The following is a 107,474-nucleotide window of genomic DNA, read 5'->3' on the forward strand; positions in this document are numbered from 1 at the left end:
GCCCGTGCCGTCCGGCTTCACCCGGATCTTCACGTTGTAGTCAACAACCCGCTTCACACAGACAAGGATCTTCATAGAGCACTCACCGATCATCTTGGGCGGGCGACGGCGCAGCCGCGGCTGGTCTCTGCCGCTTATCACCGCCTCCGGAAGGAGGCAAACGAACCGCATCGCCGGACAAGGGCCCCGCCTCCGCCCCTTCGGCCGCAGCGAGGCTAAGGTTCCGTCGCACCGCGTCCGATCCGTCCGCGACGGCAAGGAAGCATGGTGAAAGGTCCCCCGTCATCCTCTTTGCGACGGCGGCGAGGCTCGTCGCGCCGTCGAGGGCGGGGACACGCCCAAGGATGCCAAGTGCCGGCCGACCGGCCGCATCCCCGTGCCGCTGTCCGCTTTGCGCCATCGGCTGGCGCAGGCACGGTTGGCCTTCGGCGCGGGGATGCTTAAGCCTTGACGGCGCGGCCATATCGCGTCGCGCGCCCTTGAAGCGAAGCCCCATGCGCCGTCCGAACATCCTCGTCATCATGGTCGACCAGCTCAACGGGACGCTGTTCCCGGACGGGCCGGCCGATTTCCTGCACGCCCCGAACCTGAAGCGGCTCGCCGCGCGCTCGGCCCGGTTCCGCGACACCTATACGGCGAGCCCGCTCTGCGCCCCGGCGCGCGCCGCCTTCATGAGCGGCCAGCTGCCATCCCGCACCGGCGTCTACGACAATGCGGCGGAATTCGCCTCCGCCATTCCGACCTATGCGCATCACCTGCGCCGCGCCGGGTACCATACCGCTCTCTCCGGCAAGATGCATTTCGTCGGGCCGGACCAGCTGCACGGCTTCGAGGAGCGGCTGACGACCGATGTCTATCCCGCCGATTTCGGCTGGACGCCGGACTATGCCAAGCCCGGCGAGCGGATCGACTGGTGGTATCACAATCTCGGCTCGGTCACCGGGGCAGGCGTCGCCGAGATCACCAACCAGCTGGAATTCGACGACGAGGTGGCGCATTTCGCTGCTGCCAAGCTCTATGACCTGTCGCGGCGGCAGGACGACCGGCCCTTCTGCCTCACCGTCTCCTTCACCCATCCGCACGATCCTTACGTCGCGCGCCGCCGGTTCTGGGATCTCTACGCGGATTGTCCCGCCCTCCAGCCGGAGATCGGCCGCATTCCCGACGAGGAGCAGGACCGGCATTCGCGGCGCCTCATGCGCGCCTGCAACGACCAGGACTACGACATCACGCCCGACATGGTCGCCCGGTCGCGCCGCGCCTATTTCGCCAATATCTCCTATATCGACGAGAAGGTCGGCGAGCTTCTCGCCATTCTCGAAGCCACCCGCATGGCCGAGAACACGATCGTGCTCTTCACCTCCGACCACGGCGACATGCTCGGCGAGCGCGGCCTCTGGTTCAAGATGAACTTCTTCGAGGGCTCGGCCCGCGTGCCGCTGATGATCGCGGCGCCCGGCCTCGCGCCCGGGCTGGTGACGGCGCCGGTCTCGACGCTCGACATCCTGCCGACGCTGGCCTCGCTCGCCGGCATCGACCTTTCCGCCGTCGCGCCCTGGACGGACGGCCTGTCGCTTCTGCCGGTGGCGGAGGGCGCGGCGCGCGGTCCGGTGCCGATGGAATATGCGGCCGAGGGCTCGGAAGCGCCGATCGTGGCGCTGCGCGACGGACGCTTCAAGTACATCCGCTGCGACATCGACCCGCCGCTCCTCTTCGACCTCGAGGCCGATCCGCACGAATTGCGCAATCTCGCGGACGAGCCGGAACATGCCGCCACGGCGGCACGGCTCGACGCGGCCTCGCGCAGGCGCTGGGATCTCGACGCCTTCGACAGAGCGGTGCGCGCCAGCCAGGCGATGCGCCACGTCACCTACGAGGCGCTGCGCAACGGCGCCTACTACCCCTGGGACCACCAGCCGCTGCAAAAGGCCTCGGAGCGCTACATGCGCAACCACATGGACCTGAACATCCTGGAGGAGTCGCAGCGCTTCCCGCGCGGCGAATAGGCCTCAGTCGGCCCCGCCGGCGGCGGCGCACCGGGCGCAGACGCCCTTGATCTCCACCGTCGTCTTGGCGACGGCGAAGGCATTGTCGCGGGCCCAGCCGAAAAGGCGGGCACCGATCGCCTCGTCCGGGAATTCCGTCGCCGAGCCGCATTTCTCGCAGATGGCGAAGACGGTCGCCGTCGAGGCATGACAATGCGGATGGACGCAGGCGACGAAGGCGTTGAGGCTTTCGAGGCGATGCACCAGCCCCGCCTCGACCAGCTTGTCGAGCGCCCGATAGACCTGGAGCGGCGCCCGCAGCCCCTCGCCGCGCAGCTCGTCGAGGATCGAATAGGCGCCGAGCGGCGCATTCGCCTTGTCGAGGACGGACAGCACGAGCTGCTGGTTGCGCGTCAGCCCCGCTCCCGCGCCGGCATGGGAATGGTGGTGGTGGTCGGAATGGGACGGAGCCGATGCCATGGGCGATAGATGGCATTTCGGCCGGGCCCGCGCAAACCCTTCGCCGCGCATCAGACCGTCAGATGCCGGCGGACCTCCGGCCGGTCGAGATCCTCGGCGCCGCCGGCGAAGACCACCTCGCCCCGATCCAGGATATAGACGCGATCTGCGAGCTCGCGGCAAAAGTCGAGATATTGCTCGACGAGCAGGATCGCGAGCCCGGCCTCGTCCTTCAGATAGCGGATCGCCCGGCCGATATCCTTGATGATCGAGGGCTGGATGCCCTCCGTCGGCTCGTCCAGCACCAGAAGGCGGGGCCGGGTGACGAGCGCCCGCCCGATGGCGAGCTGCTGCTGCTGGCCGCCGGACAGATCGCCGCCGCGCCGGCCAAGCATCGACTTCAGCACCGGGAAGAGTTCGAAGACATGCGGCGGAATCGTCTTCTCGGCGCGCTTCAGCGGCGCGAAGCCGGTCTGGAGATTCTCTTTCACGGTGAGAAGCGGAAAGATCTCGCGCCCCTGCGGCACGAAGCCGATGCCACGCCGAGCCCGCGCATAGGGCGCCTCGCGCCCGAGCACCTCGCCGCTCAAGGCGATCGAGCCGCCGCGGATCGGCTGCTGGCCGACGACGGCGCGCATCAGGCTCGTCTTGCCGGTGCCGTTGCGGCCGAGGACGCAGGTGATCTCCCCGGCCTTCGCCTCCAGCGACACGCCGCGCAGGGCCTGGGCGGCGCCGTAGAAGAGATCGACATTGGAGACGGTCAGCATCGGCTCTCCTTCAACGGGGCTCTTGGCTCGTTCGGTCGGGCAGAAGCGCGCGCTCCATGCGGCGCAGCACCCTCGCCTGCGGCTCGGTTCGGACGAGCGACGCCGCCATGTCGACCAGTTGGGCGCGTTCGGACGGGTCGAGGCACTGCCGGAAAAGCGGCATCAGGCGGCGGAACACCGGGTCCACACCGCCCGCCTCGCGATTCGCCCAGTGGGCGAAGGCGAGAACTTCGTCCGGCCGTTCCTCGCCGGTGACGTCCCGAAGCCAGCGTTTGATCGTAGCCGCGTCGTCGGGGGTCATCGGCTGTCCGGCCTCGACGAACGCGACCAGCATCACACCCGCGCCAAGGCGTGGATCGTCGATGCCGGCCAGCGTCGCCGCCTCGACCTTCCGGCGGAATCGACCGCGCCGGAGACGGCCGCGCAGGCGCAACGCCGCCTCGCCGATGTCCGACGCGAGAAGGCCGACCGCCCGCATCCGCCAGTACCAGACGGCCACTCCGCCGAGGATGCCGATCAGAATGGCCAGGATATGCATCGGGATTCGTGCCTCGCGCCTCCGAAACCGGAGATTGCACGAGGATAGAGCCGATATTTCATTGGCTGGCAACGGATCTTGCATCGGCTCTGTCACCGCCCGAGATAGACTTCGACGACCTTCGGATCGGCGCTGACGGCGTCGAGCGGTCCTTCGGCGAGAACGGCGCCCTCATGGAGGCAGGTGACCTTCACGCCGAGCTCACGCACGAAATGCATGTCGTGCTCGACGACGACGACCGAGCGCGTCCGGGCGATGTCGCGCAGGAGCCGCGCGGTTTCTTCCGTCTCGGCATCCGTCATGCCGGCGACCGGCTCGTCGACGAGAAGGAGTTGCGGATCCTGCGCCAGCAGCATGCCGATTTCCAGCCATTGCTTCTGGCCATGGCTGAGATCGGCGGCGGCACTTGCGCGTTTGGGGCCGAGCCGGGTCAGTTCCAGGATCTCGCCGAGCCGCGCCCGGTCCGCCGCGCTTTCGCGATGAAGCAGCGTGGCGAAGACGCCGCGCCGCCCGGCCAGCGCCAGGCGCAGATTGTCCTCGACGCTGTGATTCTCGAAGACGGTCGGCTTCTGGAACTTGCGGCCGATGCCCATGGCGGCGATCTCGGCCTCGTCATGGCGGGTGAGATCCGTCTCGCCGTCGAAGAAGATCTCGCCGGCATCGGGCCGGGTCTTGCCGGTGATGATGTCCATCATCGTCGTCTTGCCGGCGCCGTTCGGGCCGATGATCGCCCGCATCTCGCCCTTGGCGAGCACGAGGCTGAGGCCGTTGATCGCCTTGAAGCCGTCGAAGCTCTTCGAGACGGCGTTGAGATACAGCAGCGTGTCGCGGCGGGGCGCGGTGGCGCCGGCCCGCGCCGCCTCGCGTTCGGCGAGCAGCGTCGCATAGGGATGCGGCGAGACGCGCGGCCGCGCCAGGCTCTCGTCGGCACCCGTCACGGGCACCGGGTTGAAGGGGTCCCGCATCGCCGTCACTCCGCCGGGCTGCCGAGCGTCGCCGGCCCGGCCGGGCCGATGCCCTTTTCCGCCGCGCGCGAGCGGCGCCGGTCGCGCAGCGCCTGCCAGCCACCGTCCAGCGTGCCGACGATGCCCTTCGGCAGGAACAGGGTCGTCAGGATGAACAGCGCGCCGAGGACGAAGAGCCAGTATTCCGGCGCGGCGGCGGTGAAGAAGCTCTTGCCGGAATTGACCACCAGCGCCCCGAGGATCGGGCCGAGCAGCGTGCCGCGCCCGCCGACTGCCGTCCAGACCACGATCTCGATCGAATTGACCGGCGCGAACTCCCCGGGATTGATGATGCCGACCTGCGGCACGTAGAGCGCCCCCGCGAGGCCCGCCATCATGGCCGAGAGGGTGAAGGCGAAGAGCTTCACATGTTCCGCGCGCCAGCCGAGGAAGCGCGTGCGGCTTTCGGCGTCGCGCACCGCGACCATCAGCTTGCCGAGCTTGGAGCGCGTCACCGCGCCCGCGACGAGCGTGCCGAGGGCGAGCGCGGCGCAGCTCGCGACGAAGAGGCCGAGACGGGTCGAGCCGGCGGCGATCGGCTGGCCGAGAATGTCCTTGAAGTCGGTGAGGCCGTTATTGCCGCCGAAGCCCATGTCGTTCTGGAAGAAGGCGAGCAGGAGCGCGTAGGTCATGGCCTGCGTGATGATCGAGAGATAGACGCCGGTGACGCGGCTGCGGAAGGCGAAATAGCCGAAGACGAAGGCCAGCAGCCCGGGCACGAGGAGCACCATCGACGCGGCGAACCAGAAATGGTCGAAGCCCTGCCAGAACCAGGGCAGTTCCTTCCAGTTCAGGAACACCATGAAGTCCGGCAGGACCGGATTGGCATAAACGCCGCGCGGGCCGATCTGACGCATCAGATACATGCCCATCGCATAGCCGCCGAGCGCGAAGAAGGCGCCATGGCCGAGGCTGAGGATGCCGACATAGCCCCAGACGAGATCGAGGCTGAGGGCAAGCAGCGCATAGGTGAGGTACTTGCCGAGCAGCGGCACGGCATAGTCGGGAATGTGCAGCGGATGGTCGGGATCGAGGCCCGCATTGGCGAGGGGCACGAGCACCGCCGCGACGACGAGCGCCGCGACGACCCACCAGACCCGCGCGCCGAGGAACTTGGCGAGGATCATGCGTCCACGAACCTTCCCTTCTGAGCGAAGAGGCCGCGCGGCCGCTTCTGGATGAACAGGATGATGAGGACGAGGACGACGATCTTGCCGAGAACGGCGCCGGCGAAGGGCTCCAGGACCTTGTTCAGGATGCCGAGGCTCATCGCGCCGACCAGCGTGCCCCAGAGATTGCCGACCCCGCCGAAGACGACGACCATGAAACTGTCGATGATGTAGCCCTGGCCGAGATCCGGCGAGACATTGTCGATCTGGCTGAGCGCCACGCCGGCGACGCCGGCGATCCCCGAGCCCAGGGCGAAGGTCATCGCGTCGATCCAGGGCGTGCGGATGCCCATGGCGGAGGCCATGCGCCGGTTCTGCGTCACGGCCCGCATCTTGAGGCCGAGCGAGGTGCGGTTCAGCGCGAAGAGCAGCGCGGTGAAGACGGCGAGCGCGAAGAGGATGATCCAGAGCCGGTTCCAGGTCACCGACATGAGGCCGAGATCGAAGGCGCCGGACATCCAGGACGGATTGCCGACCTCTCGGTTCGTCGGCCCGAACAGCGTGCGCACGCCCTGCTGGAGGATCAGGGAGACGCCATAGGTGGCGAGCAGCGTTTCGAGCGGGCGGCCGTAGAGGAAGCGGATCAGGCCGCGCTCGATGACGAGGCCCGCGAAACCCGCGACGAGAAAGGCGAGCGGCAGCGCGATGGCGAGCGACCAGTCGAACAGCCAGGGCGCATGGGCACGGATCGCCTCCTGCACCATGAAGGTCGTATAGGCGCCGAGCATCACCATCTCGCCATGCGCCATGTTGATGACGCCCATCACGCCGAAGGTGATGGCGAGGCCGATCGCGGCGAGGAGCAGCACGGAGCCGAGCGACAGTCCGTACCAGACGTTCTGCGCATAGGACCAGAAGCGCAGCACCTGTTCAATCGAGGCGGCCGCCGCCTTGGCCGCGCCGGCGAGCGCCGCGTCGGGCGCCGAGGCCGACGGGCCGAGCGCGGCGAGCGCCGCCCGGTCGCCGCGCGCCGCGACGAGCTTCACCGCCTCCAGCTTCTCGGCCACCGGCCGATCGGACTTCAGGATCGCGGCGGCGCGCGCCTCGCTAAGGCGCGACCGGATGGCGGGGTCCGTTTCCTTGGCGAGAGCGGCGTCGAGGAATTCGATCTGGTCCGGGGTCGCGCTGGAAAAGAGCCCGGTCGCGGCATCCAGCCGCTTCTTCGGATCGGGCGAGCCGAGCGTCAGGCCGCCGAGCGCGTCCGTCACGGTCTTGCGGATGGAATTCTTGATCTTGACCTTCTCCAGCGCGCCCTTCGCCTCCTGGCCGACCGGCTCGGCGGTGAGCGGATCGAAGGTCTGGAGCGTCGCCCCGCCGCCGCGCGCGATCAGCACGGCCTGATCGGACTTGCGATAATAGAGTTCGCCGTCGGCCAGGGCCCGCAAGGCATTCGCGACCGCCGGCTCGCCGGTCGCGGCGAGCGCCCTCACCGTCGCCTCCGTCTCCTCGAAGCTCTTCTTGCCGGCGAAACCGGCGACGAGGGCTTTGGGGTCGGGGGACTGGGCGAAAGCGGACGGGACGGCAAGCAGGGCGAGAAGGACAAGGAGGGCGGCCGCGAAGCGACGGAACCGGATTCTCGTCATCGGAAAGCTTTCGAAAAAGGCAGCAGCGCTCCCGAAAAGCGGGCGCCACCAGCGGAACTGCGTCCTTCTCCCGAGTCGGGAGAAGGTGCCGGCAGGCGGATGAGGGAGCCGTAGCGTGCCGACGGCGGCGCCCTACGCTTCCCTCACCCGACCCTTCGGGCCACCCTCTCCCGGCTCGGGAGAGGGAGGGGCGCCTCGTTCGGCGCCGTTGCGACAAGGTGTCAGTTCGACGTTGCCGCCTTCTCGCCGGCGCCGCCGCACTTGCCGGTCTCGGTGTTGAAGTTGCCGCAGTTCATGGGCTTGCGCCAATCGGCGATCAGCGGCTTCGATTCCGGCAGATAGTCCGACCACTCGTCGCCGAGGACGAGGCCGGGCGTCTCGTAGACGGTCTGGAACTGGCCGTCTTCCTGGATCTCGCCGATCAGCACCGGCTTGGTGATGTGATGGTTGGCGCCCATCGAGGAATAGCCGCCGGAGAGATTGGGCACCGCGACGCCGACCATCGCGTCGATGACCTTATCGGGATCGGTGGTGCCGGCCTTCTCGACCGCCTTCACCCACATGTTGAAGCCGATGTAATGGGCCTCCATCGGGTCGTTGGTCACGCGCTTGTCGTTCTTGATGAAGGCGTGCCACTTCTCGATGAAGTCCTTGTTCTCGGGCGTGTCGACCGACTCGAAATAGTTCCAGGCCGCGAGATGGCCGACGAGCGGCTTCGTGTCGATGCCGGCCAGTTCCTCCTCGCCGACCGAGAAGGCCATGACGGGAGTGTTCTCGGCCGAGATGCCCTGATTGGCGAGTTCCTTGTAGAAGGGCACGTTGGCATCGCCGTTAACGGTCGAGACCACGGCGGTCTTCTTGCCGGAGGCGCCGAATTCCTTGATCGCCGAAACCTCGGTCTGCCAGTCGGAGAAGCCGAAGGGCGTGTAGTTCACCTTGATGTCCTCGGCGGCGACGCCCTTGGACTTCAGATAGGCTTCGAGGATCTTGTTGGTGGTGCGCGGATAGACGTAGTCGGTGCCTTCCAGCACCCAGCGCTGCACGCCTTCGCCCATCAGATAGTCGACGGCGGGAATCGCCTGCTGGTTCGGCGCGGCGCCGGTATAGAAGACGTTGCGCTCCGACTCCTCGCCCTCGTACTGGACGGGATAGAAGAGGATCGAGTTCAGCTCCTTGAAGACCGGCAGCACGGACTTGCGCGACACGCTCGTCCAGCAGCCGAACACGGCCGCCACCTTGTCCTGCGCGATCAGGCCACGCGCCTTCTCGGCGAAGAGCGGCCAGTCGGAGGCCGGATCGACGACGACCGGCTCCAGCTTCTTGCCGAGCAGACCGCCCTTCTTGTTCTGCTCGTCGATGAGCATCAGCATGGCGTCCTTCAGGGTCGTCTCCGAGATCGCCATCGTGCCGGACAGCGAGTGGAGAATGCCGACCTTGATCGTCTCGCCATCCTGCGCGGCGGCGGCTCCCAGCGAGCCGGCCAGCATCGCCGCGCCGAGCGCGGCGCTCATCCAGGTCTTCATCGTCCTCATGCCCCACCTCCATATGCGAGAACCCGACCCCCGGGCGCTCGGCACAGGCTCTGCAATCCCCGTGCCAAGCGCCTCGCCCCAGGCCGCGATGGGGCTCGGATCGCGCGACGCCTCGCCGATCGGGCGGATCTGCCTAAATCCCGCTCGCGGTCTTCATGAGTTGTTCATAATTTCGGCACGCCAACGCCATAATGTGATCAGTGGAACCCAAAGCCGTCGCTTGGCGGGCCAAGCAATTGTGCAATCGGCGCTTTCGGGCGCATGCTAAGCGGCGTGACGAGCTTTCGGCGGCAGCGCCGGCAGGGCTCCCGCCCGTGACGCAAAGGATGGAATGCCCGACGGCATGCTCGAAAGCCCCCTTCTCGCGAAGCCCACCGATTCCGAGCTTGGGCCGGTGCTGGTGACGGGTGCCAGCGGCTTTCTCGGTTCGGCGCTGGTGCGGCGGTTTCGCGCCGCCGGCTATCCGGTGCGGGCGCTGGTGCGCGGCGGGAGCCCGCGCACCAATCTCGACCTGCCCGATCTCGAACTTGCGACCGGCGATCTCGGCGATCCGGCCTCGCTGCGCCGGGCGCTCGCCGGCATGCGCTATCTCGTGCACGCGGCGGCCGACTATCGGCTCTGGGCGCGCGATGCGGGCGAGCTCGACCGCACCAATGTCGACGGCACGCGGCGGCTGATGCAGGCGGCGCGCGAGGCGGGCACCGAACGCATCGTCTATACGAGCAGCGTCGCGGTGCTCGCGCCGCCGCGCGAGGCGGGGCGGCGCTCCAGCGAGAGCGACGGGCTCCTTCCCGACCAGGCGATCGGCGCCTATAAACGCAGCAAGGTCCTGGCCGAGGCGGTGGTGCGCGATTTCGCGGCGGAGGGCCTCCCCGTCGTCATCGTCAATCCCTCGACGCCGATCGGCCCGCGCGACGTGAAGCCGACGCCGACCGGCCGCGTCATCGTCGAGGCCGCCTCCGGGCGGATGCCGGCCTTCGTCGATACCGGCCTCAACCTCGCCCATGTCGACGATGTCGCGGACGGCCATCTCCTCGCCCTCCGGCACGGGCGGATCGGCGAGCGCTATATTCTCGGCGGCGAGGACGTGATGCTTTCGGCCATGCTGGCGGAGATCGCCCGCCAGCTGGGGCGCCGCCCGCCGAAGATCCGCCTGCCGGTCGGCGCCGTCATGCCGCTCGCCGCCGTCGCGGAGGGCATGGCGCGCGTCACCGGGCGGGCGCCCTTCGTCAGCTTCGACGCCCTGCGCATGGCGCGCTACCGCATGTTCTTCGACGATGCGAAGGCGCGGCGCGAGCTCGGCTATCGCAGCCGGCCCTATCAGGCGGCGATCGGCGACGCGCTCGCCTGGTTCCGGCAGGCAGGGATGATCGCATGACGATCCTCGCCGGTCTCGCCCTCCTCGCCTGGCTCGTGCTCCTCTTCGGCCGGGGCGCCTTCTGGCGCCTGGGGCCGGACATGCTGGGGCAGAGCATCGCGCCGGAGGGGCCGGCACCCTCGATCCTCGCCGTCGTTCCGGCGCGCGACGAGGCGGAGGTCATCGCCCGCACCCTGCCCTCGCTCCTCGCGCAGACCTATGCCGGGCGCTTCCACGTGCTTCTCGTCGACGACGGCAGCGAGGACGGCACCGCCGCGATCGCCCGGCGCGCCGCGGCGGCAAGCGGCCATGCCGAGCGCCTCACCGTTCTCGCCGCCCGGCCCCTGCCGGCGGGCTGGACCGGCAAGCTCGCCGCGATGGCGGAAGGGCTGGCCTGGGCGCGAATCCAGGCCGAGACGCCGGATCTCGTCCTCTTCACCGATGCCGACATCGCCTATGGGCCGGGCACGCTCGCGCGGCTCGCCGGCGAGGCGGCGGCGCGCGGCACCGTCCTCGCCTCGCTGATGGTGAAGCTGAAGGCGACGAGCCCGGCCGAACGCCTGCTCGTGCCGGCCTTCGTCTTCTTCTTCCGCATGCTCTACCCTTTCGCCTGGGTGCGCGATCCGAAGCGACGTTGCGCGGCCGCCGCCGGCGGCTCGATGCTGGTCGATCGCCGCGCCCTGGAGGCGGCCGGCGGCCTCGCCGCGATTCGCGGCGCCCTCATCGACGACTGCGCCCTCGGCGCGCTGATGAAGCGGCAGGGCCCGGTCTGGCTCGGCCTGACGGACGAGGTTCGGAGCCTGCGCGACTATCCGCGCGTCGCGGACATCCGGCGCATGGTGGCGCGCTCCGCCTATACGGAACTGCGCCATTCGCCGCTTCGCCTCGTCCTCGCGCTCGCCGGCCTCGGCCTCGTCTTCCTCGTGCCGCCGCTTGCGGCGCTCTTCGGCCATGGCGCGGCGCGCCTTTTCGGCCTTCTCGCCTTCGTCGGCATGAACCTCGCCTTCCTGCCGATGGTCCGGTTCTATCGCGCGCCCTGGTGGACAGCGCCCGCGCTGCCTGCGATTGCTGCGGCCTATGCGCTCTTCACGCTCGATTCGGCGCTCCAGCATTGGCGCGGCCGTGGCGGGGCCTGGAAGGGACGGTTGCAGGCGGTGCCGGGAAAGACGGCTGGAACATGACGGTCGCGGCGAAGAAGGCCTTTTCCAAGACGCATCGCGGCGAGAACTTTCCCGTGGCCTCGCGCCTCGTCGCCGCGCGCCACCGGCCGGCGATCCTCGCCTTCTACCGCTTCGCCCGCGCCGCCGACGACATCGCCGACGATCCGGCGATGGAGCCGGACGAGAAGCTGCGCCAGCTCGACGCGATGGAGGCGACGCTGTTCGGCGAGGCCGACCTGCCCCATGCCGTGCCGCTGCGCCAGATCCTCGCCGAACGTCACTTCTCCGCCCGCCACCCCTGCGATCTCCTTGCCGCCTTCCGGCGGGACGTGACGAAGACGCGCTATCGCGACTGGGACGATCTGATGGATTATTGCAGCGTTTCGGCGATGCCGGTCGGGCGCTTCGTGCTCGACGTGCATGGCGAGCGCCAGTCGACCTGGGAGGCCTCGGACGCGCTCTGCGCCGCGCTGCAGGTGATCAACCATCTCCAGGACTGCGCGAAGGATCATCGCGAACTGGACCGGGTCTATCTGCCGCTCGACACCTTGCAAGCCCATGGCGCGAAGGTCGAGGATCTCGCCCGGCCCAAGGCGACGAGCGAACTGCGCCAGACGATCGCGGCGCTCGCCGAGGCGACGGCGGCGCTTCTGACGATCAGCGCGCCGCTCGCCCGCGACGTGCGCGACCGCCGGCTGGGGCTGGAGATCGCGGCGATCCAGCGACTGGCGGAAGTGCTGGTCGCCCGCCTGCGCGAGCGCGACCCGCTCGGCGAGCGCGTCCATCTCGGCAAGGCCGAGGCGGCCATGGTCTCGGTGCGCGCGATGCTGGCGGCCTATGCCGATTCCCGCGATCTCGAAAAGGCCCGCCGGCGCCGGCGGGCGGGGCCGAAGCCATGAGTCTCGGCGCGATCCGCAACGAGAGCTTCGCCGGCGAGGAGGAGCCGCGCGCGGAAGACCTGCCGCCGGTCTCCAGCTCCTTCTATCTCGGCCTGCGCATCCTGCCGCGCGAGCAGCGCCTCGCCATGTACGCGGTCTACGCCTTCTGCCGTGCCGTGGACGACGTCGCCGACACGCCAGGGCCGGCGGAGGAGCGGCTGCGCCGGCTGGAGGGCTGGAGGGCTGCGATCGGCGAGCTCTATGCCGGCGAGGCGCCGCGCCCTTCCCTGGCGGCGCTGGCCGGGGCGATCCGGCGGTTCCGGCTGGCGCGCGCGGATTTCGACGCGATCATCGCCGGCATGGCGATGGATGTGCGCGGCGAGACGGAACGGCCCGACGAGGCGGCGCTCGACCTCTATTGCGACCGGGTCGCCAGCGCGCCGGGCCGCCTGTCGGTCCGCGTCTTCGGTCTGGAGGAGGCGCCGGGCCTCGCCCTCGCCCACCATCTCGGCCGCGCGCTGCAACTCACCAATATCCTGCGCGACGTGGACGAGGATGCGGAGATGGGCCGGCTCTACCTGCCGCGGGAACTCCTCGCCGAAGCGGGTCTTGGCGCCCTCGCCCTGCCCGACCTCCTCGCCGATCCGCGCCTGACGCAGCCCTGCGCCATTCTCGCCGAGCGGGGCCGCCGGCATTTCGCCGAGGCGCGGGCGATCATGGACGGCGTGCCGCGCGACAGGGTGCGCGCTCCGCGCCTGATGGCGGCCGCCTATGCGCCGCTGCTCGAACGGCTCGCAGCGCGCGGCTGGGCGCCGCCGCGCCAGCGCATCGCCAAGCGCAAGCGCGACCTGATGGGCGCGGTGCTGAGATTCGGCCTTCTCTGATGGCCGGCCGCGTCCATATCGTCGGCGCCGGGCTCGCCGGGCTCGCCGCCGCCGAAACCTTGCTCGCCGCCGGCCATCGGCCCTCGGTCTACGAGGCCGCCCCGCAGGCGGGCGGGCGCTGCCGCTCCTATCACGACGCGGCGCTCGGCCTCACCATCGACAACGGCAACCATCTGCTTCTGTCCGGCAACCATGCCGCGCTCGACTATGTGGCGCGGATCGGCGGATCGGCGGCGCTGCATGTCGAGCCCGAATGCGCCTTTCCCTTCATGGATCTGGCGAGCGGCGAGCGCTGGGTGCTGCGCCCGAATGCCGGCCGCCTGCCGCGCTGGATCTTCGATCCGCGCCGGCGGGTGCCGGGGAGCCGCGCCGGCGACTATCTCGCGCCGCTGCGCCTGTTCCTCGCTGGCCCCCGCCGCCGGCTCGGCGCGGTGATGGCGACGGAAGGGCCGGTCTACGACCGGCTCTGGCGCCCGCTGCTGCTTGCCGCCCTCAACACCGACCCGGCCGAGGCTTCGGCGCGCCTCGCCGCCAATCTGATGCGCGAGACGCTGGCGCTCGGCGGCGAGGCCTGCCGGCCGGTGATCGCCCGGAACGGCCTCGGCGCCGCCCTGGTCGATCCGGCCGTCGATCTCCTGGAGCGCCGCGACGCGCCGGTGCGCTTCGGCGCGGCTCTGCGCGCGCTCCGCTTCGAGGCCGGGCGCGTCGCCGGACTCGGCTTCGCGACGGGCGAGGTTCCGCTCGCCCAGGAGGATACGGTGATCCTCGCCCTGCCGCCCGGCATCGCGGCCTCGCTCCTCCCCGGCCTCACGGTGCCGCTGGAGCATCGCGCCATCGTCAACGCGCATTTCCGCACCGCCCCGCCGGCCGGGATGCCGGCGCTGATCGGCCTCGTCCACTCCCTCAGCGAATGGATCTTCGCCTTTCCCGACCGCCTGTCGGTGACGATCAGCGGCGCCGACCATCTGCTCGACCGCCCGCGCGAGGCGCTCGCCGCCGAGATCTGGCGCGAGGTGGCGCATGTCGCCGGCCTGCCGGCCGAGCCGATGCCGCCCTGGCAGATCATCCGCGAGAAGCGCGCCACCTTCCGCGCGACGCCGGAACAGGTGGCGCGGCGGCCGAACACGGACACGGCCCATCCGAACCTCTTCCTCGCCGGCGACTGGACGCAGACCGGACTTCCCGCCACCATCGAAGGCGCGATCCGCTCCGGGCGCAAGGCGGCGAGCCACGCCCTGCGCCGGCTGGAACGCGGCGCCGACAACCGCATGGCCGCATGACCGACGACTTTCTTTCCGACGACGCCTCCCTCGCCCCCTTCGCCGAAGCGGAGGCCGCACCGCCGCCTTCGCCGGTGACGCTGGAGGACCGCATCGCCCGCGCCACCGCCGGCCTCCTCAAGCTTCAGAAGCCGGACGGCCATTTCTGCTTCGAGCTCGAGGCGGACGCGACGATCCCCTCCGAATATGTGCTCCTTCTGCACTGGCTCGGCGAGGAGAACCGCGCGCTGGAGGCGAAGATCGGCGTCTATCTCCGGCGCATCCAGGGCAGCCATGGCGGCTGGCCGCTCTTCGCCGAGGGCGCTTTCGACATGAGCGCCAGCGTGAAGGCCTATTTCGCGCTGAAGATGATCGGCGATCCGATCGACGCGCCGCATATGCGCCGGGCGCGCGAGGCGATCCTTCAGCGCGGCGGGGCGGCTCATGCCAATGTCTTCACCCGCATCCTTCTGGCGCTCTATGGCGAGATCCCCTGGCGCGGCGTGCCGGTCATGCCGGTGGAGATCATGGCGCTGCCGCGCTGGTTCCCCTTCCATCTCTCCAAGGTCTCCTACTGGGCGCGCACCGTGCTCGTCCCGCTCCTCGTGCTCCAGGCGCTGAAGCCGAAGGCGGCCAATCCGCGCGGCACGGGCATCGCCGAACTCTTCGTCGCCCCGCCGGACGAGGTGCGGTCCTGGCCGAAGGGGCCGCACCAGGTGGCGCCCTGGTCGCAGATCTTCGGCGGCATCGACCGCGTGCTGCAACGCGCCGAGCCGCGCTTTCCGAAGGCCGCCCGCCGACGCGCGATCGCGCGCGCCGTCGCCTTCGTCGACCAGCGCCTGAACGGTGCCTCCGGTCTCGGCGCGATCTATCCGGCCATGGCCAATGCGGTGATGATGTACGAGGCGCTCGGCGTGCCGCGCGACGATCCGCGCGTCGTCACGGCGCGCGCCGCGATCGAGGGTCTCCTGGTCATCGGGGAAACCGAGGCCTATTGCCAGCCCTGCCTCTCACCCGTCTGGGACACGGCGCTCGCCGCCCATGCCCTGATCGAGGCGGGCGGCGCGGCGAGCGACCGCGCCAAGGCCGGGCTCGACTGGCTGCGCCCGCTCCAGGTGCTCGACCATAAGGGCGACTGGGCCGAAACGCGGCCGGATGTGCGGCCCGGCGGCTGGGCCTTCCAATATGCCAATCCCGACTATCCCGATCTCGACGACACCGCCGTCGTCGCCATGGCGATGGACCGTCTGGCGCGCCAGGGCTGGGCCGGCGCCGAGTTCGAGGAGGCGGTGGCGCGCGGCGCGGAATGGGTCGGCGGGTTGCAGAGCCGCAACGGCGGCTATGCCGCCTTCGATGCCGACAACACGCATCACCACCTGAACTACATCCCCTTCGCCGATCACGGCGCGCTGCTCGACCCGCCGACCGCCGACGTCTCCGCCCGCTGCATCTCGATGTTCGCGCAGCTCGGCGAGACCCCTGCGACGAGCCCACGCCTGAAGGCGGCCGTCGACTATCTCCTGAAGGAACAAGAAGCCGATGGCAGCTGGTTCGGCCGCTGGGGCACGAACTATGTCTACGGCACCTGGTCGGCGCTCTGCGCCCTCAACGCCGCCGGCTTCGCGCCTGAGGAACCGGCCCTCGCGAAGGCGGCGGACTGGCTCACCGGCATCCAGAATCCCGATGGCGGCTGGGGCGAGGATGGCGACAGCTATCGCATGGATTATCAAGGCTATGTCGCCGCGCCTTCAACCGCTTCGCAAACCGCCTGGGCCTTGCTCGGCCTGATGGCCGCCGGACGGGTCGACCATCCGGCCGTGGCGCGCGGCATCGACTATCTGGCGCGCGCGCAGGGCGCGGACGGGCTCTGGGACGAGACGCGCTTCACCGCCGTCGGCTTTCCGCGCGTCTTCTATCTGCGCTATCATGGCTATTCGAAATTCTTCCCGCTCTGGGCCATGGCGCGCTTCCGCAACCTGCAACAGAGCAACAGCCGGCGCGTCGCGGTGGGGATGTGAGACCGGGCCCCTCCGCTGCGCGGACGCATCGGCCGAAGGCGTCTCCACTCCTTGCGCGAAGCACCCGCCATACCGCGATGACGCCTTCGCACAACCAGGGCCCCGTTCTCGTCGTCAGCGGCCTCGCCGCCGAAGCGCGGATCGTCGCGGGACCCGGCGTCATCGCCATCGCCGCGCCGCCCTCCGCCTTGCCGGCGAAGCTCGCCGTCTTGACGGAGCCTCCGGCGGTGGTGGTCAGCTTCGGTCTTGCCGGCGGGCTTCACCCCGGTCTGACGCCGGGCATGGTGGTGGTTCCCGATCGCATCACAGCGGGCGACCAAACCTGGGACACCACTTCCACGATCACGCGCAAACTGTTGGAAAAGCTGGAGAACGCCGCCATTCCAATCTTTGGTGGGCTGATGGCCTGCCGGGATGCGCCGGTCCTGACCGCCGCCGCCAAGTCGGCACTTCATCGGGAGACGGGAGCCGTCGCCGTCGATACCGAATCGCAGATCGCCGCAGCCTATGCGGCCGAGCGCGGCCTGCCTTTCATCGTCTTGCGCGCCATCTGCGACACGGCGGAAGCCGATCTGCCGCCGCTCGCCATCCGCGCGGTCGCTGCGGATGGCCGGCTCGACTGGCCGGCGATCGGCGAGGAGCTGATCCACCGGCCGGGCCAGCTCTTGCAGCTTCCCGGCACGGCGCTCGCGACGTTGCGGGCGATGCGGGCTCTAGGCCGCGTCCGCCGCTGCCTTGGCCCGCGCCTCGGGCTTTGAGGCGGTCTCGGCCGTCTTCGCCGCGCGCATCTCGGACAGCTTCATCTGCACATTGCGGGAAAAGACGAATTCCGCCTGACGCTGCTTGTCGAGCGGGATCTCGGCCGCCATCGGCCCGTCCGTGCGGATGCCGGCAAGCGCCACCTTCGCCGCCTTCCAGGGCCGGCGGAAGGCGTCTTCCACGGCCGTCGCCTCGAAGCCGCTATGGACCATGCAGTCGGCGCATTTCTCGTAATTGCCAGTGCCGTAGGCGTCCCAGTCGGTCTCCTCCATCAGCTCCTTGAAGGTCGCCGCATAGCCTTCGCCGAGAAGGTAGCAGGGCTTCTGCCAGCCGAAGACCGTGCGCGTCGGATTGCCCCAGGGCGTGCAGTGATAGGTCTGGTTTCCGGCAAGGAAATCAAGGAAGAGCGAGGACTGGTTGAAGCTCCACTTCTTGCCGCCGTCGCCCCGGCGGAAGACGTCGCGGAAGATCTCCTTCGTCTTCGTCCGGTTGAGGAAATGCTGCTGGTCGGGCGCGCGCTCATAGGCATAGCCGGGCGAGACGGTGATGCCGTCGAGGCCGAGCGCCATGGCCTCGTCGAAGAAATTCGCGATCCGCTCGGGATCGGCATTGTTGAAGAAGGTCGCGTTGATCGTGACGCGGAAGCCCTTCTCCTTGGCGAGGCGGATCGCCGCCACCGCCTTGTCGTAGATCCCCTCCCGGCAGACGGAGGAATCGTGCATCTCCTTGTCGCCGTCGAGATGGATAGACCAGGTGAAATAAGGGTTCGGCTGGTAGGCGTCGATCTTCTTCTCGAGAAGGATCGCATTGGTGCAGACGATGGTCGTCTTCCGCCGCCGCACGAGTTCGGCCACGACCTGCGGCAGTTCCTTGTGGATCAGCGGCTCGCCGCCGGCGATCACCACCACCGGCGCGCCGCATTCCTCAGCGGCGCCGATGCAGTCCTCGTAGGAGAGGCGCTTGTTCAGGATCTCGTCGGGATAGTCGATCTTGCCGCAGCCGGCGCAGGCGAGATTGCAGCGGAAGAGAGGCTCCAGCATCAGGACGAGCGGGTAGCGCTTGCGGCCCGCCAGATGCTGACGAAGGATATAGCTGCCGACGGCGGCCGCCTGACGAAGGGGAATGGACAAGGATCGCTCACCGAACCGGGATGCTGCGCCGCCATAATGAGCGCAGGCGGCAGCGGTGCCAAGGTCCCCCCGGACGCGAAAGCGTGAAAGCCGATGGCCGGGCAAGCGTTGATCCGGCCTGCGGCGGCTTGTAGGGACGGCGCGACGCGCCCGCCGAAAGCGGCGCCCGAGCCATCGAGGTGTTCAGTGATCGAAGCGGCCGTCGCGCGGAGCATCCGCCATCCCTGGCTGGTGATCGTCCTCGCCCTCATCGCGACGGGCGTGGCCGCCTGGTGGACCGCGACGCGCTTCGCCATCAACACCGACACGACGCGCCTCATCGCCTCGGACCTGCCCTATCGCCAGGACGAGATCGCCTTCGCCAAGGCCTTTCCGCAGACGCAGGACCTCGTCGTCGCGGTTCTCGACGGGCCGACGCCGGAGACCACCGACCGGGCGAGCATGAAACTCGCCGAGGCGCTGCGCGGCCGGCCGGACATGTTCGGCGATGTCGCGCGCCCCGACGCGACGCCCTTCCTGGCGCGGAACGGCCTGCTCCTCCAGCCGCTCGACGCGGTGCGCAAGGCGGCGGGCGAATTGACCGTGCAGGCGCCGCTCCTCGTCGCCCTCGCCCGCGATCCCTCGCTGCGCGGCCTCGCCGACGCGCTGACCGGCCTGCTCCAGGGCGCGGCGCGCCAGCCGGACGCCTTCCGCAATGCCGGCCCGCAATTCGAGGCCTTCTCGCGCAGCCTGCGCGAGGCGATAAACGGACGCAGCGAGCCGATCTCCTGGCGCGATCTCCTCTCGGCGGAACCCGATCCGGGCGCCCGCCGGGCGATCGTCCTGCTGAAGCCGGTGCTCGACTACAAGTCGCTAGAGCCGGGCGGCGCGGCGATCCGCCTCCTGCGCCAGCTCGCGGCCGAGACGGGCGTCCTCGCCGAAGGCGTGACGCTACGCCTCACCGGCCCGGTGCCGCTGGCCGACCAGGAATTCGCGACGGTGGCGGAAAATGCCGGGCTGAACCTGTCGCTGACGCTCGCCGCCGTCGCGCTGATCCTCTTCGCGGCGCTCCGCTCGGGCCGGCTGATCGCGGCGGTGCTCATCACGCTTCTCGCCGGCCTCGTCGTCACCTCCGGCATCGGCCTCGCGCTGGTCGGCGAGCTCAATCTCATCTCCGTCGCCTTCGCCGTCCTCTTCATCGGCCTCGGCGTCGATTTCGGCATCCAGGTCGCGGTGCGCTATCGCGCCGAACGCTTCGGCATCGACCATATTCCGGAAGCGCTGCTGCGCGCCGCGCGCGGCGTGCGCCTGTCGCTGACGCTTGCCGCCGTGTCGCTGCTCGCCGGTTTCTTCTCGTTCCTGCCGACCGAATTCAGCGGCGTCTCCGAACTCGGCCTCATCGCCGGCATCGGCATGATCGTCGCCTTCGTCGCCAATCTGACGCTGCTGCCCGCCCTCATCGCCGTGATGGGCACGCGGCCGGAGCGGGAGGCGATCGAGACCGCCTCGCTCGCCGAGATCGACCACTGGATCGCCCGCCATCGCCGTCTGGTGATCGTGCTGACGGGTCTCCTCGTTCTCGCCGGCCTGCCCTTCCTTCTGACGCTGCCCTTCGATTCCAATCCGATGAACCTGCGCAGCCAGAGCGTCGAATCGGTTTCGACCTTCATCGACCTGTCGAAGACGCCGCGAACCGCGCCGAACAAGCTCGACATCCTCGTGCCCTCGGAGGCCGATATTCCGGCGGTCAGCGCGAAGCTCGCGGCCCTGCCGGAAGTCGCCGGCACGGTCAGCCTCGCGACATTCGTTCCGAGCGAGCAGGAGGCGAAGCTCGCCGCGATCGGCGCGGCGCGGGCGGCGCTGGCGCCGGCCTTCGGCGCGCCTCTGCCGCCCCCAAGCGACACCGAGACGATCGTCGCGCTCCGCCGCGCCGCCGGCTCGCTGCGGCAGGCAGCGGCGCTGTCGCAATCGGCCGGGGCGCTCGGCCAGGTGCTGGAGCGCCTCGCCGATGCGGGCCCCGAGGTGCGCGAGTGGGCGAGCCAGGCGGTCTTCGCCAATTTCCCGGCCCTGATGCAGGCGATCGGCGCGGCCGTTTCCGCCGAACCGGTGACGCGCGCCAGCCTGCCGCCGGATCTCGTCGCCGACTGGATCGCGCCGGACGGACGGGCCCGCATTCAGGTCTCGCCCGCCGGCAATTCCAACGACAATGCGGTGATCGCCCGCTTCGCCGACGCGGTGCGCAGCGTCGCGCCGAACGCGACGGGTGCGCCGATCGGCATCATCGAGGGCGGCCATACGATCGTGCGCGCCTTCGCCGAGGCCGGGCTCTATGCCCTGGTGGTGATCACCATCATCCTCTGGGTGGCGCTGCGGCGCTTTCTCGACGTGGTGCTGGCGCTCGGGCCGCTCGTCCTCGCCGGCATCCTGACGCTGGAAGCCGCGAGCCTCGTCGGCCTGCCGCTGAACTTCGCCAATATCATCGCCCTGCCCCTGATGTTCGGGGTCGGCGTCGCCTTCCACATCTACTATCTGATCGCCTGGCGGGCGGGCATCACCGACGTCCTGGCCTCCAGCCTGACGCGGGCGATCTTCTTCTCGGCGCTGACGACGGGCGTCGCCTTCGGCAGCCTCTATGCGTCGAGCCATCCAGGCACGTCGAGCATGGGCGAGTTGCTCGCCATCTCGCTCGTCTTCACGCTGCTCGCCGCCTTCATCGTCGTACCGGCCTTCCTCGGGCCGCCGCCCCCGGTCGATCCGAAGGCGGCGGCAAGACTCGGCTACGGCACGAGCCGCAAGGGCTGAGGCTGGCCCTTCAGAGCATCTCCAACTCGCCGGCCCGGACCTTCGGCCCGGTATCGGTCGAGCCGTCGTCGCCGGAAAGCCGGCTGCGCAGATCCGAAAGGCGGATGGACTGCAAGGGTCCGTCCATGTCGAGCGGCAGGTCGCCCGGCGTCCATTCGGCCATCAGCATCAGGAACTGCGCCAGTTCCGCCAGATGCTGCTGGACGAAGTCGATATCCTGCGCGGCGGTGATCAGGTCGTCGTCGCTCGCCTGCCGCTTGCCGCTCGCATCGGGCAGGAAACGGTGCATCTCATCGACCCGGAGGGCGAGTTCGTCGCATTCGGCGGACAGGACGGAGAGCAGTCTCACCACTGTTCCAACGGCCATGATGGGGTCCTTCGTGTTCAGCCGGTGGCAAGCTTCGGATCAGAAGAGTTCGAGATCGCCGCCCGCCGGCATCGGCGCGGGGCGGAAGGCGGGCGCGGGCGCCACGGGACGGCGCGGCGCGGCGACGGTCTTCTCCATCAGGATCTGCCGCGCCCGGCCGCTATGCGGCCAGTATTCGATGCGCCGCCCCTGGTCGCCGCCGAGATCGCCGCCGACATAGGCGATGCCTTCCATCTCGAGGAAGCGCTTGGCGAAGGCGCCGTTCTTGGCGCCGATATCCGACAGGCCGTCGACGGTGCGGGCGCCGCCGAACAGCTTGGCCTCCAGCGCGTGCCGGCGCGCGCCCTTCTTCAGAAGGCCGTTCACCAGGAGCTCCATCAGATAGAGGCCATAGGATTCCGACTGCGTCTGCGCCCCGGCATTCATGTCGCCGGGCAGGAGGAAATGGTTCATGCCGCCGACGCCGGCGCCGGGATCGCGAATGCAGGCCGCGACGCAGGAGCCGAGAAGCGTGGTCATCACCACGTCCGGGTCGGTATCGACCTTCGCCTCCCCCTGGATGATGTGGACGCGCCGCCAGTTTCCGGGTGTACGGGTCATGCCAATCGCCCGACGACCGCTTCGATCGTCTTCTGGAGGACGGGAACGGTGATGGGTTTCACCAGGAAGTTGTTGACGCCGAGGGCGGCGGCCTTCTGGACGAGCTCCTTGTTGCCGCGGCCCGAGAGGATGATGAAGGGCACCTTCTTGGTGGGCGCGTAGGAGCGGATGGCCTGGAGGAGCTGGAGGCCGTCGAGTTTCGGCATGTTGAAGTCGGAGATGACGATGTGGCAGGGCGAGGCCATCATCGATTTCAGGGCCTGCTCGCCGTCTTCGGCGGTGACGATGTTGCGGATGCCGAGCTGGTCGAGGGCGTCGCGGATCAGCATGCGGCTGGTGCGCTGATCGTCGACGATCATGACCTTCAATTGTGCCCTGAGGCTCATGGCCTGCTGTCCTTTCAGATGATCCCCTGATCGCCGGCATTCGATACCTGGCTAGTATCATAATGCCCAACCTGCCAACGGATCGTTGACGAACGGGTAAAAGCGACGGAAAACTCGTCTCCAAACCCGACTTTTGGTTGCGCGACCGACCCGTTTCGTCTAGTCTTGGTCATGCGAAGATTTGCTCGGCGATCCGGCCGAGCGGGACGCGGCGCTCGGCCGCGCCGATCTCGAAGGCGACGCGCGGCATGCCGTAGACGAGCGACGTCGCCTCGTCCTGCGCCATGGTGCGCGCGCCCTGGCGTCGCATCGCCAGCAGACCGTCCGCGCCGTCGCGTCCCATGCCGGTCAGGATCACGCCGGTCATGTTGCGGATCCCGGCAGCGCTGATCGAATGGAAGAGCACATCGACGGAGGGGCGATGGCCCTGCACCGTGTCCTCGTCGGTCAGGATGCAGCGCAGGCCGACGCCCGCCCTTCCCTTCACCGCCAGATGCTTGCCGCCCGGCGCCAGATAGACGCGCCCCGGCGCGATCGCCTCGCCATTCTGCGCCTCGGCCACCTCGGCCTTGCAGATGCGGTTCAGCCGCGCGGCGAAGGAGCCGGTGAAGGCCGCCGGCAGATGCTGCACGATCAGCGTCGGCGGACAGTCGGCGGGAAAGCCGGAGAGAAGATTCATCAGCGCCTCGACGCCGCCGGTCGAAGAGCCGACACCGATGATGTCCGGCCAGCCGCCATGGCGCGCGACGGAGGGCCGGGCCTCGACGGCGCTCGGGCTCGGCGCCTTCGGCGCGACGCGGGTCGCGAGCTGGCGCTTCGATTTCGCCGCCTCGCGGATCATCGGCGGCAGCGTCTCGAACGTGTTGCCCTGGGCGCCGTTGGGCTTCGAGATGCAGTCGAAGGCGCCGATCTCCAGCGCCGTCAGCGTCGCCGCCGCGCCGGGCTGGGTGAGGTTCGACACCATGATCACCGGCGTCGGCCGCAGCCGCATGATCTTCGACAGGAATTCGAGGCCGTTCATGTTCGGCATCTCGATGTCGAGCGTGATGACGTCCGGGTCGAGCTGCTTGATCTTCTCGCGCGCATCGAGCGGATTGGACGCCTCGCCGACGACCTCGATCCCGTCGGCGCCGTCGATCGAGCGACGCAGCAGGGCGCGCATGGTGGCGGAATCGTCGACGACGAGAACGCGAACCGGGGTCATCGTCCATCTCCCGACTGGAAGCGATAGGCGGTGGTCCCCTCATAGGAGAGGAAGGTCTGGCAGGGTCCGGTCAGGCGTTCGGAATGGCCGATATAGAGCCAGGCCCCCGGTTCCATGTAGTCGCAGAAGCGGCGCCAGATGCGCTCGCGCGTCGGCTGATCGAAATAGATCGTGACATTGCGGCAGAAGATGGCGTTGAAGCGCCCCTTCATCGGCCAGTCGCCGATGAGGTTCAACTCGCGGAAGGAGACGATGGTGCGCAGCGCCTCGTCCACCTCGAAGCGGCGCGTATCGCCGCCGCCGCCGCGCGTCTCGCTGAACCAGCGCCGCCGCAGTTCCTGCGGCACGGCCGCGATCGCGTCCTCGTCGTAGATCCCGGCGCGGCCGAAGGCGACGACGTTCGGATCGATGTCCGAGGCGAGGACGCGCACGTCGTATTCGGCGGCATCCGGCATCATGGACAGGATGGTCAGGGCGATCGAATAGGGCTCGTGGCCGTTCGAGCACCCGGCCGACCAGATCCGCACCCGGCCGCCGCGCTTGGCATTGGCGAGCAGCGGCGGCAGGAGATGCGAGCGCAGATGCTCGAAATGGTGATTCTCGCGGAAGAAGCTGGTGACGTTGGTCGTCAGCGCCGCCATCATGGTCATGCGCTCGCCGGCGCCGCTCTCGCCGGCGATCAGGGCGCAATAGTCGCGGAAGCTGCCGAGCCCGAGGGCGCGCAGCCGCTTGGCGAGCCGCGAATAGACGAGCGTCGTCTTCGAGGGCGGGATCAGGATGCCGGCATCCTCGTGGAGGATGCGCGCGATCGTGTCGAAATCGGCCTCCGTCAGGAGAAATTCGCCGTCAACGGCGGGCCGTTCCGAGCTTCTGGCTTTGGTGTTCAGCACGGGAATGCCTCAAGTGCACTGGCGGTCGGGCGGCCCTGCCCTTTCTCGCGCGGACCGGCGGCGACGCCCTCGGGCGCGCCGAACCGGGTCCGGCCGAAGATGGCGGCGCGAGATCGGGCGAACCGGCTCAGGCGGCCATCTCGACCTGCGGCAGGACGCCGTCGAGCGCGATCAGCGAGATCATGCGGCCCTCGATCGCCATCACGCCGCGCACGAAGCTTTTGGCGAGTTCCGAGCCGACTTCCGGCGTCGGCTGCAACAGCTCGTCCGTGACCGTCAGAATGTCGGACACGGCATCGACGAGCAGGCCGACGAGCTGCTGGTTGACCCGGACGACGATGATCACGGACCGGGCGGTCGGCTGGATCCGGCCGAAGCCGAGCCGCGCCGCGAGGTCGATGATCGGCAGGACCGTGCCGCGCAGATTGATCACGCCCGTCACGAAGGAGGGCGAGTGCGGCAGCGGCGTCGCCGGCGCGAAGCCGCGGATCTCGCGCACCGACTGGATGTCGACGCAGAATTCCTGCTCGGCGATGCGGAAGGCGATGAGCTCCTCGGCCGCGCCGTTTTCGATGGCTTTCGTTCGTGACATGCGAATTACTCCGCCGCTTGGAGGTTGATGCCGGAATAGTGCTGCTCGGACCGACCCGTCGCGGCGACGACGTCGATATCGAGAATGAGAGCGACGCGGCCATCGCCGAGGATGGTGGCGGCGGCCACACCAGGAACATGCCCGTAATTCGTTTCCAGGCTCTTGATCACGACCTGGCGCTGGCCCTGGATCGCATCGACGAGAAGCGCGGAGCGTCCGCCATTCTCCGTCTCGACCAGGATGGCGACGCCGCCTTCGGCATCGGTCTGGTCGTAGCGGTAGCCGAGCCGCTGGGCGACGTCGACGAGCGGCAGGAAGTGGTCGCGCACCGAGATGACCCGCTGGCCGCGGCCGAAATTGCGCACCTCGCCCGGCTTCGGCTTCAGCGTCTCGATGATCGCCGTCAGCGGCACGACCAGCGTGTGCTCGCCGGCCGTGACGATCATGCCGTCGAGGACGGCGAGCGTCAGCGGCAGGCTCATGGTGAAGACCGAGCCCTCGCCCGGCCGCGAGGAGATCGAGACGCGCCCGCCGAGCGCCTGTACCGAGCGCTTCACGACATCCATGCCGACGCCGCGGCCCGACAGTTCGGAAACGACGTCCTTGGTCGAGAAGCCCGGCAGGAAGATGAGGTTGTCCGTTTCCTCGTCGGTGAGGACGGCATCGGCCGGGATGAGGTTCTTCGTCACCGCGATGTTGCGCACCACGGCCCGGTTGATGCCGGCGCCGTCGTCCGAGATCTCGATCACGATGCGCCCGGAGCGGTGCATGGCGGCGACGCGGACGGTGCCCTCTTCCGACTTGCCGGCGGCGCGACGCTTCTCCGGCACCTCGACGCCGTGGTCGATGGCGTTGCGGATCATGTGCGTCAGCGGGTCCGACAGGCGCTCGATGACGGTCTTGTCGACTTCGGTCCACTCGCCTTCCGTCACCAGACGGACCTGCTTGCCCGTGATGTCGGCGACCTCGCGCACGAGGCGCGGCAGCTTCTGGAAGACCGACTTCACCGGCTGGGCGCGGATGGCCATGACGCTGTCCTGGATCTCGCGCGTCAGCTGCTCCAGCTCGTCCATGCCCATGGCGACGTCGGAGGCGCGGGCGAGGCCCGCCTGGGCGACGCGCTGCGAGAGCATGACCTGATGGATCACCAGTTCGCCGACGAGGTTGATCAGGCGATCGACGCGGTCGAGATCGACGCGGATCGTGGCGGGCGCCTGCCCGCCGGCGCCTTCGGCGGACGCCGCGGCCGGCGCGGCGCGGGCGCGCGGCGGCTCCGGCGTCGCGGCGGGAGCCGGCGCGGAAGCGGCCGGTTCGGGCGCGGCGGCGGCCACCGGCGCGGGGGCCGGCGCGGCCGTGACGACCGGCATGTCGTCATCGTCGTCGGTGATGCCGTGGCTCGGCGAATCGGCCTGGATCTGCGCGAGAAGCGCGGCCAGCGCGCCGTCGATCTCGCCGGCATCGGCCCCCGCCTCGACCGCCTCGATCGTCAGGTCGCAGTCCCATTCGACGAATTCGAAGATCTCGCGGATCGCGCGCTCCTCGGCGGCGGTCGTCAGATCGATCGTCCAGGCGAGATAGGCGCCCTCGGGCTGGAGCTCGCCGAAGGCCGGCAGCTCGCTCACGTCGCAGGACACCATGCCGCTGCCGAGCGCCAGGCACTCGCGGATCAGGCGCGACGTCTCGTTGGCCTTCTCGTAGAGCTCGGCCCGGGGCTTGAAGGTGATGCGGAAGCGGGAGGACGCCCCGTCGCCGCCGAACATGTCCGAGAGATCGACGCAGACCGGCGTGAAATCGAGCCCGTCCATGCCGTCGTCATAGACGACCTCGGAGCTGGCGCTCGGGGCGGCGGCCGGGGCCGCGCCGGCCTTGCCGCCGACCAGCGCCGTCAGCTCCTCCGTCACGCTCGCCGTCCGGGCCGCGTTCGGCGTGCCGCCGTCGCGCGCCGCCGTCACGAGATCGGCGAGAACGTCGGCCGCGCGCAGCATGACCTTGAGGACGTCCGGCGTCGCCGCCATGCGGTTCGAGCGCAGCTCGTCCAGCGTCGTCTCGAAGATATGGGCGAACTGCACGAGTTCGTTGAGATTGAAGGCGCCGGCGCCGCCCTTGATCGAATGGACGGCACGGAACACGGCATTTACCGTGTCGGAATTGGCCGTGCCGTTCTCCATGGCGAGGAGACCGGCTTCGAGTTCGCCGAGGCCATCGGCGCATTCCTCGAAGAATGTCTGCCGAATTTCTGCCATCGCATCCATGACGAGTTCCCTTGACGTCACGTCGATTGAAGATCCCGAAGAGGCCGGCGCTGCCCTGGCCGGCGCTGCTTTCGGGACGGATTGGATGCCGACCGGGCCGGTCGGCTTGCGGCTCAGGCGGCGACGCGGTTGATGGCGTCGACGAGCTTGACGGGGTCGAAGGGCTTGACGATCCAGCCGGTGGCGCCGGCGCGGCGGGCGCGGGCCTTCTTCTCGGCATCGCTTTCGGTGGTCAGCACCAGGATGGGGATGGCGCGGCGCTCGGCATCGGCGCGCACATGCTCGATGAATTCCAGACCGTCCATGCGCGGCATGTTGACGTCCGTCACGATCACGTCCGGCAGGTCCATGCCGTCCAGAACTTCCAGGCCATGCACGCCGTCCTCGGCCTGCACCACGTTGAAGCCCGCCCCGTTCAGCGCCTGAAACAGCATCTGCCGCATCGTGCGGGAATCATCGACCGTCAGAATGGTCAGAGCCATGGGTCAGGCCTCCTGGGCCAAAAGGGTTTCGACAGTGAAGCCAAGGAGGGCGAGCCCCTCTTCGAAGCCTTTCGAGGACGTGCCGACCGTGATCGCCTTGCCGTCGGCTTTCCAGGCCGCGACGGCGGCGAGCAGCACCTGGAGGCACTGGCCGCCGAGGCGCTGCACCTGCGAGGCGTCGAAGCTGACCGGCTTGCCGCGCAGCCCGCTCAGTTCGTGATGCAGCAGCGAGGCCGCCTTGATGTCGAGAACGGCCGGCAGGTCGTAGCTCGCGGTGCCGCGAGTCGATGGCTTGCGTGGGGGCATCAGAAGTCTTCCCAGCTTTCCTCGGCATATCGGGACACCGAACGGGGGACCGCGCCCCGTCCGGCATGGCGCAGCTGCGGCACCGGCTCCCCGGCGTGATGGCCGGTCTCGGCCGCCGGTCGGGCGGCGGACGGACGCGGCCGCCGACGCCCCGCCAGGGGCGGCTCGATGCCGGCCTGCAGCTTGAAATGGGCGACGAGCCGCGACAGCTCGCGCGTTTCGATCGAAAGGTCCTGCGCCGCCGCCGTCGTCTGCTCGACCATCGCGGCATTCTGCTGCGTGACCTTGTCCATCTGGTCGGAGGCGGTGGCGATCTCCTTCAGGCTCACCGCCTGCTCGCCCGCCGTGCGGGCGATCTCGGAAACGACATTCGCCATGTCGCCGACCTGGGCGACGATCTCGGCCAGGCTGTCGCCGGAGGCGGTGACGAGCTCGACGCCCCGCACCACCTGCGAGGAGGAGGCGGAGATCAGCGTCTTGATCTCCTTGGCCGCGTCGGCCGAGCGCTGCGCAAGGCCGCGCACTTCCTGCGCCACCACGGCGAAGCCGCGCCCCGCCTCGCCGGCCCGGGCGGCTTCCACCCCGGCATTCAAGGCCAGAAGATTGGTCTGAAAGGCGATCTCGTCGATGACGCCGATGATGCGGCCGATGCGGCTCGACGATTCCTCGATCTCCGACATCGCGGCGATCGCCCGCGTGACGATGCCGCCGCTGCGATCGGCGGTCTCGGTGGTGGTCAGCGCCGTCTCATGCGCCTCGCTCGCCCCTTCGGCCGCCGCGTGGACGCCGCGCGCCACTTCGGACAGCGCCGCGACGGTCTGTTCCAGCGAGGCGGCCTGCTGCTCGGTGCGCTGGGCAAGATCGTCGGTCGCGACGTGGATCTCGTCCAGCCCGACCCGTATCGAGCCGATCGCCTGAACCACGGCCGTCATCGTCGTTTCGAGCGCGACGATGCTTTCGTTGAACTTCGCCCGCGTCGGCTCGAATTCGGGCGTCGCCGCCGGGTCCATGCGCACGGTCAGATCGCCGGCGGCGAGCCGTTCCAGGCCAGTCTGGATGGCGGTGAGGAAGCCGCGAATGTCCTCCGCCCGCGCCTGCGCCGCGACGACCCTCTCGCTGTCCGCCACCGCCTGCGCGCTGCGCGCCCGCTCGGCGTCCTGCGCGGCCGAGGCGCGGTCGGCGACCGTCTGGCGGAAGCCCTCGATCGCGCGCGCCACCTTGCCGATCTCGTCGCCGCGCGCGGCGAAGGGCGCCGCCCCGTTCTCGGCGCCTTCGAGCGCCTGCCCCAGCCCGCGCAACGGACGCGCGATGCCCCGCGCCAGAAGAAAGCCGAGGCCGAGCGCCATGACCGCGACCATGCCGAGGCCGGCATAGAGCGCGACATCCAGCCGCCCGCCCGCCGAGGCGAGGCTCGCGCGATCGGCGTTGGCCCGGCGGGCGATCAGGCCGGCGACCTCGTCGATCGCCCGCGCCACGGCCGCGCCATGCTTGGCATCGGTGCCCGACTTCATCACGAACAGCGCGTCGGCATAGGTCGCGTCGCTCGCGGCGGCGGCAAGGATCGGTTCCCCGACATTCGCCCGCCATTCGGCCATCGCGTTCTGGATGCCGTCGACGGCCCGCGCCGCCTCGGCATCGCCGGCGCCAAGATCCCGCAGCCGCGCGACGGCCGAGCCGAAGACCTCGCCCTCGCGCCGGACCTCGGCGGCGAGCGGCGCGTCCTGCGTCGCGAGGAAGCCGCGCAGCGCGCTTTCGCCGGCGCTCGTCGCCTGCCGGGCCGACTCGACGGCGGCCATCATTTCGGAATAGGCGCCGCTCCGCTCGAAAGCCGAGCCGGCGCTTTGCATCTCATGACGCATCGCAAAGCCCATGCATCCGGCACCGACGACCAGAACAGCGAATGCGAGGCCGATCTTCCCCGAAACGTTGAGATCGGACGGTCGCATCAGCATCCTTCTTCCGTCGGGCGGTTCACCCATTCGTCCCACCGGCCTCGGTTCGGAGCTCGGCCGGGACTTCAACCCATCCCGGAAAAGCTACATGTTTCGTTGCTAAGGAATGGTTAATCGATGCCCTTCCGGCATTAACCGAGGCTGGTGTCTCGCGAACGCACTGAACCAATCGCTAAGCGGGCAAGGCCCTGCGCAACCCGGCGATAAGGATCGGCGGGGCACGGCGCATCGCCCCGGTCGCGGCCTCGATGGTCCGGCGACCGCGCGTCTCATGGGGCCGGACAGGAGCGCGGCGCCGATCGGACAGCGCTTTCGCCAGCCCGGCCAAATATTTCAATCGGTTCAGTTTTCCGCCGTCGCCTGTCGCCGTCTTGAAGCCGCGCCGCCGGGCGCCAGAACCCTTCTCACGTTCGCGTCCGCGATCGCATGGCCAACGAGTTCTGGAGATTGCCGTGAAGCCCGATCAGTTCGAGGAGCCTGTCTGGATCTATGTCGGGGTGAATGTGCCCCGTCCCGTCGCCTCGCCGACTCAGGCCTTCGTCTTCCTGGACAATTGCCCGGCGGGCCTGCGCGGTCCCGCGCATGGCAGAGCTCTCGAAGCCTGCCGGTCGGCGATGAACGGTCGGGCCGGCACGGAATCCGCCCGCGCGGCGCTGATCGCCTTCGCCGAGGCGCGCGGCATCCTGGCGCCCGATTTCACGCCGGCCTTCGCCGCGCATGGCGCCTCGGCGCCGGCCGCGCGCCCCTTCGCCTGACGATCGCGGGGCCGGCGGCGCCGGCCCCGATGCACCTTCAAGGCGAGCGCCGGGTCAGGAGGTCCGGCCGCGTTCCCTTGAAGAACCGCGACACCCGATCCGGCAGCCCGACCGTGGCATGCGCGGCGAGCACGATCGTCGCCAGGACAACGAGATAATAGGCGAGGAGGCCAAGTCCTTGCGGGGTGAGGCCCAAGCTCGCCACCGCGCCGTGAAAGCCGACGAGGATCGGATAGCTGAGAAGATAGAGGCCATAGGCGCGCTGGCCGCTCCATTGCCCCAGTCGGCGCAACCAGGCCGGCTCGCTGGCAAGCGCCGCGAGCCCGACGAGAAGCGGCACGGCGGTGACGAGCAGTGGCAAGCCGATGGCATGGACCCTGAGGCTGAGAATGCCGAGGAACGCGCCCCAGATCAGCAGCGGGTGAAGGTGCGGCAGGACGGCTCTCCAGCGCCGCACGATCCGATGCAGCAGCACGCCGACGAAGAAGCCGAACAGGCAGCGCGGATAGCCGCCCCAATAGGACTGCGGGCCGAACCCCATATTCGGATCGCGCGCCAAGACCGACAGAAGCAGGCAGAGGCCCGCCGACAGGCCGGTGATGGCCACCAGCGCCGGCAGGTTCAGCCGGTGCCGCAGGGCACAGAACAGGACGAAGACATAGATTTCGAGGGCGATCGCCCAGGTCGGCGGATTGAGCGGAAATACGAAAACGGGATCGGCGAAGCTCGGCAGCAGGACGCTGTTCCAGACGACGGCCCCCCGCAGCACGTCGGCCGGCCAGAGGGGCAAACCGATCGCGGCGAAGAGCGCCGCGAAGCCGAGGCTGAGAAGCAGGCCAAGAAGATAGAGCGGATAGATCTTCGCCACCCGCTGCCCCACGAGCCTGCGGAGCGGCGCCTCCTGGCCCTCCCGCTCCAGGAGGCTCGCGGCGAGAAACCCCTCCACGGCGAAGAAGAGGTCAATGCTCAGCTGCTGCTGGTAGAAGGGATTGTCGATCAGCCCTTCCGTCCAGTGGCTGGTGAAGATCATGATCGGCGCCAGCGCCCGCAAGCCCATCAAGGCCGTGGACGGTCGAGGATCGGTGGACAGCTGCGGCACCATGCCTGCTCCGCGACGGACGAGACCGGATGGCGAACGACGCGGCCACCGATCGGACGACGGGCTTGCGAATTCGGGCGCGACCCCGACCGATGCGGCAACCGAGCTTCCTCGGTCTCGCCACGAGGCTCTCGAAAGCGTCACGCCAAGCTAGCATGCCGGCGGTAGGATTGGCGCCATCCTGCTTGTCCGCGCACCGATTTCTCCCTCGGTGACGTTAAGACTTCGCTGCGAGATCCTCAGTGCCTTCCAAGGCATGGACATCGATCTTCAATGTCCCGTCGCGCGCGTCACCAACCGCGATTGTTGGAAAGAGGCTGGCGCCCGATCGGGCAGCCGACTTCACCGCCGAGATCACGAACTCTTGCCTGGGCACTGCCCGCGCCGTCGGATCGCTGCATGGCAGCGATGCATTGCGACAACTGGATGACAACTTCTCACCGGCTATGATCACCGCATGGTTCGTCTCGCGCATCTTTCAAAGCTCGTCGCCTGGGGCATGATCGCCGCGATCGTCTTCGTCACCGTCTGCCCGATCGGGCTGCGTCCGCCGACGGAGACGACGGTCAATCTGGACCGCGCGCTGGCCTTCGCGCTGCTCGGCGCCGCCTTCGCCCTCGCCTATCCGAAGCGCGGACTCGCGTTACTCATCCTGCTTCCGCTGGCTGCCTTCGGCATCGAGACGCTGCAATATCTCTCCGCGAGCCGCCATCCGCAGCTCGCCGACGCCTCCTACAAGGCCCTCGGCGCGGCCATCGGAGTCTGCCTCGGCCGGCTGACCCTCGCCATCGCGAAAGCGCTGTCCGAGCGTAAGGCGCTTCTCGCGCGCGAAAGCGGCCGATAAGGCGACGCGCGGCCGGTCAACGCTCAACGAGCAGCGATCCTTCCGCCTCGTTCTCCGTGGTCTCACGCATCGGCGCGACCAAGCGGCGCGTCCATACTCGTCGCACAGGCGACGGCAGGCAACGATCGAATTGCTTGATTGTCGGAATGGCGGAGAAGAAGGGATTCGAACCCTCGATACGGTTTCCCGTATACGCCCTTAGCAGGGGAATCGACCCGAGGTCTGACATAGCCTAAATCATCAGCATCGACAATCGGTTGCAGGGATCGTCGGCATCCTGAAATATGCGACTTTGCAGATTTTTTGCATCACCCCCGCCGCTCATCCCTCCACACCGGCCGCCGTATCGTCTCGACCCGCTCCAGCCGGCGGATGGTGATCGGGTAGTCGTCTCCTGCGATCGGCGACCAAAAGCGGACGTGCAGATAGTCGTTGCGGTCGCACGCCTCGCACCGCATGCGGCGCTCCAGATGCTCCGTCTCCATGTCGCCGAGGAGCTCGATCAGATCTGCCGGCAGATAGTGCCGCTTGCCCCGGCAGAGGTTGCACGAGACGGTCGCGATCTGTCTCCAGTCGCGATACTGCGCCAGCGTGGCGCTCTTGTGATATCGGCTCCGGCTCATAGAACGGAGAGAGAACAGACGGAGCGATTCGGCAAGGGCCCGGCGATGCAGATCAAAATCACGGAGCACTGGAAAGGCGGGAGCCGCGAGGCGGCTGTCATCGATCTCGATCACCTCATCCGGTATGTCCGCTACAATCTGACGGAGGCAGACGCGGAGGCGATGCGGCAGAGCCTTGAGGAGACCGGCCGCGCGACGGTGCGCGGGGAGTCAACGTGGTTCGAATACCAGCGCATCGACCCAAAATAGCCGTTGACACATAGGCACAATGTGCCTATATCTTTGGTTGTCAGCAGGGCAATAGAGCCCGCCAAAATGGAGTAGCTGAAATGACCACTGTTACCGACATCAACGGTCGCAGCATCAATTTCGACGCCGCCGTCAACCTCATGGACGACGATCTGCGCGAAGAGCTTCATGCCCAGGGCATGGAGACCGAGCAAGCTTTTCTTGAAGCGTATGCTGCAGAGCACGAAAAGCGCTTCAATGAGGCTTTCGCGCCGTGGGTTGGTGGCGCCTGGTAATGACCCCCGCTGAATTCAAGGAGGCCCGGCAGACGCTGGGCCTTTCCATCTCGCAACTTGCCCGCATCCTCGATTCGGCCGAGCGCTCGGTGCGCTACTGGGAGGATGCCTCATCCGACCGGCCGCTCAACCCGATCGCCGGGCGCGTCATGGAGTGGATGCTCGCCGGCTGGCGACCACCGGAGTGGCCGGACAGGCTGGACCCGAGGTCGGGGACCTCACGGGTAAAAGTCTGAGGTCGTCACCCAAAAAGGGTGGCACCGGTGATAGGCTTTGACGTAGCTCTTGCCCCTCACCTGCTCAGCGTCGATCGTCACGCGCCACGGCCCGGCGCGGTGAACGCCGACAGGTCGCGAAGGCGCCGAGGTGTCGTCCTGATCACGGATCGGCACCATGGAGACGCGCTCGAAGGCGCCGGCCTCGGGGCCGACGTACCAAGCGATGCCGAGATATTCGCAATCCCGCAGCTTGCCGAACTCGACCCTGACGAGGCTGATGCCCTTGGACACCGGGTCGACCTCGGTGATGTGGAGCTTCGAGACGACCGGGAAATATCGCGTCTCCAGCGCTGGACCGAGCATAAAGAAGCTGTAGAGCACCGAGAGCGCCGCGACCGTGCCGAGAAACGCCTTAAGCGGCCCCGTCCAGTCACGTTCCCGGCGGTCCTCCGCTGAGTCCGCCTTTGACCACGAACGTGACGATAGCGGCGATGAGGGCGCCGACGAAGGACGTGAGCGCCCATTTCCCGATGTCTCTGAGTGCATCGATGCTCTTCTCGATCCTGGTTAGTCGCTCCTGAAGGTTTTTGTCTCGCTCCACGTCGACCGCCTTTTCGATCTTGAGGTCGCTGACTTCCTTCACGAGGATGGACACACTGGAGGCGAGCGCGGTGTGGTCCTTCCGGAGAAGGTCGATATTATCCTGCACGACGCCTCGCCTCTTTCATTTGGCGGACGGCTGGCCGCCCTGCGCTGCGATTGCTTCGGACGCCCGGACGAGCGCCCCATGCCTGTCCCGGCAGATGCCGAGTTCCTGTCGATCGCGGCCCCACAACCGCGCCACCTCTTCCGAGGTCAGATCCCGTTGCGGGATCGCCACCGGATCACCGCATGGGAGCTTGAGCACCTGCGGGACGGTCGCGAGGCGCGGCGGCTCGACCAATGTTCTGGAGACGCTCTGACACGCCCCGAGACACGGCAGGACGGCAAGAGCAAGGAGCGCCGGGGCTCGGCGTCGGGATGGGTGTCGCATTGGTTCTCTCAGCCGCAAGGGCCTCTTCCAGTTCGGCCATGTCGGCTTGCCGCGCTTGGTCGCGCTCGTGATAGGCGCGCTCGATCTCATCCACTCGGCTTTGAGCAGCTTGGCGATCGGCTTCGAGTTTGGCGCGGGCGCGATTTTGCTCCTCGGTCCACGCTAGCCGTTCTTCGAGCGCCCCGGCTTCTTTCGCCTCGGGGACCATTCGCCAGGACGCATAGGCGTAGGTGGCGGCCCAGGCGAGGAGGCAACCGCCGAGAAAGCCGATGATGACCTTGGCGAGGTCGCCCAGCGCTTTGAAGGCGCCGATCATTGCAGCCCCTCAAGGCACAGCCGGCGCTCGTCTTCGCGGCGGTTGACGAGCCCTTGCAGCACGCGGCCCGCCTGCTTGTTCCAGGCCCGGAACGCATCGCAGGCGTCGCGCCACTTGCCTGCGTTGAGGTTGCGGAGGACCGTCGACCGACAGAAGGCCGTCTGGCCGATGTTGTAGGCGAGAGAGAGTGAGGCGACATAGGTCTTGGCCGGGATCGTCTGCGGCGAGACCATGCAGACCTCGATCGCCGCCGCGAAATCCTTGAGCCCCTGCCCCAGCATGTCGCGGCACTGCGCCGGCGTCGCCGTGTCGCCCATGCGCACGCCGCGCGTCTCGCCGAAGCAGATCGTCGGCACGTCGTTGGGCGTCGGCAGATAGGCCTTGTAGCGCACGCCCTCGTAGCCGCCGACGACGGAGACGGCGAGCCCCATGAGCGCGGCGCCCGCCACGCCGGCGGTCAGCCGGGAGCTACCAGCGGCGCGGATGCGATCCATCCTCACGGGCATCGGGTGATCCCCCGCTGCGCGACGAGGCGAGCCACGAACGCCGCGCCCGAGATCAGACCGGCGAGCGCGGCGAAGGCGCCCGGCGGGATCGGAAGGTAGCCGTTGAGGTAGCTGATCGCGACTTCGGCCATGGAGAGCAAGAAGGCGAGCGCGTTGAAGCGGATCGACCAGGCGCGCGCGAGCACGCGCCGCCAATCAGGGATGAGACGCATCGGGAGGGACCAAAGAGAAAGGCCGCCCCTGTGGACGGCCTGTGGAAGACGGGAGAGGGTTGATGTCAGGCCGCGAGCATCTTGGCGACGGTCGAGGCCCAGTGCATCCGGCGCAGCGTCGGCATGGTCACGACCTTACCCTTGCCCTGCGCCTGTCCGTTGCCGAGCCAGTCGCGGAGAAGCTTGAACTCGTCGATGTTGAAGTTGATTCCACCCGAGGCCGTAGACGTCAGCTGGTGGATGTAGCAGCCGCCGGTGTAGCCGCCGTTTTCGAGGATGTTGAGGTTGGGCAACATGTCGGAGTAGTTTTTCCCGGAGGTCGTGAAGCTCGGGAAATTGAGGGCCAGATCGCCAGGGCCGCCTCGCGTCATCCACAGCGCCTGCTCGGTCGTACGGGCCGACAGGATGCCGCATTGGTCGCGCAGGAAGTTGCGCATGGCCGGCGGATAGTAGAGCAGCGATTTGTCGATGAAATCCGCCGCCTTTGCCTGCGCCGGGATTGCCTGCGAAAGCGTCACTGTGGAGACCGCCGAGCCGCCGCCCGAGGCGACCGTCACGCCATCGGGGATGTTGGCCCCGCGGCAAGTCCAGCCATTCGGGACGTTGAGCGTCACGTCATTGGCATTGCCCGCGTCTCGGAATTTGACGACCGCCGTGCCATCCGTGACCATGATCGGGACGCCGGTCGCCGCCGGCAAGGAACCCACAGCGTCTCCTCGATAGTAGCCGTTCGGATAGCATAGGTCCCGGGTATGGTCGTCGGGGAAGCCGAGGCCGGTAAGCCAAGACCGCATCGTGTCGATACCCGTCTTGACGTCGGCCATCGTCTTGCCGGTCATCGGCAGGTCGTCTTGCGTCCCGTCAATGCCAACCGCCCATCCAGCGTTGAAGAGCTTGCGGACCTCCGACACCAATAGCTTGTCGCTAACGCGCCCCTCGCCCTGCTCGTCGTTGCCGATACGCTGCCCCGGACCGCACGGCAGATAAAGCTGACCGACGAGACCGGCCTCCTGCATCAGCGGGAAGGCCTTATCGTACGAGTCCCGGAAACCGTCATCGAAGCTCAGAACGAAGAGCCAAAAGCCGGTCTTGGCGCCCATCAGAGCGTCGAAGTTGAGCCGGGTGTTGTAGGGCGACTGCTGCGAAGACAGGTTCGTTCGGAAAGTCGTCGCCGCCACGCCCTTATGGGAGGCGGGGAAATTCCACTCGAGCTGACTGGAGCCGACGACGCGCTTGCCCGTGGGCCAGCCATTTCCGAGGCTCGTGGGGCTGAAATACTGGTAGGTGCCGGAGCGGCCGAATGCCAGAGCCACTTGGCTCTGGCTCTTCTCCGACTGGAGATCCAGCGCCATCATGATGTTCTTGTAGACGCTCGGGTCGATATTGAGCGCGGTGTTCTTGGTGATTTGCGGGGTCACACTGGGCAGGCCGTTGCCCTCCCAGTGGAGCATTCCGGCGCCCTCCAACTGGCCCGACGTGAGGATCGTCGCGTTGAGCGTTGCACCGCCAAGAGCATACTCGGAAAGGGGGCCGTTGAAGCCGTCGAGCAGGTCGATGGCGCCCGAGAAGATGCCGCTTTCGATACTGTGGACGGGGCCGAAAATGACCTTGTTCTGACTCTTCGAGAAGAGCGAGACGGACACCTGCGAGGTCAGGCCGTTGAAGGAGTCGATCGCGTAGAGGCGCTTTTCGAACTCGCCCATCGACTGCCGCGACTGCGGCGCAGTGCCCTGCGGCCCGGCGCGCCACGAATAGATCGGATAGACGTCCGCGCTGAGGCCAACGGCGTCCACGATCGCCTCAAAGACGTCGCCGTAACGCGGCGCAGCCCAGGAGGCCCCGGAGGTGACGACCGAAATCGTCACGCTGTTGATCGTCGGCGTCGCGCCGCCGGGGAGGATGATCCCCGCTCCGATATAGCTGGCGACCTTAGACTTATTGGCGGCGATGCGTGCGGCGGCACGGGCCATGGTGAGCGCTCCGGCGATAGATTGGAGGAGATGCCGCCGGTCGATGATCATGGAGCCCGCTCACGTGGTCGGGCGTCCATATCGGTCGATGACGGAATGAAAAAGCCCGCTCAAGGCGGGCGATGGTGGATCGGGTGGTGGGAGGGTGGCGTCAGTAGCCGATGAGCTCGATCGTGACCGGTGTCCCGGCCGGGGCGACCCCGAAGGGCGAGGCGCCGATGAGCACGGTGGCGACGGATTTCATGACCTGCACGATGGCCGAACTCTTCATGGTCGCCGTGACCGTGCCGGTGATCATCTGCGAGCCGACCCAAGTCGTGACGACGGCGCCGATCGGCGGCGCGGTGAAGGGCTTTGCGATGTCGATCGTCGCGAGGCCAGCGGAGCCGGTGACCACGCCAGTATAGCGCTCGATGCGGATGAGCGGCTTATCCTCGATCGCCTTGACGCGAGTCCCCAAGGCGGCGTCGGCATCACCCCTCGCCTTCGCTTCCGCACTGACCGCGTCCGCCCTGGCCTTCGCTTCGGCCGCGATGGCATCCGCGCTCGCCTGATCGCCGGCGGCCCGCTTCTGCGCTTCGGCCGCAACGGCGTCCGAAAGAGTGCTGTCGGCCGTCGCGCGGGCCTTCTGTTCGGCAGCAATCGCAGGGCTGAAGTCTTGGCTGGCCGGCACGAGCGCTAGGATTGCGGACTTGAGCGTTTTCCAGCTGACGGGGAACGCCCGCTGCCTGCCATCGCCTTTGGCCTTGAAGGCCATCAGCGTGTCGTCGTCGTTAAGCGGCGAGTTGGACATCCGGGACCCCCACGGACGGCGATGCGAGGATATAGTCCCGCGCAGCCTGCGGGACGGACATGGCTTGGAAGGCGGCGGCGATCGCCGGGTAGGCAGGGTCGACGCCGTTTTCGAGGGTGAGGACCTTCAGCATCTCGGCCGGGTTCTGGGCGAGATAGGCCGCGAAATCGTCCCACATGCCCAGCTTCTCGATCCGCTGACGGAGCATAAAGACCGGGATCAAGGCCGTGACGCCGGAGCTTGAGTCCGGATCGGAAGGGGCGTCGCCGATGAACGCGGCCTCCTCGTCGTCGGTCATCTCGACGCGCACGCCATCGACCATCTGGTACAGAGGCATCAGTTCTCCCCGTAGATGCGGATATTTCCGGACACGACCGGCTGCGTGAAGATGAACTGCAACTGCTTTTTCACCCCGGTCGGGTTGCAGAGGAAGCCGCGCGAGTGAGCGTAATCACCGCCGCTGCCGGTCTTGCCGACGACGGTAGCCGCGCCGCGCCACCGCCCACCCATGCCGCCATCGGTCAGCGTCAGATCAACGGACAGATCGTCGTTTCCACCCGCGCCGGCGATGTCGGCGGAGCTCGCGACACCGTTGGCCGACACCGCGCCGTCGACAGAACTCCTGCCATAGACCTGGAAGGCGTAGTCGCTGGCGCCCGAATGGATCGATCCGCCGGCAGGCCCGCACCGAAGGCGGATCACGCCGTCGGCGGTCAGCGCGATCCCGACAATCTTGACCCGGAACATCGAATATTCCGCCGGCAGGGTCACCGTGAGAAGGCTGAGGCCGGCGAGATCCGGCGAATTGTAAGCCTTGAGCAGCGCGGAGGCCTGCGCGTCCGGTTTGAACGTGTGCAGCGTCGGGTCGATCGAGCCGATGACGACCCATGCCGCGCCGTCGTACATCTTGACCAGCGGCTTGGCCGCCGTGGTCGTGTCGAGCCAGGGCATGCCCTTGACCGGGCTCGCCGGTGCCGTGCTGCCGCTGGATTGCGAGTAGATGGCTTCGAGGTTGGCCTGGAGCTCGGTGATGATCGGCGCCATGGGGCCGCTCGTCGGGAGCAATCTCTGGTCTGCTGTCGCCTGCGCCATCAGATGATCCGTCTGCCGTAGCCCTTGGCGACCCAATCGAAGGTGCGTTGCACCGCCTGGCCGCTGCTGTTCTGGAAAGAGATGTCGAAGCCGGTCGGGCCGAGATTGGTGACGATCGCCCGATCGCCTGGCTGCAAGTTCTGGTCGCTCCGGCTGAGGCCATCGACCACCCGGAACGGCGGGGCGAACGAGACACGCTTGCCGGCGGTCGGCACGATGACGTCGCGCCCGGCGTCGATCCGGTCCGGCATGTCGATCGTCACATGCAACAGCGAGACCTCCGGCGTGACCCCAAACGCCGTCGCCGCGAGGACGAGGCGAAACCGAAAGGCGCGCGCCGTGTAATCGCCCATGATGAGGCGCGACCAGTCCGACCAGTCGCCTTGCGCCGGGTCGCCCGTCGTCGTCGAGACCTGCACGTCGACCGTCCAGTCGGACGGCTCGACCCCGAAGACGTCGTCGACCGCGAAGATGTCCGGATACCCAAACACGTCCGCGAGCGAATTGAGGCCCTGCGCGACCACCTCCGCCGTCAGCCGGGAAGTGTGGACCTCGCCGAGATCGGTGACGTCCGGCAAGGTGTATGTGCCGGTCGCCATATAGCCCTTGTCGCCGAGGAAGGCGTCGCCGTAGGCGAAGATGTCCGGCACCGAGAACGGGTCGAACGCAGCTGCGAGCCGCAGCGTCGCATCGACCTGCTCCGTGCCCTGATGGTCGCCGGTGAACGGCGCCATCTCGAACACCTCCTCGACCACGTTGCGCGCGATGAGGCCGGCGTTGGTGATGACGATGCTCGCCGCGGCGGCCGAATAGATCCCGCCATAGGAGATGTGCTTGAGCAGGTATGTCCCGCTCTGGAACGGCACCTGCGCCGACAGGCCGAGCAGCCCAGTCGCGATCGGCACGGCGCTCGCCCACTCCGCGCCGGACGTCGCAGGCGTGTATCGGATTTCAGACGCGGCGACCGGCTCGTCCGGCTGATCCCAGGTGAGGTTGGCGACGTCGCCGAGCGGCGAGACAGCGAAGTTCACAGGGTCGGGCGCCGAGCGATACTGACCAGCGATCGACTTCAGCAGCGGCTCGGACCACGCCGACAGTCGCCCATTCGTCAGAACGGACCGCACGCGGAATGTCCAGCGGCCGGGGCTAAGGTTCGCGAACGACGTCTGGAGCGTCGTGGGGTCGGCGCGCAGGACGCGCCCGTATTGCGACGTCGCTTCGACGATAAAATAGCTGATCGTCGCCTTGGTATAGGTCTGCCACAGGACGCTGGCGATATAGGTCGGCACTCCGCCGGAGACCTCGGTCCGCTCGGTGACCTTCAGCCCGTAGGGCGCCAGCGTCGCCGGATCGATCGGCGCGACGATGCCGCTGTCGTATTCGGGGATCGGCTGCGTGTCGGCATATTCGATCGCCGGCGCATCGTCGACGAGGTCGACCTCGGCCGACAGGTCCTGGCCGGAGCGGATCTCCTTGACGCGGTAGACGCCCGCCGCCTTTCCTGCTGGCCCGAAGCTGCCAAGGTCACCTGCAGAGCGTCCGTTTCCAGCGGATGGCACGGCGCCGTTGCCGACAAGAGTGATCGTGTCGTGCACACCCTCTTGCGTGATCACCTCGCGAATAAGGCTCGTGCCGCCCCGAAGCCGGAATTGAGCGGCATAGTTCTCGCCGGCGACCATCGTCACGGGCGTGTCCAGCGTCACCATCTGCCCGTTGACCGCGCGCACCCGGAAATCAGATTGCGAAATCAGCAGGTCTGGCACTGCGAGATAGACGCGATCACCTTTGTTGAAGCGCAGGTGCTCGATATCGACCGAGACGGTGATGATGGCCGGGCGTTGTTCGAACTCGGCCAGCCGGTAGCGCCCGTGCTTCTGGACGAGGCCGCGCTCGGTGACGCCGGGGAACTCGACTTGCTCGGTGAGCGTCGCATTCGACTTCGTGAAGCCGTCGTTGAAGACGAGACGCTCGTCCTCGATCCAGCCCTTGTCGCGGTCCTGATACTTGACCCGGAGGGCGTGCGGCTTCCGGCTGAACGTCTGCCGGCGTTTGAAGCCCCAGGTGTTGCGGGACGTCAGATGCTGGACGATCGGCGCATCGCTCGTCTCCCAGGCGACGGACCACTTCCCATCGCGCAGGATCGGCACCCCCCGCCCGGCAGCGAACACGTCGCGCAGCGTCTCGAAGACGCTCGCCCGGAAGTCGCGCACCATATCGAAGGTGAAGCCCTTGGCGCGGCAGCGGTCGGCGAAGGCCTGGAGCGCTAGCAGGTCGACCTGCGCGTCCGAGCGCGCCCGGCGATTGCCCGGCCCCTGCAACACGAGGCGGCCGAGATCGCCGGGATTGCGCGGGCGTTGGCCGTCGACCCAGGCGGTGCCGTTCCACGAGCGCCCGATCGTCTTCACCCGAGCCGTGAAATTGTCCGGCACGCCGTTCAGCTGCTTCGTCGCCCTGATCCGAAACGCCGTCATCGCGACCGGGATCTCGAACGAGGTCGCAGGCGCGTTGCGGAACGTGCGGATGGCCGTCAGCGTGATGTTGTCGGCAATGTCGTCCTGCTCGTCGTCGTCATAGTCCTGCGTGTCACGGACGATGGCGAGGTCGTATTGCGCATTGCCCGGCAGGCCCGTGAACCGATAGGTCTCGCGCTTGGGGTCCGCGTCGTTGTCGCTCATATCCCAAGGGATCGTCGCGACGACGTTCTGCGTCCCGTACTGGTAGAGGATCGCGCTCCCCTTCACGACGAGGCGGTCCTTCGTCCCCTTCTTCTTGTTCAAATTGTAGATGCCGGCTTCCGCGACGAGGTCGAACTGGATCTCGATCGCATCCTCGGCCGTCGATCGCTTGATCGGGCTGTCCTTCTTGGTGATCTGCACCGACATGCTGTCGGGCACGACCTGGCCAGGATAGAGGGTCTGCGTCTCGCCCGGATAGCCGGACAGCGTCTGCAACTCGACGTCGTCATAGTCGGAGACGAGGGTCTCGCCGAACTTGAGCTCGCTGATGTCGAGCGGCCCGACGCCCCAAACGATGACGCCGCGCACGAACTGCTCATCGCCGACGAACTCGGTATACGGCGCGGCGGCGTACTTGCCGGCCATGCGGACGTCGCCGAGAACGACGGGGATCGGTTCCCACTTCGAGACCTCATTCCGAGGCCCGCCAATCGAATAGACTGTCTTCGGGACGTCGGCCTTGGTCGAGGCAGGCGGAAACAGGGCGTTGAGCGCCAGCGTGCCGACGAGGCCGACGCCGGCGGTGATGACGCCGACGAGAAACGGCGACAGGCCGCCGGCGGTCAGCACGGAGCCGAGCACCAAAAGGCCGATCGAAAACACGGCCTTGAGGATGCTGCCGACGCCCTTGCCAGCAACCGCCCGCACGAGCACATGGCCGCGCTTGACGCGCACCTTGCCCCACATGTCGCGCGGCACGATCTCGCCGTCGATCTTCACGTCGGCGCCGGCGGCGAGGCGGCTCACTTCGCACTCGCGCTCGCAGGCCTCGACGATCTCGGCGACCGACGAGCCGGCCAGAACGAGCACCGTCCGCGCCTCCATGCGCAGCGGATGCATCGCCGCGCTGACGACGAGCATCTGCTCCGGCGCGAGGATCTCGCCCGTCAGCGGTGCTTTGACGATGGCATTCATGATCTAGGCGAGCGCCTCGTGGCGGTAGAAGCCCTCAATGCGAGGGCCGTAACGGAAGGTCGAATAAGGCTCAATGCAGCTGGTCTGATCGTGCGGCATGTGCAGCATGCAGCCAGCCCCGACGACGAGGCCGACATGCCAGGGGCGCTGATGGATGAGGACGAGATCCCACGGCCGTTCGGCGCCGACACGGATCGGTCGCCACGGATCGCGCTCGTCGGCGATGAGGCCGCCGATCGCCGCCTTGTCCGAGGTGTCGCGATAGCGCCCGTCGTAGCTTGGCAGATCGACGCCGCGCGATGCCAGCGCCAATCGCACAAGACCCCAGCAATCGCACCCGGCCGGGTCTCGACCGCGATCAAGCCAGGGGAGCCCCACGAACGGATCAAAGGCGCTCAATGCGGACCGCCGGTCATCGCACAGAGGATGACCTGCCCGAGCGCGACGCCAATCCCGATCGCGACACCCTTGATCGTCCAGCGGGCAAGAAAGACGGAAGCAGTTCCGACAGCCTCACCGAGACGGCGCGCCTTCTCATTTGGCCGGGACATCAGACGGTCGACCACAGGCCGCCGGCGTTCGACGGCGTGAAGTCGTAGCCGGGGAACGGCTCCTGCGTCAGCGCGTCGAGCGACAGCGACAGGACCGCGCTCCCCGCGTCGATCTCCGCCGACGTCATCTCGAAGTCCGGAAACGGCACCTCGACGACGTCGGGATGGCTGGCCGTCACGAGCTCGACCAGCACGCCTGGCGGCGTTGTGATGCTGGAGATGAGCGGCGTCAGTTCGCGGCTGACGTTCTCGATCGTGATCTGCATAGCCGGTTCGACGTCGTCGCCCTCCTCCGGCAGCGACAGGCTGAAAGGGAGGAACTCGTAAGTCTGTCCCCGACTGAGGGTGGCATAGCGGACCGGATCGTCCGAAATCCGCACCGTGTTGTGGTTCGAGACGCGGATCGGCGCGTCGAGGCTCGCGTGGGTGATGGTGAGGAGGACCACCACGGCCTCGTCCGTCTCGGGGTCATAGACCGCGCCGATGAACTCCGGCGACAGCGTCCTCATGGCAAGATCTCCAGCGAGAGTGAGACGCGCCAAGCCCCAGGGACGCCATAGGTCGACCATGTCGGCATACTGTCCGCGAAACGAACCAGCCACACGCCCGAAGCACTCTGCGCAGGGAACTGAAACGGCAGGGAGCCGCCGGCAAGGTCGCCATCTACGAAGGCGCGGAAGGTTGCCAATTGTGCTGCGGTCATGAGGATCGTGCCGCTAACTGGACGGGCAGGCCGAAATCGCTGGCGCACCTTGCCCGGCCCGCCATCCATGGACGATCGCAGCCGACCGTCCCCCTGGCCCTCCTGATAGCCTTGCGCCTCCATCCGCTGAGATAGAGACGCAGGCCACACGGGAATTGCCATCAGCGTTTCATCACTGGTTGGTCGACACCCATGCCGCGCAGAGCGCGTGAGGTGCGCGAACTGCGCTTGTTGATGTTCGAGGCCTGGACGCGATCAATCGCGAGTTCGATCGAGGTTTCGCCGTTGGAATCCTGCTTCTGCGTCGCTTCGACGTTGGCATTCCCGAAGTTGTTGACGACGAGATTGACCTTAGCCCCGCCAACGCTGAGCCCCGGTCCACCACCTCCGACATAGCCGCCCTCAGCATAGCCACGCATACCGCGCCGCATGCCCTCAACCACTGCCACGCCGCCGGCACGCGCCACATCCCGCTGGCTCCAGACCACCTCGCCGCGGTGGACGACGCCGGCAGGCTCATGAATGCCGCCGAAGCCGGTATAGCCGCCGTCTGCGAAGAGACCCGACGCGCCGCCGAGGATCGAGGCCTGCGCCCCGGCTGAGATGCCGCTTCCTAGATTGATGCCTCCGCCGCCGAAGAGCGATCTCAGAAGACCACCGCCGCCACCGCTTCCGCCGCCTTGCACGGCCCGCAGAAGGTTCTGCAGCACCCCTCCGAAGCCGGGGGCGAACGAGTCGACTGCTTGGCCCATGCCGGACAGCAGGCCGTCGTTCAGGGTTGAAGCGAAGCCGGCTTGGAAGGTCGAAGCGTCCGCCGCAAGCGCATTCGATGAGGCCTGGAACGGGTCCTTCGTGATCTCGCCACCGTTGCGGTTGATGCCGTCCCAGCGACCGATACCGACGTCGCGCGCGCCGTACCATTGCCGCCAACCGTCCTTCTGGACGGTGTCTAGGCTGAAATCGACCTGCTGGCGCCAAGTGTTCGGATCGCGGATGTTGATGCCCTGCTTCAGCGCGACGGCGCCCAGACCGCCCATGGCGTTCAGCTGCGTGACGCCATAGCTCTCCTCGCGAGACGAGATGTTCGTCGCGAACGGATTGAAGCTGCTCTCCTGCTTGAAGACGCGCTGCGCCGTAGCCGGGTCGATGCCTCGCAACGCCGCAGCCTGGGCGATGTATTCAGCGACCTGCCGGCGATCCTTAGGCAAACCCGTGACGTCGAAAGCGCTCGACACGCGGGCCGTCGCGCTGTCGATGACGCGATCGCCTTTGCCGTTATCGTTCAGCGGCGCGAGCGGGCGACGCTCAACGTCGCTCGAAGCGCCCAGACCGCCGAAGCCGTCTGCGGAGCGCACCCACATGGCTGTGTCGCGGGAGAGGCCTACCGTCTCCCGGGTGGGGAGCTTCGGACCATCGAGACCGAGGTTCAGACTGCCCAGGAGGTTCTGGAAGAGGCCGTCAGCGACGTTCTGGATAGACGTGTCGATCAGCTTGCCGGCGGCGTTCTGAAGGTTCTCGCCGATCTTCTTGAGCGGATCACCGCCCTTGATGATCTCGGAGCCAATACCTGACCAGACCTCGCGGTTCAGGTCTCGGAAGGCGAGCAGTCGGTCGGTCAGCTTCTCATAGGCCGCATATTGCTGCGCGAAGGCGGAGTTCGGGTCAACGCCGGCATTCTTCAGCGAAGCCGAGATCGTGGCGTCCTGATCCGACATGAACAGCGACTTCCGCCGGTCCGTCGCATCCGTTGCCAGCCGCCGTTCCGCCTCGACGCGAGCAAGCTGCCCGACGAGGTCGACCTGCTTCTGGATCGCATCAAGTTCGGCTTGGCTGATGTCTCGGTTCTCTTGATAGGCGGCATCGCGTGCCGCCCGAAGCAGGTTGAACTCGGCCGTAGCGCGCGCAGTCTGCTCGGCGGTCTTGCCGATCAGGGAGAGCTGCAGCACCAGTCCATCGGCTTCGTCCCGCATCCCCTGCGCGCGCTGGCGGGCCGCGTCGTTCGACTGCTGGACAGCCCGCGCATAGGCCACCTCGCCCGCCGCCTGCGCACGGCGATCCTTATCGGCCGCGCTGAGCGACGTATCGCCTTCGAGCGCATTCCGTTCCCGCAGGATCGCCAGCCGGCGCTGCTCTTCCGCGCTGAGGCGGCCGAGACCAGCGATGTCGAGCGCCCGACCGTCGCGGATCGTCTGCTCGCGCTTGTCGATATCCTCAAGAGCCATTTTCTGGCGACGGAGAGCGTCAGTGCGCAGGTCCTCTTGTTCGTCGCCTTTAACGCCGCGCAACTGCGCGATGCGCCCCATTTCCTCTTGGAAGGCTCGGTTGACACGATCGCGATCCGTCAGCGTTTTCGGGACGAACGAATTCAGTCCTTCGCGCGCATCTTCGTACCGTTCCCGAGAGGCTTTGATCTTGCCGAGTTCGAGCTCCCGCGCCGCCCGCGCCGCCGCGTCAAGCCCAGCTTGGAGTGGCACGAGTTCTTTGGTCGCGTCCAAGATGGCGCGCGCGAGATCGCCGCGGGTGAAAGCGTCCCAGATGCCACCCTTCTCTGGATCAATTCGGCTGATCTCAGACAGCGTGTTCCGAAGTGTGATGAAGTCGGGCGAGCCACTCTTCGCTGACTGCATCAGCGCAAGGACAGCCGCTCGAACGCTTTCGAACTCAGGGCTGACTTTGTTCTGGCGATCGCTCGAAGCGGAGAAGAAGCTCTCGCGAATATCCTCGACGCCCTGCTGAAGCCGCTTGCGGCTCTCATCAGACGAACGGCGAGCTTCCTCCTCAATCGCGCCCGTTGCGCGGCGCTTGTAATCCTCCGCCGCGTCTCCGGTCAGCTTATAGGCATCACGCAGGTCGCGGACGGCATCGGCTTGCCGCTTTAACACGTCTTCGAGTGGCTTGATGCCGGTCACCCGCGTGGCGAAGTAGGCAACCGCCGCGCCGGTCGCGAGAAGGCCCGTAGCGATGATGCCCTGCGGTCCGAGGAAAGACGCGGTGGCTGCTGCTGCTGACCCGACATCGGCCGCGATGGCCTTGAGGCCACCTCGCACACCGCCTTCAGACTGCTGGAGCGTTTGGAAAACCTGACCGCCCTGGCTGGCGAGGATCTGGAAAGGCGAAGCGCCCATGAGCCCCATAGTCAGGACGTCATTCGCCTGATAGCTGAGCCCTTGGTAGTCGAGCCGTGCGCGCCCGCTACTCCCGCCGCTCTGCGTTCCAGATCGCGGCATAGCATTGGCCTGGCGTTCGGCCGCTGCCGCTGCTGCCTGTCGATGCTGCGCCGCCTCGCGCGCGCTGATACCGCCAGCGGCTTCCGCAGCTGCGATCTGCTTCAGTGCCGCTTGGTACTGCTGCGAGGCAGCAATGAGTGGCGAATACTTTGCCCGGAGGCTATCGACGGACGCAGCGAGGTTTTCGGTCTCCTCGCGAGGCTTCCGCATCGCCTCGCCGAGCTTGTTGATCGCCATGGAGGTGGCGGACGTTGCAGAGGCGGTTTGCGCACTGATTGCAGAGAGACCGGCGAGTCCAGTGTTGACGCGCTGAACCTCGGCGATCAGCGCCTGCATTCCGGCGGACAGGGCCTTGTCGGATACCGCAAGGTCTTCCACAGCCCTCTCGGTCTTCACCGCAGCGCCGGTCAGGTCAGTCAGCGCGGCGGTCGCCTTCACGACCGGTTCGGACGTGACGGACAAGCCAAGCGCAGCGAGTTCAGCCATGATGGGCCTCGTAGAAAAGGCCCGCCGAAGCGAGCCTCAAGGGATGGAAACAAATGATGGAACGGCTCGGGGTTACGCTCGCAACGATCGCGATCGTCGCGTTTGGCGTCTGGACTTATGCCGAGTACCGGAACTGGTCGCATGAACAGGAAATGACCGCGCGCTGCCCCGAGGCCCGCCGGCTGCTCGCCAATACGTTGCCTAGCGATCGTCAGTACATTGCCGGGGCAGAAGACGTACGCCGATGCGACCAGGGTGGCTTCTAGGCTTCGAATTCACGAGCGATGTCGGCACCTGCGAGCACTATTTTCCCGCTGTCGCCAGCAGGAATCCGAGCGTTCCTGGCTTTCTCGGCTCCGGCATGATGACGTCTTCCTCGTCCGGCCTCTTGTTGGCGTGGTCGAGATAGACCCCGTCCATCGCCCGGATGCAGGCTCGGAACATGCCCGGTTCTGCGACGCCGAGCTTGGCGGCCCAGCGGTCGATAGCCGAACCAGGTACCTGGCCGAGGCCCATCCCGATCTGACGCTCGGAGCTGATCTCCCAGAAGGCCGAGAGCCATGTCTCGGTGCCGGGAGACATGCGAGGCATGCGGCCGTGCGCGCCAGCGAGTTGCCAGCGGACGGCCGCCCTCAGTTTTTTACCGCGGCCTCGGTCTTCTCGCGGACACGACGATTGGCGATCCCGGCCGCGCGCTGCACGAGATCCTGGAAGTCGCGGTAGTCGGGGTTCAGAAGCCACTGGCGGGCGAGATCGGGATCATAGCCGACCTTCTCCTCGCCGCTGGTCAGGCCGCTCCAGTCGAGCAGCACGACCTCGTGCAGAAGCTCCTGCCGGATGCGCAGCATGGCCTCCGGCTTGATCGACCCGTCGGCTTCCAGATCGGCGCCATCTGCGGCCAACTGCTTGCGCGATAGCGCGAAGGCATAGGCGTCCGAGTCCGTGCCGCGGACCTTCAGCGACAGTCCTTCGATCGGCTTGAGGTCGGGCCCCGGAATGGCCTCCACCCACATGCCGTTCTCGAGGCTCGAACTGTCGCGGCGGAATGCGCTGATGTCCAAGGGTCAGCCCTTCTTGATGCCGGCTTCGATCTGGTCGGCGAAATGCGGATGGCTCTGGAGCAGAGCGAGGGCGCGCTCCTGGCTGAAGGTCCAGGGCTCGCCGTCGACCTCCATCGTGGACACACCCGCGATGTTCTTGGCGATGGTGCGCAGGCGAAGATGCTCCTTCGTCTCGCCCTCCTCCGCATCGACGGTTTCCTTGGCACCCTTGAGCCGCACGGTGACGCCGATCGGGTTGCCAAGGGTGTCGGCGAGGTCGACGGACGGAGCGGCCTTTTCGGCGGCCGTGGCCTTGTTCGTGTCGCTCATGATCAGGACGCCGAAGCCGGAACGAACACGACGTTCGTGTTGATCTCGATGGTGGACTGGATCATCTGCACGGTGTTGGCCGAGCCACCCTGACGGCTGAAACCCATGACGAGGCCGGCGAAATACTCCAGGGAGTTCTTCGGGCTGGCACCGGCCGTCGGCTTGTCGTTGCCTTCGATCTTAAAGGCGTAGTTGGCGTTCGTGGACGCGGCCGCCAGAAGCGCTGCCTGACCCGCGTCGCCGGGCACGAGGGCGAAGTTGTTCTGCATCGACCCGGCGTTCTTGGTGCCGCCCGTCTTGGTATCGCGCGCATAGGCGATAAGCTGGGTCGTGATCAGCGCACGGCTGTCACCATGGGCGCCTTCGGTCTCCCATCCGGCGATCTCGGTCCACGTGAGGGCCGAGAAGTCCGCGGCGGCGACGTCACCGGTCGACGGCAGGGCAAAGGAGGTCGTCGAGATCGAGATTTTCTTACCCGCGACCGGGTAGAGCTGCGGCATTGGATTGCTCCTGGTGGTTGGACGGCGGGTCCGGTTAGCTGAACGCTTCCCAGCTGATGGACACGGGCAGCATGGCCCGGCTGTCCTCGATCATGAGCCCAGCGACGGCCGGGCGTTCGGTGACGCGCACAGACGCGCTGGCATAGGTGCGGCGATCATCGCCGTCGAAGTGCGAGGCGAGGTCACCGGCGAGCGTCATGGCTGCGGTCTGCCCGGAGGACAGCGGCCACATGACATCGATCTGGTAGAGGCCCTGGAGGCGCTGGCTTTGGGCTCGGATCAGCCGGGACGCCACGCCGTTGGGCAGGAACGTCTCCCGCAGGTATTTGCCGTCTGGCGGCGGCGAGAAGTCGGTGTTCGTGAAGGCGATCGGCAGCGACCGGGCCTGGGCGAAGGCGATCAGGTGCGACCGCAGCGCCTGGAGGATGTCGGCCTCGATCGTCATGTGTTACCTCTGCCTGCGATGGCCGATCCGCTCGACGACACAGCCGCTTACGACCGCCTCTTTGCAGCGCTCCGCGAGCTCGGCACGTCGCCAGGCGCCACGGTGCGAGCGGACACGGCCCTCAAGGCCGCCCGTCGATCGCTCAACATTCTGATGTTCAGTCTGCTCAAGGCTGGCGAAGAGAGTGCCGACAAGCTGGATGGTGTGAAAGTTCAGGACTGAGCGAACGCGACCTTCGCGGCAGCGCGGCGAACCGACCGATTGACGATCTCAGACCAGTCCTGCGCCGCTTTGCGCACGAAGCCCCGGCCGGGCTGCGAATAGTATCGCCCCAAGCTGTCCACGCCGTCGAAGCCGTATTCGATGCGAGCCGCATAGGCCACGGTCCATCCAGCATAGATCGTCGTGCCGAGTGCGAAGCCTTCGATCTGTGCCGCGATCTCCGCGCCGCTGTAGACGGTCGGAGCGCCCTCCTCTGCCGTCTTGATCGGCGGCATTGCGGTGGCGCTGAGCGTCAATGAGGCCCGCAAGGTGCCTGTATCAACGGGCATGTTCCCGCCGCCACGGACCTCCATCGACGCCCTGTTGAGCAACTCTTCGACGCTCTCATGGAAGACGGCCTCGGCAAGAACCTCCGTCTCCTGAACCCATTTGGCGACCGCCGCGCTAAATGAAAGGTTGCTCATCAGGCCGCCTGCATCTTTCGCACCGCCACGCCGATGCGATCCACCTCATAGACCATGAAGCACCGGCAGCCGACGACCTCGCTCGCAGGCGCACTTGGATCGCACGGATGTTTGAGCATTGCGCCGGATGGCGAGACGAAGAACCCATCCATCGGCGCGCTCTTTCCATCCAGAATGCGATGCGTGAGCCGTACCCGCTCGTCTTTCGCGGATCGCCAGCGCTTCGTCACATCCTCATTGGCAATCTTGCCGCTGTCTATCTGCTGCCGGATCGCGTCGTCCCGACCCTTGGCCAGCGCCGTCATGGTCTCAGTTCGGGCCAGCATCTCGCCGCGGAGAGCGAGCAGACTGTCGGCATATCGTCCGGTGATGCGGGTGACGAGTTCGGCCGGGAGCGCGCTGCCCGACTTGATGGCGGCGTTGATGGTCCGATCGAACCGCTTGTCGCGCCTCTCGCGCTCCAGGAAGGCCTGTAGGCGCTTCGGATCGCCTGATGCCAGTTCTGCCCGCGCGGAAGCGACATAGCGCTCCTGGGCCGCCGTAAGGCCAATGATGCCGCCCGTGCGACGGTTGGTGGCTCGGTCGATGCGGCCCACGACGTCCAGGGCGGTCGCACGCGGGTTCTTGCCCTCCGCCAGTCCTTCAGACAGCGCGCCACGGATCGCCTCACGCTGGTCGGCGACGATGCGGGTCACGAGCGTCGAGGAGTGCTCCCGAAGCTGCCGCTCGCCCTCGGTGTTCCGGGTGCCGAACCGGAAGATGACGCGGGCGCCGGACGGCTCGCGAATGGCAGGGAGATTGCCGACCTCCGCTTCCCCTCCGCCGGCATAGGCATCGGCGATGGCGCGCTCCAGACGCTCGAAGGCCTGCGGGTCGAGCCCGATCGCCTCAATGGCGCCGTTCACATCGCCGCGCTCCAGGCGCTCCACGATCACCTTCAGCGTCACGCTGTTGGCGATGTCGTCAATGGCCGACAGAAACGCCGTGCGCACCTGCTCACCGTACTGGGCAAGCAGGCGGTCGATCTCGTCGCGGTAGGCCATCAGGAGCGCTGCTTCCGGAGATGGTCTTGGAAGGCCGGGTCATCTTCAAGCATCGCATCGCGGACAGCCATGAGGGCCATCAGGGTCTTCAGATGCTGCGCTGGAACAATCCAGACCAGCCAGGAGAGTAGTTGCCAAGCGATAATGCGCCTGATCTCCAACATTACGCCCTCGCCTGGATCTCGTAGAGCACGGTCGTTCCGCCGGGAGACAGCGGCATCACGTTGATGATTTCGAGCGTGTCGCCGGCCACCGTGATCCGGTCAGCGGAAGTCGGCACTATGTCGAGGCCTGACATGGCGACCAGCACCTTGCGATCGGACGAGCCGATCAGCGTGCTCTCGCGCTCCCGCACCGTGTAATCGGTGACGACGAGCTTGCAGGGGTGGTCGGAGATGGTCTGGGCAGGATCGGGCTCGTAGGCGCCCCCGGCACTCGACCGTCGGCGGATGGTGCCAGCCTGTCCGAAACGCGCGATGAGCCGATCGGCGGTAGCCTGGGACTTCGCATAGTCGAAGACCACGTCAGCACCCCACAGACCAGATGCCGAGGCCGGCAGTGGCCGGGCGGAGCAGAGGCGCGAGCAGCCCATCCACCGAGGAGATCAGCGGCGTGATGCTGGAAGCCGTGCCGTCGAGGATCGCGTCTTGGTACTCGACCTCCAGCGGGCCCACCTTCTCACGCTTCACCGCCGCCCCTGGCGCTCCGACTGCGGCGAGACTGCCGGGAGTGGATGCCTCCTGAAAGGCGGCGGCGTAAGAGGCGATTTCGACGGCCTTCGGAACGAGATCGCTCGGAATGCTGAGGCTGCCCATAAAGGCGCCAACACGTGGCCACGCCCGGTCCTGATCGAACGCGACGGGCAAACCGGCAAAGCGGGCGCCATAGGTGGCGTCCACGTAATCGCTGCCCCGTTGGCGAAGCACGGCAGGCGACGGGGCTCCGTTGGGCAGGCTGTATCCGTTACCCGTCAGCCAAGCCTGGAAGCCCGCGTCGCTGCCGTATCCCGCCATGGGTCAGTCCTTCGGGTTCGCCTTGACGAAGTCGGCCTTGTCCTCGTCCGACATGGCGTCGAAGCCGTCGAGCTCGGACTTGCGGAAGGACTTGGTCGCCTCCTCGCCATCCTTGGTGATGACGAGCCAGCCTGAACCCTTCTCCTTGACGGCATAGACCGCCGGGCCACCGACGCCCCCAGGTCCGACAGGCACATCGCCGACCGGCTCGCCCGTGCGGCCGCTTTCGTTCGTGGCGCCGACTTCGACCTCGCCGAGCTCGGGGTTCAGGACGGGAGTCTTGCCCTCGTCGCTGTCGCCGCCCGAGATGACCTCGTAGCGGCCCGCCCAGCCCGTGGGCTCGTCCTTGACATCGATCTCAGTGCCGATCGGGATCTCTCCGTCCTGGCCGTAGACGCCAGAGCTCTGCGCGCCCTCGTAGGGAGCCTTGATGCGGATTCGCATGGCTTGATTCCTTTACCGTTGCGCCTGCCAGCGCGGGCGTTTCGAGGGGTCGATGTGGCGGATACCGTGCCCAGGAACGACTGTTCGAAGCTCGCCAGTGAGCGCGCATTCCTGCAGCACCCATGGATAGTCGCGATCAATCGCTCTCCATCGGCGATACCCGAGCAAGACGAACAGTGAGAGGAGGCCCCGCAGCCAAGCGGAGCCTCGCATCAGATCACGACCGAGTAGAAGACGCCCGAGCGACCGTTCCAGTCCGCACGGATCTCGATGCCCATCGCGCCCATCTTGAGGAACTGATAGTTCGCGGTCGGGTAGTTGCGGGGCATCGCCTGCGTGTTCACCGCCATGCCGATCAGCGGCCGGATGTAATCCGCCGAGGGCACGAAGCCGAAAAAGGCGTTGCCGGTCAGCTCGAACGAGACCGCGATCTTGCCGATGCGGCGGTTGGCCTGAAGCTGCTGGAGGCGGGTGCCGAGCGAAAGGCCGGCGGAGGTGTTGACTTGGCGGTCGAGGTTCCGCGCGATCTCCGGCGAGATGTAGAGATTGACCGGCTGCGACACGAAGTTCGCGTCCAGCATCGCGCCGAACGGCCCGTTGAAGAACGCGTCGATCGCCGGCCAGTCGGCCGTGGTGAGATCGATGTTCGCGCCGCCGGTGCCGGAGCCGAGATTGATTGCCTTGGCGTAGGGCGACGTCTTGATGCCGTAGCCGGTATAGCCCTGGAAAACGACCGTCGCATCGCCGTTGAGCGCGTAGAGCGCCATGTCGCGGCGGATCTTGGCGGTGTGCGCCTCGTCGTCGTCGGCGATCGCGTCGAAGTTCTCGGACTGCTGCGTGTTCCACTCGCGCCATTCGCGACCATAGGCCGTCGAGAAGATCGGCACGGGCGAGCCGCGGTAGTCGTACTGGACCTTGTCCAGACCGACCGGCACCTGCCCCGAGATGGAGCGGGTCACCGAGCCGGCGTCGCCCGAGACGCGGTTCAGATGCACGATCTTGCCGATGTTGACGGTCTTGGCGAGCGGCATGAGGTCCGCCATCCAGGTCTGACCCTCATCGGCGCGCATGACGCGACGGGTGATGTCGTCGAGATCCTGCCAGGCGTCGCGCGGGAGGACCGAGGCGGCATTGCCGACAGCGGCCATGCCCTCTTCCGTGCGGTGGAAGAACTCGCGATTGAGGCAGACCTCGTCCCACCAGTTGCCGTGAGCTCGGGAGTTGGCGATCAGCTGATCGTCGAAATATCGCATCGCCGACCTCCTTAGGGCTTGATGTAGTTGCGGGCCGGGCGGACCGCGATGAGCTGGTCGGAGCCGGAGGTGTTGTTGTAGGCCTCACCCGCGAAGGCGATGACCTGATTGCCGGACACTGCCGCCACGAGGCGACCGTTGGCGTTGACGGCAAGTTCGGCGTCGAGCGCGATGTTGTTGCCGGTCGGGATCAGGGCCGCGAAGCTCTGCTCGTCCAGCAGTTCCAGAGCGACGATGCGGTCACCAGCGGGCCACGCCGTCTCGACCGGCTTCTGGGCGAGGTAGTTGTCCTGCACGACGAACATGCGGCCGCGCGTGGAAGCAGTGGCAGGAACGAACTTGCCGCCAGAGCGTGCGACCACGGTGCCCGGAAGCACGGAGGTGTCGCAGATGGCCTCATGGGCCTGCGGCAGCGTCTCGCTGGCCGGGCCACGGTTGATCTTGTTGTAGCGGCCCATCTTACTTCGTCTCCGCCTTGGGGGCCTTGAAGCCGTTGCCCTGGTTGCTGTTGCCGGCGAACGCGGGGTTCAGCGGCGCGGCGCCCTGCGGCTTGGCGTTCTTGGCCAGCGCGCGGGCGGCGTTGAGCGTCAGCTCCTTCGCGGCGGGCTCGTCCATCAGGTTCGCCTTCACGATCTTGCCGCGCAGCTCCTCGAGCTCGGCGTCATCCTTGGCCTTCTGGTTGGCGACGAGGGTGTTGTGCGCGTCCGTCATCGGCTTGACCGCCGCGGTGACCGCATTGCCGATAGCGGTGGCCAGGGCATCGGGCTTGAGCGCGTCCGCGAGGGAGTCCACCTTCGCGGAGAGCGCATCGAACTGCTCTTTCGAGACATTCGACATGTCGTTCTCCTGATTGTTGGTCTTGGGTTCCCGCTTGGCGCCTCCGAGGGCGTCCATGATGGCGGACTTCACTTGGTCCCAGATGCCGGCTTGCTCGCGACGCTGGAACGCTTCGACCAAGCGGGAACCCGCGTAGTCGATCTCTTGCTCGGCCATGTCGGCGAGAGCGGAATTGATGACCTCGACCTCTTCCGGCTGACCGGATGAGTTCACGAGCATGCCGACGCCCTTCTCGGGCGTGGCGGCGCCTGCCTCGTTCAGCAGGATGGCGTCGTGGTCGAAACGAATGCTGCGGGCGATGTGCTTGTGGTCGGCAGCGTTGGCCGCTTCCAGGACGCACAGGAGACCCGTGGAGGTGTGGACCGGCCCGCCCGCCTCAATGGCCGCGATCACCGCCTTGCCGCCCTCAGAGCGGTTGGCCACCTCAACATCAATCACCTTATCCAGCAGCACCCGGCCACCTTCCTGGCGGACGTTCTCGTTCCAGGCGCCGATGTGCCCGATGTTGATGCCCTCGGGATCGCTGGCGGAGACGAACTTGCCGTTGACCATCGGATGGCCGAGCGGCGCCGGGGTGCGCTCCAGGCTCTTGAACGAGGTCTTGATCTCGTCCGCCGGGTAGAGGATGCCGTTCATCACCACGTTGTCGGGCAGCGTGGCGCTGGGCACGATCAGGACGTCGCGGCCGTTGCGCTTTTCACGGCGCACGGCTTTCGCGTTCGCCAACGTGGTGACGTTGACGCGGACGGTCTTGGACAATGGATGGCTCCGGTTACTCGGCGGCCGGGTCTTCGTTGGCCGGCGGTGTGGTGGCGGCGGCCACATCCTCTTCGGATGCCGTGTCTCGCAGCTTCTCAGCTTCGCTCAGCGGTTCGTAGCCAACGGCGGCACGGATCTCCTCAGGTGTGAAGATCCACTCCCCTGAGGCCTGCATCTTGGCGTTGGTGTCGGCCATCTTCGAAGCGCGGTCGATCTTCTCGGCCATTGACGCTTCGGTGAGATCAGCCTGGTCAATGAACCAGTCCTTCTCGGGCAGGATACCAAACCGCACCAGCCGAGCGACGAGCTCCATGATCGCCGGGTGCGCGACGTTGGCCCTTCTGCCCATGCAGGTCTGCGCCCACTCGGCCGCGTCCTCTTGGCTGGCGCGTTCGCCGGTCTGCATGCCGACCAGGATCTTGACCGGCATGGAGATGGAGGCCGCGAAGCTCTGGAGAGCCACCCCGAAGAAGTGCTCTGGGCTCGGCAGGGTGACGGAGAGCGTCTTGGCTTCCATCCCCTGGAGCATGAGGAGCTGGTCGAAGCCCTTCTGCCAGTCGGCGACCTGGGCGTTCATTTTATCCGCCAGCTCTTCTGGCGTGACGCCCATGGCCTGGGCCATCAGGCCGATCTGCGCCTCCTTGTCGACCTGCAGCACCGGGGAGCTCTTGGCGTTCTTCCAGAACCCCTCACCGCCCGCACCCGAGACCTTCTCCATGGTCATCAGGTCGTTGTAGCCGGGCTCCAGAATGGACCGGCCGTTGATCGTCCCGTCCTCCGACCAGATGAGCACCCGATCGGGATGGATGCGCAATTGCCGGCGGGCCTTCGTGTCGCCGATGGCACTCTCGTCGAACTGATACCAGCGCGGCTCGCCATAGGTCTCGCTGGTCGCGTCCTGATCGTATTCGCCGACCTTGAGTTGGCCTTCCCAGACTGGCTCGACTCCCTTGAGGCCTTCCAGCCCGCCGGGAACGCGCCCGACCGGCTGATCGAATGCTTCACCATCGCCGAGCCGCAGGATCACGCCGGCATATCGCCCGACCATCGACATGCGGTCGGCTGTGGCCAGCTTCGACCAGAGCCGCAGCCGCTTGGCCGCAAGCCTGATCTCCCTCTCGAGCGGCGTTTCTTTCCTAGCCGTCTCGGACCCGTCTCGCTCCTGCTCAAGGAGAAATGGCTCGTCCTGCCACGTCTTCAGCGCCGTCTTGTCCACGCCCGCTGCGGCCACGCTGTTGCGGCAATACATGCGGTAGAGAAGGTCGAACGTCAGATCCGGCGGGAAGCCGAAGTCGCGGTTGTGGTCGTGCTTGGCGCCTGGGAAGAACCCAGGGAACATCACGTCGAGCCGGCGGGCCGCGTAGTTGCCGATGCGCGTCAGAGCGTTCATCACCGATTCCTTGACGACAGGAACATGGCGACGCTGCCGGACCGTTTGATCATCGGACCAACCGCGTATCGCAGTGCGTCGATGTAATGGTTGTGAGCATCAACGATGTCCGTCAGGATCTCCTGGGTAAGCCGGTCGATCTTGTAGGAGTAGAGGCGAGCCTCCTTCGCCAATTCGGTGCATCGGGAGTGAATCACGATGCGGCGGAAAGATCGCAGAAACTGAATACCGTCCTCGACGCTCCCTTTCCATTTCTCGACCGCCACCGAACGAGGCAGCCCGTGCCGAGAAAGAAAACTGATGGATTCCGGCCGAGCACTATCCCAGCGCGTCGTGTGACAGTCGAAGTCGGGAATGCGCTGTTTTAGGAAGTTCGTCGTATGATCGAGCTCCAGCCCAACCTTGCCGGCCTCGTGGCTGACGAAAAGCGTATCGCCGGAGACATAGCATCGAACCGCAGCGGTCGGGTCCTGTGCAAAGCCGAAGTCCCCGCCCTGGTACGGTCCATCCCATGATGGCGAAACCTCGAAGTCTCGGACCTCCCACTTCCCCGCCAGCACCTGCCGATCGGAATTCGTGAGATAGCCACCCTCCCAAACGTGCTGATAGGTATCAGGATCGAGCCTAGACTGATCGGAAAGGCGTTCGGCTTCCAGAACTGAGGGAAACCATGGATTGTCGCGCCAGTTCAGCTCGACGATTTTCGCGCCCTCCGGCGGGCTGACCCGAAATCGCTTATTCGTCGGGCTGTCGATCTTCTCCGGGTTCCAAGTCAGCCAGATCTCAGAACCGTCCTCGCGAACCGTTGGCGTAAGCTTTCGCCACGCCGCCTCTGTGACGTTCTCGGCCTCGTCAATCCAGGCGATGAGAATGCGCGCTTTCGATTTCAAGCTATCGAGATTGTGCCGCAGTCCAGCGAAGCGAAAGTCGACACGGCCAGGAAGGCCTGTCGTGCGGATGTACTTTTCGCCGAGGTCGAAGAACGGCGCGAGCCAAGCCTCATCAGCGATCGCCGACTTGACCTCGCTCATCGAGCTCTCGTCGAGGCTGTTCATGAACTCGCGGCCGCAGAGCACGACGCCGCTCTGGCCGTTGGCTGCCGCCTGATAGGCTCGGATAGCAGCCATCTTTGCGAAGGTGCGCGTTTTGCCAGAGCCGCGACCTCCATAGGAGCCACGATAGCGAGCGTCGCCAAGGAAGACAGGTCGAAGCTTCGGCGGAAGCCTAACCCTCGCCGTCGCCATCGGCGTCGACCAGCTCGATGCGGGTTATAAGTTCGACCGGACCGCCATCGGCTCCGGAAAGCTGAAGAGGTAGAACTTTGCCGAGGAGACCGGCGAACGCCTTCACGTCCTCCTTAGCGACGCGCCGCAGATAGCCGACAAGACCGCCATCGCCAGCATCGTTCTCTCCGACCTCTTCAGCGGCCTGAAGGATGGCTTCCTTCAGCTGTCGCGTCGTCTTGTTCTGCGAGCCTTTGGCACGGCCGCCACGGCGCTCGCCGGGTTTGGAGCCGCGCATTGCTATTCTCCGACTATTTTAGCCACGGGCCAGTTTGGCATCCCTTCGCCGCGCCCACCGGTTGCCGACATCAGCGAGCCATTCCGGCTTGGGAAGCATCGGGGTCGCGGGGCGCACAGCAAAGGCTTGAGGCAGCGCGATCGCCAGCAGGCACGCCAGGAGTTTCCCTCGCTTCGATGCCATAGGCGATCCGATCTTATCGACTTTGGCTAAGGTGGGGTAAGATGGCTCAGGACGACGTTGACCGCCTCAAAATGGTTGCGCCGCATCAGAAGCCACGCCAATGACAATCCGATGCGGCGCCCGGAACCACCGCTGGGGGAGGATACCATACGGCGGATGCGAAAAAGGCCCGCTTTCGCGAGCCCATAAACCTACATCCTCGACGAACGCTTGCCGCGTCGTCCGGGTGCGCCCTGCGGTCCGCCCTTACGGGTTCCGCGAGGATCGACGCATCGACCGAGTGGAGAATTACGCCGCCTTCGCAAGACTGGCAAGGGGCACTTCGATAAACCTGTGGGATCCGAGCATCTGCCCCACAACCTTTGCTGCATGTCGGCCAAAATAATCATCGAATACAAACTCGATCCCGGACAACCGACCTTTCGTCACCACGACCCTATCACCGGGTTCGAATGAATGCGGAACATCCTCGCCCTCCCCGTCCACGTCCTTCTCGCTGAAGGCGCCTGCCAACTCCAGCGTGCGAAACTCGTCGACCACGTCGGCGCGAATTCGAACGTATCGCTCTTGCCGCCCCTCGTCGTCAGTCATCTCTCGCCCCAGGATCTTGGCGACGCCATCCACCTTGCGCAAGTCGTAGAACCAAGGCGTGTCGCGTGACAGCCCGGCGAAAAGATATCCAGTCAACAAGGGAAACCGCACAGACTGTTTTGTGCGCATATGCCGACGTCGAACGAGTTTGACGCCTCGTGGCAAATGAACGTGAAAGCCTGCAGCGTGCAGGCCAGCAGCGGCACGCTCCTCGCATCGCGGGTTGGTGCGGACGACGTACCACGAGGGCTGGTCGGAAGTCATAGGTGGGCTCCTGCGGTGGCGACGCGGAGCCCGTGACGGAATGCTACGAGCAAGATGGAGAATGATTTACTGGCGCCGGATCGTCAAGGCGCTGGCCTACGTGTTCACTGGGCACGATGCGTAGTTCACGTAGTTCACACCCTCTCGCGTATACACCCCAAATTCCCATCCGAAAGCCATCTAGGGTAGCATTATGAGGACAATCAGGAGAACTACGTTAACTACGTGAACTACGAACTTATATGACTGATATATATAGATATTTTCATATTTCGTTGTTCACGCCGTAGTTCACGTAGTTCACGCGGTTCCGTTCAGAATTGCGATTTTGTTCATCTCGTAGTTCACGTGGTTCACGGTCGATCGTGAACAACGACGTGAACTACGCTGCGCACAATTTTCGCTGGCAGACTCATCTGATCCGAGAGAGATTGGCCTTCTCGCTGCGGTTGGGCAGCGATGGGAGGCTTACGGGATGAAAGACCAGATCGGCGATGGCCTTCTCATTCGTTATGACGGTCTCGACGCGGCCAATCATGAGATTGAACTAGGATCGCTAGCGGAGAGCTTGAAGGGGCTTTCTAGGATCATCGGCGTAACCGGTAATTTCGTGGCGACCGAGCGCTTTGTTCAGCATCGCGACGCCATGAGTGTTAAGGTGGTCGTAAGGCCGCCGGAGGCACACTGCTTCGAAGTGATGGCCTATGTGAAATGGGCGGCGGAAAACCCGCTGATATCCGGCACACTGGCGACCTTACTCGCGGGCTTGATCACCTATATATTCAAGCGCGCAGCGGGCCAACGTGAGGAAATGCGCGCAATTAAAGACAGCCTGGACAAGGCGATCCAAGCCCTAGGACATCGTGACCAGAATCAAATCGATCGGATGATGGATACGATCGATCGTCTGGCTGACGCTTTGCGCCCGGCTGCTCGCCAAGCAGTCGCGCCGATCGGCAACACCGCCGCGAGCCTGACTGTCGGGAACGCTGATCGCACCGAAAGCGTGACCATTGGAGCGGCGGAGCGCGACGCCATTCTGTCAGATAGCGAAATCGACGTTGGCGACGAACGCGACTTCCGGGTGATGATCTCAGAACTCGATATGGAGACCGGCGCGTGCCGTGTTTCGCTCGCTGATGATCTGGAAACTCGAATTGGGGCGCGGATCACCGATCCGGCTTTTGCCCAGGCGAATAATCCTTACGTCTCAGCAATGGCCTCGCGGCGACCCATTGGCGTTCGAGCAAAGCCAACCCTCCGCGACGGCGTCATCGAGCGACTTTTTATCAGCGACTTCCTGAGAAACTGAAGCGGCAGAGCTCGTTTCAAACCCGAATTCGATACCACTTCGCTTTCGGCCCGCCGGCAGCCGGCGCCACGTCCTCTGACACAATCTCATCCGCCTCCTCCATCGCCTTGAGGAGGTCGTTCAGGTCACGGGCGCGAAGACTGTGCTGCATGGCGACGAGCAGCGCCTTGCGCTGGATGCGCCCGCCTCGGCTCTTGATGATGCGCCGGATCTTCTGAGCCTGCGACTGGTGTTCGCTATTCGAAAGGTAGTCCTGGGCGCCAAGGAGCATCATCGCAGAACTCGTTTCGGCCATGGCGATACCAAACTCGATGTCACGCAGCGAGACGCTCTCCTGGCCGCCGACACGGCCGATAGCAACGACCGTCGCAATGCGGACGGCCATCTCCACGGTTCGAGCGTAGAAGGCGGACGTGGCCGGGTCCTCGATCTTCGCCTCCGTCGCCGTCTTGAACGTCTCGAACGCGCCTTGCGCCTCCGCATCCTGCCACGGCAGCTCACGGCGGACGTCCGATGGGTTGGCGGCGGAGTCGTTGCGTCGGCCGAGCTGGACGGCGCCGGACCGCTCGTAGATCGATTTCAAGCCATCCAGGATGCATTGCGGCACGACATGCGGATCGAAGTCCGGATCGCGGTCGATCGAGCGCTGGTCGCCGCCGACGAGCGTGAAGCGATTGACCGTGCCGTCCTCGATCGCCGCACCCTCGAGCGCGCGCCAGAACTGTTCAGGCGTCGACACGCCGTAGATCGACAGCGCCGGCGCATGGATGGTCGACGCCGAGCGACCCGCCCATTCCGGCGACTGGTACTCGCCAAAGCTGATGCCCCACATGGAGCGCAGCACCTTGGCCACCGACCGCTCGAAGCTCGACGCCTTCTTGTGAAGGATGCGGGCCATGAAGTCGCCGAACTCGTCCATGGGGCAGACGGTCAGCGGCGAGCGCAGAAGGAAGTTGATCACAGCCGGCATAGAAATGAATTCGGAGGGCCCGACATGCATACCGAGCTGCGCCGCCCGCATGATGCGCGCGATCTGCTGAAGGGCATGGTCCTTTCCCTGTCCCGTCGGCGCGAGGCCGAGAACATAGAGATGAGTGCCGGAACCCGTCGGGCCGACGAACTGGCGACCTGCCGCCGTCCCGACGATGGTCAGTGCGGCGCCGAGCGCGAGCGAGGGCTGCGGCCGCCTAGCCGTGTCGCAGATCCATTGCGCGATATCGCCGACGAGCCCCTCCGGGAATTCCGCGGGCCGCACGATCACGCGCTCCTGCAGCACGGGTGCATCGACCACCTCGCCGTCGGCAGTCGTGATCGTGCCGTCGGGATGCTCGATCAGAACCTTGGCGTCGAAGCTTGCGCGCAGGGCATCAGCGATCCTGGCTCCATGGTCGATCGCAGCCCTGTCCTCCGGCATGTGCGCAATGCGAATGGCCGATAAGTCGGCGCCGTAGCGACGAGAGATTTCTGCGAGACTGCCCAGGCTAATGCCGGAAGAGCGGAAGGATCGCCATTTCGCTGCGACCTCCCCCTGGCGATACTTCGTGCCGCGCGAGCTCCAGGCGTCAGCGATCGAGAAGCCTGTCGAGGATCCGCCGGTCGCCGCATGGACGGCCATCAGAGCCTGGATCCATTCGTCATAGCCGCAGTCTGACGGCACGTGCGAGAGAAGCTCGGCGATCTCGTCTGCCGACGTCTCATCCTCAACCGTACGATCATATCGTATGGTTGGGTTCCCTTCATTCAGGCCATGCCGCTCGGAGCCGTCAGCATCACTCTGGCCGCCTGGGGTCGGTCCTCGTTTTGCCAGTGTTTGAGCCAGCCATTGTGGCACCTCGATCGCTTCGGACAGGTCTCCATCAAGGTCGTAGGTTCTGCCATCGGCCATGATAGCGCCGGGGGCGACGACATAACCGCCGTTGCCTCGCACATCGATACCAGGCGGCAGGGCGCCGCGATTGTTGGTGAAGCTCCCATCCTGCCGGAAAAAGAAATGACACCCCTCGTTGGGCGTCGCCACCACAGGCATGCCGCTCGGTTCGAAGCCATGAGCGGCCATCAGGTCGCGCCATGCTTCAACTCCGTCCACATCAGCCGCGTGCCTGTCTGCGTCCACGACAAGCAACCCGGACTTGGCGAGATCGAGAGCTGGCGCGGCATCAGGCCAACGCCGCCACCAATGGCGGATCTCCTTCTCGTCGGTCGATGAATTTTCTCGCCACCGGAAGAACGGCACCGGACGTTTCGCTTTCTCTCCTCCCGACTGCACCGGGAAAACGGCGAGACCCTGCCGCGCCAGCGATAGCGCGACAGTCAGGTTCCATGGTTCATCCGACTGGGATCCGGTCATCTCAGAACGGCGCCTCATCACGCAGCTTGATCTTCAGAGCCGATCGATATCCGGCCACCATCCGCCGGTTCGCCTCGAAGAACTCCGCTTGGCTGAATTCCCGGAAATCGAACTTTCCAATTTCCTCGCAGAAAGCCTCGAGGGCATGGCCGCCTTCGTGCGACGCCAAGCTTTCGATTCTGGTAAAATCCTCTTGGCGCATGTCGTATGAGTTCCTTGCGATCTCGATGCAGTCTGGATCGTCGCAGATCCAGAGAATGGGGCGATCGGGCGTCCCCCGAGAACTGCGAGGCGCGTAGCCGATACCTGTCGCCTCTCGGGCGCAGACGCCGCAGACCGTGTCGTCGAAGCGATCGACCTGCTCCCCGCTTCGTTGCTCCTTCCAGGCGTCAGGCTTTGCCACGACGACGCTCCAGCCGCTTCTGCGGCCACCGCTGGACAGAGTGCAGCACGGTCGTATGATCGCGACCGCCGAAGACGCGTCCGATCATCGGATATGACACCTGCAGCCTTCGTCTCACCCAATAGATCGCCGCCATGCGGACACGCGCGATCTGCCGCTTTCTCGATGGGCCTTTCAGGTCGTCGACCGACACGCCAGTGGCGCGTGAAAAGCGTCGGATGATGCTATGGGCGGACAACCGCTCGAACTTGGATGCTGTCGCAAGCCATTCCTTGATCCTCTGCTCCCGGGCAGCGTGAAGCGCTTCCGCTTTTTCTTCTTCTTCCCGCTTTCGATCGATTGGATTGGGTTCAGCGATCTCGGGATCAGTCTTCTGCGCTTCAGCTTCCACTGAACGCATTCGCTCTTCGAAGCTGATGCGTCTGGCTTCTGGATCGGGAACGAACGTGACCCCTCGCGCGATCGCGCCGCGCATCGTGTTGGTAGCGAGGATCCTCATGCCGCCTGCGCTCCGAACTCACGCCCGACCACGCGCTGATATTTGCCTTCCTGCTTGACGAAGATGGCCGCTGGCATGGTCAGTTCTGACGATCGGTCGAGGAACTCGTCGACATCGTCCGGATAGGGTGTCGTGCCCTGGTGGCGCGACCACCATTCCGCCGCCTTGCGCCCGGCATAGCCATCGTGCTCAGGGCAGACCCATTCCGATACGCGTGTCAGGCCGACGACGTAATCGACGCGGATGGTCGGTGGCGACCCAGCCTTCTCCCAGCGGCGCAGCTGCCAGTCGACAACACCGAAACTCTGCGGACGCTGCGGCTCGGACGAAAGGATCGTCGCGTTCGCATCGGCCTCGGCTTCGTGCTTCGGCTTCTCGTTGTGCGGCCACTCGTAGCCGCATTCCTTGCAGGAGCTGGCATTGAGCGCGGCCATGCTTTCGCAGTTCGGGCATGCCTTCGACCGGACCTCGCCGACCTCGACCTTGCCGTCCGTCTTGCCGGACTTCGACGGTCCGACAGACACGGCGTCGACCGGCCCATGCCGGCGGATGTTGCCGGCGAAGTCGAGGACGAGGCAGTTCTCCTTGCCATTCGCAAGGCGTGTCCCGCGACCGACGATCTGGACGTAAAGGCCGGTGGAGAGCGTCGGGCGGAGCATGACGACGAGATCAGTCGCCGGTGCGTCGAAGCCGGTCGTTAGGACGTTCGCGTTTGTCAGGCAGCGAATGCGGCCGCAACGAAAGTCTTGGATGATCCGATCTCGTTCGGCGGTCGGCGTGTCTCCTGTAACCGTCTCGGCGTGAATGCCCCGCGCTCGCATCGCATCACGGACTTCGATGGCATGCGCGACGCCGGAGCAAAAGACGAGCCAGGAGCGCCGGTCTTGTCCGAAACGGATCGTCTCATCGACCGCGCGCCGGATGAGGTCGTCATCCATGGCCGCGGCCTCCAGAGAGCCCGCGACGAATTCTCCGCCGCGTCGCTGGACCGAGGAGACGTCGATCTCCGACGCCGATGCCTTCGAGATCAACGGCGAGAGATGGCCATCGGCGATGCCCTGCCCGATGCCATAGGAGAACACGGTTTCGTCGAAGAGCCGATCGGCGCCGGCGTCCAGCCGCCCACTGTCGAGGCGATAGGGCGTCGCCGAGAAGCCGGCCACGCGCATGTCGGCGCCCGGCAGTGCCGCCAGATCGTCGAGCAGTCGGCGATACATCCCGTTGCCGGCGTTCGGCACGAGGTGGCACTCGTCGATGAGAACGAGATCACGCCGCCCAAGCTCGCGCGCCTTGCGGTAGACCGACTGGACGGATGCGAAGACGATCTGCCGATAGCTCTCGCGCTTGCCGAGGCCGGCGGAATAGAGACCGATCGGGGCCTGCGGCCAGAGCCGCTGCACGGCCGCGCAGTTCTGCGCGACAAGTTCCTTCACATGGACGAGCATCAGGACGCGGAGATCCGGGAAGTTCGAGAGAAGACGCCGGGTCAGCTCGGCGATGACGACGCTCTTTCCCGTGCCCGTCGCGAGGTCCACCAGCGGATTTCCGCCGCCGGCGTTCCAGTAGTCGAGCGTCGTCGCGATTGCGTCTTCCTGGTAGGATCGAAGGGCGATCATGCCGCGGCCATCCCGTCGAAGAGTGAGCCATGGAAGGTGGCGTCGGAAACGTTCGAGAGGTTGCGAACGGCTTGGCGGAAGTAGGCCTCCTTTAGCTCGAAGCCGATGAAGCGCCGCTTCGTGCGCAGCGCGCCCCAGCCCTCGGATCCGATGCCCATGAAGGGCGATAGGATCGCGTCGCCTTCGTTCGACCAAAGCCTGATCGCGCGCTCGATCAGATCGAGCTGCAAAGGACAGAGATGCTTCTCGTCCCGCTCCTCACGGGCAGCACGAGCCGACAGGACGTCGGTTTGGTCGATGTCCATCCAGACGGGCGATGCCCATTGCTGCCACTGTGAGACCGGGAAGAGAGCCTTGTCCTTGCCAACAGGCTCTACCGTCTTCTCGTCGTCCGGCGTCTTCCGGAACACAAGAACGTAGTCTGGCAGTCCCTGGCGAGACCGGGCGCTGTCCTTGCAGAGCGTTTTGTAGAGGAGGCCATGCGCCTTCGTGCGCTGCATCTCAACGACCGGATCCTTCCAGACCGTGATCCGGGAATGGTAGGTCCAGCCGGCGGCCAGATGCGCTTCGATGATCGCTCCGGGCATGTCCCAGAGGCCGGCCTCGCCATGCATCGATTTCGTGCGCGGCATGTCGGTGCAATGGACGGCCGTGAGGCGGCCCGGCTTGGTGACGCGATGTAACTCGTGAAGCAGGAAGCCGTAATGCTCGAGGAATTCTGCATCGCTCGACGCGTTGCCCATGTCGCGCTCGCTGTCGGAATATATGAACAGGTGCGAGAACGGCGGCGAATAGATCGAGAAGCCGACCGAGGCGTCAGGCAGGGCGCGAACGCCTTCGACGCAGTCTGCGTGGTAGGCGCTGAAACCGTCGCCGTGATGCACGTTGAGAACGTTCATGCCGACAACCAGGCTGGCAGCCCGGCCTCCATGTTGGGGGAATAGGTGATCTTTCGTTCATGCGATTGGTGCGCGGCGCGCATGGCGCCCTGCATCTCGCGCTTCATCGCGGCATGGTCACCGGCCTTACGGTCGATGACGCGCTTGATGGCGGCTTCTGTGTCGGCCATCGCGATATGAACTTCGACGGGCCGGGTTTGCCCGAACCGCCAGCACCGGCGGATGGCCTGATAGTAGTTCTCGTAGGAGAATGAGAGCCCGACGAACGCCATACGAGCGCAGTGCTGCCAGTTCAGGCCATAGCCGGCGATCGATGGCTTAGTGACGAGGACCCGGAGGCTGCCACGAGAGAACGCGTCGAGACGCGCTTCCTTGGTCGCGAGCGGCATCGACCCGCGCACTTCCTGTGCGTCCGGCATGCGCGCATTGACGGCGTCCGCCTCATAGTCCGTGTCGCACCAGACGATCCAGCTTTCTTCCGGATCGCTGTCAATGCATTCGGCGACGAGATCGGCCCGATCATCGACCGTCAGTCGCTTCTCGACGTGGATGGACGTGGCGGACGTGTCGGGCATGCGGAACAATCGTCCCTGCCCGGCGAACTTCCCTCGCTTCTCCTCGCCGGCGTCGACAGATCGATCGGCGTGGACAAGATGCTCTCGCACGATGATGGGCGGCAGGACATAAGCGCCGTCGTCGAAGCCGAGATCAGAGGGCAAGGAGACGCAGCGCGCCCACGAAGCGACCCAGCGCCAGAAGTCGGCGACGGCATGACCCTTGATGCGCCAAGTGCCGGTATCGGCGCTGTCGTGGATGAACCACCGCGGTAGCATTTCGTCGCGCCGCATGACGCCGAGAAATTCCGCATGGGTGCCGAGCTCGGTATGGTCATTTGGAGCCGGCGTCGCCGTGCAGCAGAGCCGATATGGGATGCCGGCAAACGCCTGGATAAGCTTGCGGGTCGTGACGCCGGCAAAGCTCTTCAGGATAGAGCTTTCATCCAGGATCACGCCGCCGAACCTCGACACGACGAAGTTGTCGAGACGCTCATAGTTCGTGACGTAGATCCGGGCGCCTTCGATCTCGTCACCGGCCCGAACGTATCGGGCGTCGATGCCGAACCGCGCAGCCTCGCGCTCGTGCTGATACCCGACGGCCAGCGGCGCAAGCATCAAGACAGGCTTTCCGGTCCGTTCGACAACGAACCTGCCCCATTCAAGTGCGCAGAATGATTTGCCGAGACCGGTATCGAGGAAGAGCGCCGCGCATCCGGCGCGAAGGGCAAACTCCGTCGCCGCCCGCTGATGCGGGAAGAGATCGGGATGAAGGTCGATCGCGCCTTCGAACCCGCGTGGCGTAAAGGCAACCGCCTTCCTAGCGATCAGATCCTCGTAAGTGGCGAGCGCGCTCATGCCGCCGCCTCGCTGTCGTTCCCGCCGTCGATCCACGACGAACCGTCGGGCATCCGATAGGTGACGGTCGATTCGTCGGGAGACACATCGATCTGATCTCCGGGGACGAGCTCCGGAATGAACAGATGATCCGGGCAGCCCATCTCCTGATCGGACAGGAGCAAAGCGCTGCCATGCTTCTCGCAGTGCCAGGCGGCTTCGCCTCCCATGACCGGCGTCGAATGAAGGCAGGTCCGGCAGTTGCGGGGGGCAAAGACACCTTCATGGCAGACGCTGCGCGCGCTGCAGAAGCGACACCGGAAGTCGTCGGCATCATCGCTGACCTTCGCTGGCGGCCGCACGGCATGCAAGATCCGCTCGACCTTCGCCATGATGCCGATCGCTTGCGTCGCGTCGTAGCGGATCCGTTCCCCGTAGATCGCGTCGTCGTTCTTGTTCTTGGCGTAGTAAAAGAACCGGTGGATGCCGGAGCAGTGCATCTCCGCTTGTGCCTGAACCACATGTTCGGGCTTTGCCACCGCGACGCCGACGCGGGTCAGCTGCAAGAAGCTCTTGTCGTTGTGCGTTTTGATGCCGATAACATGCTCGGCCTTCCACGCCTCGACGAAGCCGTGACCCCGGCCGTCGGCCTTGACGACGAAGTGGCCGTCGAGCGCCTCCCAAGTCCACTGATCGCCGGTCTCTGGATCGCGATCGCTGCAGCGGACGCCGGCGGCCCGAAGGTTGTCGAACGCGCGCGGCTCTTCGAGATGCCCGGTTTGGAACAGTCGAAGCATGCGGCCGGAATGGCGCTCCGGCTCATAGGCCCAGCGGAACTGATACCAGATCGACCGCTCGCAGGAACGACCGATCATGGATCCGGACAGTCGGCGCTGATGCCGAGGACGCTGGCGCCGCTCGAGAGACTCGTCGATTGCCGTGATCGTCGGAGAAAGGAAGGTTTGCGGAAGGAGGACCATTAGGCGATCCCTCCAGCATTTTTTTGCTGCCGCTCTGCTAGCCAGACCGCGACAGACGCCTTTTGAAAGAGTGTCCTGGCGCCGATACGGGTAGCTGGGATTCCGTCTGCACCAGCTTGCCAGCGATGAATGGTTCGCACCGTTACGCCAAGATCGCGTGCGAGCTCCGTCACCGTAAGATATTCATGGAGGAGCCCCGGTTTTACCGCCTCCTCAGGTGCCTTTGAATGTTTCTCACGATCAACATCGCTTGCATTCTTGGCGAAGTATGCGCCGCACCAATCGTTATCAAAGACGCTAGGCCATCCAGTCCAGCGACTGAACTCGTCGCTTTCTTCGTTGATGTGATCGAACAACCTCTGAAAGGCTTTCCCCTGTTCCGATTTTTCATGCGGGCTACCGACATAAAGCTCCGCTGCACTTACAAGTGCGGCCAGCAATCCTCGGAACTCGGCGTTAGCGATCGTCGGCTTTGGGGGGTTCTTCCGACATTCGCCGTACTCGCGAACTCCGGACCGATCCCAAAAAATACAATTTGAACAGCGGCGGTCGCCCATCACTCGTCGCCCTCCAGCACACGCTGCTCGGTCCGGATGATGCGGATGATCGTGTCCGGCGCGCGGTAGCGCTCGACGTCGATGCCGGCCTTCTTCAGCAGCTTCTCGTCGAGCCGACCCTTGCGGCGCTGCTCGCTCACCTTGGCGATGAACTCCTCGCCGCCGTAGCTCTCGGCGTCTTCCATCTGGTTGAGGACGATCGCCTTGATGCGCTCCTCTTCCTCTTCCCAGCGCTTCTTCTCGCGACGCACCAAAGCCAGACGATCGACGGGGTGCCGGTTGTCGAACGCTCTTTCGTTGCCCTTGTGTGGGCGCAGTTGTCCTGTCATCGCTGAAGTCCTTTCGAGCGACGTTGAAAACGTTGGTTCGGATGGGTGCCGGGCGGCGCGGTTTACGAGGCCAGTGGCCGCCCGGCCGCTAGCTTAACGCCGGGGCCAGCCGCCGCCGGACGCCGATTGCTGACGCGGCTGCTGATGGCTCTGCTGCTGCGGAGCGGGACGCTGCTGCTGCGACTGCCCCTGCCCGAGGGGCTTGGCGCCCTTCACTTCGTTTCGCGGCGGGTAGTTGCCGCTCGGATCGACCTGCACCGCAACGCGGATCAGGCACGGCTGGTAGTGGATGTCTTCGGTCGACCGGGCGCCGGGACGTCCGCAAGCGTTCGCGATCTCGCTGAGCTGCTGCCGCGCGATGTCGACGACCTTGCCGGGCGTCTTCTCGGAGCCCTTGAACCAAAGGTTCAGCCGTTGCCAGATCAGGCGACCGTCGAAGGAGCCGCCGCGGATCTTCCACGTCAGCACGATGCAGTCGCCCTTGTCGTCGTTCTTCGAAATGGGCTGGATCGAGCTTTCCGTGATTTCGGCTTCGTAGGTGCCGGCAGGGATCGCCTCGAAGTCGCCGCGCGGCTCGTAGGTGGTAGTGTCGAACTGAGAGATATCGACCATGGTCAGGCAGCCTTCGCGTTCTGCGGCGCAGCGGCCGCATCGATGACGGGGAGATATTCAGAGAGCTTGGCGTAACCTGCGCCCCGGTCGAACCGGATGCTCTCCGGGATGCCGTAGCGGTTCTTGGCGATGAATGCCGGCTTGCCGACGGCGTGGATGAGAATGACGTTTGCCGCCCCCTCACCCCGCGAGCGTTTGCCGTTGAAGCCCTTCGCCTCTTCCTTGATCGAGACCGGCTTCTTCAGGAGAAGGATTGCGTCCAGATCGCGGGTCACCTCGCCAAGGAGCTGCTTGTGGAGGTCGATCTCGTAGCGATCGTAGGCGTTCGTTTCCGGATCGTTGAAGGTCGTCACAACCGAATGCGCGATCAGGATGATCGCCATTCCCCTGTCGCGCCGAAGGGCCTCGCAGCCGTCCAGGAACTCCCGCAAGACGTTCTTGGCGTTCACGTAACCTTTGCCGTAGCCGAAGTCCTCGATCCGGTTCTTCGAATTGCCGTGCTCGTCGCCGCGAGCGCAGGTCTCGACGAAGATCAGGCGCTGAAGGGCGGTCACGCTGTCCACAACGAGCGTTTTGAACTCGTGCTCCTCATCGTAGAGCGATGTCATCGCTTCAATGACAGCCGCGAACGTCTCGAGACGTCCGAAGCTCGTCAGTTCGGTTTCGCCGGGCGTACCCTCCTCGCACTGGAGGAAGACTGCCTCCGGGAATTCGGAAGCCAGGGTCGTCTTCCCGACGCCCTCGTTCCCGTAAATGAGAATGCGTGGAGGCTTGTCGGCCTTGACGCGTCTCAGATCAGCTAAGCTGATCGCCATCGTCCATATCCTCTTCGATTGGCGCGTCGAAAATCCAGGCCCCGCTAGCGCCGTCGAAGGCGGGGTGGAACACGGCCGTCGTCGGCCGCGGTGGGTGGATCTGTACGTGCGCCAGCCCGTTCGCGGGCGGCAAACGACAGACGGTCAGTGAGACGACCAAGCTGTCGTCTTCGATGATGCCGAGGCCTCTCGCGTTTCCCTTGCTGTCAGCGTTGACGCTCAACAGATCGAGTAGCGCCTTAATGCGGTTGTCGATGTCAGCTCCGGCAACGCCGAGCTCGAACCCTAGGTTGACCATGACGCGGCCGCTGACACTCGGTACCGCTTGCCGACGAATCGCTGTCTTCGCCGACATCTGCCAGTCGATGTAGCTGTCCGTCTTCACTCGCCCTCGTCCGGGGAGGTTCTTGAACATGTGATTGACAGAAGGCGGCATCGGCACCGTGAAGGCGACCGGCAGGAAGGCAACAGAAGTCCCCTCCCTGCCGGCCTGCTCGCAGCACCCCGCCACGGGCGCCGAACGGTGGATGTCGCGCGCGAGGTTCATCACTCAGCCTCGCAGTCCGGCATGTGCTCGCCCATCGCTTCGGGCGCCATTGCCTGCGCTCGCTCCTGCAGCTCGCGAGACCTCGACGCCAATACGCGCGACTTTCTCAGCCAGTTGCGGGCCAGCTTGAGCCTCCACGAAAGCGACAAACATGGCTTCAAGACGCGCCAGACGATCGGCAACTTCCCGGTATTCATTGGCGGCTTCCTCGAATTCTTGTTGGGTCGCGGCGCGGAGAGCATCCAGCTCATGAGCATCAATCCGCCGCGCTTTCCCGTACCAAAGATCTGATGCGCGGCTGAACGACCAGCGCATCTCACGGGCAGCTTGCCGAATGCGGTCCTTGACGCTTCCGGCGGCCCAGTGGGCCTGCATCAGCGCCGATGCTTCTGCCACGTTAGACAATTGGGATTTCTCCCATGACTTTTGGGACATCTCCCAAGGCCTCCACGCCATGTTTCAGGGCATGGAGACAGCCGCCAAAAACCGATTGGGCATCTTCACGGACGCGGGTTGCAGCCCGTTGTCCGACGCCTCGGGCCGTTGCAGCGGCACCGGGGACGAATTCGACTACTGGCGAGCGCGAGCAGAAAGCTGCCGCCTTGCCGAAGAATGGAGGAAGCGCCGGCATCTAGCTGCGCTCCTCGTCAAGACGGACGGGGTTCGCCCAAGCAAGGCAGGCGCCGAGGATGAAGAGGCTAGGCGTGACAAGCGCGACAAGAACCGGCCATAGGATGGCGAAGACGACGAGGGTCATGCGACTGCTCCACGCTCTTCGGCAGGGAAAAAGTCAGCGGGGCTCAGCTTGATGCGATTGGCTTTGGCATGAGCGAGAAGCTTCGCCGCATCCTTCTGAGGAATGAAGCCGCCGGTGCCACCGCGCGATTGGGAATACATCCAGCGATAGACGCGCGTGAGGCTCTTGCCAGTGATCATCGCGACGGCGTTGACGCCACCGACTTTGGCGATAACGGTCCTGGCAGGGTCGAGGTGCACATCGCTCATGGCACCCATATTTGCGATAGTCGCTACAAAGAAGCAAGCCCCACCAGCGAATTGCGCTATATAAATTTTGGCGGCATTCGCAACAATGTGCGCATGGCTATCGATCAGCACAAAATCCGCTTGTGGATAGCGGGGAAACTTGACACCGCTCCGCGCGGGACCAAAAAAAGGCTCGCGGATGCCACCGGCCTAACTGCTCAACAGATCAGCCGCATCTCTGCCGTCGAGGCGGGAAAGGAGGTTCGAGATGTTAAAGCTCATGAGCTGGCGCAGATCGTCGCCTTCTTCAATGAAGCCCCGCCTGGCTTCGATGCAGCGCAAGTCGGCGAGATCCAGCCGAAACAGGCCTCTGATAGCGTGACAGCGATTGTAGTCGGTGAAACGGCGGCAGGGAGCTTTCGTCCGATTGACGACTTCGACCAGACAGACCCTAGACGAATGTCGGTGCCGCGAGATGAGGACTTTCCAAACGCGAAAGTGCTGCTCTTCGATGTGGTCGGCGACAGCATGAACGCTCTACCAGGGCATCCAATCGCGTCTGGCTCGGTTGCAGTTTGCCTCGCCTATGAAGACGTTGCGCACAAGTTCCCGCTGCGAGATGGCCTGGTGGTTGTCGTCCAGCGCGAGCGTGATGGCGGACATCTGCGCGAGTGGTCGATCAAGCAGGTTGAGATCCATGCCGATCGGGTCGAATTTCATCCGCGGTCGACCAACACCCGTCATAAGCCGATTGTCGTCGATCGCGACCACAAGGCCGACGATGGCACGACGGTTGAAATTATCGCCGTGCTCCGCCGCATCGTCAGCGGCTATATCAGCGTCTAAGCTGCGGCGTTGCAGGGCATCTGAGTGATGCCCACCAATTCTCCGATGATGCCCTCGCAGGCTTTGCACTGAAACGGCGTGGCCGCTAGAACACCGCTTTCCATCAGGTCGTCGATATCCATCGGGGCGTCGTCGCCTTCCGTGATGCCGAGGTATTGTTCCCGCTTTTCAAGGCAGTTTGCGCACACGAGGTGCAATCGAAAGCTAGCCACAATCCGCATTGCCGCACCACTATTGTTCCCGATCTGTTCTCTACGATAGCCGCACCGGCTCGCTTGTCGAGCGTGTGCCGCCGAAAATAATTTGCGACCATCGCAACATACGCCGTTGACTTAATTTGCGACCATCGCAATAATCTCTCCATCGAACGACGGAGAGACCGCATGCTCCTCACCTTCTCCAGACATCCCAAGTGCCGCGCCATCCTCTGGCTCATCGCCTACGGCTCCGGCACGGCCAGCAGGCTCTTCATGGCTGCGATGTTGCTGCTCATCGTGGCCAACGGCAGCGCGCACCGTGTCTCTCTGGAAACCCAAGAGCTTGGCAGCATGGCTCCTCGGGGTTGCGCGTCCTGTGTGTCTCTCGCGAGCCGGGAGGCGGGCAAGTGAGCGCACCTCTCGACGGCGGGGCGGCGTTTCCCGTAATCCCGCCGCAGGATGAGAATGGGATCGGCAGCGCCTCTGGCTATCCATTTCCGGAGAGCGGCATGAGCCTTCGCGATTGGTTCGCGGGGCAGGCGATGGCTTCTCGCATTATCGCGCTCGGCGACCACGCTCATTCCTCGGACAAGGCGCGGCTTGCCTGCAAAGCAGAAACAGCGAGCAGGGCTTACGAGATGGCCGACGCCATGCTCGCCGCCCGCTCCTCCAAGCAAGAGGAGCGCTGAGGATGGCCCAGCACGTCTTCGAAGTCTATGGCTATGGAAGCTGCTACTACCAGGGCGTTTTCGTAAAAGAGAGCGAGAACTTCGTTTTTTACCGTCGCCGCGAAGGCGGCCGGGTTTCGAGAATTGCCAAAGTTGGCACGGTCGTCGTCGAGACAAGCGATCCCGACGGCGCGATCAGGCGGTTTCAGGCTGCGACAAAAGCATTTGCGGAAGAAGAGAGGCTTGCGGTTGCGGCGCTCTACGAACTCCGCAGGCGCAGAGCATTGGCTGGCCGCGCGGCCCTCGCAGAGGAGCCTCGCTGATGGCCACCGAGATCACCTTCAAGTTCGACGGCGGCAAGCTGTTCGGCGAGGTCCAGCCCGCTCGCATCCCGTACATAAAGGACGGGCTCCAGTTCGGGATGATCGAAGCCATCGGCACGGCCGAGATCGAGGTCGACCACACCTGCACGTCCGGCTTCTCGGTCACCCTGGTCGAACTGCATTCGACGGTCGAACAGCGCATCCTCACCGTCTGGCCGATCGACGACAAGCACGACCTGTTCGGCAGCATCGTCGCCTACCTCGAAGCGGTCGAGGGCGATGCCATCCGCGATCTGCTTGCCGAGGGCGTCTACACCAACCGGGCTCTTGGGAGGGCGGCATGAGCGCCCTCGCCTATTCCATCGTCCAGCCTCGCCAGGGCATGCCGCTCGCGATGCAGCTGCCGGCTTACCGGCAGGCTGTGGCGCACGAGAAGCGCCGCAACGCCAAGCTGGCCTGGATGCGCGGCGACCTCGCCGACCCGCTCCTGCGCGATCCCGAAATCATCGACACGACGGAGACGAAGCTGTGACCGCCCCCGACACCACAGCGCCTGACCTGGAAGTGCTGACGTTCTTCTACCGCAACTACCGCGGCGAGGTCTCGGAACGGCACGTTCGCGCCCGCAGCGCCGTCTTCACCTTCGGCGTTAGCAAGTGGCACCCGGAACCGCAGTGGTTCTTGAGCGCCATTGATGTGGACAAGATGGACGGCCGCGACTTCGCGGTCGCCGACATCCTCCACTTCGGCCCGGCTCGCCCCGCCGAAGAAGCGCTGAGGGGCGCGGATGGGTGGCGGGTGCGAGATCTGAGGTGGGACGGCAACTATGCCGACACGCCCCTAGGGGTCTATAGCATTGGCCGGATTGGCGGCAGTTGGCATGTTGAACTCCAGCGGACGCAGAGCGTCGCTATATTTGCGCTAATCGCCAAAGGCGCTGCTTCCGACTTCGATGCGGCGCTCAACGAAGCCAAATCCGCCGCCCAGGCCGATTACGAGCGTCGGATCATGTCGGCCATCGAGCGGGCGGATGGGCCTCGCGACGCTGCCCTTGAGCAGGCGCGGGAGGCGTTGAGGCCGTTCGCGGCTGCGGCAAGCGCGCCGAACTTCCAGTACGTGCAGGACCGGCAGCGGCTGTTTCTGGAGACAAATGCAGAGGTCGTGCTGACAGACGGTCTACGCGGCGAGGACTTCCGCCGCGCCCGCGCCGCTCTCGCGGCCCTCGATCTCCCCACCCCGCCAGCCACGGAGCCCACGCGATGAGCGGTCATCTTTGGGAGGTGCATCACCCGTACTACTGCAACGACGGCAATTATTATTCGAACGAGGCGTATCACGAGTGGAAGTCGTGGGACGAGTTCTTCGCAGAGTTCGGCGACAGCGATCTCGATTACAACGCCATATTCCGCTTTGACTGGCGCGATGGCGAAGATTGGGGAGCGACCGATTACAACGGCGATGACTATTACCGCAATGGCCATCTCCACATCTACTGGGTCGGGCAGCGCAAAGGCCTCTTTCACGTCAGCGTTATAGATGTCTGTCGAGCGGACGAGCCCGCCGTCATAGCGTTTTTGCGTCCGCGCTTTGAATACCTCATGGCGCTGTGGTCGCCGCTCTCCACGGCCGAACAGGAGCCCGCCCATGGCTGACGAAAGCGAGTTCATGAGGTTCGTGCGCCGCGAACTGGCCGACTTCCCGTCGGGGCCTTACGGCGGCGCCCTGAAGGTCGATGTCGAAAAGCTCTGCGAGGTCTTCGACGGGCAGAACCACAGCGGCTCCAGCGGGCGCCTCGTGGTCCACCTCTTTGCTGATCTCGTGGCTTGGCGATCGATCAACACCAAGCGCCAGGAGCCCACCCATGGCAACTGATCTGGATGCGGTGCGATCCGGCGACTGGATGCAGACCTTCGAAGGCCGCCAATTCTGGCCGATGGACCCGCGCGCTGACGAAATCGACATCGTGGACATCGCACATTCGCTCTCGATGCAGTGCCGCTTTGCCGGCCATTGCCGGCGCTTCTACAGCGTGGCGGAGCACTGCGTTCTTCTCTCACGCGTGGTCACGCTTGAGAACGCTTTGTGGGGGCTCCTTCACGATGCGAGCGAGGCGTATCTTGTCGACGTTCCTCGCCCTGTGAAGCCTTTCCTCGCGGGGTACAAGATGGCTGAGCAGCGCGTCATGGATGCGGTCTGCGAGCGCTTCGGGCTGGGCTTCGAGATGCCTGACGAGGTGCGTATCGCGGATGGCCGTATCTTGGCTGACGAACGAGATCAAAACATGTCAGCCGCACCTGTTGCATGGGCGGATACCGGCGCGCCGCTCGGCGTGACGCTTCAATTCTGGTCACCGTCAGAAGCGCGGGCTGCGTTTCTCACAGCTTTCGTCGACCTCACCGCCCTGGCCAAGGCCCGCGCGGCGGAGGGGCGGTCGTGATGGCCGAGCACGAACCTTCCATCGGCGCGTCGGACGACTGGTATACGCCCGCCTCTATTTTCGACGCTCTCGGCCTGACCTTCGATCTCGATCCGTGCTCGCCCGGTGCGGGTCATTGGGTCCCCGCTCGAAACGTCTACACTAAAGCGGATGACGGTCTGCACCGCCCGTGGACCGGCCTCGTCTTCATGAACCCGCCGTTCGGTGGTCGAGAGGGCCACGTTCCCTGGCTGGCCAAATTTCTCGAACACGGCAACGGCATCGCGATCGTCCGAGCCTACACGTCGTCCGACTGGTTTCACCGGGTGGTGGTGCCAAAGGCCGAGACGATCCTGTTTCCTCGGGGCAAGACGCAGTTCGTGCCGAGCCCCGATCTCGAAGCCGAATTGCAGCGCAAGGCGGCGGCCCAAGGGAAAGTCTGGCGCAACGCGCCGGGACACGGCGTCGTGCTGATCGGCATGGGGCCTGTCGCGAGCGAGGCTCTGCGGAAAAGCGGCCTCGGATTTTACGTCGTCGCCCGCCAACCTCAGATGGAGGCTCCCCGCCATGACTGATACCCCTGTCGCGGGCCGCGCGGATTATCTCGACTATCGCATTGGAGATCGTGTCAAAAAACACACTGGCGACTACCAGCTCGAAGGCGAGGTGCGAGCGGTGTTTACGACGCGCGCCGGAAAGACCCGGCTCGTGGTCGAGCACAATCCAGGCTTCTTGCACATCTACGGCCCGCAGAACTTGGTCCTATTGGCTCCCGCTCCAGCCGCGCCCGCTCCGGCGGCGGATACTGTGCGGGAGGCAGTCATCGCTGCCCTGACTGACGTCCTCGGCGATGCCCTTGATTGCACGCGGGTCTGGGAGGCTTGGAGCGTTGGCACCATGTCGGCCGATGACTTCGTGCTTCTGACGGAGCGTTTCGAAGAAATCGCCGATGCGGTCATCGCCGCCCTCGCCACTCTCCCGCGCCCGGCTGATAGCTCGTCACCGGCGACAGACAACGCGGCTTGTGTATCGCAGACGACCGTCCATGACACACAAGCCCCGCGCCCGGCGGATGGCCCGGCCGCTGATGCGGGGATGCGGGAGGCGGCCGGCTGGCAACGTGTCCCGAACGTCGGTGACGAGGTGCGGGCTGATCACCCGATCACCGTCTTGAACCCAACACAGACGTTCATTGTCTATGAGCGAAGGTTCAAAGACGACAGGGTTTCGGTGCGTGGAGAAAACACGTGCTGGTTTGATCTCGGTATGATCTCGCCCGCCGCCCCGCCCCCGCCGGAAGCAGGCGTGGCGGGCGCCGGGAAGTTGCCGCCGCCGAGGTGTTGGGTCGTCGAAACGGCGCATGGTGCTATCCTCGGCGTCGTGGAAACGGAAGAGGAGGCTCGCGGGCACCTGCGGTCGCGTCCGATCGCAATCCGCCCCGTATGGGGCAAGGAAAGCCTCACGTCTCTTCAGCGCGAGAAGGCTGCGGCCATGGGGTTTTTGGACGGCTCCCGAGCGGTCATCGCGCGCCTCGAAGCCGAGCGCGACGCCCTCGCCGCCGAGGTCGAGCGGCTGCGGGAGTGTGTCGAGCAGGCGGAGACGCTTTCCGCTGAGCAGGTCGAGTGGGTGACAAACGACGCAGCAGAGCTAGGTGTGAAAGTCCGCGATCAGTTCTTCTTCCTCTACAAAGGCCGCAGCCTCGTCTACGGAGCCCTTGATCCCGACCCAACAGTGCCGCCGGTTCATGACGACGGCACGCCGATGCACTGGCGCCCCGTATTCAAGCGAGAATTCGGGGAGTGCGCTCATCCGATCAACTACGAAGACCCAAAGCTGATCGGGAAAGTGTCGCTAGACGACAGTGAAGACTGGAAGCCGCTTCCCGCCGCCCGCGCTGCCAAGGGAGGTGCGTGATGGACCAGGAATTTGGCGTCCAAGATGAAATTCTGGCCGTCGCTGAGAAATGTGAGTGCCAAAACATGCACGACGACGGGGTCGCGGTGCTTTGCTTCGTCTGCTGTGGTCCCGTTGGGATCGAGAAGGCGAGGGAGATAGTCGCAGAGCGTATAAAGCGCCGCGCCCTTGAAAGCGACGCCCATGGGTGAGCGCATCCGCCAACTGTTGAGCGAGGGATTAGACCTTTGCGTCCGCGCGAGGGCAATGGACGCGATGGACCGTCGCAGCGCAGCATTGGCGGCAAGCTGCGATCCAGAGGGCTGGCAAGCCAGCGGAGACTTTGACCGGTATGTCGAGCGGCACAACGTCAGCGACGCCGACCGGCCGATCAGCACTCACAGCGGCACAATGCCGCTGTGGGTCCAAGAGCAATACGAAACCGATTTGGCGGATTGGGAGCGCCGGGCTCGTGCCGCTCTCTCGGAGCATGACGCCCATGACTGACCGCATCTACGTCCTGCGCCAGGACGGCAGGGAGATTGCGCGGCATTCGACCCGGCGCGCCTGCGTCGTGGAGGCCATGGAGCGCGGACTGGTCGTGCATGTGGCCGACACGGCCAACCGCCTGATCGATGGCGTCACCATCAGCGAGAAGCCCGGCAATGACAGGTGACGACCTGCGCGCGCTCGCAGACGAGTGCCGGGCGCCGACAGCCCATCCGGCCAATCACCTGCGGCAGATCGGGGATAAGCTGGAGCGGATGGCCGAGGCCGCCGACCGCGCCGCAAGGCCGGGATACCGGGAGGGGTTGGAGGAGAGCTACATCAAACTCCAAGCCGAGTGGCTGGCGACGACGAAGGAACTCGGCGAAGCCCGCGTAGCCGTAGAGTTCGCGAGGCGCGAGGCGCTGGAAGAGGCGGCGAAAGTGGCGCGGGATTTCGCTAAGGCTCCAGCCCGAAACCTATTGCGCCGTGGCATGGGGTTACCCGTGTGGGCAGCATCAAAGCCCCTTGCTCTCCAGGCTATAAGAACCTGTGCCGCCATCCGCGCCCTCGCGCAGAAGGAGGGGTGATGGAGCGCCCGATCAGTCTCGAGGAAGCAGCCGAAGCGCTCGGTGTCACGTCGGCAGACAGCGCCAGCCCCGCCCGCTACGTTCGTGATCTCATTCGCCGTCACGGCATCCCGTTTGTCCGCGTCGGGCGCGCCGTGAAGCTCCGTCCCGATCAACTGCGCCTGTTGGGCGAGAGAATGGTGCAATGCCCCTCGAACTTAAGCGAGACCCCAAGTCCGGCATCTGGCAGCTCCACGGCACCGTCGCTGTCTGGAAAGGTGGCGAGTCTCATAGCATTCAGATCCGGCGATCGACCAAGACCCGAGACAAAGGACAAGCCGAGGCCATCAAGCGGCAGGTCGAAGGAGAGGTCGCGGAGCGGAATTACACGGGTCGAGAACCCGCTATCACGTTCGCGGAGGCGGCGGCGCGATATGAGCGAAACGGTGGCGAGAGCCGATACCTGACGAAGGTGGTGGCTCAACTCGGGAAGCTGCGCATCGACGCGATCGGGCAGGCCGAAATCGAAGATGCCGCTTTCCGCGCCTATCCCGACCCCACCCTATCTCCAGCCACGATTCGGCGGCAGTTCTACTCACCTGCCCTCGCCATCTTGGCGGCCAACGGGCAGCGCCCATTGGTCAAGCGCCCGCCGGATAGCGCCAAGCGCACATATTTCTTCACGCCGCGGAAGGCCAACGAACTGATCGAGAGCATCGTCGGGATGCGATACCGCAACCCGTGGACGCCTGCCCTGGCCACATTCCTGTTTGGCCAGGGCGTCCGGGTTTCCGAGGCTCTGAACATTGATGGCCGCGACGATATCGACCTCGAGCACGGCTATGCCATCCTCCGAGATACAAAGAACGGCGAGCAACGGACGGTGACGCTGATTCCCAAGGTCTTGGCCGCGCTATCTGCGGTCCCCAATCTTGGCAAGCGCGGGCCGCTCTTTCTGCGATACGACGGGACGCCCTATGAGTCGTTGACCGACGAAAATCGGGGGCGCCCGCTACGCTTCTGGACGCACCACTGTGCGACGATCGGTCTTGATGCCTCGATCTACACACCGCACACGGCGCGGCATTCCTGGGCCACTTGGTTTCATGCTCAGACGCACGACGTGGTCCGGCTCAAAGAAGAAGGCGGCTGGAAGAGCGATGAGTGGCAGCGCTACGTCAAGAGCGGCTACGCCAATCTCGGCCGCGAATCAAAGCGGCTTGGGTGGGACTTCGGGCAAAAGAACGGATCGGGATCAGACTCTGCAGAAAGTTTGCAGGCAGTCCGCTAAAATCCGCGTTTGTTCTCGCATCTTCGCGTCACATTAGAGGGTCACGGCGGACCTATCCGCCTCAACGCCAAAGAGAAATCTTCAATGGAATCATGGTTTTATGGCGGAGAAGAAGGGATTCGAACCCTCGATACGGTTTCCCGTATACGCCCTTAGCAGGGGCGCGCCTTCGACCACTCGGCCACCTCTCCAAGGCCGGAGTTAGCCGAACCGCCGGCGATCCGCAAGCCATGTTCGTGTCGGATCGTCACAAGACGGTCTTGCGCCAGCAGGACGCGGCTATCGATCGGCGGGGCGGGGATGGTGATAACGCCTTATCAGGCAATGGCCTTCGTCCGGCGCGCATCTGGCATATCTCAGCCGATCGCGGCTCATCGCATGGATGTCGCTGCCGCTCCTGTGGAGGACGTCGCGCGGTGCCTTGGCCGGAACAGTGGGCCGTCGTCGGCGGAACCCGGACATATCAGCCAAATGCGACATCGCGGCGCCGCCTTTCGGCGCGCATGGCGCGATCCTTGGCCGGCGATCGATAAGGCTTGTTGATTGGTCGCATCAGCGCTGCGAATGGGTGCTTGCGTCCGGCCTCCCGCTATGAAAGTGATCATGGTGGAATGATGGCGCAACCGAAGGCAAAGCCTGGCTCTCGCCGCGCCGAACCCCATCCAACCGTTTCCGCCGCCGGGCGGCCAGACAAGGATTCATCATGGAGGGATTCCTTCAGCAGTTGATCAACGGCGTGACGCTGGGCTCGATCTACGGCCTGATCGCCATCGGCTACACGATGGTCTTCGGCATCATCGGCATGGTCAACTTCTCGCATGGCGACGTCTTCATGGTGGCCGCCTTCTTCGCGCTCATCATGTTCCTGGTGCTCACCACCTGGCTCGGCATCTCCTCCGTGGCGCTGGCGCTCCTCATCGTGATGGTCATCTCGATGATCCTCACCTCGACGCTCAGCTGGGCGATCGAGCGTGTCGCCTACCGACCCTTGCGCGGCTCCTTCCGGCTGGCGCCCTTGATCTCGGCGATCGGCATGTCGATCGTGCTCTCGAACTTCGTGCAGCTGGCGCAGGGCCCGCGCAACAAGGCGACGCCGCCGATGCTGCGCGACAGCTACACGCTCTGGCAGAATGCCGAGGGCTTCGCCGTGACGGTGTCGCTGAAGCAGATCGTCATCTGGCTGGTGACGGCCGTGCTGCTCACCGCCTTCTGGTATCTCGTGCAGAAGACCTCGCTCGGCCGGGCGCAGCGCGCCTGCGAGCAGGACCGCAAGATGGCCGGCCTTCTCGGCATCAATGTCGATCTCACCATCTCGCTGACCTTCGTGATGGGCGCCGCGCTCGCCGCCGTCGCCGGCACGCTGTTCCTCATGTATTACGGCGTCATCAACTTCGCCGACGGCTTCACGCCGGGCGTCAAGGCCTTCACGGCGGCGGTGCTCGGCGGCATCGGCTCCCTGCCGGGCGCGGTGATCGGCGGCTTGCTGATCGGCCTGATCGAGACCTTCTGGGCGCAATATGTCTCGGCCGACTACCAGAACGTCGCGGCCTTCTCGATCCTCATCGTCGTCCTGATCTTCATGCCGCAGGGCATTCTCGGCCGGCCGGAAATCGAGAAGGTCTGAGCCGATGACCGCGCAAGCCCTTTCCCGCTCCGAGCCCGCCGGCACCGATTTCGGCAAGGCCTTCAAGGACGCGCTCATCGCCGGCATCGTCGCGCTCGCGATCTTCGGCCCGCTCGTCGGGCTGGAGACGACGCAGAACATGTCGAACGAGCTGATCCTCGAGAACAAGTTCGGCTCGGCGCTCGTCCTCGTGGCGATCGTCTTCGTCGGCCGCTTCGTGCTCTCCGCCTTCGTCTTCCCGGCCCTCGTGGCGCGGCGCGATCGCGGCAAGCCGGTCGCGGCGATCCAGCACGATGCCGAGGCGCGCCGCATCCGCCACAAGCGGATGTTCCGGGGCGGCATCGTCCTGCTGCTCTGCTATCCCATCCTCGTGATCCTGCTCACCGGTGTGCAGGGCTCGATCAAATGGGTCGACAATTTCGGCATCCAGATCCTGATCTACGTGATGCTTGGCTGGGGTCTCAACATCGTGGTCGGCCTCGCGGGCCTTCTCGATCTCGGCTATGTCGCCTTCTACGCGGTCGGCGCCTATAGCTACGCGCTGCTCGCCATCAACTACGACCTGTCCTTCTGGGTGCTGCTGCCGCTGGCCGGCCTCTTCGCCGCCAGCTTCGGCATCATGCTGGGCTTTCCGGTGCTGCGGCTGCGCGGCGACTATCTGGCCATCGTGACGCTGGCCTTCGGCGAGATCATCCGCCTCGTCCTCATCAACTGGCGCGACTTCACGGGCGGCGCGGCGGGCATCTCCTCGATCCCGAAGGTCACGATGTTCGGCCTCTATTCCTTCGACATCGGCGCCGCGAACAATTTCGCCAAGGCGTTCGCCCTCGCCCCCTCCTCCGCCTATTACAAGGTCTTCCTCTACTACCTGATCCTGGCGCTCGCTCTCCTCACCGCCTTCGTCACGGTGCGGCTGCGGCGCCTGCCGATCGGTCGCGCCTGGGAGGCGCTGCGCGAGGACGAGGTCGCCTGCCGCTCGCTCGGCATCAACACGACGAACACCAAGCTGACGGCCTTCTCGATCGGCGCGATGTTCGCGGGCTTCGCCGGCTCCTTCTTCGCCGCGCGCCAGGGCTTCGTCTCGCCGGAATCCTTCGTCTTCATGGAGTCGGTCGTCATCGTCGCCATCGTCGTCCTCGGCGGCATGGGCTCGATGGTCGGCGTCGCGGTGGCGGCCGTGGTGATGATCGGCGGTTCGGAAATGCTGCGCGAGCTCTCCTTCCTGAAGGCCGTCTTCGGCAACGACTTCAGCCCCGACCATTATCGCATGTTCATCTTCGGTCTCGTCATGGTGGGTATCATGTTGTGGCGGCCGCGCGGCTTCGTCTCGGCGCGCCAGCCGACCGCCTTCCTCAAGGAACGCAAGGCCATCTCGGCCGATCTCGTAACGGAAGGCCACGGCTGATGGCCTCCTGGGACAAGGACCCGGTCCTTCGGGTCGAGCACGTGACGATGCGCTTCGGCGGGCTGACGGCGGTGAAGGACCTGTCCTTCACGGCCGGACGCGGCGAGGTGACGGCGCTGATCGGCCCGAACGGCGCCGGCAAGACCACCGTCTTCAACTGCATCACCGGCTTCTACAAGCCGACGACGGGCATGTTCGCCCTGCATCACCGCGACGGCGCCGTGCATCTCCTGGAGCGCATGCCGGACTTCCGCATCGCGCGGACGGCCAAGGTGGCGCGCACCTTCCAGAACATCCGCCTCTTCGGCGGCATGACGGTGCTGGAGAATCTCCTCGTCGCCCAGCACACGCCGCTGATGATCGCCTCCGGCATGACGGTGCTCGGCATCCTCGGCCTGTCGCGCTATCGCAACGCCGAGCGCGAGGCGGTGGACCGGGCGCGCTACTGGCTGGAACAGACGCGGCTGCTCGACCGGGCGGACGATCCGGCGGCGGACCTGCCCTATGGCGACCAGCGGCGGCTGGAGATCGCCCGCGCCATGTGCACCGGGCCGGAGCTCCTCTGTCTCGACGAGCCGGCGGCCGGTCTCAACCCGCGCGAATCGCTGGAGCTGAACAAGCTCCTTCTCGGCATCCGCGAGCGCGAGGGCACCTCGATCCTCCTCATCGAACACGACATGTCCGTGGTCATGGAGATTTCCGACCATGTCGTGGTGCTGGAATACGGCACCAAGATCTCCGACGGCACGCCCGCCGAGGTGAAGAACGACCCGCGCGTGATCGCCGCCTATCTCGGCGTCGACGACGAAGAGGTGGAGAAGGTCGAGCATCAGCTCGACGCGATGGCGGAGGATGCGCGATGACCCCGGCCGCCGCGCCCGTCCCCGGTGCCGCCCCGCTTCTCGCGGTGCGCGGCGTCAAGACCTTCTACGGAAAGATCATCGCGCTGAAGGGCGTCGATGTCGAAGTGCGTCCCGGCGAGATCGTCACGCTGATCGGCGCGAACGGCGCCGGCAAATCGACACTGATGATGACGATCTTCGGCAATCCCCAGGCGCGCGAGGGCTCGATCGTCTATGACGGCGCCGACATCACCCGCATGCCCCCGCACGAGATCGCCCGGCTGCGCGTCGCCCAGTCGCCGGAAGGACGCCGCATCTTCCCGCGCATGACCGTCCTGGAAAATCTCCAGATGGGCGCCTCGCTCGACAAGCTGAAATATTTCAACGAGGATTCGGAGCGCATGTTCGCGCTCTTCCCCCGGCTGAAGGAGCGCATCAACCAGCGCGGCGGCACGCTGTCGGGCGGCGAGCAGCAGATGCTGGCGATCGCCCGCGCGTTGATGGCCCGACCGAAGCTCCTGATGCTGGACGAGCCCTCGCTCGGCCTCGCGCCCCTCATCGTCAAGCAGATCTTCGACGCGATCCGCGAGCTGAACCGCACGGAAGGGCTGACGGTCTTCCTGGTAGAGCAGAACGCCTATCACGCGCTGAAGCTCGCCCATCGCGGCTATGTGATGGTCAACGGCGTGATCACGATGAGCGGCTCCGGCCGCGAATTGTTGGAAAATCCCGAGGTCCGGGCCGCCTATCTCGAAGGCGGACATCACTGAGACGCGCCATGCAGGGTATCCTCTACGAAAGCAATTCGGTCCTCGCCTTTCTCTTCGTCACGGTGCTGCTGGGCGGCGGAGCGGCCTATGCCACGGGCCAGAGCTGCGCGCGCACCTGGCGCCCGCCCCTCGTCCTGTTCTTCTATCTCCTGCTCCTCGGCGTCGCGACGCGCTTCGTCCATTTCAGCGTGCTCGGCGACACGCTTCTGTCGGTCCAATACTATCTGGTCGACACGATCGTCCTGATGGTCATCGGCTTCGCGGCCTTCCGCCATACCCGGGCCCAGCAGATGGTGACGCAATATTACTGGCTGAACGAGCGCGCCGGCCCCTTCTCGTGGCGCGCGCTTCCGCAGCCAGCGACAAATCCTCGCTGATCCAACGGAATCGGGGTGACAAGCCGATGGAAGTGTTGAACATTCGGTTCCCGCGGCATCACCCGATCATCGGTTCCGGCAAGCGGAACCAGCCTTCGACAACCATGGAGTCGAGAATGCGCAAGATTATGCTTTCCGGCATGACGCTGGTGGCCGGCATGCTGCTGGCCGGCACCGCCTTCGCCGACATCAAGCTCGGCGTGGCGGGCCCGCTGACCGGCCCGAACGCCGCCTTCGGCGCGCAGCTCCAGAAGGGCGCCGAACAGGCCGTCGCCGACATCAACGCCGCCGGCGGCATCAATGGCGAGAAGGTCGTGCTGTCGCTCGGCGACGACGTGTCCGATCCCAAGCAGGGCGTCTCGGTCGCCAACAAGTTCGTCGGCGACGGCGTGACCTTCGTGGTCGGCAACTTCAACTCGGCCGTCTCGATCCCCTCCTCGGACGTCTTCGCCGAGAACGGCATCCTGCAGGTCACCCCCGCCTCGACCAATCCGAAATTCACCGAGCGCGGCCTCTGGAACACGTTCCGCACCTGCGGCCGCGACGACCAGCAGGGCTCGGTGGCCGGCGGCTACATCGCCAAGAACCTGAAGGACAAGAAGGTCGCCGTCATCCACGACAAGACGACCTATGGCCAGGGCCTCGCCGACGAGACCAAAAAGGCGATGAACGCCGCGGGCGTCAAGGAAGTCATGTACGAGGGCGTCAATGTCGGCGACAAGGACTTCTCCTCGCTGATCTCCAAGATGAAGGGCGCCGGCGTCGAGGTCATCTATTGGGGCGGCCTCCATACCGAGGGCGGCCTGATCATCCGCCAGTCGGCCGATGCCGGCTTCAAGCCGGTCTTCATGTCGGGCGACGGCATCACCTCCGACGAGTTCGCCTCGATCGGCGGCCCGGCCGTCGACGGCACGCTGATGACCTTCGGCCCGGACGCGCGCAAGAACCCGGCCGCCAAGAGCGTGGTCGACGCGTTCCGCAAGGCCGGCTTCGAGCCGGAAGCCTATACGCTCTACTCCTACGCGGCCGTGCAGGTCATCGCCGACGGCATCAAGAAGGCCGGCTCGACCGATCCGCAGAAGGTGGCCGAGAAGCTGCACGAGGGTGAGCCGATCTCGACCGTCATCGGCACGCTCGCCTTCGACAAGAAGGGCGACCGCAAGGATGCCGACTACACGATGTATGTCTGGAAGCCGAATGCCGAAGGCAAGATCACCTATGCCGAGATGGCCAAGTAAGCTCTCGGACTGACGATCGCCTGGAAACCGCTCCGGCTCCGCCGGGGCGGTTTTTTGATGCGCTGCGCCGGCGGAAGGCGCCGGGCGTCCGTCCGAGCCTCAGATCGCGGCGTCGAGCCGGATGCGGAAGCCGGTCGCCTCGCGCCGGTAATCGACCTCGCAGCGCAGGTTGGCCGCCATGGCGGCGACGAGCTTGCGGCCGATGCCCGTGCCGCGCGGCATGGTCGCGGCCTCGAAGCCCGGCCCGTCGTCCTCGACGGCGAGATGGAAGCCGGTCTCGCCCTTTCGCCGCAGCAACACCCTCACCTCGCCCGCGCCATCGGCGGGATAGGCGTATTTGCAGGCATTGCTGACGAGCTCGTTGACGATCACGCCGACGGCCACCGCCTTATCGGTCTTCAGCTTCAGCACGTCGGCCTCGAGCCGCAGACGGCGCGGCGCGGCCGGCGCCGACCAGGTGTCCTCCAGGTCGACCAGGAGGGCCGCCAGATAGTCGGCCATCTCGACCGTCTCGATGTCGTCGGCGGTGTAGAGCTTGCGATGGGCCTGCGCGACGGCGAGGATGCGCTGCTGCGTCTGGCGCAAGGCCGCCTTGGCGTTCTCGTCGCCGAGCGCGCTGGTCTGCATGATGACGAAGGCAGAGACCATCTGAAGACTGTTGGCGATGCGGTGGTTCATCTCGCGCAGCAGCGTTTCCAGCCGCGCATTCGTGTCCCTCAGCGCCGCCTGCGCCTCGGCCGCCGCCCGCTTCAGCCCCTCGCGCTCCACCGCCTGGAGCAGCGCGGTGGCCAGGAGGTCGAAGAATTCCTCGCCGATGCTCTTCACGACATAGTCGGCGGCACCGGCCTTCAGGGCCGCGACGGCGATGCGGCTCTCGTCCGATCCGGTGACATAGACGACGGGCGGATGGTCCGGCAGCGCGGCGGCCAGCCGGCGCAGCGTTTCCAGCCCGTCGACCTCCGGCATGTAATGGTCGATCGCCACGACGTCGAAGGCCGCGCCTTCGAGGAGCGCGATGCCTTCGGGGCCGGTGGCGGCGGTGACGACATCGAAGCCGCGCCGTTGGAGATGCTTGGCCGAGAGCCGGCGAAGGCCCTCATCGTCGTCGATATAGAGAAAGCGCGGCGGGCCGCCCACGGTCACGGCGCCTCCGGGTCCGGGATCTGGATCACCGACAGGAAGAGGCCGAGCTGCCGAATCGCCTGCGCAAAGGATTCGTAGTTCACCGGCTTGGTGATGTAGACATTCGCCCCGAGATCGTAGCAGCGCTGGATCTCCACCTTGTCGTCGGTCGTCGTCAGCACCACGACCGGCGTGCGCTTCAAGGCGCTCGTCTCCGCCTTCATCCGCACCAGGATGTCGGTGCCGCTCATGTCGGGCAGGTTGAGATCGAGCAGCACCATGGCGGGCCCGTTGCGGGCCGGACCGTCGGCCGCGTCGAAGAGATAGGCGAGGGCCGAGGTGCCGTCCGTGAAATGGCGGATCGTGTTGGAGACGCCGGCGCGACGGATATTCTTCTCGATCAGCCGCGCATGGCCCTCGTCGTCCTCGATCATCACGATCGTCACCGAGTGCTGCGAACTGCTCAAGCCGTCATCCCTCCTTCCGGGGACTATATATCGCTGGCAGGGCCAGACTGAAGGTCGAGCCCCGGCCCAATTCCGAGGAACAGGAGATATTTCCGCCGAGGCGGTAGGCAAGCGCGCGCACATGCGCAAGCCCGATTCCCTCACCCGGCTGATCCTGCGGGCCGGACCGGCGGAAAAGATCGAAGATCCGCTCGTGATCGCGCGGATCGATACCCCGGCCGTTGTCCGCGACGTCGAAGACGACGCGCTTCCCCTCGCGCCGGCCGCGGATGGCGATCCGCGCGGGCCGGGCCTGATCGCGGTATTTCAACGCGTTCTCGATGAGATTGGAAAAGATCTGCTCCACCGCCAGCCGATCGCTGACGAGGCCGGGCAGCGGCTTTTCGATCGCGATCTCCGCGCCGATCTCGCCGCTGCGATGCGCCAGGCTCGCGGCGATGCCCTCCAGCACCTCGGCGGCGTCGATACGCTCCGGCTGGATGACGCGCCGCCCCTCGCGCGACAGGCGCAGGATGGCGTTGATCAGCCGGTCCATCTTCTGCGTCGAGGAGCGGATGAAACCGATCGCCTCGGGCAGATCCTCGCGCACGGCGAGCTTCGCCTCCTCCGAGGCGAGCTGCGGGGCCTCGGCCTCGGCGCGCTCCACCAGATCGGACAGAGGCTTCAGCGCCGCGTCGAGCTCGCTGGTGAAGCCCATGACGTTGACGAGGGGCGAGCGCAGATCGTGGCTGACGATATAGGCGAAGCGCTGGATCTCGTCATTGGCGCGCTGTAGGTCGGCGGTGCGCGTTTCCACCGCCGCTTCGAGATTGTCGTTGAGGGCGCGCAGATCGTTGCGCGAGGCGCGCAGCGCGGCGAGATTGCGCCGCACCAGTTCCACCGTGCCGCCGCCGACGACGACGAGGATCAGACCCGCCGCCGCCAGGATCCAGTAGGTATGGGCGAGGCTTCGCTCCTGCGCCTGCCGGCGCGCATCGAGAAGCCCCTGCTCCTCGGCGACCATCTCGTCGGCGATGCGGCGGAGATCGCGGATGATGTCGCCGCCGCCTTCGCTGAGGAAAGCCTGCCGAGCCGTCGCCGCGTCGCCCCCTCGGCGCGTCTCGAAGGACGAGGCGATGGTGAGGCGCTGCCGCTCGACATCGGAGCGCAGACGCTGCGCCCGCTCGACCTGCGACGGATTGTCGGCGACGAGCCGGTCGATCGTTCCCAGCACCGGCGCGATCTGCGCCTCCGTATCGACGAAGGTCTGGAAGAACCGCTCGTTCGGCTCGATCAGGAAACCGCGCCGCGACGTCTCCGCCCGCTCGGTGAGCGTGCGGATCTCGGCGAGCGTCAGTTCGACCCGGTAGGTATGGACCAGGAGACCGTTCATCTCCTGCGTGCGGGCGAACCCCCAGGCGGCGGCGGCGACCGCCACGACCAGCGCGGCGAAGCCGAGCACCACCGCGAGAAGGACGAAGCGGCCGAAGCGCCGCTCCATCTGATGCAGGACCGGCACGGCGCCGTCAGGACGCCGCGCTCCAGTCGCGGATCGCCGGATAGAGCGTGCGATAGCGGCGATAGGCATCCTCGAAGGCCCCTTCGAGTTCGGCGCGCGGGGCGAAGACGCGGGCCGTCGGCGGCTCCGGCATCACCGTCGCCGGATCGGCGCCGGTGGCTGCCACGAGGCCGAGCCGGGCCGCACCGAGCGCCGCGCCGAAATCGCCGGAGGCCGGCAGCACGATCTCGCAGCGCAGCGCGTTCGCCATCAGATCCAGCCAATAGCCGGAGCGCGAACCGGCGCCGACCGCGACGAGGCGCGACACCGAGCCGACGCCGCCGCCGGCCTCCAGGCAGTCGCGCATGGAGAAGGCGACGCCTTCGAGCACCGCCCGCACCATCGCGGCCCTGTCCGTCGAGGCTTCGAGGCCGACGAAGACGCCGCGAATGTCGGCGTCGTTATGCGGCGTGCGCTCGCCGGCGAGATAGGGCAGGAAGATCGCTCGGCCGGGCGCGTCGCAGCTCTCGCCGAGCGGCCCGGTGAGCTCGCCCGGCTTTTCCTTCAGCACCGTCGACAGCCATTCGATCGAGGCGGCGGCCGACAGCGTCACGCCCATCTGGTGCCAGGTGCCGGGAATGGCGTGGCAGAAGGTGTGGATCGCCGTCTCGGGGCGCGGCTCGTAGCGTTCGGCGGCGGTGAAGAGCACGCCGGACGTGCCGAGCGACAGGAAGCCGGTGCCGGGCTGCACCACGCCGACGCCGCAGGCCGAGGCCGCGTTGTCGCCGCCGCCGCCGGCCACCACGACCTGCGGCATGCCCCATTCGGCCGCGAGCTCGGCCCGCAGCCGACCGCTGACCTCCGTGCCCTCGACGAGGCCCGGCATCTGATCGCGCGACAGGCTCGTGCGCTCCAGCATCCGGTCCGACCAGCGCCGGCCGGCCGTGTCGAGCCAGGACGTGCCGGCCGCGTCCGACATCTCGGACATGGCCTCGCCCGTCAGCCAGAGGCGCAGATAGTCCTTCGGCAGCAGCACGCGGCGCACGCGCTCGAAGATGTTCGGCTCGTTGCGCAGCACCCAGAGGAGCTTCGGCGCGGTGAAGCCGGGGAAGACGATATTGCCGGTGATCGCCCGGCCTTCCTCGTCGTCCAGCTCGCGCGCCTCGCGGAAGCTGCGCGTGTCGTTCCAGAGGATGCAGGGGCGCAGCACCTCGTCGCCGGCGCCGAGCAGCGTCGCGCCGTGCATATGGCCGGAGAGGCCGATGCCGGCGACGGCGGCCACGGCGGCCGGATTTTCGGCCTTCAGCCGGGCGAGCGCCTCGCGGCAGGCGGCGATCCAGCTCGCCGGATCCTGTTCGGACCAGCCGAAATGCGGCCGCTCGACGCTGAGCGGCACGCTGACCGTCGCGACCGGCGCCTGCGTCTCGTCGACGATCAGGGCCTTCAACGAGGATGTTCCGAGATCCAAGCCGAGAGTGTTCGCCATCGTTTCCCTCCTCACGCCGGCACGCGGCGTCCCTGTCGCGTCTTGTCCTTGCTTCGCGCTCGAAAGACAACGGTTTTCGGCGCGCGGGACGGCGGCTCGGTGGAAATCTTCCGCGCTTTTCTTTAGCGCAAGGGCCGCGACCTCCAGAACCGGGTTCTCCCATGCAGCGCATCACCTATGTCAACGGCGACTACCTGCCGGAAAGCGAGGCGAAGGTCTCGATCTTCGATCGCGGCTTCCTCATGGCGGACGGCGTCTACGAGGTGACGACGGTGATCGGCGGCAAGCTGATCGATTTCCCCGGCCACATGGCGCGGCTGAAGCGCTCGCTCGGCGAACTCGCCATGGCGGCTCCCGCCGGCGAGGAGGAGATCCTCGCGATCCATCGCGAGCTCGTGCGCCGCAACGAACTCGACGAGGGCCTCGTCTATCTCCAGGTGACGCGCGGCGCCGCCGATCGCGACTTCGCATTCCCGCCGGAGGGCACGGCGCCGAGCCTGGTGCTCTTCACGCAGAAGCTCGCCGTCCTCGAGCGCGAGACGGTGCGGCGGGGCCTGAAGGTCGCCTCGGTGCCGGACCTGCGCTGGGCACGGCGCGACATCAAGACCGTGCAGCTTCTCTACCCGACGCTGGCCAAGATGGAGGCGAAGGCGAAGGGCGCCGACGATGCCTGGATGGTGGATGACGAAGGTCTCGTCACCGAGGGCTCCTCGAACAACGCCTATATCGTCGCCGGCGGCAAGGTGGTGACGCGGCCCCTGTCCCATTCCATCCTGCACGGCATCACGCGCGGCGCCGTCCTCGCCCTCACCGCTTCGACCGGCATCGAACTGGAGGAGCGGCCCTTTTCGCTGGCCGAGGCGAAGGCGGCGGAAGAGGCCTTCATCACTTCCGCCTCCGCCTTCGTCACGCCCGTCGTGTCGATCGACGGCGTGCCGCTCGGCACCGGCGCGCCGGGTCCGGTCGCGGCGCGGCTGCGCGAGCTCTACATCGCCGAAAGCCTGAAACGGGCGATCTGAACGCGGCGAAGCCGCCCGCCCGGCCGGACGGCTTGCCTTTCGCGGACGGCGAGCCCATGCTCGCCGTTCAACCTACCGCATCGCAAAAACAAGAGGGGTGTCCATGCGCGATTCGATGAGCTTGCCGCTGGTGGAGCGTTTCTGGCCGGCCGCCGGTGCCGCGCAGCAGGCGGCGCGCGCCGTGGCGCTGATCGCCGCCGGCTCGCTGCTGCTCTATGCCTCCGCCAAGACGGCCGTGCCGTTCTGGCCGGTGAAGATGAGCATGCAGACGCTGGCCGTCGTGCTGATCGGCGCGACCTACGGCTCGCGGCTCGGCGTCGCCACCCTTCTCGCCTATCTGGCGGAAGGCGCCCTCGGCCTTCCCGTCTTCCAGGGCACGCCGGAGCGCGGCATCGGCCTCGCCTATATGATGGGCCCGACCGGCGGCTACCTTCTCGGCTTCGTCCTCGCGGCCGCCCTGATCGGCTTCGTGGTGGAGCGCGGCTATGCCCGCAGCCTGCCGGCGATCGCGCTGGCGGCCCTCGCCGCCCATGCCGTGATCGACGGCTTCGGCGTCGCCTGGCTTTCCGTGCTCTTCGGCTTCGAGAAGGCGGTCGCGGTCGGCCTCCTGCCCTTCCTGCTCGGCGATCTGCTGAAGGCGGCGCTGGCCACCGCCCTGATCATGGCCATGCGCCCCCGCGCCGCGCGCTGATCCATCCCCGCATCCGGCCGCGCCGCAGCATGGCGCGGCCGGATCGCGTCGCCTCGCCTTGACCCGAAGACGGCGACGTCCGAATTTGGGATCATGAATTCGATTCGATCCATCTGCGTCTATTGCGGCTCCTCTCCCGGCCGCGACCCCGCCCATCTCGAAGCCGCCCGCCTGCTCGGCACCGCCATGGGCGAAGCCGGCATCCGCCTCGTCTATGGCGGCGGCACCAAGGGCATCATGGGCGCGGTGTCCGATGCCGTGCTCGCGGCCGGCGGCTCGGTCACCGGCATCATCCCGCGCTTCCTCATCGACATGGAGGCGACCGAGAGCGAGCTGAAGCGGCTCGACGAGCTCGTCGTCACCGAGGACATGCACGAGCGCAAACACAAGATGTTCGAGCGCTCGGACGCCTTCGTCGCCCTGCCCGGCGGCATCGGCACGCTGGAGGAACTGGTCGAGATCATGACCTGGAGCCAGCTCGGCCGCCACGCGAAGCCGATCGCCATCGCGAATATCGCCGGCTTCTGGAATCCCTTCGCCAGCCTTCTCGAGCATATGCGCGACGAAGGCTTCATCCACACCGCGCATCAGGTGAAGCCGCTGGTGATCGACCGGGCGGAGGATATCGTGCCGACGCTGTCGCGCCACGCCCCGGCGCCGGAGGAGCGCGTCGGCGAGCCGGCGCTGATCGACAAGCTCTGACGGCGGAGCGCCGGGTTCAGCCCGGCGCCCGGTCCGCGTCCGGCGCGAGCACCGTCGCCGCGCGCCGCTGGCTGCGGTTCACCTGGAGCATGGAGGCGATATAGATCGCGACGCCGGCCCAGATGAAGACGAAGGCGACGAGCTGCCAGCCCGAGAAGGGCTCGCCGAACACGAAGACGGCGCAGAGAAAGATCATCGTCGGCGCGATATATTGGAGGATGCCGAGCGTCACGAATTCGAGGCGCTTGGCCCCGGCGGCATAGAGGATCAGCGGCAGCGCCGTGACGAGGCCGGTGCCGAAGAGCAGCGCCAGATCGAGCCCCCGCGGCACGAAATGGTTCGGGCCTTCCGGCACCGCGATCGCGATGAGGATCGCGGCGGGCAGCGCGAGGATCGACACTTCGAGAAAGAACCCCTCCGCCGCGCCGAAGGGCAGGAGCTTGCGCAGCAGGCCGTAGCTGCCGAAGGAGAGGGCGAGGACGATCGAGATCCAGGGCAGGCTGCCGGTCTGGAAGGTGAGGATCAGCACCGCGATCGTCGCGAGGAGAATGGCGAAGAGTTGCAGCCGCGTCGGCCGCTCGCCGAGAAAGACCGCGCCCATCAGCACGTTGACGAGCGGGTTGATATAGTAGCCGAGCGCCGCGTCCACGGCATGGTTCGTCACGATCGCGAAGACATAGGTGCTCCAGTTCAGCGTGATCAGCGCGGCGGTGATCGCCGCGAGGCCGAGGATGCGCGGCGAGCGCAGCTTGGCGAGTGCCGCGCCGAGCGCCCCGCCCCACCAGAGGATCAGCGCGGCGATGGGCACCGACCAGACGATGCGATGCCCGACGATCTCCATCGGCGGCACGTGATGCAGCGCCTTCATGTAGAGCGGCAGGACGAGGCCCCAGAAGAGATAGGCGGCGACGGCGCAGAGAAGGCCGCGCGACGTCTCGGCATGATCGATCGGCATCGGAGGGTTCGCAGCGGTGGACGACGGCCGGTTCTAGCGCTCCGACCTTCGTCCAGACACCCGAATTCCATTGATGCCAGCGATTTATCCCGTTGATGCGGCGAAGCGATCGGTCGCCCGGATCAGCCGATCGCGAATGCCGGGCTCGGTCGGCGCATGGCCGGCATCCTCGATCAGATGGAACTCGGCTCCCGGCAGGGCGCGGTGAAGATCGAAGGCCGTCACCGCCGGCGTCGCCACGTCGTAGCGCCCCTGCACGATCACGGTCGGGATGGATGCGAGGCGCGGGGCGTCGCGCAGGAGCTGCCCCTCCTCCAGCCAGCCGCCATGGACGAAATAGTGGTTCTCGATCCGCGCGAAGGCCAAGGCGAAGTCCGCGTCGGCGAAGCCGGCGCTGAAGGCGGGATCGGGCAGCAGCGTCAGCGTTTCCCCTTCCCAGCGGCTCCAGGCGAGCGCCGTCTCGGCCCTGATCTCCGGGTCCTCGCCGGTCAGTCGCCGCCGATAGGCGCCGATCAGGTCGCCGCGCTCGGCTTCGGGGATCGGCGCCAGGAAGCGCTCCCATTTTTCCGGGAACAGGAAGGAGGCGCCCTCCTGATAGTACCATTCGAGTTCGAAGCGCCGAAGCGTGAAGATGCCGCGCAGCACCAGTTCGGAAACGCGTTCGGGATGCGACTCGGCATAGGCGAGCGCCAGGGCCGAGCCCCAGGAGCCGCCGAAGACCAGCCAGTTCGGCACATCGGCCATCTCGCGCAGGCGCTCGATATCGGCGACGAGATGCCAGGTCGTGTTCGCCTCCAGCGCGGCGAAGGGCGTCGAGCGGCCACAGCCGCGCTGGTCGAAGAGAAGGACGTCGTAGCGCGCCGGATCGAAGAAGCGGCGATGCGTCGGTGTCGAGCCGCCGCCCGGCCCGCCATGCAGGAAGACGGCGGGCTTGGCGCCCGGCGTGCCGCAGCGCTCCCAATAGATCCGGTGCCCGTCGCCGACATCGAGATGGCCGGAGGCATAGGGCTCGACCGACGGATAGAGCGGGCGGAGATCGCTCATGCGGGGTCCCTCGTGGCGGCGTCGCCCGGCACCGTATCGTGATCGGGATGCTGATAGGAGACGACATCCGTCAGGAACGGCGCCTCTTCGAGATCCTCCAGCGTCGGGCGTCGCGGCAGGGCGGCGAGGCCCGCGACATAGGGCAGCTCCGCTTCCGTGCCGAACTGGATCTCGGGCGCGATGCCGGTCGGGTCGTCGAAGGCGCCGATCGCCAGCGCCATGCCGTCCGGCGCCTCGTAGGTCAGCGGCGTGCCGCATGTCGGGCAGAAGCCCCGGCGCACATGGTTGGACGACTGGAAGCGGGCCGGCTCCTCGCGCGTCCAGACGACCTTCCCGACATTCACCAAAGGCGCGAAGAGGTTGCCGAAGGCCTTCTGGCACATGCGGCAATGGCAGATCGAGGCGCGGCCGAGCGCGCCCTCGATGCGAAACCGCACGGCGCCACATTGGCAGCCGCCGGTATAGACGGGTCGGTTGTCGAGACTCATCGTCCCTCTCCTCGCTTCATCCCGCGACTGTCGCAAAACGATCGGTCGCCGCAAGCAGTTCGTGCAGGATGCCCGGCTCGGCGAAGGCATGGCCGGCGCCTTCCACCAAGCGAAGCTCGCCGTCCGGCCAGGCGCGCGCCAGGGCATGGGCCGTGGCCGGCGGCGTCACGACATCGAACCGGCCCTGGACGATGACGCCCGGAATGCCGCGCAGGCGATCGGCCCGGGCGAGGAGCTGTCCCTCTTCCAGCCAGAGCCGATGGCGAACGAAATGGTTCTCGATCCGGGCGAAAGCGATCGTCCCCGGCCCGGCCGATCCGGCCGGGCGCGCCGGTCCGCCGCGCAGCGTCACCAGTCGCCGCTCCCAGCCGGCCCAGGCGGCGGCGGCCTCGGCGCGGATGCGCGGTTCGGGATCGGCGAGGCGGCGATGGAAGGCGGCGACGGGATCGCCGCGCTCGGCCTCCGTCAGCGGCGCCAGGAACTCCGCCCAATGGTCCGAGAAGAGCAGCCCGGCCCGGCCGCCATAGAACCAGTCGATCTCGACTTGCCGGCCGGTGAAGACGCCGCGCAGCACCAGCGCCCGCACCCGCTCGGGATGCGCCTCGGCATAGGCGAGCGCCAGCGTCGCGCCCCAGGAGCCGCCGAAGACGAGCCAGGACGGAATGCCGAGCATCGTGCGCAGCCGCTCCATGTCGGCGACGAGGTGATGCGTCGTGTTGGCGTCGAGACCGCCAGACGGGGTCGAGCGTCCGGAACCGCGCTGGTCGAACAAAAGGACGTTGTAGCGGGCGGGATCGAACAGGCGCCGATGCTGCGACATGAAGCCGCTGCCGGGACCACCATGCAGGAAGACCGCCGGCAGGCCAGCCGGATCGCCGCAGAGTTCCCAATGGAGCTCGTGCCCGTCGCCGACCGCCAGACGCCCGGTGCGATAGGGCTCGATGGCGGGATAGGGCTGGCGCGGCGTGTCGCTCATCTTCGGCGCCTAGACCTTCAGGACGGGACCGGGATAACGGGCGAGCAGCCCGTCGGCCGTCAGCAGCGTCAGATTCTCGATCCGCGCCTGGGCAAGCAAGAGGCGATCGAAGGGATCGCCATGGATCGGCGGCAGATCGCGCACAGCGAGCACATGCTCGGCGACGACACCGATCTCGTGATAGCCGCCACGACGAAGATTATCGCGAAAGACGACGGGATCGATCTCGAAATCGGCCCGCCCGCGCCCGAGCTTGATCACGACCTCCCAGATAGTGACGACGCTGAAGCTCAGTTCGTTGCCGGAATCTCCCATCAGCTTCACGGCCTGCGGCGAGAGTGCCGTCGGCCGCAGGGCTGCCCAAAGGAGAAGATGGGTATCGAGAAGGAGCCTCAATCTTCGCCCTCGAACATCCTGCGGATCTCGTCGGCATACATCGTGTCGAAATCGTCGGGCACCGATCCCTGGCCAACCATGAACCCGATGCGCGGCGGCCGTTCGACGGGCGCCGCCTCTTCGATCGGCACGACCTTCACCAGCGGCTTGCCGGCGCGGGCGATGACGAAGGGCTCGCCCTTGGCCGCCTCGTCGACGAGGCGCGACAGATGCGTCTTCGCCTCGTGCATATTGACCATCCGCATCAGCCACCTCCGGACTTAGTCCACTGAACTTAGTCCGGAGGGACCGTCTTCGCAATGCCGGACGTCAGACGCTTTCCCAGCTGGTCACCCGCTCGCCGGTGACCGGGTCCTTGCCGTCCTTCAGCTGCACGCCCTGTTCCAAGAGCCAGGCGCGGATGGCGTCGGCCGCCGCGAAGTCCTTCGCTTTCAGACGCTCCAGCCGCTCGGCGATGCGCGCCGCGATCTCCTCCGGCGCGACGGCAAGCCGCGCGACGGGCTGGGCGAGATCGAGGCCGATCAGCGCGGCGCTCGCCTTCAGCGCCGCCGGATCGGAGCGGCGCAGGACGTGGAGCTCGGCGATCGCCGCGGAGGTCGAGAGATCGTCGGACAGGGCCGCGACGAAGGCCTCGCTCGGCAGCGCCTCGCCGACGCCGGCGGTGGCCCGCCGCCAGCCTGCCAGAAGATCCTCGGCCTCCTCCAGGCGCTTGCGCGAGAAGTCGATCGGCTCGCGATAATGCGTCATCAGCATCGCCAGCCGCAGCACCTCGCCCGGCCAGCGCCGGCCGCCGAAGCGCTCGGTCTCGAGCAGGTCGTGGATCGTGACAAAATTGCCCTCCGACTTCGACATCTTCCGGCCCTCGACCTGGACGAAGCCGTTATGCATCCAGATCTCCGCCATGGAATGCGTGCCATGGGCGCAGCGCGACTGCGCGATCTCGTTCTCGTGATGCGGGAAGATGAGGTCGAGACCGCCGCCATGGATGTCGAAGACCGGACCGAGATAGGCCTCCGACATGACCGAGCATTCGATATGCCAGCCGGGCCGCCCCCGGCCCCAGGGACTGTCCCAGCCGGGCTCGTCGGCATCCGACAGCTTCCAGAGCACGAAGTCGCCAGGGTTGCGCTTGTGCGCCTCGACCGCGACGCGGGCGCCCGCCTGCTGGTCTTCCAGCCGGCGATGCGACAGCGCGCCGTAATCGGGCATCGAGCCGACATCGAACAGCACCTCGCCGCCGGCCGCATAGGCATGGCCGCGCGCGATCAGCGTCTCGATCATCGAGACCATGTCCGGCAGGCCGTCGCCGCGCGGCGCGACGAAGGCCGTGGCGCGCGGCTCGATCGTCGGCGCCAGCGCGCCGAGCGCGTCCGTGTCGCGGCGGAACTGCTCGGCCGTCGGCCCGGTGACGCGGGCGATCGCCTCGTTCAGCGGCAGGCCGGGAAAGTCGCGCGCCGCCCGCGCGTTGATCTTGTCGTCCACATCCGTGATGTTGCGCACATAGGTGACGCGCTCCGCCCCGTAGAGATGGCGGAGCAGCCGGAACAGGACGTCGAAGACGATCACCGGCCGCGCATTGCCGATATGCGCGAAGTCGTAGACGGTCGGACCGCAGACATACATGCGGACACGGCGCTCCGCCTCGGCCCGCGCGCCGTCGCGCCAGTCGAGCGGGCGGAACGCCTCCTTCGCCCGGGTCATCGTATTGGTGAGCCGCAGCCCGCGAAATCCGTCGTCCATCGGTCAACTCCAGGCTGGCCGGTATCGCTTCGGCCGCCACACCTGCCGCTAGAACGAAACTGCGCCGAAGGCAAATCCGATTCACGAAATCATAACATTCGAACACGATCCGTGTTCTTCACGGGCTGTGACCGCCGCGCCACGCTCGAATCGGAGAAAAAGATAAAATTAACGCTGTTTAGGTTGCGTTCATTTTACGCCACTAAACTGTCTCAATCAGGGGCTTTGCTCCCTCAGGTCATAAAGCAGTCTTTCCAGTCCGGAAATAAACCGATGTCGAAGAACGTCATTCAATTCCGCTCCAAGCATCAGCGCGAAAAGGAAGTCGATCTCCTGGCGAAGTATCGCGAGATCGGCATTGCCGCCATCGCCGCCGCCAACCAGTCGTTTCGCAAGGAAAAGGTGACGGTCGAGAAGCGCCGCGTCGTCCACCATCACGACTGATCTTCGCGGATCATCCGCGACGGCCGAGATCGGGCCGCCGAGCGAAACCGGCCGGCCCCGCGCCTTGCCAGGGCTTGCCCGCCGCCGCCGCCCCACCACATTCGCAGGCATGACGCGGTCCCCCATTCTCGGCGTATCGGCCTGCCTGTTCCGGGCTGGCCAGATCCTTCTCGTGGAGCGGCATCGGCCGCCTTACGAAGGCCGCTTCAGCCTGCCGGGCGGCCGGGTCGAATTCGGCGAGCCGATCGCTAGCGCGATCGCCCGCGAGGTCGCGGAAGAGACCGGCCTCGCCATCGGGCGCTTCGTCTTCCACTGTCTGCACGAGGCGATCGACGCCGATTTCCATGCCGTCATCGCCGTGCATCGCGCGGCGGAAGGGCTGCGCCCCGGAACCGAGCCCGTCGCCGGCGACGATGCGCGCTCGCTTCGCTTCGTGCCGCTGGAGGCGCTCGCCGCCATGGAGGCGGAAGGGCGGCTGACGGACGGCCTCCGGCGGGTCGTCGCAAGCGCCCATCGCGACCATCTCGCCGGCCTTTGAGGCTGCGCTTGCGGCGCCCCGCGCTATCATACGGAATCGACGCCCGCTGTTGCGGCAAGAGCGCATGCCGCCGTCGAAAAGGCGAAAATTCATCGGAAAGTCTTGCAATTGCGTTTACGAAGGTAAACAGCTTGCTGCAATGCACACGCTTCGCCACCTGTTGATCGGCATCATCGGCGCGTCGGCTCTCTTCGCCGGCAGCGCCCTGGCCGAGATTCCCGGCAAGAACGGCAAGGCCGAGGCAGGCGCCGAGGCGCCGGCCCCCGCGCCGGCCGCGCCGAAGGCGCCCTTCATGAAGCCGATGTCGCGCCTCGCCTCGATCCTCGGCTCGGTGCATTTCCTGCGCGAGCTCTGCGGCGACGAGAATGCCGGCATCTGGCGCGATCGCATGAACGATCTCCTCGCGGCGCAGTCGCCCGCTCCGGCCGAGCGCCAGCAGCTGATCGCCAGCTTCAACAGCGGCTATCGCGCCTTCGCATCGGTCTATCGGCGCTGCACGCCGGCGGCACGCATGGCGGTCGGACGTTATCAGGATGAGGGCGTCGCACTCAGCCGCGATATCGCCGGGCGCTTCGGAAATTAACGCTCCGATCAGGACTCTCGGATGGACGGGGTGACCCTGCCGCAGGTCGTGATAAGAGCTTAACGGGGCATGAAGCCGAAAGGCCGAATGAAAGGAATGCAGATGATCGATCCGCAGAACGTCGAACTCGACGCGATGATCGAGGCGGAAAAGAAGCAGGTCGCCTTCGAATATCACAACGAGGCCTGGGCCGACGGCATGTCGGACGGGATCGAGGCGGACATCCTCGCCGAGACCGCGATCTCCACCGCGCTGACCGAGCTCGTGCGCCTGCATGGCGAGGAGAAGGTCGTCGCCATGGTCGACAGCCTGCGCCAGCGCCTGCAACACGGCGAGTTCCGCCCCGAACGCAATCTGCATTGAGGTTGCGCCCGCCTTCGCCCGTGAAGGCGACGGAGACCCGTCCATGATCGTGCCTCGCTCCCTCGCCCGGCTGTCGCTCGCGACGGCCCTTCTTCTCGCCGCCGGCGGCGCTCCCTCCTTCGCCTTCTCGCAGATCGGCCGCCAGGACGGCACCGTCGCCGATCAGGACGGCGTGATCGCGGCGCCGCTGCCGCCGCTCGAAGCGCCGAAGGCCCCGCCCCCGGCCACGCAGCCGCCCGCCAGCGACGCGGCGGCGAACGCTCCGGCCCCGGCTCAGACCGACGGCGCGGCCGCGCCGATTGCGCCCTCCGCCCCGGCGCCCACCGCGCCGACGCCTCCCGCCGCACCGGCGACACCGCCTGTGGCGCCGGACGCGACCGGCACGCCCGCCGAGCCGCCCGTCGCACCCGGCGCACAGAAGGAAGAGGGCACGGACCCGGCGGCTTCGCAGGCCGCCGTGCCCAGCCCGCCCGCCGGGCCGCCGCCCGACGTCGTCTATGGCGATGCCGGCCTGCCCGCGCCGGTGCGCGACCTGCGCGCCAAGCTGATGGAGATCGCCAAGTCCGGCGAGATCGACAAGCTCCGCCCCTATATCGAGCCCGGCGAGGACGGCACCGTCCTCTCCTTCGGCGGCATCGACGGCGACCCGATCGACTATCTCAAGGCCGCCTCCGGCGACGGCGACGGCGTCGAGGTGCTCGCCATTCTGCTCGAACTTCTCGAATCGGGCCATATCCGCAGCGAGCCCGGCACCGAGAACGAGATCTATGTCTGGCCCTATTTCGCGGGCCTGCCGATCGACAAGCTGACCAAGCCGCAGAAGGTGCAGCTCTTCGAGCTCGTCACCGCCGGCGACTATCAGGAAATGCTCGGCTTCGGCGCCTACAACTTCTACCGCGTCGGCATCTCGCCGGACGGCAAGCTGCAATTCTTCGTCGCCGGCGACTGATCCCGCCGGAGCGAGCGGGCGCTCAGGCGCCCGTCTCGGCGAAGCGCACCGCCTCGCCCCGCGACGCCGCCACGATCTCCCCCTCCCACATCACGCGCGCGCCGCGCACGATCGTGCCGACCGGCCAGCCGGTGACGGCCTTGCCGTCATAGGGCGTCCATTGCGAGCGCGAGCCGATCCAGGAATTCTCGATCGTCCGGCGCCGCTTCAGATCGACCACCGTGAGATCCGCGTCGTAGCCGGTGGCGATCCGGCCCTTGCCGGCGATGCCGAAGATGCGCTGCGGGCCGGCGGAGGTGAGATCGACGAAGCGCTGCAGCGACAGGCGGCCGTTCGCCACATGGTCGAGCATCACCGGCACCAGGGTCTGGACCCCCGTCATGCCGGAGGGCGACGCCGGATAGGGCTTCGCCTTCTCCTCCAGAGTATGGGGCGCGTGGTCGGAGCCGAGCACGTCGATGATCCCCTGCGCGATGCCCTCCCAGATGCCGTCGCGATGGCGCGCGGCGCGCACCGGCGGGTTCATCTGGAGAAGAGTGCCGAGACGCCGATAGTCGTCGGCGGTCATCGTCAGATGGTGCGGCGTCGCCTCGGCGGTCACCAGCCGCTTGTGCTGGCCGAGAAACGGGATCTCCTCGGCGGTCGAGATATGCAGCACATGGATCCGCGCCCCCACCTCCTCGGCGATGGCGACGAGCCGCCGCGTGCAGGACAGGGCCGCCTCCTCGTCGCGCCAGATGGGATGGGAGGCCGGGTCGCCCTCCACCCGCTCGCCCAGCCGCTCGCGCAGGCGGAACTCGTCCTCGGAATGGAAGGCGGCGCGCCGCCGCGTGCGCTTCAGGATCGAGCGCACGCCCTCGTCGTCCTCGACCAGGAGACTGCCGGTGGAGGAGCCCATGAACACCTTGATGCCGGCCGCGCCCGGCAGGCGCTCCAGCTCGGCCACGTCGGCGGCGTTCTCGCGCGTGCCGCCGACCCAGAAGGCGAAGTCGCAATGCATGCGGTGCCGCGCCCGCGCCACCTTGTCGGCCAGAGCCGCCTCGTCGGTCGTCAGCGGATTGGTGTTCGGCATCTCGAAGACCGTCGTCACGCCGCCGAGCACCGCCGCGCGCGAGCCGGTCTCCAGATCCTCCTTATGCGTCGCGCCGGGCTCGCGGAAATGGACCTGGCTGTCGATGACGCCCGGCAGGATGTGAAGACCGGCGCAGTCGACCACCTCGCCGGCGCGCTCCGCCGCGATTTGGCCAATGAAGGCGATGCGCCCGTCGCGGATGCCGATGTCGCGAAGGCCCTCGCCATCGTGGTTGACGACCGTTCCGTTCTTCAGAACCGTATCGAAGGTGTCCGTCACGAGGGCTGCTCCAGCTTGTCGCCGATCGTCCCGGGGATTACGTAGGCTGCGCCTGCAAAGCAAGCGAGGCAATGCCATCCATGCCCCAGACCCTTCTCGCGGACCGCGCGACGCTCGCCGTTTCCGGCGAACAGGCGGCCGAATTCCTTCAGAACCTCGTGACCTCCGATATCGAGGCGCTCGGCGAGGCCGAGATGCGCCCTTCGGCCCTTCTGACGCCGCAGGGCAAGATCCTGTTCGACTTCCTCATCGGCCGTGGGCCGGACGGCGACTTCCGGCTGGATGTCGCGGCCGGCGCGCGCGGCGACCTCGCCAAGCGCCTGACGCTCTACCGCCTGCGCGCCAAGGTCGCGATCGCGCCGCTGGACGAGCCGGTGCGCGCCGTCTGGGACGAACCGGTCGCGGCCGAGGGCCTCATGGCCGATCGCCGCTTCCCGGAAGCGACGGTCTATCGCAGCTATGGCGAGGCCCTTTCCGGCATCGAGGACGGGACGGCGGAGGATTTCGCCGCCCGGCGCATCCGTGCCGGCATCGCCGAGGCGGAACGCGACTTCCCGGCCTCCGACGTCTTTCCGCATGACGTGCTGCTCGACCAGAACGGCGGCGTCTCCTTCCGCAAGGGCTGCTATGTCGGCCAGGAGGTGGTGTCGCGCATGCAGCATCGCGGCACGGCGCGGCGGCGCCTGATGCTGGCGGCGGCGGACGGCCACCTGACGCCCGGCGCCGAGATCCTCGCCGAGGGCAAGCCGATCGGCACGGTCCTTTCCAGCATCGGCGAGGACGGCATCGCCATGGTGCGGATCGACCGACTGGCGGAAGCCTTGGCCGGGGACGCCTCGATTGCCGCCGACGGCGTGCCGGTCGAGCTGACGATTCCGGCCTGGGCTGGCTATGCCCTGCCGCGATCCGACGCGCCCATGGCGGGCGACGCGTGAGCGCATCGCCGGCCGCCCGTCCCCGCGTCTGGCAGCGCATGCTGTCCGGCCGGCGCCTTGATCTCCTCGATCCCTCGCCGCTCGACATCGAGATCGAGGACATCGCGCATGGCCTCGCCCGCGTCGCGCGCTGGAACGGCCAGACGACCGGCGACCATGCCTTCTCGGTCGCCCAGCATTCGCTGATCGTCGAGACGATCGTCGCGGCGGTCGACCCGCGCCCCCTCGCCCGGCTGGCGGCACTGCTGCACGATGCGCCCGAATATGTGATCGGTGACATGATCTCGCCCTTCAAGGCGGTGATGGGCGGCGACTAC

The 107,474-nt window shown here is 66.3% G+C and carries 128 protein-coding genes, 1 tRNA gene and 1 pseudogene (1 of these 130 running past the window's edge); 49 read left to right on the forward strand and 81 right to left on the reverse strand.

From position 1 onward, the window contains the following. Nucleotides 1-75 (reverse strand): annotated as a pseudogene (locus tag IEY14_RS20500) (electron transfer flavoprotein subunit beta/FixA family protein); the annotation flags it as partial. Nucleotides 76-494: 419 nt separating this feature from the next. On the opposite strand from IEY14_RS20500, the gene betC reads away from it, so the two are divergent. After that, on the forward strand, nt 495-2,006 hold the full coding sequence (betC, locus tag IEY14_RS20505; protein WP_188911827.1) for a choline-sulfatase: 1,512 nt from the start codon (nt 495-497) through the stop codon (nt 2,004-2,006). A gap of 3 nt (nt 2,007-2,009) precedes the next feature. Here the strand turns inward: betC and IEY14_RS20510 are convergent, their stop codons facing one another. From IEY14_RS20510 to urtA, 7 genes are all read right to left on the reverse strand, one after another. Continuing rightward, a complete protein-coding gene (locus tag IEY14_RS20510) occupies nt 2,010-2,465 on the reverse strand; it encodes a Fur family transcriptional regulator (protein ID WP_188911829.1) in 456 nt (151 codons plus the stop codon). Nucleotides 2,466-2,515: 50 nt separating this feature from the next. Next, complete coding sequence (urtE, locus tag IEY14_RS20515; protein WP_188911831.1) at nt 2,516-3,211, reverse strand: urea ABC transporter ATP-binding subunit UrtE; 696 nt, start codon at nt 3,209-3,211, stop codon at nt 2,516-2,518. A 10-nt stretch (nt 3,212-3,221) separates the two neighbouring features. Beyond that, nucleotides 3,222-3,749: a hypothetical protein gene (locus IEY14_RS20520; protein WP_188911833.1), complete on the reverse strand. Its 528-nt coding sequence runs from the start codon at nt 3,747-3,749 to the stop codon at nt 3,222-3,224. Between the two features lie 92 nt (nt 3,750-3,841). Beyond that, complete coding sequence (urtD, locus tag IEY14_RS20525) at nt 3,842-4,714, reverse strand: urea ABC transporter ATP-binding protein UrtD (RefSeq protein ID WP_188911851.1); 873 nt, start codon at nt 4,712-4,714, stop codon at nt 3,842-3,844. Between the two features lie 5 nt (nt 4,715-4,719). Continuing rightward, a complete protein-coding gene (gene urtC / locus IEY14_RS20530; protein WP_188911853.1) occupies nt 4,720-5,880 on the reverse strand; it encodes an urea ABC transporter permease subunit UrtC in 1,161 nt (386 codons plus the stop codon). After that, the gene (gene urtB / locus IEY14_RS20535) at nt 5,877-7,505 is read right to left on the reverse strand and encodes an urea ABC transporter permease subunit UrtB (RefSeq protein WP_188911855.1); all 1,629 of its coding nucleotides are present in this window, start codon (nt 7,503-7,505) and stop codon (nt 5,877-5,879) included. Before urtB ends, urtC begins: the two co-directional genes overlap by 4 nt. 221 nt (nt 7,506-7,726) lie before the next feature. Continuing rightward, the gene (gene urtA / locus IEY14_RS20540; RefSeq protein WP_373289028.1) at nt 7,727-9,016 is read right to left on the reverse strand and encodes an urea ABC transporter substrate-binding protein; all 1,290 of its coding nucleotides are present in this window, start codon (nt 9,014-9,016) and stop codon (nt 7,727-7,729) included. A gap of 364 nt (nt 9,017-9,380) precedes the next feature. Here urtA and hpnA point away from each other — a divergent pair, with 364 nt between their 5' ends. The 7 genes from hpnA to IEY14_RS20575 all read left to right on the forward strand — a co-directional run bounded on the left by hpnA (nt 9,381) and on the right by IEY14_RS20575 (nt 17,351). After that, the gene (gene hpnA, locus IEY14_RS20545; RefSeq protein ID WP_188912317.1) at nt 9,381-10,415 is read left to right on the forward strand and encodes a hopanoid-associated sugar epimerase; all 1,035 of its coding nucleotides are present in this window, start codon (nt 9,381-9,383) and stop codon (nt 10,413-10,415) included. Beyond that, nucleotides 10,412-11,575 (forward strand): glycosyltransferase, encoded by a 1,164-nt coding sequence (locus IEY14_RS20550; RefSeq protein WP_188911860.1) that lies wholly within the window; start codon nt 10,412-10,414, stop codon nt 11,573-11,575. Before hpnA ends, IEY14_RS20550 begins: the two co-directional genes overlap by 4 nt. After that, nucleotides 11,572-12,453 (forward strand): squalene synthase HpnC, encoded by an 882-nt coding sequence (hpnC, locus tag IEY14_RS20555; RefSeq protein ID WP_188911862.1) that lies wholly within the window; start codon nt 11,572-11,574, stop codon nt 12,451-12,453. Before IEY14_RS20550 ends, hpnC begins: the two co-directional genes overlap by 4 nt. Then, complete coding sequence (gene hpnD / locus IEY14_RS20560) at nt 12,450-13,316, forward strand: presqualene diphosphate synthase HpnD (RefSeq protein ID WP_188911864.1); 867 nt, start codon at nt 12,450-12,452, stop codon at nt 13,314-13,316. The genes hpnC and hpnD overlap by 4 nt, the downstream gene beginning before the upstream one ends. Further along, nucleotides 13,316-14,596: a hydroxysqualene dehydroxylase HpnE gene (hpnE, locus tag IEY14_RS20565; protein ID WP_188911866.1), complete on the forward strand. Its 1,281-nt coding sequence runs from the start codon at nt 13,316-13,318 to the stop codon at nt 14,594-14,596. The genes hpnD and hpnE overlap by 1 nt, the downstream gene beginning before the upstream one ends. Beyond that, entirely contained in the window at nt 14,593-16,593 is a 2,001-nt protein-coding gene (gene shc, locus IEY14_RS20570) for a squalene--hopene cyclase (RefSeq protein WP_188911868.1), read from the forward strand. Before hpnE ends, shc begins: the two co-directional genes overlap by 4 nt. 77 nt (nt 16,594-16,670) lie before the next feature. Continuing rightward, nucleotides 16,671-17,351 carry a phosphorylase family protein gene (locus IEY14_RS20575; protein ID WP_188911870.1) on the forward strand — a complete coding sequence of 227 codons (681 nt, stop codon included), beginning with the start codon at nt 16,671-16,673 and terminating at the stop codon, nt 17,349-17,351. On the opposite strand, the gene hpnH is transcribed toward IEY14_RS20575, so the two are convergent. Beyond that, entirely contained in the window at nt 17,307-18,482 is a 1,176-nt protein-coding gene (gene hpnH, locus IEY14_RS20580; RefSeq protein ID WP_188911871.1) for an adenosyl-hopene transferase HpnH, read from the reverse strand. The two genes, IEY14_RS20575 and hpnH, sit on opposite strands and share 45 nt — an antisense overlap. A gap of 186 nt (nt 18,483-18,668) precedes the next feature. Here hpnH and IEY14_RS20585 point away from each other — a divergent pair, with 186 nt between their 5' ends. Continuing rightward, on the forward strand, nt 18,669-21,263 hold the full coding sequence (locus IEY14_RS20585) for an MMPL family transporter (RefSeq protein ID WP_188911872.1): 2,595 nt from the start codon (nt 18,669-18,671) through the stop codon (nt 21,261-21,263). Between the two features lie 10 nt (nt 21,264-21,273). Here IEY14_RS20585 and IEY14_RS20590 read toward each other — a convergent pair whose 3' ends face one another. From IEY14_RS20590 to IEY14_RS20635, 10 genes are all read right to left on the reverse strand, one after another. Continuing rightward, nucleotides 21,274-21,630, reverse strand: coding sequence for a DUF8776 family protein (locus tag IEY14_RS20590; RefSeq protein WP_188911873.1), 357 nt, complete (start codon nt 21,628-21,630; stop codon nt 21,274-21,276). Nucleotides 21,631-21,669: 39 nt separating this feature from the next. Continuing rightward, nucleotides 21,670-22,230, reverse strand: coding sequence for a chemotaxis protein CheD (locus IEY14_RS20595; RefSeq protein ID WP_188911874.1), 561 nt, complete (start codon nt 22,228-22,230; stop codon nt 21,670-21,672). Continuing rightward, nucleotides 22,227-22,616 carry a response regulator gene (locus IEY14_RS20600; RefSeq protein WP_188911875.1) on the reverse strand — a complete coding sequence of 130 codons (390 nt, stop codon included), beginning with the start codon at nt 22,614-22,616 and terminating at the stop codon, nt 22,227-22,229. The genes IEY14_RS20595 and IEY14_RS20600 overlap by 4 nt, the downstream gene beginning before the upstream one ends. A 169-nt stretch (nt 22,617-22,785) precedes the next feature. Then, entirely contained in the window at nt 22,786-23,820 is a 1,035-nt protein-coding gene (locus IEY14_RS20605) for a protein-glutamate methylesterase/protein-glutamine glutaminase (RefSeq protein WP_188911876.1), read from the reverse strand. Beyond that, nucleotides 23,817-24,716: a CheR family methyltransferase gene (locus tag IEY14_RS20610; protein ID WP_373289029.1), complete on the reverse strand. Its 900-nt coding sequence runs from the start codon at nt 24,714-24,716 to the stop codon at nt 23,817-23,819. The genes IEY14_RS20605 and IEY14_RS20610 overlap by 4 nt, the downstream gene beginning before the upstream one ends. Before the next feature lie 121 nt (nt 24,717-24,837). Beyond that, the gene (locus tag IEY14_RS20615; protein WP_188911878.1) at nt 24,838-25,302 is read right to left on the reverse strand and encodes a chemotaxis protein CheW; all 465 of its coding nucleotides are present in this window, start codon (nt 25,300-25,302) and stop codon (nt 24,838-24,840) included. A 5-nt stretch (nt 25,303-25,307) separates the two neighbouring features. Next, nucleotides 25,308-27,554, reverse strand: a complete 2,247-nt coding sequence (locus tag IEY14_RS20620) for a chemotaxis protein CheA (RefSeq protein ID WP_188911880.1) — start codon at nt 27,552-27,554, stop codon at nt 25,308-25,310. A gap of 113 nt (nt 27,555-27,667) precedes the next feature. Beyond that, nucleotides 27,668-28,036 (reverse strand): response regulator, encoded by a 369-nt coding sequence (locus tag IEY14_RS20625; RefSeq protein WP_188911883.1) that lies wholly within the window; start codon nt 28,034-28,036, stop codon nt 27,668-27,670. A 3-nt stretch (nt 28,037-28,039) separates the two neighbouring features. Further along, nucleotides 28,040-28,342 (reverse strand): STAS domain-containing protein, encoded by a 303-nt coding sequence (locus IEY14_RS20630; RefSeq protein ID WP_188911885.1) that lies wholly within the window; start codon nt 28,340-28,342, stop codon nt 28,040-28,042. Beyond that, nucleotides 28,342-30,201: a methyl-accepting chemotaxis protein gene (locus IEY14_RS20635; RefSeq protein WP_188911887.1), complete on the reverse strand. Its 1,860-nt coding sequence runs from the start codon at nt 30,199-30,201 to the stop codon at nt 28,342-28,344. Before IEY14_RS20635 ends, IEY14_RS20630 begins: the two co-directional genes overlap by 1 nt. Before the next feature lie 545 nt (nt 30,202-30,746). Here IEY14_RS20635 and IEY14_RS20640 point away from each other — a divergent pair. Then, entirely contained in the window at nt 30,747-31,049 is a 303-nt protein-coding gene (locus IEY14_RS20640; RefSeq protein ID WP_188911889.1) for a DUF982 domain-containing protein, read from the forward strand. A gap of 37 nt (nt 31,050-31,086) precedes the next feature. Here the strand turns inward: IEY14_RS20640 and IEY14_RS20645 are convergent, their stop codons facing one another. Both IEY14_RS20645 and IEY14_RS20650 read right to left on the reverse strand, forming a co-directional pair. Then, on the reverse strand, nt 31,087-32,151 hold the full coding sequence (locus tag IEY14_RS20645) for an acyltransferase family protein (RefSeq protein WP_188911891.1): 1,065 nt from the start codon (nt 32,149-32,151) through the stop codon (nt 31,087-31,089). A 214-nt stretch (nt 32,152-32,365) separates the two neighbouring features. Beyond that, complete coding sequence (locus tag IEY14_RS20650) at nt 32,366-32,623, reverse strand: hypothetical protein (protein ID WP_188911893.1); 258 nt, start codon at nt 32,621-32,623, stop codon at nt 32,366-32,368. Between IEY14_RS20650 and IEY14_RS20655 the strand changes: the two genes are divergently transcribed. Continuing rightward, nucleotides 32,606-32,992, forward strand: coding sequence for a VanZ family protein (locus tag IEY14_RS20655; RefSeq protein WP_188911895.1), 387 nt, complete (start codon nt 32,606-32,608; stop codon nt 32,990-32,992). The two genes, IEY14_RS20650 and IEY14_RS20655, sit on opposite strands and share 18 nt — an antisense overlap. Before the next feature lie 308 nt (nt 32,993-33,300). Here the strand turns inward: IEY14_RS20655 and IEY14_RS20660 are convergent, their stop codons facing one another. Then, nucleotides 33,301-33,729 (reverse strand): hypothetical protein, encoded by a 429-nt coding sequence (locus IEY14_RS20660; RefSeq protein WP_188911897.1) that lies wholly within the window; start codon nt 33,727-33,729, stop codon nt 33,301-33,303. Between the two features lie 215 nt (nt 33,730-33,944). Between IEY14_RS20660 and IEY14_RS20665 the strand changes: the two genes are divergently transcribed. After that, a complete protein-coding gene (locus IEY14_RS20665; RefSeq protein WP_188911898.1) occupies nt 33,945-34,139 on the forward strand; it encodes a hypothetical protein in 195 nt (64 codons plus the stop codon). Then, complete coding sequence (locus tag IEY14_RS20670; RefSeq protein WP_188911900.1) at nt 34,139-34,375, forward strand: helix-turn-helix domain-containing protein; 237 nt, start codon at nt 34,139-34,141, stop codon at nt 34,373-34,375. The genes IEY14_RS20665 and IEY14_RS20670 overlap by 1 nt, the downstream gene beginning before the upstream one ends. Here IEY14_RS20670 and IEY14_RS20675 read toward each other — a convergent pair. The 13 genes from IEY14_RS20675 to IEY14_RS20735 all read right to left on the reverse strand — a co-directional run bounded on the left by IEY14_RS20675 (nt 34,358) and on the right by IEY14_RS20735 (nt 48,896). Then, nucleotides 34,358-34,738 (reverse strand): hypothetical protein, encoded by a 381-nt coding sequence (locus tag IEY14_RS20675; protein WP_188911902.1) that lies wholly within the window; start codon nt 34,736-34,738, stop codon nt 34,358-34,360. The two genes, IEY14_RS20670 and IEY14_RS20675, sit on opposite strands and share 18 nt — an antisense overlap. Nucleotides 34,739-34,787: 49 nt before the next feature. Then, nucleotides 34,788-35,066 (reverse strand): hypothetical protein, encoded by a 279-nt coding sequence (locus tag IEY14_RS20680; protein ID WP_188911904.1) that lies wholly within the window; start codon nt 35,064-35,066, stop codon nt 34,788-34,790. 175 nt (nt 35,067-35,241) lie between these two features. Continuing rightward, on the reverse strand, nt 35,242-35,706 hold the full coding sequence (locus tag IEY14_RS20685; protein ID WP_188911906.1) for a hypothetical protein: 465 nt from the start codon (nt 35,704-35,706) through the stop codon (nt 35,242-35,244). Then, complete coding sequence (locus tag IEY14_RS20690) at nt 35,703-36,212, reverse strand: lysozyme (RefSeq protein ID WP_244639612.1); 510 nt, start codon at nt 36,210-36,212, stop codon at nt 35,703-35,705. Before IEY14_RS20690 ends, IEY14_RS20685 begins: the two co-directional genes overlap by 4 nt. Next, nucleotides 36,203-36,424 carry a DUF7940 domain-containing protein gene (locus IEY14_RS20695; RefSeq protein ID WP_188911907.1) on the reverse strand — a complete coding sequence of 74 codons (222 nt, stop codon included), beginning with the start codon at nt 36,422-36,424 and terminating at the stop codon, nt 36,203-36,205. Before IEY14_RS20695 ends, IEY14_RS20690 begins: the two co-directional genes overlap by 10 nt. 65 nt (nt 36,425-36,489) lie before the next feature. Next, nucleotides 36,490-38,445, reverse strand: coding sequence for a polysaccharide deacetylase family protein (locus IEY14_RS20700; protein WP_188911909.1), 1,956 nt, complete (start codon nt 38,443-38,445; stop codon nt 36,490-36,492). 100 nt (nt 38,446-38,545) lie between these two features. Next, nucleotides 38,546-39,187, reverse strand: a complete 642-nt coding sequence (locus IEY14_RS20705) for a hypothetical protein (RefSeq protein WP_188911911.1) — start codon at nt 39,185-39,187, stop codon at nt 38,546-38,548. After that, a complete protein-coding gene (locus IEY14_RS20710; protein ID WP_210318515.1) occupies nt 39,168-39,509 on the reverse strand; it encodes a hypothetical protein in 342 nt (113 codons plus the stop codon). The genes IEY14_RS20705 and IEY14_RS20710 overlap by 20 nt, the downstream gene beginning before the upstream one ends. Before the next feature lie 14 nt (nt 39,510-39,523). Beyond that, nucleotides 39,524-40,231 carry a hypothetical protein gene (locus IEY14_RS20715; RefSeq protein WP_188911915.1) on the reverse strand — a complete coding sequence of 236 codons (708 nt, stop codon included), beginning with the start codon at nt 40,229-40,231 and terminating at the stop codon, nt 39,524-39,526. A gap of 47 nt (nt 40,232-40,278) precedes the next feature. Beyond that, a complete protein-coding gene (locus tag IEY14_RS20720; protein WP_188911917.1) occupies nt 40,279-43,929 on the reverse strand; it encodes a phage tail protein in 3,651 nt (1,216 codons plus the stop codon). A gap of 3 nt (nt 43,930-43,932) precedes the next feature. Beyond that, nucleotides 43,933-44,307: a C40 family peptidase gene (locus tag IEY14_RS20725; RefSeq protein ID WP_280515064.1), complete on the reverse strand. Its 375-nt coding sequence runs from the start codon at nt 44,305-44,307 to the stop codon at nt 43,933-43,935. A gap of 172 nt (nt 44,308-44,479) precedes the next feature. Then, nucleotides 44,480-44,989 carry a DUF1833 family protein gene (locus tag IEY14_RS20730; protein ID WP_188911921.1) on the reverse strand — a complete coding sequence of 170 codons (510 nt, stop codon included), beginning with the start codon at nt 44,987-44,989 and terminating at the stop codon, nt 44,480-44,482. A gap of 355 nt (nt 44,990-45,344) precedes the next feature. Next, nucleotides 45,345-48,896 (reverse strand): phage tail length tape measure family protein, encoded by a 3,552-nt coding sequence (locus IEY14_RS20735; protein WP_188911923.1) that lies wholly within the window; start codon nt 48,894-48,896, stop codon nt 45,345-45,347. A 53-nt stretch (nt 48,897-48,949) separates the two neighbouring features. On the opposite strand from IEY14_RS20735, the gene IEY14_RS20740 reads away from it, so the two are divergent. Further along, the gene (locus tag IEY14_RS20740) at nt 48,950-49,162 is read left to right on the forward strand and encodes a hypothetical protein (protein WP_188911925.1); all 213 of its coding nucleotides are present in this window, start codon (nt 48,950-48,952) and stop codon (nt 49,160-49,162) included. Between the two features lie 37 nt (nt 49,163-49,199). Here the strand turns inward: IEY14_RS20740 and IEY14_RS20745 are convergent, their stop codons facing one another. From IEY14_RS20745 to IEY14_RS20765, 5 genes are read right to left on the reverse strand one after another with little or no spacing between them, the layout of a single operon-like run. Next, nucleotides 49,200-49,478 carry a phage tail assembly chaperone gene (locus IEY14_RS20745; RefSeq protein WP_188911927.1) on the reverse strand — a complete coding sequence of 93 codons (279 nt, stop codon included), beginning with the start codon at nt 49,476-49,478 and terminating at the stop codon, nt 49,200-49,202. Nucleotides 49,479-49,528: 50 nt separating this feature from the next. Then, a complete protein-coding gene (locus IEY14_RS20750) occupies nt 49,529-49,909 on the reverse strand; it encodes a phage-derived protein YdaY family protein (RefSeq protein WP_188911929.1) in 381 nt (126 codons plus the stop codon). A gap of 51 nt (nt 49,910-49,960) precedes the next feature. Then, a complete protein-coding gene (locus tag IEY14_RS20755; protein WP_188911931.1) occupies nt 49,961-50,266 on the reverse strand; it encodes a hypothetical protein in 306 nt (101 codons plus the stop codon). Nucleotides 50,267-50,268: 2 nt separating this feature from the next. Continuing rightward, nucleotides 50,269-50,766 carry a hypothetical protein gene (locus IEY14_RS20760; protein WP_188911933.1) on the reverse strand — a complete coding sequence of 166 codons (498 nt, stop codon included), beginning with the start codon at nt 50,764-50,766 and terminating at the stop codon, nt 50,269-50,271. 34 nt (nt 50,767-50,800) lie between these two features. Beyond that, the gene (locus IEY14_RS20765) at nt 50,801-51,211 is read right to left on the reverse strand and encodes a phage tail terminator-like protein (RefSeq protein WP_188911935.1); all 411 of its coding nucleotides are present in this window, start codon (nt 51,209-51,211) and stop codon (nt 50,801-50,803) included. 18 nt (nt 51,212-51,229) lie between these two features. On the opposite strand from IEY14_RS20765, the gene IEY14_RS20770 reads away from it, so the two are divergent. After that, nucleotides 51,230-51,433 carry a hypothetical protein gene (locus IEY14_RS20770; RefSeq protein ID WP_188911937.1) on the forward strand — a complete coding sequence of 68 codons (204 nt, stop codon included), beginning with the start codon at nt 51,230-51,232 and terminating at the stop codon, nt 51,431-51,433. Here IEY14_RS20770 and IEY14_RS20775 read toward each other — a convergent pair. From IEY14_RS20775 to nusG, 13 genes are all read right to left on the reverse strand, one after another. Continuing rightward, nucleotides 51,424-51,897, reverse strand: a complete 474-nt coding sequence (locus tag IEY14_RS20775) for a hypothetical protein (protein WP_188911939.1) — start codon at nt 51,895-51,897, stop codon at nt 51,424-51,426. The genes IEY14_RS20770 and IEY14_RS20775 overlap by 10 nt on opposite strands. Then, entirely contained in the window at nt 51,897-52,940 is a 1,044-nt protein-coding gene (locus tag IEY14_RS20780) for a phage minor head protein (RefSeq protein ID WP_188911941.1), read from the reverse strand. The genes IEY14_RS20775 and IEY14_RS20780 overlap by 1 nt, the downstream gene beginning before the upstream one ends. Beyond that, nucleotides 52,940-53,104 (reverse strand): hypothetical protein, encoded by a 165-nt coding sequence (locus IEY14_RS20785; RefSeq protein WP_188911943.1) that lies wholly within the window; start codon nt 53,102-53,104, stop codon nt 52,940-52,942. The genes IEY14_RS20780 and IEY14_RS20785 overlap by 1 nt, the downstream gene beginning before the upstream one ends. Beyond that, nucleotides 53,104-53,463, reverse strand: a complete 360-nt coding sequence (locus tag IEY14_RS20790; protein ID WP_188911944.1) for a hypothetical protein — start codon at nt 53,461-53,463, stop codon at nt 53,104-53,106. The genes IEY14_RS20785 and IEY14_RS20790 overlap by 1 nt, the downstream gene beginning before the upstream one ends. A 1-nt stretch (nt 53,464) precedes the next feature. Continuing rightward, the gene (locus tag IEY14_RS20795; RefSeq protein WP_188911946.1) at nt 53,465-53,953 is read right to left on the reverse strand and encodes a DnaT-like ssDNA-binding protein; all 489 of its coding nucleotides are present in this window, start codon (nt 53,951-53,953) and stop codon (nt 53,465-53,467) included. 3 nt (nt 53,954-53,956) lie between these two features. Continuing rightward, nucleotides 53,957-54,397 carry a hypothetical protein gene (locus IEY14_RS20800; RefSeq protein WP_188911948.1) on the reverse strand — a complete coding sequence of 147 codons (441 nt, stop codon included), beginning with the start codon at nt 54,395-54,397 and terminating at the stop codon, nt 53,957-53,959. Nucleotides 54,398-54,609: 212 nt separating this feature from the next. Beyond that, entirely contained in the window at nt 54,610-55,650 is a 1,041-nt protein-coding gene (locus IEY14_RS20805) for a major capsid protein (protein WP_188911950.1), read from the reverse strand. An 11-nt stretch (nt 55,651-55,661) separates the two neighbouring features. Then, nucleotides 55,662-56,108: a hypothetical protein gene (locus IEY14_RS20810; RefSeq protein ID WP_188911951.1), complete on the reverse strand. Its 447-nt coding sequence runs from the start codon at nt 56,106-56,108 to the stop codon at nt 55,662-55,664. Between the two features lies 1 nt (nt 56,109). Then, a complete protein-coding gene (locus IEY14_RS20815) occupies nt 56,110-57,246 on the reverse strand; it encodes a hypothetical protein (protein ID WP_188911952.1) in 1,137 nt (378 codons plus the stop codon). A 13-nt stretch (nt 57,247-57,259) separates the two neighbouring features. Next, nucleotides 57,260-58,636 carry an anti-CBASS protein Acb1 family protein gene (locus IEY14_RS20820; protein ID WP_188911953.1) on the reverse strand — a complete coding sequence of 459 codons (1,377 nt, stop codon included), beginning with the start codon at nt 58,634-58,636 and terminating at the stop codon, nt 57,260-57,262. Beyond that, nucleotides 58,636-59,880, reverse strand: a complete 1,245-nt coding sequence (locus IEY14_RS20825; RefSeq protein ID WP_188911954.1) for a PBSX family phage terminase large subunit — start codon at nt 59,878-59,880, stop codon at nt 58,636-58,638. The genes IEY14_RS20820 and IEY14_RS20825 overlap by 1 nt, the downstream gene beginning before the upstream one ends. Then, the gene (locus IEY14_RS20830) at nt 59,861-60,157 is read right to left on the reverse strand and encodes a hypothetical protein (RefSeq protein WP_188911955.1); all 297 of its coding nucleotides are present in this window, start codon (nt 60,155-60,157) and stop codon (nt 59,861-59,863) included. The genes IEY14_RS20825 and IEY14_RS20830 overlap by 20 nt, the downstream gene beginning before the upstream one ends. A 471-nt stretch (nt 60,158-60,628) precedes the next feature. Beyond that, nucleotides 60,629-61,195, reverse strand: coding sequence for a transcription termination/antitermination protein NusG (gene nusG, locus IEY14_RS20835; protein ID WP_188911956.1), 567 nt, complete (start codon nt 61,193-61,195; stop codon nt 60,629-60,631). A 475-nt stretch (nt 61,196-61,670) separates the two neighbouring features. Here nusG and IEY14_RS20840 point away from each other — a divergent pair, with 475 nt between their 5' ends. After that, a complete protein-coding gene (locus tag IEY14_RS20840; RefSeq protein WP_188911957.1) occupies nt 61,671-62,507 on the forward strand; it encodes a DUF7946 domain-containing protein in 837 nt (278 codons plus the stop codon). A gap of 16 nt (nt 62,508-62,523) precedes the next feature. On the opposite strand, the gene IEY14_RS20845 is transcribed toward IEY14_RS20840, so the two are convergent. The 14 genes from IEY14_RS20845 to IEY14_RS26205 form a co-directional block, all read right to left on the reverse strand. Beyond that, a complete protein-coding gene (locus IEY14_RS20845) occupies nt 62,524-64,854 on the reverse strand; it encodes a bifunctional DNA primase/polymerase (protein WP_188911959.1) in 2,331 nt (776 codons plus the stop codon). Nucleotide 64,855: 1 nt separating this feature from the next. Then, a complete protein-coding gene (locus tag IEY14_RS20850) occupies nt 64,856-65,257 on the reverse strand; it encodes a hypothetical protein (RefSeq protein ID WP_188911961.1) in 402 nt (133 codons plus the stop codon). Continuing rightward, a complete protein-coding gene (locus tag IEY14_RS20855) occupies nt 65,244-65,756 on the reverse strand; it encodes a helix-turn-helix domain-containing protein (RefSeq protein ID WP_188911963.1) in 513 nt (170 codons plus the stop codon). Before IEY14_RS20855 ends, IEY14_RS20850 begins: the two co-directional genes overlap by 14 nt. Beyond that, nucleotides 65,753-67,372: a DEAD/DEAH box helicase gene (locus IEY14_RS20860; protein WP_244639623.1), complete on the reverse strand. Its 1,620-nt coding sequence runs from the start codon at nt 67,370-67,372 to the stop codon at nt 65,753-65,755. The genes IEY14_RS20855 and IEY14_RS20860 overlap by 4 nt, the downstream gene beginning before the upstream one ends. Continuing rightward, nucleotides 67,369-68,271, reverse strand: coding sequence for a DNA-methyltransferase (locus IEY14_RS26020; RefSeq protein WP_244639614.1), 903 nt, complete (start codon nt 68,269-68,271; stop codon nt 67,369-67,371). The genes IEY14_RS20860 and IEY14_RS26020 overlap by 4 nt, the downstream gene beginning before the upstream one ends. Beyond that, nucleotides 68,268-69,683 (reverse strand): helicase-related protein, encoded by a 1,416-nt coding sequence (locus IEY14_RS20865; RefSeq protein WP_188911968.1) that lies wholly within the window; start codon nt 69,681-69,683, stop codon nt 68,268-68,270. Before IEY14_RS20865 ends, IEY14_RS26020 begins: the two co-directional genes overlap by 4 nt. Beyond that, nucleotides 69,680-70,642, reverse strand: coding sequence for an oxidoreductase (locus IEY14_RS20870; protein WP_188911970.1), 963 nt, complete (start codon nt 70,640-70,642; stop codon nt 69,680-69,682). The genes IEY14_RS20865 and IEY14_RS20870 overlap by 4 nt, the downstream gene beginning before the upstream one ends. Continuing rightward, the gene (locus IEY14_RS20875) at nt 70,642-71,199 is read right to left on the reverse strand and encodes a helix-turn-helix domain-containing protein (protein ID WP_188911972.1); all 558 of its coding nucleotides are present in this window, start codon (nt 71,197-71,199) and stop codon (nt 70,642-70,644) included. Before IEY14_RS20875 ends, IEY14_RS20870 begins: the two co-directional genes overlap by 1 nt. After that, nucleotides 71,199-71,450, reverse strand: coding sequence for a hypothetical protein (locus tag IEY14_RS20880; RefSeq protein ID WP_210318517.1), 252 nt, complete (start codon nt 71,448-71,450; stop codon nt 71,199-71,201). Before IEY14_RS20880 ends, IEY14_RS20875 begins: the two co-directional genes overlap by 1 nt. 171 nt (nt 71,451-71,621) lie before the next feature. Further along, the gene (locus IEY14_RS20885) at nt 71,622-72,140 is read right to left on the reverse strand and encodes a DUF669 domain-containing protein (protein WP_188911976.1); all 519 of its coding nucleotides are present in this window, start codon (nt 72,138-72,140) and stop codon (nt 71,622-71,624) included. Between the two features lie 2 nt (nt 72,141-72,142). Then, entirely contained in the window at nt 72,143-72,955 is an 813-nt protein-coding gene (locus IEY14_RS20890; RefSeq protein WP_188911978.1) for an ATP-binding protein, read from the reverse strand. Continuing rightward, nucleotides 72,936-73,502, reverse strand: coding sequence for a RusA family crossover junction endodeoxyribonuclease (locus IEY14_RS20895; RefSeq protein WP_188911979.1), 567 nt, complete (start codon nt 73,500-73,502; stop codon nt 72,936-72,938). The genes IEY14_RS20890 and IEY14_RS20895 overlap by 20 nt, the downstream gene beginning before the upstream one ends. Nucleotides 73,503-73,505: 3 nt before the next feature. Beyond that, a complete protein-coding gene (locus tag IEY14_RS20900) occupies nt 73,506-73,937 on the reverse strand; it encodes a hypothetical protein (protein WP_188911982.1) in 432 nt (143 codons plus the stop codon). Nucleotides 73,938-74,133: 196 nt separating this feature from the next. Next, nucleotides 74,134-74,259, reverse strand: a complete 126-nt coding sequence (locus IEY14_RS26205; protein WP_280515062.1) for a hypothetical protein — start codon at nt 74,257-74,259, stop codon at nt 74,134-74,136. 68 nt (nt 74,260-74,327) lie between these two features. On the opposite strand from IEY14_RS26205, the gene IEY14_RS20905 reads away from it, so the two are divergent. Further along, on the forward strand, nt 74,328-75,332 hold the full coding sequence (locus tag IEY14_RS20905) for a S24 family peptidase (protein WP_188911984.1): 1,005 nt from the start codon (nt 74,328-74,330) through the stop codon (nt 75,330-75,332). Here IEY14_RS20905 and IEY14_RS26210 read toward each other — a convergent pair. Beyond that, on the reverse strand, nt 75,329-75,454 hold the full coding sequence (locus IEY14_RS26210) for a hypothetical protein (protein ID WP_280515063.1): 126 nt from the start codon (nt 75,452-75,454) through the stop codon (nt 75,329-75,331). The two genes, IEY14_RS20905 and IEY14_RS26210, sit on opposite strands and share 4 nt — an antisense overlap. Before the next feature lie 261 nt (nt 75,455-75,715). On the opposite strand from IEY14_RS26210, the gene IEY14_RS20910 reads away from it, so the two are divergent. The 16 genes from IEY14_RS20910 (at nt 75,716) to IEY14_RS20985 (ending at nt 83,175) form a co-directional block, all read left to right on the forward strand. Beyond that, a complete protein-coding gene (locus tag IEY14_RS20910) occupies nt 75,716-75,940 on the forward strand; it encodes a hypothetical protein (RefSeq protein ID WP_188911986.1) in 225 nt (74 codons plus the stop codon). Further along, nucleotides 75,937-76,218: a hypothetical protein gene (locus IEY14_RS20915; RefSeq protein WP_188911988.1), complete on the forward strand. Its 282-nt coding sequence runs from the start codon at nt 75,937-75,939 to the stop codon at nt 76,216-76,218. The genes IEY14_RS20910 and IEY14_RS20915 overlap by 4 nt, the downstream gene beginning before the upstream one ends. Before the next feature lie 2 nt (nt 76,219-76,220). Further along, nucleotides 76,221-76,520: a hypothetical protein gene (locus IEY14_RS20920; RefSeq protein WP_188911990.1), complete on the forward strand. Its 300-nt coding sequence runs from the start codon at nt 76,221-76,223 to the stop codon at nt 76,518-76,520. Continuing rightward, on the forward strand, nt 76,520-76,864 hold the full coding sequence (locus tag IEY14_RS20925) for a hypothetical protein (RefSeq protein ID WP_188911992.1): 345 nt from the start codon (nt 76,520-76,522) through the stop codon (nt 76,862-76,864). Before IEY14_RS20920 ends, IEY14_RS20925 begins: the two co-directional genes overlap by 1 nt. Continuing rightward, the gene (locus tag IEY14_RS20930; protein ID WP_188911994.1) at nt 76,861-77,052 is read left to right on the forward strand and encodes a hypothetical protein; all 192 of its coding nucleotides are present in this window, start codon (nt 76,861-76,863) and stop codon (nt 77,050-77,052) included. The genes IEY14_RS20925 and IEY14_RS20930 overlap by 4 nt, the downstream gene beginning before the upstream one ends. Continuing rightward, nucleotides 77,049-77,783: a hypothetical protein gene (locus IEY14_RS20935; protein ID WP_188911996.1), complete on the forward strand. Its 735-nt coding sequence runs from the start codon at nt 77,049-77,051 to the stop codon at nt 77,781-77,783. The genes IEY14_RS20930 and IEY14_RS20935 overlap by 4 nt, the downstream gene beginning before the upstream one ends. Next, nucleotides 77,780-78,172: a hypothetical protein gene (locus IEY14_RS20940; protein ID WP_188911998.1), complete on the forward strand. Its 393-nt coding sequence runs from the start codon at nt 77,780-77,782 to the stop codon at nt 78,170-78,172. The genes IEY14_RS20935 and IEY14_RS20940 overlap by 4 nt, the downstream gene beginning before the upstream one ends. Continuing rightward, the gene (locus IEY14_RS20945) at nt 78,165-78,392 is read left to right on the forward strand and encodes a hypothetical protein (RefSeq protein WP_188912000.1); all 228 of its coding nucleotides are present in this window, start codon (nt 78,165-78,167) and stop codon (nt 78,390-78,392) included. Before IEY14_RS20940 ends, IEY14_RS20945 begins: the two co-directional genes overlap by 8 nt. Beyond that, nucleotides 78,382-78,957: a phosphohydrolase gene (locus tag IEY14_RS20950; protein ID WP_188912002.1), complete on the forward strand. Its 576-nt coding sequence runs from the start codon at nt 78,382-78,384 to the stop codon at nt 78,955-78,957. Before IEY14_RS20945 ends, IEY14_RS20950 begins: the two co-directional genes overlap by 11 nt. Beyond that, nucleotides 78,957-79,511, forward strand: a complete 555-nt coding sequence (locus IEY14_RS20955; protein WP_188912004.1) for a DNA N-6-adenine-methyltransferase — start codon at nt 78,957-78,959, stop codon at nt 79,509-79,511. Before IEY14_RS20950 ends, IEY14_RS20955 begins: the two co-directional genes overlap by 1 nt. Beyond that, nucleotides 79,504-80,850, forward strand: coding sequence for a hypothetical protein (locus tag IEY14_RS20960; RefSeq protein WP_188912006.1), 1,347 nt, complete (start codon nt 79,504-79,506; stop codon nt 80,848-80,850). The genes IEY14_RS20955 and IEY14_RS20960 overlap by 8 nt, the downstream gene beginning before the upstream one ends. After that, the gene (locus IEY14_RS20965; RefSeq protein WP_188912009.1) at nt 80,850-81,041 is read left to right on the forward strand and encodes a hypothetical protein; all 192 of its coding nucleotides are present in this window, start codon (nt 80,850-80,852) and stop codon (nt 81,039-81,041) included. Before IEY14_RS20960 ends, IEY14_RS20965 begins: the two co-directional genes overlap by 1 nt. Further along, a complete protein-coding gene (locus IEY14_RS20970) occupies nt 81,034-81,336 on the forward strand; it encodes a hypothetical protein (RefSeq protein ID WP_188912011.1) in 303 nt (100 codons plus the stop codon). The genes IEY14_RS20965 and IEY14_RS20970 overlap by 8 nt, the downstream gene beginning before the upstream one ends. Beyond that, complete coding sequence (locus tag IEY14_RS20975; RefSeq protein ID WP_188912013.1) at nt 81,329-81,505, forward strand: hypothetical protein; 177 nt, start codon at nt 81,329-81,331, stop codon at nt 81,503-81,505. The genes IEY14_RS20970 and IEY14_RS20975 overlap by 8 nt, the downstream gene beginning before the upstream one ends. After that, the gene (locus IEY14_RS20980; protein ID WP_188912015.1) at nt 81,495-81,905 is read left to right on the forward strand and encodes a hypothetical protein; all 411 of its coding nucleotides are present in this window, start codon (nt 81,495-81,497) and stop codon (nt 81,903-81,905) included. Before IEY14_RS20975 ends, IEY14_RS20980 begins: the two co-directional genes overlap by 11 nt. A gap of 184 nt (nt 81,906-82,089) precedes the next feature. Beyond that, the gene (locus tag IEY14_RS20985) at nt 82,090-83,175 is read left to right on the forward strand and encodes a tyrosine-type recombinase/integrase (RefSeq protein WP_188912017.1); all 1,086 of its coding nucleotides are present in this window, start codon (nt 82,090-82,092) and stop codon (nt 83,173-83,175) included. Between the two features lie 101 nt (nt 83,176-83,276). On the opposite strand, the gene IEY14_RS20990 is transcribed toward IEY14_RS20985, so the two are convergent. Continuing rightward, nucleotides 83,277-83,366 (reverse strand) — tRNA-Ser (locus tag IEY14_RS20990). A gap of 512 nt (nt 83,367-83,878) precedes the next feature. Between IEY14_RS20990 and IEY14_RS20995 the strand changes: the two genes are divergently transcribed. The 6 genes from IEY14_RS20995 (at nt 83,879) to IEY14_RS21020 (ending at nt 89,431) form a co-directional block, all read left to right on the forward strand. Next, the gene (locus tag IEY14_RS20995) at nt 83,879-84,799 is read left to right on the forward strand and encodes an ABC transporter permease subunit (RefSeq protein WP_188912019.1); all 921 of its coding nucleotides are present in this window, start codon (nt 83,879-83,881) and stop codon (nt 84,797-84,799) included. A gap of 4 nt (nt 84,800-84,803) precedes the next feature. After that, nucleotides 84,804-86,204, forward strand: coding sequence for a high-affinity branched-chain amino acid ABC transporter permease LivM (livM, locus tag IEY14_RS21000; RefSeq protein WP_188912021.1), 1,401 nt, complete (start codon nt 84,804-84,806; stop codon nt 86,202-86,204). Further along, nucleotides 86,204-87,067 carry an ABC transporter ATP-binding protein gene (locus tag IEY14_RS21005; RefSeq protein WP_188912022.1) on the forward strand — a complete coding sequence of 288 codons (864 nt, stop codon included), beginning with the start codon at nt 86,204-86,206 and terminating at the stop codon, nt 87,065-87,067. Before livM ends, IEY14_RS21005 begins: the two co-directional genes overlap by 1 nt. Beyond that, nucleotides 87,064-87,816 carry an ABC transporter ATP-binding protein gene (locus tag IEY14_RS21010; protein ID WP_188912025.1) on the forward strand — a complete coding sequence of 251 codons (753 nt, stop codon included), beginning with the start codon at nt 87,064-87,066 and terminating at the stop codon, nt 87,814-87,816. Before IEY14_RS21005 ends, IEY14_RS21010 begins: the two co-directional genes overlap by 4 nt. Nucleotides 87,817-87,824: 8 nt before the next feature. Further along, the gene (locus tag IEY14_RS21015; protein ID WP_188912027.1) at nt 87,825-88,193 is read left to right on the forward strand and encodes a DUF6867 family protein; all 369 of its coding nucleotides are present in this window, start codon (nt 87,825-87,827) and stop codon (nt 88,191-88,193) included. A gap of 116 nt (nt 88,194-88,309) precedes the next feature. Further along, entirely contained in the window at nt 88,310-89,431 is a 1,122-nt protein-coding gene (locus IEY14_RS21020; protein WP_188912029.1) for a branched-chain amino acid ABC transporter substrate-binding protein, read from the forward strand. Between the two features lie 99 nt (nt 89,432-89,530). On the opposite strand, the gene IEY14_RS21025 is transcribed toward IEY14_RS21020, so the two are convergent. Genes IEY14_RS21025 through xylB form a run of 4 tightly spaced genes read right to left on the reverse strand, consistent with a single transcriptional unit; the run spans nt 89,531 to nt 93,983 of the window. Then, nucleotides 89,531-90,574, reverse strand: coding sequence for a sensor histidine kinase (locus IEY14_RS21025; RefSeq protein WP_188912031.1), 1,044 nt, complete (start codon nt 90,572-90,574; stop codon nt 89,531-89,533). Beyond that, on the reverse strand, nt 90,571-90,987 hold the full coding sequence (locus IEY14_RS21030; RefSeq protein ID WP_188912324.1) for a response regulator: 417 nt from the start codon (nt 90,985-90,987) through the stop codon (nt 90,571-90,573). The genes IEY14_RS21025 and IEY14_RS21030 overlap by 4 nt, the downstream gene beginning before the upstream one ends. Before the next feature lie 37 nt (nt 90,988-91,024). Next, entirely contained in the window at nt 91,025-92,518 is a 1,494-nt protein-coding gene (locus IEY14_RS21035) for a sensor histidine kinase (protein WP_210318519.1), read from the reverse strand. Nucleotides 92,519-92,525: 7 nt separating this feature from the next. Beyond that, nucleotides 92,526-93,983 (reverse strand): xylulokinase, encoded by a 1,458-nt coding sequence (xylB, locus tag IEY14_RS21040; RefSeq protein ID WP_188912033.1) that lies wholly within the window; start codon nt 93,981-93,983, stop codon nt 92,526-92,528. A gap of 161 nt (nt 93,984-94,144) precedes the next feature. On the opposite strand from xylB, the gene IEY14_RS21045 reads away from it, so the two are divergent. The 3 genes from IEY14_RS21045 (at nt 94,145) to IEY14_RS21055 (ending at nt 96,395) form a co-directional block, all read left to right on the forward strand. After that, a complete protein-coding gene (locus IEY14_RS21045) occupies nt 94,145-95,002 on the forward strand; it encodes a D-amino-acid transaminase (RefSeq protein WP_188912036.1) in 858 nt (285 codons plus the stop codon). A gap of 103 nt (nt 95,003-95,105) precedes the next feature. Continuing rightward, nucleotides 95,106-95,693 carry a biotin transporter BioY gene (locus IEY14_RS21050; protein ID WP_188912038.1) on the forward strand — a complete coding sequence of 196 codons (588 nt, stop codon included), beginning with the start codon at nt 95,106-95,108 and terminating at the stop codon, nt 95,691-95,693. A gap of 93 nt (nt 95,694-95,786) precedes the next feature. Then, nucleotides 95,787-96,395 (forward strand): LOG family protein, encoded by a 609-nt coding sequence (locus IEY14_RS21055; protein WP_188912040.1) that lies wholly within the window; start codon nt 95,787-95,789, stop codon nt 96,393-96,395. A gap of 16 nt (nt 96,396-96,411) precedes the next feature. Here IEY14_RS21055 and rarD read toward each other — a convergent pair whose 3' ends face one another. The 7 genes from rarD to cysS all read right to left on the reverse strand — a co-directional run bounded on the left by rarD (nt 96,412) and on the right by cysS (nt 101,994). Then, the gene (rarD, locus tag IEY14_RS21060) at nt 96,412-97,350 is read right to left on the reverse strand and encodes an EamA family transporter RarD (RefSeq protein ID WP_188912042.1); all 939 of its coding nucleotides are present in this window, start codon (nt 97,348-97,350) and stop codon (nt 96,412-96,414) included. A gap of 84 nt (nt 97,351-97,434) precedes the next feature. Next, a complete protein-coding gene (gene pip / locus IEY14_RS21065; protein ID WP_188912044.1) occupies nt 97,435-98,394 on the reverse strand; it encodes a prolyl aminopeptidase in 960 nt (319 codons plus the stop codon). Beyond that, a complete protein-coding gene (locus IEY14_RS21070) occupies nt 98,391-98,882 on the reverse strand; it encodes a GFA family protein (protein ID WP_188912047.1) in 492 nt (163 codons plus the stop codon). The genes pip (IEY14_RS21065) and IEY14_RS21070 overlap by 4 nt, the downstream gene beginning before the upstream one ends. Nucleotides 98,883-98,898: 16 nt before the next feature. Further along, complete coding sequence (gene pip, locus IEY14_RS21075; RefSeq protein ID WP_188912048.1) at nt 98,899-99,858, reverse strand: prolyl aminopeptidase; 960 nt, start codon at nt 99,856-99,858, stop codon at nt 98,899-98,901. Between the two features lie 9 nt (nt 99,859-99,867). Next, nucleotides 99,868-100,254, reverse strand: coding sequence for a type II toxin-antitoxin system VapC family toxin (locus IEY14_RS21080; RefSeq protein ID WP_188912049.1), 387 nt, complete (start codon nt 100,252-100,254; stop codon nt 99,868-99,870). Continuing rightward, the gene (locus IEY14_RS21085) at nt 100,251-100,499 is read right to left on the reverse strand and encodes a type II toxin-antitoxin system Phd/YefM family antitoxin (RefSeq protein ID WP_188912050.1); all 249 of its coding nucleotides are present in this window, start codon (nt 100,497-100,499) and stop codon (nt 100,251-100,253) included. The genes IEY14_RS21080 and IEY14_RS21085 overlap by 4 nt, the downstream gene beginning before the upstream one ends. A 64-nt stretch (nt 100,500-100,563) precedes the next feature. After that, nucleotides 100,564-101,994, reverse strand: coding sequence for a cysteine--tRNA ligase (cysS, locus tag IEY14_RS21090; RefSeq protein WP_188912051.1), 1,431 nt, complete (start codon nt 101,992-101,994; stop codon nt 100,564-100,566). Between the two features lie 273 nt (nt 101,995-102,267). Here cysS and IEY14_RS21095 point away from each other — a divergent pair, with 273 nt between their 5' ends. The 5 genes from IEY14_RS21095 to IEY14_RS21115 all read left to right on the forward strand — a co-directional run bounded on the left by IEY14_RS21095 (nt 102,268) and on the right by IEY14_RS21115 (nt 104,871). Further along, the gene (locus IEY14_RS21095) at nt 102,268-102,438 is read left to right on the forward strand and encodes a hypothetical protein (protein WP_188912052.1); all 171 of its coding nucleotides are present in this window, start codon (nt 102,268-102,270) and stop codon (nt 102,436-102,438) included. A 109-nt stretch (nt 102,439-102,547) separates the two neighbouring features. Next, nucleotides 102,548-102,976: an NUDIX domain-containing protein gene (locus tag IEY14_RS21100; RefSeq protein WP_188912054.1), complete on the forward strand. Its 429-nt coding sequence runs from the start codon at nt 102,548-102,550 to the stop codon at nt 102,974-102,976. A 139-nt stretch (nt 102,977-103,115) separates the two neighbouring features. Next, nucleotides 103,116-103,559, forward strand: coding sequence for a TIGR02301 family protein (locus tag IEY14_RS21105; RefSeq protein WP_188912055.1), 444 nt, complete (start codon nt 103,116-103,118; stop codon nt 103,557-103,559). 96 nt (nt 103,560-103,655) lie between these two features. Beyond that, a complete protein-coding gene (locus IEY14_RS21110) occupies nt 103,656-103,922 on the forward strand; it encodes a hypothetical protein (RefSeq protein ID WP_373289022.1) in 267 nt (88 codons plus the stop codon). 43 nt (nt 103,923-103,965) lie between these two features. Beyond that, entirely contained in the window at nt 103,966-104,871 is a 906-nt protein-coding gene (locus IEY14_RS21115) for a hypothetical protein (RefSeq protein WP_188912057.1), read from the forward strand. A 22-nt stretch (nt 104,872-104,893) separates the two neighbouring features. On the opposite strand, the gene IEY14_RS21120 is transcribed toward IEY14_RS21115, so the two are convergent. Next, complete coding sequence (locus IEY14_RS21120; protein WP_188912058.1) at nt 104,894-106,222, reverse strand: dihydroorotase; 1,329 nt, start codon at nt 106,220-106,222, stop codon at nt 104,894-104,896. 80 nt (nt 106,223-106,302) lie between these two features. Between IEY14_RS21120 and ygfZ the strand changes: the two genes are divergently transcribed. Together ygfZ and IEY14_RS21130 are read left to right on the forward strand one after the other, a co-directional pair. Further along, nucleotides 106,303-107,157 carry a CAF17-like 4Fe-4S cluster assembly/insertion protein YgfZ gene (gene ygfZ / locus IEY14_RS21125; RefSeq protein ID WP_188912059.1) on the forward strand — a complete coding sequence of 285 codons (855 nt, stop codon included), beginning with the start codon at nt 106,303-106,305 and terminating at the stop codon, nt 107,155-107,157. 38 nt (nt 107,158-107,195) lie between these two features. After that, a protein-coding gene (locus IEY14_RS21130) for a YfbR-like 5'-deoxynucleotidase (RefSeq protein ID WP_188912328.1) crosses the window boundary here: on the forward strand, nt 107,196-107,474 show its start. Its footprint extends 303 nt past the window's final position; 279 of the gene's 582 nt are visible here — the first part of the coding sequence; its start codon is at nt 107,196-107,198; its stop codon lies off the right edge, out of view.

It is taken from the genome of Aureimonas endophytica (assembly GCF_014642635.1).
Taxonomy (GTDB): domain Bacteria; phylum Pseudomonadota; class Alphaproteobacteria; order Rhizobiales; family Rhizobiaceae; genus Plantimonas; species Plantimonas endophytica.

Bases quoted from the DNA above. Each gene is read 5' to 3' on its own strand.
- betC (WP_188911827.1), top strand. From the start codon at position 495: ATGCGCCGTCCGAACATCCTCGTCATCATGGTCGACCAGCTCAACGGG.
- IEY14_RS20510 (WP_188911829.1), bottom strand. From the start codon at position 2,465: ATGGCATCGGCTCCGTCCCATTCCGACCACCACCACCATTCCCATGCC.
- urtE (WP_188911831.1), bottom strand. From the start codon at position 3,211: ATGCTGACCGTCTCCAATGTCGATCTCTTCTACGGCGCCGCCCAGGCC.
- IEY14_RS20520 (WP_188911833.1), bottom strand. From the start codon at position 3,749: ATGCATATCCTGGCCATTCTGATCGGCATCCTCGGCGGAGTGGCCGTC.
- urtD (WP_188911851.1), bottom strand. From the start codon at position 4,714: ATGCGGGACCCCTTCAACCCGGTGCCCGTGACGGGTGCCGACGAGAGC.
- urtC (WP_188911853.1), bottom strand. From the start codon at position 5,880: ATGATCCTCGCCAAGTTCCTCGGCGCGCGGGTCTGGTGGGTCGTCGCG.
- urtB (WP_188911855.1), bottom strand. From the start codon at position 7,505: ATGACGAGAATCCGGTTCCGTCGCTTCGCGGCCGCCCTCCTTGTCCTT.
- urtA (WP_373289028.1), bottom strand. From the start codon at position 9,016: ATGAGCGCCGCGCTCGGCGCGGCGATGCTGGCCGGCTCGCTGGGAGCC.
- hpnA (WP_188912317.1), top strand. From the start codon at position 9,381: ATGCTCGAAAGCCCCCTTCTCGCGAAGCCCACCGATTCCGAGCTTGGG.
- IEY14_RS20550 (WP_188911860.1), top strand. From the start codon at position 10,412: ATGACGATCCTCGCCGGTCTCGCCCTCCTCGCCTGGCTCGTGCTCCTC.
- hpnC (WP_188911862.1), top strand. From the start codon at position 11,572: ATGACGGTCGCGGCGAAGAAGGCCTTTTCCAAGACGCATCGCGGCGAG.
- hpnD (WP_188911864.1), top strand. From the start codon at position 12,450: ATGAGTCTCGGCGCGATCCGCAACGAGAGCTTCGCCGGCGAGGAGGAG.
- hpnE (WP_188911866.1), top strand. From the start codon at position 13,316: ATGGCCGGCCGCGTCCATATCGTCGGCGCCGGGCTCGCCGGGCTCGCC.
- shc (WP_188911868.1), top strand. From the start codon at position 14,593: ATGACCGACGACTTTCTTTCCGACGACGCCTCCCTCGCCCCCTTCGCC.
- IEY14_RS20575 (WP_188911870.1), top strand. From the start codon at position 16,671: ATGACGCCTTCGCACAACCAGGGCCCCGTTCTCGTCGTCAGCGGCCTC.
- IEY14_RS20590 (WP_188911873.1), bottom strand. From the start codon at position 21,630: ATGGCCGTTGGAACAGTGGTGAGACTGCTCTCCGTCCTGTCCGCCGAA.
- IEY14_RS20595 (WP_188911874.1), bottom strand. From the start codon at position 22,230: ATGACCCGTACACCCGGAAACTGGCGGCGCGTCCACATCATCCAGGGG.
- IEY14_RS20600 (WP_188911875.1), bottom strand. From the start codon at position 22,616: ATGAGCCTCAGGGCACAATTGAAGGTCATGATCGTCGACGATCAGCGC.
- IEY14_RS20605 (WP_188911876.1), bottom strand. From the start codon at position 23,820: ATGACCCCGGTTCGCGTTCTCGTCGTCGACGATTCCGCCACCATGCGC.
- IEY14_RS20615 (WP_188911878.1), bottom strand. From the start codon at position 25,302: ATGTCACGAACGAAAGCCATCGAAAACGGCGCGGCCGAGGAGCTCATC.
- IEY14_RS20620 (WP_188911880.1), bottom strand. From the start codon at position 27,554: ATGGATGCGATGGCAGAAATTCGGCAGACATTCTTCGAGGAATGCGCC.
- IEY14_RS20625 (WP_188911883.1), bottom strand. From the start codon at position 28,036: ATGGCTCTGACCATTCTGACGGTCGATGATTCCCGCACGATGCGGCAG.
- IEY14_RS20630 (WP_188911885.1), bottom strand. From the start codon at position 28,342: ATGCCCCCACGCAAGCCATCGACTCGCGGCACCGCGAGCTACGACCTG.
- IEY14_RS20635 (WP_188911887.1), bottom strand. From the start codon at position 30,201: ATGCGTCATGAGATGCAAAGCGCCGGCTCGGCTTTCGAGCGGAGCGGC.
- IEY14_RS20645 (WP_188911891.1), bottom strand. From the start codon at position 32,151: ATGGTGCCGCAGCTGTCCACCGATCCTCGACCGTCCACGGCCTTGATG.
- IEY14_RS20655 (WP_188911895.1), top strand. From the start codon at position 32,606: ATGGTTCGTCTCGCGCATCTTTCAAAGCTCGTCGCCTGGGGCATGATC.
- IEY14_RS20650 (WP_188911893.1), bottom strand. From the start codon at position 32,623: ATGCGCGAGACGAACCATGCGGTGATCATAGCCGGTGAGAAGTTGTCA.
- IEY14_RS20665 (WP_188911898.1), top strand. From the start codon at position 33,945: ATGACCACTGTTACCGACATCAACGGTCGCAGCATCAATTTCGACGCC.
- IEY14_RS20670 (WP_188911900.1), top strand. From the start codon at position 34,139: ATGACCCCCGCTGAATTCAAGGAGGCCCGGCAGACGCTGGGCCTTTCC.
- IEY14_RS20685 (WP_188911906.1), bottom strand. From the start codon at position 35,706: ATGATCGGCGCCTTCAAAGCGCTGGGCGACCTCGCCAAGGTCATCATC.
- IEY14_RS20690 (WP_244639612.1), bottom strand. From the start codon at position 36,212: ATGCCCGTGAGGATGGATCGCATCCGCGCCGCTGGTAGCTCCCGGCTG.
- IEY14_RS20695 (WP_188911907.1), bottom strand. From the start codon at position 36,424: ATGCGTCTCATCCCTGATTGGCGGCGCGTGCTCGCGCGCGCCTGGTCG.
- IEY14_RS20700 (WP_188911909.1), bottom strand. From the start codon at position 38,445: ATGATCATCGACCGGCGGCATCTCCTCCAATCTATCGCCGGAGCGCTC.
- IEY14_RS20705 (WP_188911911.1), bottom strand. From the start codon at position 39,187: ATGTCCAACTCGCCGCTTAACGACGACGACACGCTGATGGCCTTCAAG.
- IEY14_RS20710 (WP_210318515.1), bottom strand. From the start codon at position 39,509: ATGGTCGATGGCGTGCGCGTCGAGATGACCGACGACGAGGAGGCCGCG.
- IEY14_RS20715 (WP_188911915.1), bottom strand. From the start codon at position 40,231: ATGGCGCCGATCATCACCGAGCTCCAGGCCAACCTCGAAGCCATCTAC.
- IEY14_RS20720 (WP_188911917.1), bottom strand. From the start codon at position 43,929: ATGAATGCCATCGTCAAAGCACCGCTGACGGGCGAGATCCTCGCGCCG.
- IEY14_RS20730 (WP_188911921.1), bottom strand. From the start codon at position 44,989: ATGAGGACGCTGTCGCCGGAGTTCATCGGCGCGGTCTATGACCCCGAG.
- IEY14_RS20735 (WP_188911923.1), bottom strand. From the start codon at position 48,896: ATGGCTGAACTCGCTGCGCTTGGCTTGTCCGTCACGTCCGAACCGGTC.
- IEY14_RS20740 (WP_188911925.1), top strand. From the start codon at position 48,950: ATGATGGAACGGCTCGGGGTTACGCTCGCAACGATCGCGATCGTCGCG.
- IEY14_RS20745 (WP_188911927.1), bottom strand. From the start codon at position 49,478: ATGTCTCCCGGCACCGAGACATGGCTCTCGGCCTTCTGGGAGATCAGC.
- IEY14_RS20750 (WP_188911929.1), bottom strand. From the start codon at position 49,909: ATGTGGGTGGAGGCCATTCCGGGGCCCGACCTCAAGCCGATCGAAGGA.
- IEY14_RS20755 (WP_188911931.1), bottom strand. From the start codon at position 50,266: ATGAGCGACACGAACAAGGCCACGGCCGCCGAAAAGGCCGCTCCGTCC.
- IEY14_RS20760 (WP_188911933.1), bottom strand. From the start codon at position 50,766: ATGCCGCAGCTCTACCCGGTCGCGGGTAAGAAAATCTCGATCTCGACG.
- IEY14_RS20765 (WP_188911935.1), bottom strand. From the start codon at position 51,211: ATGACGATCGAGGCCGACATCCTCCAGGCGCTGCGGTCGCACCTGATC.
- IEY14_RS20770 (WP_188911937.1), top strand. From the start codon at position 51,230: ATGGCCGATCCGCTCGACGACACAGCCGCTTACGACCGCCTCTTTGCA.
- IEY14_RS20775 (WP_188911939.1), bottom strand. From the start codon at position 51,897: ATGAGCAACCTTTCATTTAGCGCGGCGGTCGCCAAATGGGTTCAGGAG.
- IEY14_RS20780 (WP_188911941.1), bottom strand. From the start codon at position 52,940: ATGGCCTACCGCGACGAGATCGACCGCCTGCTTGCCCAGTACGGTGAG.
- IEY14_RS20785 (WP_188911943.1), bottom strand. From the start codon at position 53,104: ATGTTGGAGATCAGGCGCATTATCGCTTGGCAACTACTCTCCTGGCTG.
- IEY14_RS20795 (WP_188911946.1), bottom strand. From the start codon at position 53,953: ATGGCGGGATACGGCAGCGACGCGGGCTTCCAGGCTTGGCTGACGGGT.
- IEY14_RS20800 (WP_188911948.1), bottom strand. From the start codon at position 54,397: ATGCGAATCCGCATCAAGGCTCCCTACGAGGGCGCGCAGAGCTCTGGC.
- IEY14_RS20805 (WP_188911950.1), bottom strand. From the start codon at position 55,650: ATGCGATATTTCGACGATCAGCTGATCGCCAACTCCCGAGCTCACGGC.
- IEY14_RS20810 (WP_188911951.1), bottom strand. From the start codon at position 56,108: ATGGGCCGCTACAACAAGATCAACCGTGGCCCGGCCAGCGAGACGCTG.
- IEY14_RS20820 (WP_188911953.1), bottom strand. From the start codon at position 58,636: ATGAACGCTCTGACGCGCATCGGCAACTACGCGGCCCGCCGGCTCGAC.
- IEY14_RS20825 (WP_188911954.1), bottom strand. From the start codon at position 59,880: ATGGCGACGGCGAGGGTTAGGCTTCCGCCGAAGCTTCGACCTGTCTTC.
- IEY14_RS20830 (WP_188911955.1), bottom strand. From the start codon at position 60,157: ATGCGCGGCTCCAAACCCGGCGAGCGCCGTGGCGGCCGTGCCAAAGGC.
- nusG (WP_188911956.1), bottom strand. From the start codon at position 61,195: ATGACTTCCGACCAGCCCTCGTGGTACGTCGTCCGCACCAACCCGCGA.
- IEY14_RS20840 (WP_188911957.1), top strand. From the start codon at position 61,671: ATGAAAGACCAGATCGGCGATGGCCTTCTCATTCGTTATGACGGTCTC.
- IEY14_RS20845 (WP_188911959.1), bottom strand. From the start codon at position 64,854: ATGACCGGATCCCAGTCGGATGAACCATGGAACCTGACTGTCGCGCTA.
- IEY14_RS20855 (WP_188911963.1), bottom strand. From the start codon at position 65,756: ATGAGGATCCTCGCTACCAACACGATGCGCGGCGCGATCGCGCGAGGG.
- IEY14_RS20860 (WP_244639623.1), bottom strand. From the start codon at position 67,372: ATGATCGCCCTTCGATCCTACCAGGAAGACGCAATCGCGACGACGCTC.
- IEY14_RS26020 (WP_244639614.1), bottom strand. From the start codon at position 68,271: ATGAACGTTCTCAACGTGCATCACGGCGACGGTTTCAGCGCCTACCAC.
- IEY14_RS20865 (WP_188911968.1), bottom strand. From the start codon at position 69,683: ATGAGCGCGCTCGCCACTTACGAGGATCTGATCGCTAGGAAGGCGGTT.
- IEY14_RS20870 (WP_188911970.1), bottom strand. From the start codon at position 70,642: ATGGTCCTCCTTCCGCAAACCTTCCTTTCTCCGACGATCACGGCAATC.
- IEY14_RS20875 (WP_188911972.1), bottom strand. From the start codon at position 71,199: ATGGGCGACCGCCGCTGTTCAAATTGTATTTTTTGGGATCGGTCCGGA.
- IEY14_RS20885 (WP_188911976.1), bottom strand. From the start codon at position 72,140: ATGGTCGATATCTCTCAGTTCGACACTACCACCTACGAGCCGCGCGGC.
- IEY14_RS20890 (WP_188911978.1), bottom strand. From the start codon at position 72,955: ATGGCGATCAGCTTAGCTGATCTGAGACGCGTCAAGGCCGACAAGCCT.
- IEY14_RS20895 (WP_188911979.1), bottom strand. From the start codon at position 73,502: ATGAACCTCGCGCGCGACATCCACCGTTCGGCGCCCGTGGCGGGGTGC.
- IEY14_RS20900 (WP_188911982.1), bottom strand. From the start codon at position 73,937: ATGTCCCAAAAGTCATGGGAGAAATCCCAATTGTCTAACGTGGCAGAA.
- IEY14_RS26205 (WP_280515062.1), bottom strand. From the start codon at position 74,259: ATGACCCTCGTCGTCTTCGCCATCCTATGGCCGGTTCTTGTCGCGCTT.
- IEY14_RS20905 (WP_188911984.1), top strand. From the start codon at position 74,328: ATGAGCGAGAAGCTTCGCCGCATCCTTCTGAGGAATGAAGCCGCCGGT.
- IEY14_RS26210 (WP_280515063.1), bottom strand. From the start codon at position 75,454: ATGGATATCGACGACCTGATGGAAAGCGGTGTTCTAGCGGCCACGCCG.
- IEY14_RS20910 (WP_188911986.1), top strand. From the start codon at position 75,716: ATGCTCCTCACCTTCTCCAGACATCCCAAGTGCCGCGCCATCCTCTGG.
- IEY14_RS20920 (WP_188911990.1), top strand. From the start codon at position 76,221: ATGGCCCAGCACGTCTTCGAAGTCTATGGCTATGGAAGCTGCTACTAC.
- IEY14_RS20925 (WP_188911992.1), top strand. From the start codon at position 76,520: ATGGCCACCGAGATCACCTTCAAGTTCGACGGCGGCAAGCTGTTCGGC.
- IEY14_RS20930 (WP_188911994.1), top strand. From the start codon at position 76,861: ATGAGCGCCCTCGCCTATTCCATCGTCCAGCCTCGCCAGGGCATGCCG.
- IEY14_RS20940 (WP_188911998.1), top strand. From the start codon at position 77,780: ATGAGCGGTCATCTTTGGGAGGTGCATCACCCGTACTACTGCAACGAC.
- IEY14_RS20945 (WP_188912000.1), top strand. From the start codon at position 78,165: ATGGCTGACGAAAGCGAGTTCATGAGGTTCGTGCGCCGCGAACTGGCC.
- IEY14_RS20950 (WP_188912002.1), top strand. From the start codon at position 78,382: ATGGCAACTGATCTGGATGCGGTGCGATCCGGCGACTGGATGCAGACC.
- IEY14_RS20955 (WP_188912004.1), top strand. From the start codon at position 78,957: ATGGCCGAGCACGAACCTTCCATCGGCGCGTCGGACGACTGGTATACG.
- IEY14_RS20960 (WP_188912006.1), top strand. From the start codon at position 79,504: ATGACTGATACCCCTGTCGCGGGCCGCGCGGATTATCTCGACTATCGC.
- IEY14_RS20965 (WP_188912009.1), top strand. From the start codon at position 80,850: ATGGACCAGGAATTTGGCGTCCAAGATGAAATTCTGGCCGTCGCTGAG.
- IEY14_RS20970 (WP_188912011.1), top strand. From the start codon at position 81,034: ATGGGTGAGCGCATCCGCCAACTGTTGAGCGAGGGATTAGACCTTTGC.
- IEY14_RS20975 (WP_188912013.1), top strand. From the start codon at position 81,329: ATGACTGACCGCATCTACGTCCTGCGCCAGGACGGCAGGGAGATTGCG.
- IEY14_RS20980 (WP_188912015.1), top strand. From the start codon at position 81,495: ATGACAGGTGACGACCTGCGCGCGCTCGCAGACGAGTGCCGGGCGCCG.
- IEY14_RS20985 (WP_188912017.1), top strand. From the start codon at position 82,090: ATGCCCCTCGAACTTAAGCGAGACCCCAAGTCCGGCATCTGGCAGCTC.
- IEY14_RS20995 (WP_188912019.1), top strand. From the start codon at position 83,879: ATGGAGGGATTCCTTCAGCAGTTGATCAACGGCGTGACGCTGGGCTCG.
- livM (WP_188912021.1), top strand. From the start codon at position 84,804: ATGACCGCGCAAGCCCTTTCCCGCTCCGAGCCCGCCGGCACCGATTTC.
- IEY14_RS21005 (WP_188912022.1), top strand. From the start codon at position 86,204: ATGGCCTCCTGGGACAAGGACCCGGTCCTTCGGGTCGAGCACGTGACG.
- IEY14_RS21010 (WP_188912025.1), top strand. From the start codon at position 87,064: ATGACCCCGGCCGCCGCGCCCGTCCCCGGTGCCGCCCCGCTTCTCGCG.
- IEY14_RS21015 (WP_188912027.1), top strand. From the start codon at position 87,825: ATGCAGGGTATCCTCTACGAAAGCAATTCGGTCCTCGCCTTTCTCTTC.
- IEY14_RS21020 (WP_188912029.1), top strand. From the start codon at position 88,310: ATGCGCAAGATTATGCTTTCCGGCATGACGCTGGTGGCCGGCATGCTG.
- IEY14_RS21030 (WP_188912324.1), bottom strand. From the start codon at position 90,987: ATGATCGAGGACGACGAGGGCCATGCGCGGCTGATCGAGAAGAATATC.
- xylB (WP_188912033.1), bottom strand. From the start codon at position 93,983: ATGGCGAACACTCTCGGCTTGGATCTCGGAACATCCTCGTTGAAGGCC.
- IEY14_RS21045 (WP_188912036.1), top strand. From the start codon at position 94,145: ATGCAGCGCATCACCTATGTCAACGGCGACTACCTGCCGGAAAGCGAG.
- IEY14_RS21050 (WP_188912038.1), top strand. From the start codon at position 95,106: ATGCGCGATTCGATGAGCTTGCCGCTGGTGGAGCGTTTCTGGCCGGCC.
- IEY14_RS21055 (WP_188912040.1), top strand. From the start codon at position 95,787: ATGAATTCGATTCGATCCATCTGCGTCTATTGCGGCTCCTCTCCCGGC.
- rarD (WP_188912042.1), bottom strand. From the start codon at position 97,350: ATGCCGATCGATCATGCCGAGACGTCGCGCGGCCTTCTCTGCGCCGTC.
- pip (WP_188912044.1), bottom strand. From the start codon at position 98,394: ATGAGCGATCTCCGCCCGCTCTATCCGTCGGTCGAGCCCTATGCCTCC.
- IEY14_RS21070 (WP_188912047.1), bottom strand. From the start codon at position 98,882: ATGAGTCTCGACAACCGACCCGTCTATACCGGCGGCTGCCAATGTGGC.
- pip (WP_188912048.1), bottom strand. From the start codon at position 99,858: ATGAGCGACACGCCGCGCCAGCCCTATCCCGCCATCGAGCCCTATCGC.
- IEY14_RS21085 (WP_188912050.1), bottom strand. From the start codon at position 100,499: ATGCGGATGGTCAATATGCACGAGGCGAAGACGCATCTGTCGCGCCTC.
- cysS (WP_188912051.1), bottom strand. From the start codon at position 101,994: ATGGACGACGGATTTCGCGGGCTGCGGCTCACCAATACGATGACCCGG.
- IEY14_RS21095 (WP_188912052.1), top strand. From the start codon at position 102,268: ATGTCGAAGAACGTCATTCAATTCCGCTCCAAGCATCAGCGCGAAAAG.
- IEY14_RS21100 (WP_188912054.1), top strand. From the start codon at position 102,548: ATGACGCGGTCCCCCATTCTCGGCGTATCGGCCTGCCTGTTCCGGGCT.
- IEY14_RS21105 (WP_188912055.1), top strand. From the start codon at position 103,116: ATGCACACGCTTCGCCACCTGTTGATCGGCATCATCGGCGCGTCGGCT.
- IEY14_RS21110 (WP_373289022.1), top strand. From the start codon at position 103,656: ATGCAGATGATCGATCCGCAGAACGTCGAACTCGACGCGATGATCGAG.
- IEY14_RS21115 (WP_188912057.1), top strand. From the start codon at position 103,966: ATGATCGTGCCTCGCTCCCTCGCCCGGCTGTCGCTCGCGACGGCCCTT.
- ygfZ (WP_188912059.1), top strand. From the start codon at position 106,303: ATGCCCCAGACCCTTCTCGCGGACCGCGCGACGCTCGCCGTTTCCGGC.